The following is a 110,031-nucleotide window of genomic DNA, read 5'->3' as shown; positions in this document are numbered from 1 at the left end:
TGCTGGTGTTCGACGCGCTGGTGCGGCTGGGCAGCGTGGCCGCCGCGGCCGAGGAACTGGCCATGAGCCCTTCGGCCTGTAGCCACGCGCTGACGCGGCTGCGCGGCGCGCTGTCGGATCCGCTGTTCGTGCGCTACGGCAGCGGCATGCAGCCCACGGCGCGCGCCCAGGCCATGGCGCCCGTCATCGGCCAGGCGTTGCAGGCGCTGGGCGGCAGCCTGGAAGGCGCGCGGCCGTTCGCGCCGGGCGACAGCACCCAGGCCTTTGTGTTCGCGGCCACCGACTACACCGCCTACGCGGTGCTGCCGGCGCTGGCGGCGCGGCTGCGGACCCTGGCGCCGCGGTTGCGCGTGCGAGCCGTGTACTCGACCCGCCAGGATTCCTTCGACGACCTCGCCGCCGGACGCGCGCATTTCGCGCTGGGGTTCGACGAGGGGCAGGCGGCGTTGCCGGAGGGCGTGCAGGCGCGCGACGGGTTCACCGATGACTACGTGGTGGTGGCCCGGCGCGATCATCCCGAGATTCGCGGCAGCCTGTCGCTGGCGCAATACCTGGCGGCCAGCCATCTGGCGGTCAAACCCTGGCGCGATGCGCGCGGCGTGATCGACGGCGCGCTGGAACGGCAGGGGCTGCGCCGGCAGGTGACGATGGAACTGCCGAGCCTGCTGGCGGCGCCTTTCATCGTGGCCGGTTCCGACCTGCTGGCGACGTTGCCGCAACGGGTGGCGCGGCGCCTGGGGCCGGCGGCGAACCTGGCGGTCTATCCCGCGCCGTTCGCGGCGCCGGCCTATACGCTGAAGGTGTTGTTCCATGCGCGCCACGCGGGTATTCCCGGGCATGAGTGGATGCTGGAGCAGGTCCTGGCGGCGGCGCGCGAGACGGAGGAATGAAAAAAAGCGCGCATTCCCGGGGAGGGGAATGCGCGAAATTGCTTTGCGGCGCGCGCCGGGAAATCCCGGCGCGACGCCCCGCTGGCTTGCGGTACTTCGGCCCGAGTCCGCGTACGTCTTGCGGAATCTCCTGGCAAGCTTAGATACTGTTAGTCTCGTGGCTATACCGTGCGTCTCAGTTTTTGGCGGGAGACGCCGGATTTACTTTTTGTCATATTCGACATCCAGCCCAAGTCCGCGCCATCCGCGCGGCAACCCGCAAGCATGAACCCGAGTGCTTACCCCGCCGGCCAACCGCCGCCCATGCCACCCGTGATCGCCCGTCATCATTTCGATGTGGCGGCGCAGGCGCCTGAACGCCGCCTGCTGGCCTGGCGCGACCAGGTCGGGCACGTGGTCGACGTGCTGCCCAGCCGCGACGCGCTGCGCCAGCCCTTCAACGCATCCATCGACCGCTACCGCGCCGGCCGGCTGATGTTCACCGATTGCCGTTCCGACGCCATGCAGCTGGAACGCTCGCTGGTGCGTATCTCGCGCGACAGCATCCGCGATTTCGCCCTGCACGTGTTCCTGGAAGGCGGCGTCGACGCCATGACGGTGCGCAATGGCCCGCGGCCCGCCGCCGACGGCGCCGCGGCGCGAGTGGTGGCGGTGGACCTGGGCCAGCCGATGCGCATGCGGCGCCAGGCCTGCCGCATGCTGACGCTGTTCGTGCCGGCGGAACTGGTGCTGGAAATATTCCCGGATCCCCAGGCGATCCACGGCCGCATGCTGCAGGACGCGACGCCGCTGGCGCGGCTGGCGATCCGGCAGGCCGCGGCGCTGGGGCAATCGGTGCGCGGCCTGGACCTGGCGCAGGCCGAGGCCGATATCACCGCCTGCGCGCGCCTGCTGCTGGCCGCCTTTGGCAAGGACGCGCGGCTGTCGGGCAATGCCCGCGCCGCCGGCCGGGCGGCGATGTTCGGGCAGGTGCGGCGCCACATCCAGGCCAATCTGCACCAGGCCGGCCTGACGCCGGACTCGGTGATCCAGGCGTTGCGCCTGCCACGGCCGACGGTGTACCGCTTGTTCCAGCACGAAGGCGGGCTGGGCGCCTACATCCGCCACCTGCGGCTGCGGCTGGCGGCCGAGGAACTGGTGCGCTATCCGCACCTGGGCGTCATGGAAATCGCCTATGGGCTGGGGTTCGGCAGCGCGTCGGACTTCGCCCGCGCGTTCCGCCGCGCCTACGACATGCCGCCGCAGGAATTCCGCGAGCAATCCTGGCGCTGGCCCGAGCGGGTCACGCTGCGGGCCTGACCGGCGGCGCGCGGCCTCACGCCGCGCACACCTGCCGCACGCACTCGCGCAGCCAGCGGTGCCCGGGGTCGGCGTCCATGCGCGGATGCCAGAGCATCGAGACCGTCAGGCCTGGCACCTCCACGGGCAGCGCGAAGCTGTGCATGCCGGCGCGCAGGTTGGTGGTGTGGCGCTCGGGCACGCTGGCGATCAGGTCGGAGGCGCGCGCCAGCGCCAGCGCGTCGGAAAAACCGGCGACGATGACGGTGATCTCGCGCGCCAGGCCGAGCGTGTGCAGCGCGTCGTCGACCGGCCCCTTGTCCAGGCCGCGGCGCGAGACCAGCACATGCTGGCCGGCGGCGTAGCGCGCCGCCGTGACCTTGCCTTTGGCCAGCGGATGGCCGGCCCGCACCACCCCGATGAAGCGATCGCGGAACAGCGCCCGCGTGCGGATCTCGGGGCTGCTGGCGGCGCCGATCACGCCGGTTTCCAGGTCGGCGCTGCCGTCGCGCAGCGGGGTGCTGTCCTTGTCGGGCTTTTGCACGAAGCGCAGCCGCACCCCGGGCGCCTCGCGTTGGGCCAGGGCGATCAGCGCCGGACCGAAATACTCGACGAAGCCGTCGCTGACGCGCAGCGTGAAGCCGCGCGACAGCCGCGAGGGGTCGAGCAGTTCGGCGGGGCGCAGCACGGCTTGCGCCTCCTGCACCAGGCGGCTGACCTGTTCGCGCAGTTCCTGGGCACGCGGCGTCGGCACCAGGCCGCGGCCGGCCCGCACCAGCAGCGGATCGCCGGTGGTTTCGCGCAGCCGCGCCAGCGCCCGGCTCATCGCCGAGGGGCTCAGGTGCAGGCGGCGGGCGGCGCGCGCGACGTTGCCTTCGGTCAGCAGGACGTCGAGCGTGAGCAGCAGGTTGAGGTCGGGGCGGGACATGGCGCGACGGTATCACGGCGCCGTCGTCATGTGGCGTCAAACGCATGAATAAAGTGCAAATGCTGCGTCTTCCGCCATGAGCCTGGCGGTCCTACGCTGGCGGTTGGGCTGTTCCGGCGCGTGCCGGATGGCCGTTTCCAACCGCTACGGATCTTCATGTCGCAATCCCTTCCACAATCCGCCCCGGCCGCCCGCGCCGGTGGCGCCGTCGCCTGGCCGCTCGCGAGCCTGGCCCTGTCCCTGTTGTTGGCGTCGCTGGGCACCAGCAGCGCCAACGTCGGCCTGCCGACCCTGGCGCGGGTGTTCGACGCGCCGTTTTCCCTGGTGCAGTGGATCGTGCTGGCCTATCTGCTGGCGATCACGCTGTGCGTTGTCGGCGCGGGCCGCCTGGGCGACCTGATCGGCCGGCGGCGCCTGCTGCTGGCGGGGATCGCCGTGTTCACGGCGGCCTCGGCGCTGTGCGGACTGGCGTCCTCGCTGTGGCTGCTGCTGGCGGCGCGCGCGCTGCAGGGCGCGGGCGCCGCCGTGATGATGGCGTTGACGATGGCGTTCGTCGGCGACCTGCTGCCCCGGGAGCGCACCGGCAGCGCCATGGGCCTGCTAGGCACGATGTCGGCGGTGGGCACGGCGCTGGGGCCGACCCTGGGCGGCGCGCTGATCGCCGCGCTCGGCTGGCGCTGGATCTTCCTGGCGAACCTGCCGCTGGGCCTCCTGGCGATGGCCCTGGCCGGCCGCTATCTGCCCGCCGACCGGCCGCGGGCGGCGGCCGGCGCGCGGTTCGATGCCGCGGGCACACTGCTGCTGGCGGTGGCGCTGGCGGCCTATGCGCTGGCGATGACGCTGGGACGCGGCCATTTCAGCGGGCTCAACGCCGGCCTGCTGCTGGCCGCGGTCGCGGGCGGTTGGCTGTTCCTGCGGGTCGAGGCGCGCACGGCGTCGCCGTTGCTGGATCCGGCGCTGCTGCGTCAACCGCGCCTGGGCGCAGGACTGGCGATGAACGCGCTGGTGTCCACGGTGATGATGGCGACGTTGGTCGTCGGCCCGTTCTACCTGACCCAGGCGCTGGGACTGAGCGCGGCGCAGGCCGGGCTGGCGATGTCGGCGGGGCCGGTGGTCAGCGCGCTGTGCGGGGTGCCGGCCGGGCGCCTGGTGGACCGCTACGGCGCCGGACGGATCATGCGCGCGGCGCTGGGCGCGCTCGCCGTCGGCACGGCCCTGCTGGCGGCGGCGCCGGCGACGCTGGGCGTGGCGGGCTACATCGGGCCGATCGGGGTGCTGACCGTGGGCTACGCGGTATTCCAGGCCGCCAACAATACCGGCGTCATGGCGGCCATCGGCGCGCACCAGCGCGGCCTGGTGTCGGGCATGCTGAACCTGTCGCGCAACCTGGGGCTGGTGACCGGCGCGTCGGTCATGGGCGCGGTGTTCGCGGCGGGGGCGGGCGCGGCCGACCTGGCGGGCGCCTCCGCGGCGGCGGTGGCGCGCGGCATGGCGCTGACGTTCGGCGTGGCGGCGGCGCTGGGCGCGGCGGCGCTGGTCATCGCTTGGCGCGGCCGGGGTTGAGCGCGCCGGCCCGGGTCATTGAATGCCGCGACGCCTTAGTCGCGCGCCTGCTCGGGCAAGGTCAGCAGCCGTTCGATGGCGGCGTCGTCGACGGCTTCGGAGGTCGCGTCATGGGTGTCGGCGTCGCGCAGCGCCTGCGGGAACGCCAGGCCGGTGGCGCCCTCGATCCACGCCAACGGCTTTTGCTGCATCTTGAACAGCTTGTCGAAATGCAGCACTTCGAAGTCGATGCCGTCGACCAGCTTTTCCTGTGACAGCCGGAAGCCGGTGGCGCGCAGCCCGCCGCGGGCGTCGAACCAGGCCACCACCTTGAAGCAGCTGAGCGCGACCTGCACCGAGGCGTAGACCGGATCGTCGTTCAGGAAGATCGGGCCGCTGTAGACGCAGATGCGGGCGCTCTTGCCGGACTCGCCTTCCACGCCCTGTTCCAGCAGCATCTGTTCGAGCCGGCCCCACTGACCGTGATAGCCCATGATCGCGCGGTTGAACGCCGGCACCTGCGGCACCGCGTTGGCGTACGAGCAGGTCATGTCGGCGGCGGTCTTGGCGGCGGCCAGGGTCGGGCCCCATTCGGCGTCCTCGCGGCGCGACAGGTGGCCGCGGTCGAAGCCGCTCTTGGCGTACCAGGCGTCGTCCAGCTGGGCGCCGTAGTCGATGCGGTTGTCGCGCAGCCAGCGATCCTTGCGGGTGCTGTCGTCCAGTTCGGCGTAGCGCTGCTTGCCGTAGACGTTGATGGCGCTGAGCACCGGGACGCGTCGCACGGCATGTTGCAGGGTGCTGAAGTGGTGGTACTTCAGCACGAAGTCGGCGGGCGCGTCGCCGCGCCGCGCCAGCTTCTTGCGCAGCGCCGCGTTGGGCGCGGGCAGCGGCAGGTCGATGCCCATGAACTGGTCGTCGTAGCCCAGGCAGGCGGAGTAGTCCTGCTCGTCCTCGCTTTTCTTCTCGAAGGCCAGCGGCTGCGGCGCGTCGCCATCCGTCAGCGCCTGGATGGCGACGGGCTGGTCGGCGCTGATGCGGATGCGGATCTCGATCGGCGCGGGGCCGGGCGTCGCGGCCGGCGCGGCGGCAGGCGCGGCGGCCCGTCCCAGTTCCTGCGTCGGCAGCACCGGCAGCGCGGCCGCGGTGAAGGGGCGGGCGTTGGTGTAGGCCGGGCTGCGCAGCGTCTGGATCAGCGGGTGCTGGTCCACCTGGCTGGCGGGCGACAGCAGATAGGTGACGATGGCGCTCACGCGGATGCCGCGGTTGCTCAGCCACACTAGCCGCGATTCGTCGACGTGGCCATTCTCGATCGGGATGATCTGGCCGTCCCGATCCAGGTAGTTGCCCGACGCGTCCTGCCGCGCCACGCCGGCGCTGTGCAAGGCGATGACCTGCCACTCGTTGTTGAAGACCGCCGCCCCGCTGCTGCCGGGCGCGGTGTCGCTCTGGTAGATCAGGACGTCGGCCAGGCTGTTGTCGACGATCTCGTTGTTGCGCAGCGCCACCTGTTTCTCGCGGCCGTCCGGGTGCTGCACGATGGTGGCGTAGTCGCCTGCGCCGGCCTTGCCGAGCGCGCCGTCCAGCACCAGGTAGCCCTGGTCGGTCAGCGCGCGCCGGCCGCCAACGTCGAGCGGCCGCACCGCCACCAGCGCCAGGTCGAGCGCGGCGTGGGTGTGCAGGAAGGTTTCAGGATCGAGGGCGTGGACCACCGGTTGCTGCAGCCGGCCGAGCACGTCGTATTCGTAGCCGAACTCGATAACGGCCTCGTCGGCGAAGGCGGCGAATTCGGCGGCCGTGGCCACCGGGAAGACGTGATGGTTGGTGATCATCAGCTCCGGCGTCACCATGAAGCCGGTGGCGTAGGCCGTGCGGCGCGAGGTCCGGTCCAGGTAGCGGATGCGGCCGACCGAGAGCGCGTGCAGGTAGCCCGACAGCAGGTAGTTGCTGGGCAGCAGGTCGTTGGTGCCGATGTAGCGCTCGAACGCCAGGTCGGCGCTTTCGCGGGCGGTGGCCGCGATCATGGCGCGGCGGCGGGCGAAATGCACGGCGCCGTCGAGTTCGCGGGCCGACTCGGCCGCGTTGCGCTGGCGCAGCGCGGCGACCTCGTCGGCGCGCTTGGGATAGGCGGCCTTGGCCTTGGCGAGCAAATCGACCGGCAACTTCATGGGCACCTCCGCGTGGGGTGCGAAAAGCGTAGCGCGCGGCCGATGACAGGATTGTTGCGGAAAGGGCGGAGCTTCGATGGGCCGGGGGCGGTCCGCGACGACGCGGCCGCCGCCGGCCCGCCTCAGCGCGCGGTGCCCGCCTGGTAGATGTCCCAGGCGCGCGCCGCATCGGCGTTGTCGTGGATCATGGCCATCAGCGCCCGCACCACCGCCGACGGGTCGGCGTGCTGGTAGACGTTGCGGCCGTACACCAGCCCCACGGCGCCCTGGTCCAGCAGTTCGCGCGAGCGGCCGAACACCTGGCGCAGGTCCTCGCGGCCGCCGCCGCGCACCAGCACCGGGCAGCGCGCCGCCTGCACCACGCGGTGGAAGTCGGCGGCGTGGGTAGTGGGGTCGGCCTTGACGATGTCGGCGCCCATCTCGCGCGCCAGCCGCACCAGCGTCACGATCTTGTCGGCGTCGCCGTCGACCATGTAGCCGCCGCGCTCGGAATGCGGCGCCATCACCAGCGGTTCGATCATCAGCGGCATGCCATAGCGCTCGCAGTCGGCGCGCACGCGGGCGATGTTGCCGACGCACTGGCGGAACAGGTCGGGCTCGCCGGGCAGCATGAACAGGTTGACGACCACGCAGGCCGCGTCCATCCGCACCGCGGGCAGCACCGGGTCGTGTTCGTTCTGCAGCACCGCCCACATGACGCGGTGGATGGTGGCGTTGTAGGGGTTGCCCATGTCCAGCCGCATCACCAGCGCGGGCTTGGCGCGGGCGGGATGGTGCTGCAGCAGGTCGGCCTGGCCGTAGTTGAGCTGGATGGCGTCGGGGCCGGCGGCCAGCAGCTGCGCCATGACGGCGGGCATGTCTTCCAGGCCGGCCAGGAAGCTGGGTTCGTTGCACACGCCATGGTCGACGGCGATATCCAGGCAGCGGCCGGCGTGGAACAGGCGGTTCAGGCGGGCTTGTTTGAGGTGGGGCATGGGGATTCCAGGTTCAGTCCAGCGTTTGTTCAGTCCAGCGCCTGCAGGTGGCGGCGGGCGGCGGCATCGATGGCGGCCAGGTGCGCGGGGTCCAGGCGCAGCAGGGCCGCGCGGGCGTTCTGGGTGGCCTGGCGCGCGTCGCGGGCGCCGCACAGCGCCACGCTGACGCCGCCGGGCCGGGTGGTCCAGGCGATCATCAGCTGCGAAAACGGGCAGTCCAGCTGCTGGCGCAGCGGCTCCAGTTCCTGGAAGAAGGCCTGCAGCCGGGCGCGGTTGGCGGCGCCGAAGCGCGGGTTGCCGGCGCGCTGGTCGTCGCCGGTAAACTGCCGCGCCGGATCGATCGGGCCGGCCAGCAATCCCAGCGCCAGCGACGAATAGCCGAGGATGCCGACCTGGTGGTCGCGGCACAGCGGCATCAGGGTCGATTCGATCTCGCGGTCGATCAGGCTGTAGCGTTCCTGGATGGCGTCGACCGCGCCGTGGCGCAGGTACTCGGCCAGCGTGGCGGCGTCGACGTTGCTGACGCCGATGGCGCGGATCTTGCCCTGGCGCTTCAGGTCCAGCAGCGCGTCCATGGTCTCGGCCACCGGCGTGGTCTCGTCCTGCCAGTGGGTGATGTACAGGTCGATGTGGTCGGTGCGCAGGCGCGCCAGGCTCTGCTCCACTTCGTGGAAGATCGAATCGCGCCCCAGGTGGCGGTGCACCGCCTGGCCATCCTCGTCGAAGAAATGCCGGCCCTGGCGGGTGTGCCACACCAGTCCGCACTTGGTGGCGATGATGGCCCGGTCGCGTCGGCCCGCCAGCGCGCGGCCGACCAGCGTTTCGGCATGGCCCAGGCCGTAGGCCGGCGCGGTGTCGATCAGCTGCACGCCCGCGTCGAGCGAGGCGCGGATGGCGTCGATGGCGGCCGCGTCGTCGTTGCCGCCCCACATCCAGCCGCCCATGGCCCAGGTGCCCAGGCCCACGGACTGGCAACGGATGCCGGAAGTGCCCAGCGTGATGGTGTTCATCGGTGTCCCTTCTTGACGTTCATGAGATGGTCGACAGTCACCGCGCCCAGCAGGATCAGGCCCTTGACCACGTCCTGCCAGTACGGCGACACGTCCAGCAGGATCAGCGAGCTGGTCACCACCGACAGCAGCGCCAGCCCCAGCACCGCGCCCAGCACGGTGCCCGAGCCGCCCTTGAGGCTGGCCCCGCCAATCACCACCGCGGCGATCACGTTCAGCTCCATGCCGACGCCGAAGGTCGGGGTGGCGGCGCCGAAGCGCGCGGTGTAGACCACGCCGGCCAGGCCGGCCAGCGCCGAGCACAGCACGGTGACCCAGAACTTGACGCGGCCGGTGCGGATGCCGGCGTACAGCGCGGCCTTCTCGTTGCTGCCGGTGTAGAACACCTTGCGCAGCAGCGCCGAGCGGCGCAGCGCGAAGTCGCTGGCGATGACGATGGCGCCGAAGATCAGGATCACCGCGGGGATGCCGGCGACGTTGCCCTGGCCGATGAACTTGAACGACGGCGGCAGCGAGAACAGCGATTGCGGCGTGCCCTGGGTGATGGCCAGGCACAGCCCGCGCACGATGACCATGAAGGCCAGCGAGGCGATGAAGTGGCTCAACCCGATGCGCGTGACGCAGCCGCCGATCATGGCGCCGATGGCGGCGCTGGCCGCGATCGCCGCGAGACCCGCGGTCCACGGGTCCAGCCCCATCAGGAACAGCTTGCCGGTGACCACCATGGCCAGGCACACCACCGAGCCCACCGACAGGTCGATGCCGCCGACGATGACCAGGAAGGTCATGCCGACCACCACGATGCCCTCGATGGAGAACGACAGCAGCATCGCGCGCACGTTCTCCCAGGTCAGGAAGTGGGGCGAGGCGAAGCTCATGATCACGCACAGCGCGGCGATGATCAGCAGCAGGCCGGCCTCGCGCAGGCTGGCCAGCCGGTGGCGCAGGCGCGGCGGCGCGTCGGCCGCGGTCGCGCCCGGCGACAGTATCGCGCCGGCCGAAGGCGGGGAGGGGGGAAGGGTCATCATGGCGTCTCCTGTGCGCCCAGGCCGGAGGCCAGCCTCAGCAGCTTTTCTTCAGTCATGTCGGCCGCGGCCAGTTCGCCGGCCAGGGTGCCGTTGTGGATCACCAGCGCGCGGTCGCACAGGCCGATGATCTCGGGCAGTTCGGATGAGATCACCACCACGCCCACGCCCTGGTCGGCCAGCTCGCGCAGCAGATGGTGGATTTCGGACTTGGCGCCCACGTCCACGCCGCGCGTCGGCTCGTCCATCAGCAGCACGGCGGGACGGGTGGCCAGCAGCTTGGCGATGGCGACCTTCTGCTGGTTGCCGCCCGACAGGCAGCTGGCGTCCTGGTCGACGCCGGCGGCCTTGAGCTTGAGCCGCGCGCCCAGGTCGGTGGCCAGCCGCCGTTCGGCCGCGCGTCGCAGCAAGCCGAAGCGGCCGCTGACGCGGGCCAGCGCCATCGACGACACGTTCCGTTCGATCGGCATGTCCAGGAACAGCCCGGCGGCCTTGCGGTCTTCGCTCAGGTAGGCGATGCCATGGCGCAGGGCGTCGGCATAGCGGCGCAGCCGCAGGGGCTGGCCGCGCAGGCTGATCGAGCCGCGACGCGCGCGCCGCAGGCCGCAGACGGTTTCGGCCAGCTCGGTGCGGCCGGCGCCCATCAGCCCCGAGATGCCGAGGATTTCGCCGCGCCGCAGCGTGAACGAGATGCCGTGCACGCGCGCGCCATCGTCCAGGTCCGTGACTTGCAGCACGGTCTCGGGCGGCTGGCCGCTGTCGGCGGCGCGCGGCGGATAGTAGTTGCCCAGGTCGCGCCCGACCATGCGGCGCACCAGCGCGTCGGGCGTGAGCTCGGACAGGGCGCCGCAGTGCACGTCGCGGCCATCGCGCAGCACGGTGACGCGGTCGCAGTGCGCGAAGATCTCGGCCATGCGGTGGCTGATGTAGATGATGCCGATGCCCTGGGCCTTCAGGCCGTGCAGCACGCGGAACAGCGCGGCCGATTCGACCTCGGTCAGCGCCGCCGTCGGCTCGTCCAGGATCAGCACCTTGCAGTCCAGCGTCAGGGCGCGCGCGATCTCCACCAGTTGCTGGCTGGAGATGCCCAGCTGGTCGACCCGCAGGCCCGGGTCGATGTCCTGGCCCAGCCGCCGCAGCACTTCGCGGGCGCGCCGGTTCAGGCCGGCGTAGTCCATCCAGGCGCCGCGCTGCGTGTTGATGTGCGGCATGAACAGGTTCTCGGCCACCGTGGCGTCGCCGCACAGCGCGATTTCCTGGTGCACCAGGCCGATGCCCAGCCGCATGGCGTGGGCCGGCCCGTCGATGACCACGCGCTGGCCTTCCAGCAGGATGGCCCCGGCGTCGGGCTGGTGGATGCCGTCGATGATCTTCATCAGCGTCGACTTGCCGGCGCCGTTCTCGCCGCACAGGGCGTGGATTTCGCCCCGTTGCAGCGAGAAGCGCACGCCGGCCAGCGCCTGCGACGCGCCGAAGTGCTTGCTGATGCCCTGCAGCTCCAGCAGGGGCGCGGCCGCCGTCATTCGTTGATGCCCTTGGTTCCGCGCCGCGCCAGGTACTTGTCCCAATAGAAGTCGTCGGCGTTGGCCTTGCTGACGATCGACAGGCCGTTGTCCAGGAACGGCACCGCCATCGGGTTGGTGCCGTTGCGCTTGGCGTCGTTCATCGGGTCGATCAGCTGCTGGTTGCGCGCCAGGAACAGCAGCATCATGCCCATGTAGCCCTGCACGCCCTGGTTCGGGTTGACCGAGCCGTAGACCTCGCCGGACTTGATCATGTCCAGGATCTTGGCGTTGACGTCGCAGCACAGCACCTTGATGTTCTTCTTGGTCTCGATGCTGGCCTGCGCCGCGCCCAGCGCCGAGTTGGCCTCGGGCATGAACAGCGCGCCCAGGCCGGGGTTGCCCTGCGCCAGGCTCAGCGTGGCCTGGTAGGCCTTGTTCGGGTCCTGGTTGCTGGCCGCGCGGCCCACCAGTTTCATGCCGGGGTGCTTGCTCTTCATGCGGTTGATGAAGGCGGCGATGCGGCGGTCGTGGTTGTCCTGGCCGGGGTTCTCCAGCACGGCGTATTCACCCTTGCCGCCGAGCGCGGCGGCGATGGCGTCGGCGGCCTGCGCGCCTTCGCGGTCGTTGTCGGAGGTGACGAACGAGACCCGCTTGGAATTGGGCGAATCGGCGGCGAAGGTCACCACCGGGATACCCATGGCGGCGGCGCGGTTGATGGGCTCGATGAACGGATCGGGGTTCATCGGGTGCAGCAGGATGCCGGCCGGCTTGCGCGCCAGTTCCTGCTCGAACGAGGCCAGCTGCTTGTTGACGTCGTATTCCGGCGTGCCGGAATAGCGGGTGCGCACGCCGAGCGACTGGCCCAGCTGCTTCATCATTTCGTACACCGGAAACCAGTACTCCACGCCCGACACCATCACGTTCATCACGTAGACGTCATTGGCGTTGCCGCGCAGCCCGGGGGCTTGCGGCGCGGACTGCGCAAAGGCATTGGCGCTGGCCAGGCCCGCGCCCGCCGCCGCCACGGTCTTCAGGAAATCTCGTCTCATGTTCTTCGCTCCTCGTCCTTGCATTGATCCAACGGCCTCGCGGCCCGGGAACCTGCTGATGATGCGTCTTGGGGCGGTTTAGTTGTTATGACATCGTTGCCCTGGTCGCTGCACTATATGGCAGCCGAAATTTTTAGATTACTAGGGGAAACACTGCTATTCTCCAAAAAAATTCCGTAGACAATGTTATGACATGAGAACAGACATCTACCTCGGGATCGACATGGGCTCCACGGGCCTGAAGGCGGTTGCCTTCGCGGCCGGGAGCGGGGCCACGCTGGCGGCCGCGGGCGGCGCGCTGCCTTATCGGCAGTTGCCGCAGGGGGGCTGCGAACTGGCCGCCGACGCCATCGCGGCGGCGCTGGCGCGGGCCCTGCGCGGCGTGGCCGGCCAGCTCGGCGAGCGGGCGCGGGATATCCGCGCCCTGAGCTGCACGGGCCATGGCGCGGGGCTGTACCTGCTGGACCCGCGCGGCCAGTTGCTGGGCGCGCGCGCCGTGGCCTCGACCGACCAGCGCGCCGCGGCCCGGGCCCGCGCGCTGGGCGAACGCGCCGGCGATGCGCTGTATGACGAGGTCGGTTGCCGGCCGTGGTCGGGCCAGTCGTCGCTGATCGCGGCCGAGTTGCTAGGCGCCGATCCCGCGTCGCGCGACCGCGCCCGCCATCTGCTGTTCGCCAAGGACTACCTGACATTCCTCCTGACCGGCGAGATCGCCACCGACGCCAGCGACGCCAGCACCGCGGGCCTGCTGGCGCTGCGCGAGGGCGGCTGGTCGTCGCTGGCGTTCGAAGCCGCCGGCCTGGCCGACCTGGGCGCGCGGGCGCCGGCGCCGATCGTGGCGGCCGGCAGCGTGGTCGGGCGGGTGTCGGCGGCGGCCGCCTCGGCCTTCGGCCTGCCGCCGGACATCCCGGTGGCGATGGGCGCGATCGACCTGTTGGCCTCGCTGCGGGCCGTGGGCGCCGAGCGCCAGGGCCACGCGGTGGCCGTGTTGGGCACCTGGTGCGTCAACGCGGTGGTGGCGCCCACCCGAGAACCCAAGCCCGAGGTCGGCGCCATCGTCAGCTTCGGCGACCCGGCGCGGCGGCTGTACCTGGAGAACAGCCCGTCGTCGATGGCCAACGTGGCCTGGGCGGCGCGCGCGCTGCAATTCGCCGACGCGGCCGCCGTGGTCGAATGCGCCATGTCCGTGCCGCTGGGCGCCGAGGGCCTGCGCTTCCTGCCGTTCATCAATGGCGGCAACTGGCCCGCGGGCGCCAGCGCCGGCTTCGTCGGGCTGCAGGCGCAGCACACGCGCGCCCACATGGCGCGGGCCGTGATCGATGGCGTGGCGGCCTGGCATGCCTGGCACCTGAAGCGGCTGGCGGCGCTGGGCCTAGGCACGCCGGGCAGGGTGGCGGCGCTGGGCGGCGGCGCGCGCGACCGGCGCATGGCGCAATTGCTGGCGGGCTTTCTTGGTCATGCCGTCGAACGCTGCGGCGACGACGAGACCGGCGCGCGCGGCGCGGCGGGCTATGCGGCCCTGTCGCAAGGGCAGGACGCCGCCGATTGCCTGCCGGCCCCGTGCGAGCAGGTGGCGCCGGACGCGCATGAACAGGCGGCGCATACCGATTTCTACGGACAGTTCCACCGCGTGGTGGACAGCCTGGCGCCGGCCTTCGGCCAACTCTCGGGAGCGGCGCGATGACGCCCGCGACGTCGCCCTACGCGCGTCCGGCCGCGCTGGCGGGCCGCCATTTCTCGACCGTGATCGTCGGCGCCGGCGTCAATGGCGCCGGTGTGTTCCGCGACCTGTCGCTGCAGGGCGTGGATTGCCTGATCGTCGACAAGGCCGACATCGCCGCCGGCGCGAGTAGCGCGCCGTCGCGCATGATCCATGGCGGCCTGCGCTATCTCGAAAGCGGCGCGTTCTCGCTGGTGGCCGAGGCCACGCGCGAACGCAACCTGCTGCTGCGCAATGCCGCGCACCTGGTGCGGCCGCTGGAAACGGTGGTGCCGCTGTCGAGCCGCTTTGGCGGCCTGGCCGGCAGCGTGCTGCGCTTTGCGGGATTCCGCGCCTCGCCCGGCGCCCGCGGCCTGTGCGTGGTGGGGCTGGGCCTGCGGCTGTACGACCGGCTGGGCCGGCGCCAGCGCGTCATGCCGGAGCACCGCATCGCGCGCGTGCCGGCCGCCGACGGCGCGCTGTTCGGCGCCGGCGTGCGCTGGACCGCGACCTACTACGACGCCTGGATCCGCCATCCCGAATGGCTGGTGCTGGAACTGATCCACGACGGCCACCGCGACCAGCCGGCCTCGGCCGCCGCCAACTATTGCAGCGTCACCGCCTGCCAGGGGCGCAGCGTGACGCTGCGCGACGAGCTCACCGGCGAATCGGTGCAGGTCACCGCCGACACCGTGGTCAACGCCACCGGCGCCTGGCTCGACCGCTCGGCCAGCGCGCTGCAAGGGGCCGGTTCGCGCGTCATGGGCACCAAGGGCTCGCACCTGATCCTGGACCATCCCGCGCTGCGCGAGGCCCTGCAGGGCCGCATGGCGTATTTCGAGGCCTCCGACGGCCGCGTCTGCATCGTCTATCCGTTCCTGGATCGCGTGCTGGTGGGCTCCACCGATATTCCGGTCGACGATCCCGACCTGGCCGCCACCGAGCCGGCCGAGGTTGACTACCTGCTGGACGTGCTGCGCGAGGTCTTTCCGCGGCTGGATTTCAGTCCCGCCGACGTGGTCTACACTTACGTCGGCGTGCGGCCGCTGGCGCAGTCAGGCGCCGACAGGCCGGGCCAGATCTCGCGCGACCACGCGGTGGCGATCGACCCGCCCAACGCCATCCGCGAGGTGCCGCTGGTGTGCCTGGTGGGCGGCAAATGGACCACCTTCCGCTCGCTGGCGCAGTCGGCGGCCGACGCGGTGCTGCGGCAACTGGGCCGTCCGCGCGCGCAGTCCACCGAAAGTCTCGCCATCGGCGGCGGCGCGGATATGCCCGCCGACGCGCCGGGCCGGGAACGCCTGGTCGATGGCATCGCGCAGGCCAGCGGATTGGGCCGCGCGCGCGTGGCCGAACTGGTCAACCGCTATGGTTCCCGCGCGCAGGCGCTGGCGCCGCGTTTCGCCGCCGAAGGCGACGCGCCGCTGCGGCACGCGCCGGACCATTCGGCGGCCGAGGTCCGCTTCCTGTGCCGCGAGACGGCCGTGCAGCACCTGGCCGACCTGGTCATCCGCCGCACGCTGCTGGCCATCCGTGGCCGCGTCACCGCCGCGTTGGCGGCCGAGCTTGCCGCCATCGCCGCGGCCGAGCTGGGCTGGAACGCGGCGCGGCGCGAGCAAGAATTGCAGGCCTGCATCGATACGCTGCGGGACCGGCACCGTGTTCAATTTCCCGCTTCGATTCCAAGTCCGATCACGCTATGAACAGCTTCACCCCGACCGAAGACACCGTGCTGGACCGCAGCGCCAGCGCGCCGCTCTGGACGCAGTTCCGCGACGTGGTGCGCGGCAAGATCCTGCAGGGCGAACTGGCGGTCGGCGCCAAGCTGCCGACCGAGGCCGAGTTCGGCGAGCAGTACGGCATCTCGCGCATCGTGGTGCGCGAGGCTTTGGCCGACCTGGTGCGCAACGGCCTGATCTACAAGATCCGCGGGCAGGGCGCCTTCGTCTCGGCGCGCGAACGCGACGAGGACTTCGTCTCGACCGTGCTGGGGTTTTCCGATGAGATGGAGCGCAAGGGCCGCACCGTGCGTACCCAGGTGCTGCAGCAGGAATTGCGCGCGCCTAGCGAACGCGAGATGACTTCGCTCGGCCTGGCCGGGGACGCGCAGGTGGTGGCGCTCAAGCGCCTGCGCAGCGTCGATGGTGAATTGCAGTTGCTGGTGGAAACCGCCGTGCCCGCCGACCTGGCGCCGGGATTGAACCGAACCCGCCTGGAAAACCGCTCGCTCTATGACGTGCTGCGGCGCCAGTACGGCCTGCGCATCGTGCGCGCCGAACGCTGGATCGACGCGGTGCTGCCGGACGCCGAGACCTGCGCCTTGCTCGGCATGACCGAGCCCGAGCCGCTGCTGCGCATCGAGTCCATCGCCTATGGCGCCAACGGCCGGCCGCTGGAACACTACCGCGCGCTGCACCGCTGCAAGTCCAGCCGCCTGCACGTGCAGACTACGACCTGACCGGCTACGTCCGGCCTGGCGCAAGCCGGACGGGCGAAGTGGCCTAGACGGCGCCCGTCAGGCGCAGGATCCACCAGGCCAGTCCCAGCCCCACGACCACCAGCACGATGCGGCGCAGCCCGCCGCCGTTGCGCGGGACCGCGCCGGGCGCCGGTGCGTCCATGGCCTGCGCGGCGGGCGTGGGCGCGTCGTGCGCCGATGCCGCGCCGCGCACATCCGGGATATCCGTTTCCATGATGAATTCCGGCTTGCCGGCCGCATGCCGCGTGTCGGACCCCGCCAGGCCACCGATATCCACGCCGGCCTGCCGCAGCACGTCCCATAGACCGCTGTTGTCCAGGCCGTTGCGTACCGCTTCGATGCGATCACGGTCCGCGCGCGGCACCTCGTCCATGCTGTCGTAGCGGCGCCCGTTCACGGTCACCGCGCCATCCTTGATCTCGACCTCGAAGCGGCCGTCGCCATCGCCGCCGACGTAGCGCCATTGCTCGCAGACGTTGGCCTGAGTGTCGTGCCGCACGCCTCGCAGCGTGCTGAAGGCGTCCTGCGGATCGTCCGAGGTGCTGCTCGACGTCGACCAGCTTCGCGTCGTGGTCGTGCTGCGCCAGGTTTTGCTTGGTTCCGTCATCGAATCGTTTCCGTGAGTAACGTTTGTTATCGGTCCGGGCAGGGGGGTGCGGCGGTCGCAGGGAGGACTGCGCACTATACAGAAAAGGCGCAACTCTCAATTCTTCTGACAGTGTCCTTAATGCAAAAGTAAATCCCAAGTCAAGAAAATCGATCTGATCCGGTCTCTGGAGCAGATCAGTTGGTCTGAAAAGCGCATAATGAGGGCCACCTTTCCTTGCGTCCCTTTTCAAGGATCGGTCTGCTTTTCGGTAACGAAGAAGAGCGTGTTGTCACCAGGGCGCCGCCCGGCAGTTCGTGTTTCCAGGAGTGCATGTTCGGCTGTGCGCCGGGACGACTTGGAATTTTCACGGAGATGTCTATGACAGAAGACGCAAAGCCGCGCAGGCGGTTTCTGCAGGCGTTGGCCATCGTGCCGGCCTCGACGCTGGCGGTGGGCGTGGTCGCCACGGGCTGTACCAACGCCGCTGACAGCGGCGCGGCGCGAGCGGCCAAGGCCTACGAGCCCACTTACTTCACCAAGCCCGAATGGAACTTCATCGTGGCCGCGGTCGATCACCTGATCCCCGCGGACCAGTACGGCCCCGGCGCCATCGAGGCCGGCGTGCCGGAGTTCATCGACCGCCAGATGGAAACGCCGTACGGCCACGGCAAGCTCTGGTACATGCAGGGGCCGTTCCATCCCGACGTGGCGCCGGAACTGGGCTACCAGCTCAACCAGAACCCGCGCGAGGTCTACCGCCACGGCATCGCGGCCTGTGACGCCTGGTGCCAGAAGACCCACGGCAAGCTCTACGCCGAACTGGACAAGCCGCTGCAGGAACAGATCCTGAAGGACCTGCAGGCCGGCAAGATCGAATTCGACGCCGTGCCCGCCAAGACGTTCTTCAGCTTCCTGCTCGGCAATACCAAGGAAGGCTTCTTCGCCGACCCGATGTACGGCGGCAACAAGAACATGGTGGGGTGGAAGATGGTGGGCTTTCCGGGCGCGCGCGGCGACTACATGGACTGGGTCGACCAGCCCAACGCCAAGTACCCCTACGGGCCCGTGTCGATCTCCGGGGAAAAGGGGTAAGCCATGGCGATCAAGAAAGACAAAGTGGACGCGGTGCTGGTGGGTTTCGGCTGGACCGGCGCGATCCTGGGCCAGGAGCTGACCGAGGCCGGTCTGCACGTGCTGGCGCTGGAACGCGGCGCCATGCAGGACACCCCCAAGGACGCGGAATATCCCAAGGTGCTGGACGAGCTGGCGTACTCCGTGCGCGGCAAGCTGTTCCAGGACCTGTCCAAGGAGACCGTGACGATACGGCATGGCGTCGACGACGTGGCCGTGCCGTATCGCCAGAATGGCTCCTTCCTGCTCGGCACCGGCGTCGGCGGCGCGGGCTTCCACTGGAACGGCATGCACTACCGCACGCTGCCCGAGGAACTGGAACTGCGCACCCGCTACGAAACGCGCTACGGCAAGAGCTTCATCCCCGAAGGCATGACGATCCAGGACTTCGGCGTCACCTACGACGAACTGGAACCGTACTTCTCCAAGTTCGAATACGTCTGCGGCACCTCGGGCAAGGCCGGCAACCTCAACGGCCAGATCGTCGAGGGCGGCAACCCGCTGGAAGGCAAGCGCAGCAAGGAATTCCCGCTGCCGCCGCTGGCCACCACCTACGGCGCCCAGCTGTTCGACAAGGCGGCGCGCGAAGTGGGCTTCCATCCGTATCCGGCGCCCGCGGCCAACGCCTCCGGCCCGTACACCAACCCGTACGGCGTGCGCCTGGGCCCCTGTAATTTCTGCGGGTTCTGCGAGAACTACGGCTGCTACATGTATTCGAAGGCCTCGCCGCAGACCACCATCCTGCCGGTGCTGCTGAAGAAGCCCAACTTCGAACTGCGCACCCACTCGCACGTCATCAAGGTCAACCTGGATTCGACCGGCAAGAAGGCCGTCGGCGTCACCTACATCGACGCCCAGGGCCGCGAGATCGAGCAGCCCGCCGACCTGGTGATCCTGTCGGCCTACCAGATGCACAACGTGCGCCTGCTGCTGCTGTCGGGCATCGGCAAGCCCTACGATCCCAAGACCAATGAAGGCGTGGTCGGCAAGAACTACGCCTACCAGATGAACGGCGCGGTCAACGTGCTGCTGCCCAAAGGCACCCAGCTCAACCCGTTCGTCGGCACCGGCGCCGGCGGCGTCGGCATGGACGACCTGAACGGCGACCAGTTCGACCACGGCCCGCTCGGCTTTGTCGGCGGCGCCAGCATCCGCCACATCCGCTACGGCGGCCGTCCCATCAAGATGACGCCCACCACGCCCGGCACCCCCAGCTGGGGCACCGCCTGGAAGGCCGGCGTGCAGGACGCGTACCAGCGCTACATGACCATCGGCATCTCCGGCTCGGTGATGTCGTACCGCGATGCCTACCTGTCGCTGGACCCGACCTACAAGGACAGCTTCGGCCAGCCGCTGCTGCGCATGACGTTCGATTGGCACGACAACGAATTCGACATGCTGGGCTACATGGGCAAGCGCATGGAGGACGTGGCCAAGGCCATGAAGCCCGAGAAGCACTTCGTCGCCGTGCGCAAGAAGGGCGCGCGCTACGACACCCGGGTCTACCAGAGCACGCACAACACGGGCGGCGCCATCATGGGGGCCAACCCCAAGGAAAGCGTGGTCAACAAGTACCTGCAGAGCTGGGACGTGTCCAACGTGTTCGTGATGGGCGCCTGCGTGTTCCCGCAGAACATGGGCTACAACCCGACCGGCCTGGTGGGCGCCCTGGCGTACTGGGCCGCGCAGGCAATCCGCGACCAGTACCTCAAGAACCCCGGCCCGCTGGTCCAGGCGTAAGGAGCCGACAATGATGAAGAAAACCATTGTCGCCGCGCTCTCGGTCCTGGCCTGCGGCAGCGCCTGGGCCGCCGACGGCGCCCCGGCCGACGCCCAGATGATCAAGCAGGGCGAGTACCTGTCGCGCGCCGGCGACTGTATCGCCTGCCACACGGCCAAGGACGGCAAGCCCTTCGCCGGCGGCCTGGGCATCGAGTCGCCGCTGGGCACCATCTATTCCACCAACATCACGCCCGACAAGGACACGGGCATCGGCAACTACACGCTGGAGGACTTCGACCGCGCCGTCCGCCATGGCGTGGCCAAGGACGGCCATTCGCTGTACCCGGCGATGCCGTACACCGCCTACGCCAAGGTCACGCCGGATGACGTCAAGGCCCTGTACGCCTACTTCATGCACGGCGTCGAGCCGGTCAAGCAGGCCAACAAGGACACCGACATCACCTGGCCGCTGTCGATGCGCTGGCCGCTGGGCGTGTGGCGCTGGATGTTCGCGCCCGACGTCGTCACCGCGCCGGTCACCGCTCCGGCCAGCGAGGCCGACAAGGTGGCGCTGCTGCGCGGCCAGTACCTGGTCGAGGGCCTGGGCCATTGCAGCACCTGCCATACCCCGCGCGGCTTCGCCCTGCAGGAAAAGGCGCTGACCGACGCCGACGGCTCGGCCTTCCTGTCTGGCGGCGTGGTCGAAGGCTGGCTCGCCAAGAACCTGCGCGGCGACATGACCGACGGCCTGGGCAGCTGGAGCAAGGAAGACATCGCCGCCTTCCTGAAGTCCGGCCGCAACGGCCATTCGGCTGCGTTCGGCGGCATGGCGCAAGTGGTGCAGGACAGCACCCAGCACCTGACCGACGCCGACGTCAACGCCATCGCGGTGTACCTGAAGAGCCTGCCGCCGGTGAACAAGAACGCCACCAAGCCGCTCGCCTACAACGACACCGTGGCGCAGGCCCTGCGCACCGGCAAGGATACGGGCGACGGCGCCATGACGTTCCTGAACAACTGCGCGGCCTGCCATCGCAGTACCGGCAAGGGCTATGCGGAAACCTTCCCGCAGCTGGCCTTGAGCTCGACCGTGAACTCGGCCGACCCCGCGTCGCTGATCCACATCGTGCTCAAGGGCGCGCAGATGCCGGGCACCTCGACCGCGCCGACCGCGTATGCGATGCCGGGCTTCGACTGGCGCCTGACCGACAAGGAAGTCGCCGACGTGGTGACCTTCGTGCGGTCCAGCTGGGGCAACGAAGGCGCCGCGGTGAGCGCGTCCGATGTGGCCAAGGTGCGCAAGGAAGTGGGCGCGGCCAAGGCGCCGGCGCGGTAATCGCCCGGCCGCGGGCCGTCCGGCCCGCGTCGCCCCATTTGAATTCGCCCGATTCGTCGGGCGAATTTTTTTGGGGTTCGGTGCGCGGACCCGCGCACAACGGACGGTCCGTGGCGCACTCGCCGCCCATTGGCGTTATCGCGTAGACTTCAAGCCGCACCGTCCGCAATGCCCGGGCCGAGGCTTCTTTCCCGCATCGCCGGGCACGGCGAACCCGTACATCACCTGGAGAACTTCCCAACATGATGCGTCCTCTGCTCTTGGCGGCATCGCTGGCCGTGGCCGGCAGCGCCACGGCGGCACCTTCCTTCAACTGCGCCAAGGCCGGCACGCCGGTCGAGAAAGCGATTTGCGCCAACTCGGCGCTGGCGGATCAGGATGCGGCGATCGCGCGGCAATACAGGGATGTGCGGGAAAAGCTGGATGCCGAGGCGGCCAAGTCGCTGACCGCCGATCAACGCTATTTCCTGGGCATGCGGGACAGGGTCTATGAGGCGCCTTTCTCGCAGAGCACGCCCGTCAAGGAAATGGCCACCTTCATGCGTACGCGCCTGGCTCTGCTGAAGGCCATCAATCCGCGGCCGGCCGCCGGCTTCGTCGGCAAGTGGCGCAACATCGAGGGCGAGATCGAGATCACGCAAGGCGCCAACGGCCAGTTGGCCGTGGCGGTCAGTTCGTGGATGCCTTACTACGGCAACTGGGTGTGCGACCTGAGCGGCAATGCGGTGGTCGATGGCGACAGCCTGAAAGTGACCTACAAGGACGGTCCGCCCTGGGTCCTGACGCTGACGCGGCGTGGCGCCGTGCTGGTGGCGCGGGAAACGGCGCCCCCCGGCAGCCCCGACGACGGCTCCGGCCCGCCTTACTGCGGCCACAAGGGCGGCGTGGCCGGCGACTGGTTCGCGGCGCGCTGACGCGCCCCGCCAGGCTCACTGGCGATTGATCAGGTTCTGCGTGTCCTGGATGAACCAGGGCAGGTTCAGGCGTTCTCCCTCGCCGGTCTGGATGTTCAGGCGTTGATCCGGGGCGCTGGTCGTGCCCTGCGTGGCCGCGGGAGGGCGGCTGCGATAGTCCAGATCCGTGCCGCGGGCCGGCGGATTGGCGCAGGCGGCGAGCGATGCGCACGTGATCGCGGCGAGGATCGGGCGCAGCGCCAGGCGAAGGGTAGTCATGATGCACGGTTCCTGCTGGTGGCACGGGCCGGCGTGCCGGATGATGAAGGCCTCTCAGGCATACCTTACCCGCAAACCGGGGCGCGCGTCGCTAGACCGGCCGCTCGTAGCGGCGCGCCTGCACCTCGATGCCGCCGATGTGGTCGGTTTCGGTGCCGGTGTTGCGCCAGCCCTGTCGCTCGTAGAAGTCGATGGCGCGGGTGTTGCCTTCGAGCGCATACAGATACAGCCGCGATGCGCCGCGGGCGCGGGCCCAGGCCTCGGCGCGCGTCACCATCAGCTTGCCGGCGCCGGTGCCCTGGTAGGGCGGCAGCACGTGCAGGTTGTCCAGCAGCACTTCGCCAGGGTGGTCGTGTTCCTGCTTGACGCAGACGAAGCCGATCGGCAGGCCGTCCTGTTCGGCGATGAACACGGCCTGCTCGTCGGTGTTGGCCTCGCGCATCTGGTCCTGCCAATGCACCATGCGGTTGTCCGCCAGGCCGGCGTCGAGAAAGCCGTCCGGCAGCAGGCCGCGATAGGTGACGGCCCAGCTGGCCGCGTGCATGGCGGCGATGGCATCGGCGTCGCGGGCGGTGGCCCGGCGCAGGGTGACGGCGGGGCTGGGCATGGATTCCTTCGTGTCGATGGGAGGGGGATCGGCGCTCGGAGGGCGCGACCATTGTGCCGGATGAGTTTGACAGGTTTGGCGGCGTCCAGCATGATCGTGCCATGAACCGTCCGCACCACTCGTCCGCCCTGATTATTACCACCGCTGGGACCTCGGTGGGTTAGCGCGCGTCGGATCATCGCTACATCAACCCGCCAATGGCGGGTTTTTTGTTGGCCCGCCCAATGGTTTTTTCCAGAGGCTGTCCATGCAATCGAACGCGTCTTCCGTGTCATCCCCCGCCGAACCGGTGCTGCATTTCCTGTGCGGCAAGATCGGCGCCGGCAAGTCCACCCTGGCGGCGCAACTGGCGTCGCGGCCGCGCACCTTGCTGATCAGCGAGGACGCCTGGCTGGCGGCGTTGTATCCGGGCGAGATCCGCGAGGTGGCCGACTATGCCCGCTGCGCCGGCCGCCTGCGCCAGGCGATGGGCGGCCACGTGGCCGCGCTGGTCGCGGCCGGATTGTCGGTGGTGCTGGATTTCCCGGCCAACACCCGCGCCAGCCGCGCCTGGCTGCGCGAGGTGGCGCAGGCCGCAGGCTGCCGCCACCAGCTGCATTTCCTCGACCTGCCCGATGATGTCTGCAAGGCGCGGCTGCGCGCGCGCAACGAATCCGGCACGCATCCGTTCACGACCAGCGAGGCGCAGTACGACGCGATCACGGCGTATTTCGTGGCGCCGCGGGACGACGAAGGGTTCGAGATCGTGCGGCACGCATAGGTACAAGCCGAGGGTTGTGGGGGCGGGGCAGCCTGCTATGATTACTGGATAAATACCCAGTCATTCGTTCCGGCCGATGTTGCCCCCGCACCGCTACTACTACCTGCACAATTTCCAGCGCGCCCTGGCGTGGGTCGGCGAACGCTACGCCGATCTGCTGGACGACCGCGAACGCCTTTTCATGGCGGACTTCGCGGCCTTGCCGCAGGCCTCGCAGGCGCTGCTGGTGCGCATGCTGATGCGGCGCGGGCCGTGGTTCCGCGCCAGCCGGCTGGTCTACGAGGAAATCCCCGCCACGGCCGAGGCCGCCGCGCCGCTGCTGGCGCTGGGGTGGCTGGATGCCGACAGCCCCATGACGCTGGACGAATTGTTCGCGCTGCATACGCGTCCCGAGCTCGACCGGCTGTTCGCCGCCACGCCGGTCAAGGGCGCGGGACGCAAGGCGGATCTGCTGGAAGCATTGCGCGCGCGCCATCCGGACGCCCGCGCCTATGCGTGCTGGGTGGCGGGCGGGGCGCACCCGCGGGCCGAGCCTGCGGCGCGGGCCGATGCCCCGGCCGACCCCGCCTGGCGCGTCGCGGTCACCGACCTGTGCGAGCGCTTGCGCCTGATGTTCTTCGGCAACCTGCACCAGGGCTGGTCGGAGTTCGTGCTGGCCGACCTGGGCGTGTTCCAGTACGAAACGGTGCCGTTCGAACGTTCTTCGCGGGCCTTCCAGACGCGGCAAGACGTGGACCGCTACCTGGCCCTGCATGCCTGCCGCCAGGCGCTCGATGATGGCCTGGACGTCGATGCGCTGTTGCAGGCGGTGGCCGACTGCGCCAGCGGCAACGCCTGGCTGGAAAAACGCCGCGCCAAGGTGCTGCTGCGCCTGGGGCAGGCCTGCGAGCGGGCCCAGGATTGGGCGGCGGCGCAACGGGTGTACACGCTGTGCGCCTATCCCGGCGCGCGTCATCGCCGCATCCGCGTGTATGAACGCATGGCGCGCTTCGACGAGGCGATGGCGCTGGCCCTGCAGGCCGAGGCCCGGCCCGAGAGCGAGGAAGAAGCCCAGCGCCTGGCGCGCATGCTGCCGCGCCTGCGCCGCAAGCTGGGGCAGGGCGCGTCGCGCGGCGCGGCTGCGCCGGTGTCCCGGTTCGACCTGGAGCTCGAGCGGCCCGCGCCGTCGATGGCGGTGGAATTCGCCGCGCGCGATCACCTGCACCGCGACGGCGCGCCGGTCCACTACGTCGAGAACACGCTGATCAATTCATTGTTCGGACTGCTGTGCTGGCCGGCGGTGTTCGCACCGCTGCCGGGCGCGTTCTTCCATCCGTTCCAGCGCGGGCCGGCCGACCTGGACGCGCCCGATTTCCACGCGCGGCGCGAAGCGCTGTTCGCCGCCTGCCTGGCGCAGCTGGATACGGGCGAGTATCGCGCCACGATCCGCCGGCGCTACGCCGACAGGCAGGGCGTGCAGTCGCCGTTCGTGTTCTGGGGCGCGCTCGACGAACCGCTGCTCGAGCGGGCGCTGGACCACCTGCCGCCGGCGCACCTGAAGCTGTTCTTCCTGCGGCTGCTGCGCGACGTCAAGGCCAACCGCTCGGGGCTGCCGGACTTGATCCGCTTTTGCCCCGAGGCGCCCGGCTACGAGCTCATCGAGATCAAGGGGCCGGGCGACAAGCTGCAGGACAACCAGATCCGCTGGCTGGCGTATTGCGCCGACCATGGCATGCCGGTGCGCGTCTGCCATGTCCGCTGGCGCGAGCCGGCGTCTTCGTCGCTGGCGGATGGCTCGTCGCATGGCGCTTGCCCGGACGCCTGCGCGCCATGACCTACACCGTCGCGGTGCGCGCACTCTGCGAATTCACGGCCCGCGCGGGCGACCTGGACCTGCGCTTCACGCCCGCGCCCAGCGGCCTGGAGGGCATGGCCGGCCACGCCGCCGTGACGGGCCGGCGCGGGCCCGCGTACGAAACGGAAGTGGCGCTGACCGGCCAATACGACAATCTGCTGGTGCGTGGCCGCGCCGACGGCTACGACCCGGTCGCCAACCAGCTCGAAGAGATCAAGACCTACCGCGGCCGGTTCGACAGCGTGCGCGATAACCATCGCGCCGCCCATTGGGCCCAGGCGCGGGTCTACGGCCACCTGTTGTGCCAGGCGCGCGGCCTGGCGCAGATCCGCGTGGCGCTGGTGTACTTCAACGTCGCCACCGAAGAAGAAACCGTGCTGACCGAGACCCGCGACGCGGCCTGGCTGGCGGCCTTCTTCCACGAGCAGTGCGACCGCTTCCTGGCGTGGTCGCGCGCCGAACTGGCGCACCGCCAGGCGCGCGACGCGGCGCTGGAAAAGCTGGCGTTCCCGTATGGCGAGTTCCGCAGCGGCCAGCGCGAGCTGGCGGTGTCGGTGTACCGCACGGCGCGCGACGGCCGCTGCCTGATGGCGCAGGCGCCCACCGGCATCGGCAAGACGCTGGGCACGTTGTTTCCGCTGCTCAAGGCCGGCCCGGGCAGCGGGCTGGACAAGGTGTTCTTCCTGGCGGCCAAGGGGTCGGGGCGCGGGCTGGCGCTGGCCGCGCTGGATACGCTGAACGCGCAGCCCGCCGCGCCCGGCCTGCGGGTGCTGGACCTGCAGGCGCGCGACAAGACCTGCGAGCATCCCGACAAGGCCTGCCACGGTGATTCCTGCCCGCTGGCGCAGGGCTTCTACGACCGCCTGCCGGCCGCGCGCGAGACGGCGCTGGCCCAGCCGCGGCTGGACGCGCCGGCGGTGCGCGCCGCGGCCCGCGCCCACCAGGTATGCCCCTACTACCTGTCGCAGGAATTGATCCGCTGGAGCGACGTGGTGGTGGGCGACTACAACTACTACTACGACGCCACCGCCATGCTGCACGCGCTGACGCAGGCGCACCAATGGAAGGTGGCGGTGCTGGTGGACGAGGCGCACAACCTGGTCGACCGCGCGCGCCGCATGTATACCGGCGAATTGAACCAGCTGGGGCTGGCGGCGGCGCGCCAGGCGGCGCCCAAGGCGCTGAAAAAGCCGCTGGATGGCCTGCAGCGCTCCTGGACCGCGCTCAACAAGAAGCAGGCCGAGCCGTACCAGGCCTACGACGAAGCGCCAGCCGGCGTGCTGGCGGCGGTGCAGAAGGCAGTGGCGGCCATCACCGACTACCTGGGCGAGGCGCCGCTGGCGCAGGAAGATCCGGTGCTGGCGTTCTATTTCGAGGCGCTGCATTTCATGCGGCTGGCCGAGCAGTTCGGGCCGCACGCGCTGTTCGACGTGACGCTGGCCGCAGGCGGGGCGCGCGGCGCCAAGACGCCGCCGTCCACGCTGTGCGTGCGCAACGTGGTGCCGGCGCCGTACCTGGCGGCGCGGCATGCCGCGGCGCACGCGACCGTGCTGTTTTCCGGCACCTTGAGTCCGCAGCAGTTCTATCGCGACACCCTGGGCCTGCCGGCCGAGGCCGCCTGGATAGACGTGGCCGCGCCGTTCCAGGCCGAGCAATTGGCGGTCAAGGTGGTTGGCCATGTCTCGACCCGCTACGGCGACCGCGAACGTTCGCTCGCACCGATCGCCGACCTGATCGCCGACCAGTACGCGCGCCGGCCGGGCAACTACCTGGGTTTCCTGAGCAGCTTCGATTATCTGCGGCAGGTGGCCGACCTGATGCGCTCGCGCCATCCGCAGGTGCCGATCTGGCTGCAGACGCCGGGCATGGACGAGGCCGGCCGCGCCGCCTTCCTGGGGCGCTTCACCGAAAGCGGGCAGGGCGTGGGTTTCGCGGTGCTGGGCGGCGCTTTCTCCGAGGGCGTGGACCTGCCCGGCAAGCGGCTGATCGGCGCCTTCATCGCCACCCTCGGGCTGCCGCAGGTCAATGCCGTCAACGAGAACATCAAGCGCGCGATGGAGCGGCGCTATGGCGAGGCGCAGGGCTACGACTACACCTACCTCTATCCCGGCATGCAGAAGGTGGTGCAGGCGGCGGGCCGCGTCATCCGCACCGAGCAGGACGTGGGCACGGTGCACCTGATCGACGACCGCTATCGCCGCGCCAAGGTGCGCAACCTGCTGCCGAGCTGGTGGCGGGTGGATTGAACGAGGACGCGGCGTCCCAGGGCGCCGTGCGCCGCGCCATGGCCGGCGGCGGCCAGGCGCCGGCGCGGCGTGCCCTGGCGATGAAGGCGGTTGGCGCTCAGGCCGGACGCAGTTCCGTCAGCGGCTGGTTCGGATCGCGGCTGAGCTGGTAGCCGTACCACAGGCTGCGGGCCATGCGCTTGGCCATTTCGCCCGCGGCGTCGGCCAGCGCGCGGTTCGGCAGGGCCGCCAGCGTCTCGCCCCACAGGACCAGCCAGCGCTCGAACAGCGCGGCGCTCAGGTGCGGCATCGCGGCGTGCTTGGGCATCGGCATGCCGGTGAAGCGCCGGGTGCCCAGCAGCACGGCCGACCAGAAATCGGACAGCGTTGCCAGGTGTTCGTCCCAGTCGTGCACCTGAGCCTCGAACACCGGGCCGAGCGCGGCGTCGGCGCGGGCCTTGGCGTAGAACGTGTGCACCAGGTCACGGATTTCGGCTTCGGTGCAGATGTCGGGTTCGGGCAGGTCGGGTTCGGACAGGGGGGCGGACACGGGTTCGGACAACAGGGGCTCCTGGCGGCGTGAAATGGCAGCGCGAATAGTAGGGCGCGACGGCGCGGGGACGGATTGATCTGGCGCAAGCCGCCGCGGGTCCGAGCGCGTGCGCGTCCGCGCAGGCGTCCGGACCCGCGGCCGGCGTTCAATGCGCCTGGGTCCGCACCCGCGTCATCGGCGCCGTCTCGGGCCGCGCCAGCAAGGCGTAGACCAGCACGGCCAGCACCAGCGCGAATCCGGCCAGCGCATACAGCACCTGCCCGAAGGCCAGGTCGTAGGCGTGGTGCAACAGGTCGCCGGCGCCGGGCAGCAGCGTGCCCGCTTCGTCCAGTTGCCCGAGCGCGGCGCGGTTGGCGGCCTGCAGCAGCGCCTGGGCGCCCGCGCCGGGCAGGGCGGCGGCGGCCTGGGCGTGGATCAGCGTGGCCAGCAGGGCGCTGATGGCGGCGATGGCCACGCCATCGGCGGACACGCGCACGGTATTGAAGATGCCGGTGGCCATGCCGACCCGCTCATGTTCCACCACGCTGACCGCCATGGCGTCCATCAGGCCCCAGGGCAGGCCGATGCCGATGCCGATCAGGCTCATCGGCAGCCACAGCCGGTCGGCGTCGCCGCCCAGGTCGCGCGCCAGCCAGGCCAGGCCGATGGCCGCCAGCACCAGGCCGGTGCTGGACAGCGCCGCGGGGCTGAAGCGGCGCGTCAGCAGCGCGGCCAGGAACGGCACCACCAGCAGCGGCGTGGCCAGGCCCATCATCAATTGGCCGGCGCGCAGCGCGCTGTGGCCGTCGATGCCGATGAAGCGGCTGGGCAGGATGGCGATCAGCGCGATGAACAGAAACGCCGGCGATGCCGCCAGCGCCTGCACGCCGACAAAGCGCGGGCGGCGGAACAGCGACAGGTCCAGCATCGGATGCGTGGCGCGGGTTTCGATGAGGATGAAGGCGATGCCGAGCAGCGCCGAGGCCAGCAGCGAGCCGGCCACCGCGGTGTCGGTCCAGCCGTTTTCCGGGGCGAGCAGCATGCCGTAGGTGAACAGCCCCAGCGCGCCAGTGAAGCTGAGCGCGCCGCGCCAGTCGAAGCGGCCGGCGGCCGCGCCCGGGGTGGCGCGCACGCTGGCCGCGACCAGCGCCAGCCCCATCAGGCCGACCAGGCCGGTGCCGTGGAACACCCAGCGCCAGCCGGCGGTCTGCACCAGCCAGCCGGAGATCAGCGGTCCGAACGACAGCCCGATGCCGAACGTAGTGCCGAGGAGGCTGAAGGCGCGGGCGCGGGCGGCGCCATGGAACAGCGGCGCCAGCGACGACATGGCCGCGGCGAACGCCGCCGCGCCGCCCACGCCCTGCATCAGGCGCAGGAAGTCGATCCAGCCGGCCGATGGCGCCCAGGCGATGGGAAAGGTGAAGGCGCAGAACCAGGCCAGTCCGCCGAGCCAGACGCGGCGCGGACCGTACAGGTCGGTGAGGCTGCCGGACACCATGATGACGCTGCCGTAGGCCAGGATGTAGCCGTTGAGGATCCAGTTCAGCTGCACCGGCGTGCCGCCCAGCGCCTGGCTGATCGACGGCAGGACAACTGCCGGACCGGTGAAGCACAGGGGAATGAGCACGGCCGTGAGGCAGGCCGCGAGCAATTGCAGCCAGCGGTTGGAGGCGGGTGAGGGATGCGATGGGGTCATGTCGGTAAGGCGGCGCGAAGCCGGGTTGGCAAACGGGAAATAGGGTGAGGGCGGTGCCGCAAGGGCGCGCCATTGAACGCAATGCCGGCAGGATAGGCAGCGGCCGATAAAAGAAAAATAGGCTAGGATTCCGAATATTCCGGACATAGGTGTCCGCATTGAAGGAATTGGCGATGGACAGCCTGAGCGGTATCGGCGTTTTCGTGCTGGTGGCGGACACGCGCAGCTTCGCGGAGGCGGGGCGGGTGCTGGGCGTGTCGCCCTCGGCCGTGGGCAAGAGCGTGGCGCGGATGGAGGCGCACCTGAAGGTGCGGCTGTTCCACCGCAGCACCCGCCACATCACCTTGACCCCGGAGGGCGAGAAATTCCTGGAGCGCTGCCGCCGCATCCTGTGCGAGGTCGAGGCCGCCGAGCTGGAACTGTCGGAGGCCGCCGGCACGCCCAGCGGCCGGCTGCGCGTCAGCCTGCCGCGCTACAGCCGGCTGTTCGAGCCGGCCATCGCCACGTTCATGAAGCAGTATCCGCAGGTGCGGCTGGACCTGGATTTCACCGACCGCATGGTCGACGTGATCGGCGAGGGCTACGACGCGGTGGTGCGCTCCGGCGAGATGCAGGACTCCGGCCTGAAGCGCCGCCGGCTGGGGCCGTTCCGCCGCATCCTGGCGGCCTCGCCCGAGTACCTGGCGCGGCATGGCACGCCGCGCCGCGCCAGCGACCTGCTGCGCCACTGCTGCCTGCACTACCGCTATCCCAGCACCGGCAAGCTGGAGCAATGGCCCCTGAAGGCCAGCGCCGGCGCGCCGCCCGAGTTGCCGCTGACGCTGGTCTGCAACAGCGTCGAGACTCGCATCTTCCTGGCGCTTGTCGGGCTTGGAATCGCCTGCCTGCCGGATTTCACCATCAAGGAAGAGCTGGCCGCGGGCAAGCTGGTCACGGTGCTGGACGAGCGCACCCGGGGCAACGCCACCATGTGGGCGGTGTGGCCCGCCAGCCGCCATCCGTCGCCCAAGTTGCGGGTGTTCGTGGATCACCTGGCGCAGCAGTTGTTTCCCTGAGGCGGTGACACGACGCCGGGCCAGGGCCGCCACGCCAGGGCGCGGCTTGATATATGATGTTCATCATATAAACATCCCGTCGATATTTTCACTCAGGAGGACCGCGCATGACTTCCGCTTCGATTCCCGCCGGCACCGCCGCGCAACGCGAACCCAGCCTGGTCGACCAGACCGGCGCGGGCCTGGATGGCCTGGCGCAGCTGCGCGCCTTGCTGGCCTCGGGCCGCAAGCCGGGCATCCTGGTGTCGCTGGACTTCGATTTCGTCGAGGCCGAGGAAGGGCTGGCGGTGTTCGCCGGCACGCCCGGCCCGCATGCCTACAACCCGATCGGCACGGTGCATGGCGGCTACGCCGCGACCCTGCTGGATTCGGCCTGCGGCTGCGCGGTGCATTCGCGCCTGTCGGCCGAGCAGGCCTACACCACGCTGGAGCTCAAGGTGGCCTATCACAAGGCCATCACGCGCCACAGCGGCCGGCTGCGGGCCGAGGGGCGGGTGCTGTCGTTCGGCCAGCGGGTGGCGTACGCCGAGGCCAAGCTGACCGACGCCGAGGGCCGCCTGCTGGCCTCGGCCACGTCCACCTTGCTGGTGTTCGCGCGCCCGGCGGCCTGACCCGGCGCCAGTCTCCTGGGCGCCGCCGCGTCATGGGCCTGTGCGGCGCTGGCGTAGTATCGTCGGCCTGCAAAGCAAAAAGAGGAGACAACACCATGAATGCAGCCACCTCGGCGGCCGTCGGCCGCCTGGACGATATCGTCGCCATGCCCGCCCACGCGCTGTCGGACGCGATCCGCCAGCGGCGCGTGTCGTGCCGTGAAGTGATGACGGCCTATCTGGGGCATATCGACGCGGTCAACCCCAAGCTCAATGCGCTGGTGGCGCGGCGCGAGCCACGGGAACTGCTGCGCGAGGCCGACGAACGCGACGCCCAGCTGGCGGCGGGGCAGTGGCTGGGCTGGCTGCACGGCATGCCGCAGGCGCCCAAGGACCTGACCGCGGTGCGCGGCATGGTGACCTCGATGGGTTCGCTGGTGTTCAAGGACCAGGTGACGGGCCACGACTCCATCCTGGTCGAGCGCATGCGCGCGGCCGGCGCGATTTTCATCGGCCGCACCAACGTGCCGGAATTCGGCCTGGGCTCGCACACCTACAACCAGGTCTACGGCACCACGGTCAATCCCTACGACGCCTCCAAGAGCGCCGGCGGCAGCAGCGGCGGAGCCGCGGCGGCGCTGGCCGCGCGCATGCTGCCGGTGGCCGACGGCAGCGACTTCGGCGGCTCGCTGCGCAACCCGGCGGCCTTTTGCAACGTGTACGGCATGCGGCCGTCGGCGGGGCGGGTGCCGTATGGCCCGTCCAACGAGGTGTTCCTCAAGCAACTGTCGTATGAAGGCCCGATGGGCCGCACGCCGCGCGACGTGGCGCGGATGCTGTCGGTGATGGCGGGGCCCGACCCGCGCGTGCCGCTGTCGCTGGGCGACGATCCGGCCGTGTTCGCGCAGTCGCTGGAAGCCGATTTGTGCGGCCGGCGCATCGGCTGGCTCGGCGACTGGAACGGCTATCTGGCGATGGAGCCGGGCATCCTGGACCTGTGCGTCCAGGCGCTGGCCGACCTGGGGGCGGCCGGCTGCCAGGTGGACGATTACCGCGTGCCGTTCGACGGCGAGCGGCTGTGGCGCATCTGGCTGGCCCACCGCCACCTGATGGTGGGCGGGCAGTTCCATGCGCTGGTGAACGATCCGCAGACCCGCAAGCTGGTCAAGCCGGCGCTGATCTGGGAGGTCGAGGGGCTGGACGGCATGACGGCGCGCCAGGTCTACCAGGCCACGGAGGAGCGCAGCGCCTGGTACCAGGCCGTGCTCGGCATCTTCAAGGAGGTGGACTACCTGGCGGTGCCGTCGGCGCAGGTGTTCCCGTTCGATGCGCAACTGGACTGGCCCAAGCAGATCGCCGGGCGCGCCATGGATACCTATCACCGCTGGATGGAGACCGTCACGCCGTGGACGCTGGCCGGCTGCCCGGTCATCAGCGTGCCGGTGGGGTTCGGCGCCGCCGGGCTGCCGATGGGCATGCAGCTGATCGGCCCGCCGCGCGGCGATCTGGCGGTGCTGCAGCTGGCGCACGCCCATGAGCAGGTGCGCGACTGGGTCCAGGCCCGCCCGCCGCAGGGCTTGTGGGGCTGAATTTGACCGCAGGATTGCGGCCGTTCGCTACGCGTTGTCACACGAAAACACAAGCCCGTGTAACCGGGCTTGGCTTTTTCCCGACGAAGCGGGCATGGAATTGCGGGTTTCCCCTGTTTTTCCGTAGCTGAGCGGGCCCGCGTTTGCAATAATTGTCGATTATTTCCACATCCGGTCATGAATGTGGCGTCCGCGGGCGCCGCAGGGTGCGCCGGACGTGTCGCCCGCGCCGCTCCAGGCGGGGGCGTACCGATACAGCACAAAGGTCCTCCGGTATGAAGAATCTGACACTGCGTGAGCGCATCATCGCCAGCTTCCTGGTGATCCTGGCCATCATGGGTTTGATGGTGGTGGTCGATTACCAGCGGTTGCTGCAGGTCGAGGCCGAGGCCGAATCGATCAACACGGATGCGGTGCCGGGGATCTACTACAGCACGTCGATCCGTTCGTCGTGGTTCGCCGGTTTCGTGGTGGTGCAGGATGCCTTCAACGGCGAGACCGAGCAGGAACGCCAGGCGGGGCTGGCCGCGCTGCCCAAGAATGACCAGTTGCTGCACGAGAACATCGAGCAGTACCGGCGCACCGTGGTGCGCGGCGACGACCAGCGGATGTTCAACGAGTTCGAGCGCGCGTTGCAGACCTATATGCGCATCCGCGCCGAGATCCTGGATCCGACGATGGTGTCCGATCCCGCCCGGGTGGCGGCCAAGATCAAGTCGGACCTGCGTCCGGCGTTCTACGTCGGCCGCGACGTGCTGGCCAACATGGTGGCGGCCAACAAGCAGCAGGCCGATGATTCGGCGGTCAGCATCCAGCGCGCGGTGGACAAGGCCGAAGTGGGCATGCTGGTGTCGCTGGGCCTGGCGATCGCCGCCGCCATCATCTGCGGCATCCTGTTGATGCGCGCCATTGTCAATCCCATGAGCAGCATCGTCAAGACGCTCGAATCGACCGGCGGCGGCGACCTGACGCGCCGCCTGACGCTGGCGCGCAAGGATGAATTCAACGCCATCGAGAGCGGCTTCAACGGCATGGTCGACGAGCTGACCGGGCTGGTCGGCAAGACCCAGCGTTCGGCGGTGCAGGTGGCGACCTCGGTGACCGAGATCGCCGCCACCTCCAAGCAGCAGCAGGCCACCGCGTCGGAAGTGGCGGCCACCACCACCGAGATCGGCGCCACCTCGCGCGAGATCTCGGCGACCTCGCGCGAGCTGGTGCGCACCATGACCGAAGTGTCCAACGCCGCCGAGCAGACCGCGTCGCTGGCCGGCAGCGGCCAGGTCGGCCTGGCGCGCATGGAAGACACCATGCGCAACGTGGTCGGCGCGGCCGGCTCGGTCAACGCCAAGCTGGCCATCCTGAACGAGAAGGCCGGCAATATCACGCAAGTGGTCACCACGATCACGAAGGTGGCGGATCAGACCAACCTGTTGTCGCTGAACGCCGCCATCGAGGCGGAAAAGGCCGGCGAGTACGGCCGCGGCTTCGTGGTGGTGGCGACCGAGATCCGGCGCCTGGCGGACCAGACCGCCGTGGCCACCTACGACATCGAGCAGATGGTGCGCGAGATCCAGTCGTCGGTGTCTGCCGGCGTCATGGGCATGGACAAGTTCTCGGAAGAAGTGCGGCGCGGCATGGCCGACATGCAGCAGGTGGGCGACCAGCTGTCGCAGATCATCCAGCAGGTGCAGACGCTGGCGCCGCGCGTGCTGATGGTCAACGAAGGCATGCAGGCGCAGGCCACGGGCGCCGAGCAGATCAACCAGGCGTTGCAGCAGTTGAGCGACGCCGCCCAGCAGACGGTGGAATCGCTGCGCCAGTCGAGCCTGGCGATCGAGGAACTGACGCTGGTGGCCAACGACCTGCGCAGCGGCGTGTCGCGCTTCAAGGTCTGACGCGCCATGCCCGACCAGGCCCCGCTTTCGTCCGCGGCCGCCGCCGCCACCGCCCGGCGCCGGCTGTACCTGCTGTTCCGCATCGCCGCGGATCGCTATGCGCTGGACGCCGCCGACGTGATCGAGGTGCTGGGCATGCGCGCGTTCAAGCAGGTGCCGGGCACGCCGTCCTGGGTCGCGGGCATGTTCGACTGCCGCGGCGCGGTCGTGCCGGCCATCGACCTGAGCGCGCTGGCCGGCGCCGGCGCCGCGACGCTGGTGACCAGCACGCGGCTGGCGCTGGTGCGCTACCGGCCCGCGGGCGCGCATGACGAACGCCTCTTGGGGCTGATCCTGGAACAGGCCACCGAGACCGCGCACTATGATCCGGCGGCGTTCCAGCCGGCCGGCCTGGAGACGCCGCAGGCGCGCTACCTGGGGCCGGTGCTGAGCGATGCCCGCGGCATGGTGCAGGCGGTCAAGGTGGCCGATCTGTTGCCCGAAGCCGTGCGGACGCTGCTGTTTCCGGTGGCGGCGACGCCAGAAGAAGGAGCCCGGGCATGATCGGGGTGGATGACTTCAGCGCGGTGCTCAAGCGCAAGATGGGGCTGGACAGCGGCTCCATCGGCAGCGCCGCGATCGAGCGCGCGGTGCGCCACCGCATGCAGGCGGTGGGCAGCGACGACGAGCAGGAATACCTGGCGCGCCTGCAGGCCTCGCCGGCCGAGATGCAGCAGCTGATCGAGGCGGTGATCGTGCCGGAGACCTGGTTCTTCCGCTATCCGGAGTCGCAGGCGGCGATGGCGACGCTGGCGCGCGAGCGCCTGTTCGCGCCGGGCGCCGAGGCGCGCGTGCTGCGGGTGCTGAGCGTGCCCTGTTCCAGCGGCGAGGAACCGTATTCCATCGCCATGGCGCTGCTCGACGCGGGGGTGCCGCCGGCGCGCTTCCAGATCGACGCGGTGGACATCAGCGAACGCATGGTCGAGTTCGCCCGGCGCGCCTGTTATGGCCGCAATTCGTTCCGCGGCGACAACCTGTCGTATCGCGACCGCCACTTCACCGAAACCGCCGACGGCCATCAGCTGGCCGACGCCGTGATGGCGCGGGTGCGTTTCCTGGCGGGCAACCTGTTCGATGCGCATCTGCTGCCGAACGTGCTGCCCTACGATTTCGTGTTCTGCCGCAATCTGCTGATCTATTTCGACGCCGCCACGCAGGAGCGGGCGGTGGCGCTGCTCAAGGGTTTCGCGCGCCGCGACGGCGTGCTGTTCGTGGGGCCGGCCGAGACCAGCCTGATGACCGGGCGACGCCTGCCGGCGCTGCCGCTGGCGCGCGCCTTCGCCTTCCACGCCGAGGCGGCGAAGCCGGCGGAGCCCGTGGCGGCGGCCTGGATACCGCCGGCGCCGCGGCCGCTGGCGGGTCTGGTGCCGGTCCATGCATCCGCCCGCCTGCCGACGCAGATACCCGCCCGGATGCAGGGCCAGGGGTCGACCCAGATGTCGACCCGGATGTCGACCACGTCGCCGGCAACCGGCCCGCGCGCCGCCGCGCCGTCGCCCTCCGCGTCGCGCCCGTCGCCCGCCGGCATGCCGGCCGCGTCCGCTGGCGCCGATATCGAGGCCGCCTTGCGCGCCATCGCCGTGCTGGCCGACCAGGGCCGGGTGCAGGAAGCCATGGCGCAGTGCCGCGCCCACCTGGCCCAGCATGGCGCCAGCGCCGAAGCGCTGTACCTGCTGGGCCTGCTGCAGGACGCGGGCGGCGACACGCGCCAGGCCCAGGCCGCCTACCGCAAGGCGCTGTACCTGGATCCGACCCACCGCGAGGCGCTGTTGCACCTGGCCGCGCTGGTCGAATCCGAGGGCGACGCGGAAGGCGCCCGCCGCCTGCAGGCGCGCGCCGCGCGCCAGGAGGCCCGCCGTGAGTGATTTCCTGGCCAGCCTGGCGGAAGTGGACGACTGCTGGAACCGCATCGGCAGCCGCGGCGACAAGCGCTGCGAGCGCCTGCCCGAGTACGTGCATTGCCGCAATTGCCCGGTGTATGCCGGCGCCGCCAAGCGCATTCTCGACCGCCTGCCGCCGCAGATCGACACCCCGGTCGACGGCGCGGCGCGCAAGGTCCAGGCGCGGCTGTCGTCGCTGCTGGTGTTCCGCCTGCAGGGCGAATGGCTCGGCCTGCCGACCAAGGCGCTGGACGAAGTGGCCGGCACCCGCGCCATCCTGTCGCTGCCGCACCGGCGCGATCCGGCGGTGCTGGGCGTGACCAACGTGCGCGGCACGCTGACGGTGTGCGTGTCGCTGGGGCGCCTGCTGGGCCTGGACGGCGCGGCGGTCGACAACGGCCGCGAACGGCCGGCCACGGCGCGCATGCTGATTTTCGGCGGTGCGGGACGCGCGGTGGTGCTGCCGGTCGATGAAGTGGAAGGCATCCACAGCGTGGACCTGGACGCGCTCGAGGCGTTGCCGGCCACGGTGGAAGGCGCCAGCCTGAAGTATTCGCGCGGGGTAATCCGCTGCGGCGCCCGCAGTGTCGGGGTGCTGGACGAGACCCTGTTGATGCAAGCCTTGGAACGGAGCCTGGCGTGAACCCGGACCAGATGCGCGACGCCTCGCTGCTGGAGCTGTTCCAGCTGGAAACCCGCAATCAGGTGCAGGTGCTGAACAACGGCCTGCTGGCGCTGGAGCACGATCCGACCTCGGCCGCGCAGCTCGAGGCCTGCATGCGCGCGGCCCACTCGCTCAAGGGCGCGGCGCGGATCGTCGACCTGCATCCGGCGGTGCGCATCGCGCACGCCATGGAAGACTGCCTGGTGGCGGCGCAGGAAGGACGCCTGCGGCTGCAGGCCGCCGATATCGACGCGTTGTTGCAGGGCACGGACCTGCTGCAGCGGGTGGCCACGCCCGGCGCCGACCTGGGCGACGCCATCGACGAGCTGGTGGCGCGCCTGTCCAATGCCCCCAATGCGCCGCCGGCCACGCCGGTGGTCGAGCGCGCGCCCAAGCCCTCGGATTTCCTGCCGCCGATCCACCAGCCCGACGATCCGCCGCCGGCGCCACCGCCCGGACGCCGCAGTTCCGACCAGACGCTGGGCGAGGGCGAGCGGGTGCTGCGGGTCACGGCCGATACGCTCAACAGGTTGCTTGGCCTGTCCAGCGAGACGCTGGTCGAATCGCACTGGATCGCGCCGTTCAGCGCCTCGATGCTGCGCCTGCGGCGCCTGCAATCGGGCGCCGGCCAGGCCCTGGACAGCCTGCGCGCGGCGCTGGCTGGCGTGCAGGTGGACGCCCGTGGCCAGGCGGCGCTGGACGACGCGCAGCGCATCGTCGAGGCCTGCCAGCAGGAGCTGATCCAGCGCGCCGGCGAAGTCGACGAGTTCGGCTGGCGCATGGGCCACCTGGCGCAGCGCCTGTACGACACCGCGCTGGCCTGCCGCATGCGGCCGTTCGGCGACGGCCTGGGCGGCATGGCGCGCATGGTGCGCGACCTGGGCCGCTCGCTCGGCAAGCAGGTGCGGCTGGAGATCGAGGGCGATTCGACCCAGGTCGACCGCGACATCCTCGACAAGCTGGATGCGCCGCTGATGCACCTGTTGCGCAACGCGGTGGATCACGGCATCGAGATGCCGATGGACCGGCTCGACGCCGGCAAGCCCGCCGAAGGCCGCATCCGGCTGTCGGCGCGCCATGCCGCCGGCATGCTGCTGATCGAATTGAGCGATGACGGCGGCGGCATTTCGCTGGACCGGTTGCGGGTCGAGGTGGTGCAGCGCAAGCTGACCAACGCCGAGACCGCGGCCCGCCTGAGCGAGGCCGAACTGCTGGAATTCCTGTTCCTGTCCGGCTTCAGCACGCGCGGCGAGGTCACCGAGATCTCGGGCCGCGGCGTCGGGCTGGACGTGGTGCAGACCATGGTGCGGCAGCTGCGCGGCGCGGTGCGCATCCACCAGCAGACCGGGCAGGGCACGCGCTTCGTGCTGGAGATGCCGCTGTCGCTGTCGGTGGTGCGCAGCCTGCTGGTCGAGGTGCAGGGCGATATCTACGCGTTTCCGCTGGCCTACGTCAGCCACGCGCTGCAGGTGCGGGCGCAGGACATCGAGCAGCTCGAAGGGCACCAGCATTTCCGCTTCATGGACCGCCAGATCGGCCTGGTGTCGGCGCGCCAGATCCTGCATTCCGGCGAGCCGGCGCCGGCCGCCGAGACGCTGTCGGTGGTGGTGGTCGGCGACCATGACCGGCTCTATGGCATCGCCGTGGACCGCTATGTGGGCGAACGCACGCTGGTGGTGCAGCCGCTCGATCCGCGCCTGGGCAAGGTGCAGGACGTGATGGCCGGCTCGCTGATGGACGACGGCACGCCGCTGCTGATCCTGGACGTCGAGGACATGCTGCTGTCGGTGCAGAAGCTGGTCGAGGGCGGCCGGCTGGCGCGGGTGGATGGCGGCGGTCCGGTGGCGCAGGCGCGCCGCCGCAAGCGCGTGCTGGTGGTGGACGATTCGCTGACCGTGCGCGAACTGGAACGCAAGCTGCTGCTGAACCGCGGTTTCGAGGTGGCGGTGGCGGTCGACGGCATGGACGGCTGGAACATGCTGCGCAACGAGGCCTTCGACCTGGTGGTGACCGACGTCGACATGCCGCGCATGGACGGCATCGAGCTGGTGTCGCGCATCAAGGCAGACCCCAAGTTGCAAAGCCTGCCGGTGATGGTAGTGTCTTACAAGGATCGCGAGGAAGACCGCCGGCTGAAGAGAAGAGAGATATTCAGAACGTCTGGGCGAGATAAATGTGGGACATCCCGATCCAACATGCGACATTCTGGTCCGCCTTTTGTAAGGCCTTTTCAAATATCCGAATGGACGTAGCGCTGTAAAACTGCCAGCACTGCATCGGGCGATAAGGCGAGCGGAAGGGTTGTGGACGAACCGGTTCTTGTGTCGATGATGACCGCGAGCGAGGTGGCACTGGCGGTCTTCTGAAGTGGATCTCGCACAGACTTGACGTATCGCCCCAGCGCCGACCGCTTGATCGGAATGCCCTCCGCCACCAAAGCATCGGTCATTTGAGTAATGGTGAGCCGGGGCTGCAGATTGATCATGCGATCAACCTTTTCCTGTTGCTCGGCAGTCAACCGAGTGAGGATCGACGAAACCGCTGACATCTTGACGGCTCTCCTGTTAACGGCGGGGAGGGTCCCGCCCTGCGCGACGAGAATCATGATAGTAGCTCTGACACGTCGGCGCCTAGCAGAGATCAGCATAACGGACGCTGGATTGGCGCCAAGGCTACGGACTTGAGGCCGGCATCCAGCAACGCGGGACCGCTGATGCAGACTGGAACATACACACGGAAAGACCGTCGGCCATGTTGAAGTGTGAGCCACACTCCACAATCAACCTTCTTCTGCTGGGTGATCGTCCAGACCCTAGCATTGGGCATCAAGCGAGCCACCTGGGCACCTAGCGCGACTTTCCGCATGTTCTCGGTGAACGTCATACGCATCTTCGTTGCTGCGTCCATCATTTTCCCCTGGCGCCCTGGGCTTGAAGCCGGGCGGCCGTAGTGGCATCGCTCGGCTTCGAGTCGATTTGGATGGTTGTCGTCGAAACTACGACACAGACAACTGCCAGAAACCAGCCCCAACCCGGGGCGCGCTTGTAGATCAAAAAGGCGGCCATACCGAATAGGCTACCCAGATACGTCAGGGCCAGAGCCCACCGAATGGTTTCACTCATCGGATTGCTCCTTGAACCTAATTCGCTTCGGCTCGGGCCGCGCGTTGCTTCTCGACCCACCGCCGCTTCCTTGCGACGATTGTGGGATGGGCCTGGTAGCACGCCTTGCACCAGGAATGGGGTGTTCCTTTCGAGAGAAAGAAGAAATCGCCATCAGCGGGCCAGAATTCCTTGCATTGCGCACATTGGATCTCCGTCCCCAACTCGGTTCGAATGGTCGCGCGCCGTACCCTGTTCATGGTGTTCCCGCCTCCGCCTTCAAGGCTGCTTGCAGGGCCTCAAAGGCCTCAAGCATGGGTTCGAACGTATTGCGTGTGAAGGCCAGGTTGAGCTTGGCCTGCAGCTTGCCGAGAACCGCGGGCTCGAGCCGCTGATCGCGCACCTGATCGACGAGATGCCGAACATGCTTAGGCAAGAGGCGCATCGCCCATTTCTTCATGGTCTCGATGGTGCGCTCGGCCTGACGCCCATCTATCCATTGCAGCGCTTCAACACCCGTGATCCGTTTGACGTATGCCGCCAAGGCCTCCTCGGACGGATTGCTCACCGCGCCCAGATCGCGTAACAGCAGCCACAGGGCACGGATCTTCTTGCTGGTCGCCTCGGTGTCCATCGGGCGGCTTGGCCGAGGCTTGAGGCGCACCTTGAAGCCGAATCGCTTGAAGTGATCCAGGGCCAGCTGCAGCTCTTCGGCGCTCATCGACGAGCAGGAGTCCTTCTTGCCGCCCGTGACCGCCAGCAAGGCCGCGCGATAGGTTTCCTTGTCCAGCTTCAGTTCCCGCTGAGCCATGTGCACAAGGCGAATTAGGCGTTGGCGCTCTTGAGCGCGCGCAGTTGTCGTCGCCATGACGGATCAGCCCTCTTTCATTGCCGTGAACGTGACACCATCGCGCCGCGCGCTGCGGCTTCCCGCGCACCAGGTCAGCCATTTTTCCAGCGCATCGCCAGCTTCCCGCTGGGAACCTGCCTCCGGGACGCCCGGCACCAGCAGAAGACCTTCGCCCTTGCCACGCCCATGCCGCGCGAAAACCTCCAGTTGGCTCCGCAGCGCGTACTTCGGCCCGCGGGCAATGACGATCGGCCCGCTGCCGTCGACCTGGTCGCCAGGCTCCTGATCGCCGACCTCGATGACACCGCTCGCCCAGCACCACGCTACTTGCGGCGTCATATCGTAGTACTCCTTGCCGCCACAACGCGGGCAGCAGCGGTCATACATCTGGATTTCCGAGGTGGAGCGGCGGGGTCTGGGCCGTTCGATACGCTCGGACTCCAAATGGACGTTGCGGCAGCGCGTGCACTTCGCTCGGCGGTCATCTTGTTTCATGGGAACTCTCTCTGGCAGGAAGGTTTCAGGTGTGGACGTTGGTGATCTCGACATTGCCTCTGCGCGGCAGTGCTACTCCAGCAGGAGCGGCGCTCCACTGGCGCCAACGCCTGGATGCAGTTGGACGCCGGCGCCTGCGCGGTGGCCTGCGACCTGGTCGGCCCAGCCACGAGCGCCGGCGTCACGGCTTCGCGGGGTGAACTTGCCCAGGCTCGGGTGATTCAGCTGCATGTGAGCCTCGATCGCAGTCTTCTGGTCTGCCGAGGGTTCCATCCGGGGAACGAGAGAAGCGACGGCCGCGACCCAACCCTGGCAGAAGGCATCGGCACGGGCCGTCTTGTTCTTAAGGCCGCAGCGCTTCAACGTGGCCTTGATATGGTCGGTGCGCGCCCGCGCCATCAGCCGCAGCAGCACCTGCAGGGTGTACTGTGCCACCTCGACACTGGGCGAGCAGCCGACCAGCAGCCACACCGCTCCACCGGAAAGGATTCCGCCGCTTGCGAGGATGAGCTCGCAGCCGAAAGCATCGGCCACAAGGCCGGCAAGGTGGGCTTCGTGCCTGCTCGGCGTGCGTGCGGTGGCCTTAACCGAGCACTCACGAGCGCCGATCGCCTGAGCTTCCAGTTGCGATACTCCGTGCTCACGCATCAGCGCTTGCGCCTGACGCAGCGCTGCCGCCGCCTCGGCCGGTTCGCTGGACTTCGCCAGCGCCAAGCACTTCTCGATCTTGCGAAGGATGTCGTCTTTATCCATGCTGGAGATCCTCGGCCAGGTTTCGAAGCGCCGGCACGACCGGAACGGCATAGATCGGCGTGTGGCCTGTGAAAACGCAGTCCTGGCTCTCGCCATCCGGGAAAACCTGCTTGAGCATGGTGACCGCATCCAACCGCGTAAATGCGATGCTCATGCGATCCGGCAGCAGCCGGCCGATGTTGACAATGCTGGCACGCAAGATATCCACCTTCAGCTTGTCGTCCACAGCCGTCAGGTGGTCGATGCGCTCGACATCGGCGACGATGGAGTCGATTTCAGCAAGGCAAGCCGCCTTGCTCAGCGGGCTGCCCGGTGTCTTGTAGGCATCCAGCACTGTGCGGATGCGTTGAATGGGATTCATGGCTTTCGTCATGGTGTTCTCGTTCATGAGGGGGAGGCTCTCTACGGTTGCGGAAATGGACCGCTGGCGCTACGCACCGTCGGTTTCGGAGGAGTCCATTCCAGGAAGCTGGGGTTGGGTGCGGCGACGAGACTCGGCCAGCATGACGCGGTACCGCTGGTAGACATACACGTAGCTCACACCCAGGTGGGCGGCGATCTCCGAGGCATTCCCGCGGCGAAGGTGCTGCCAGATGTAGGTGTCATGCTCCAGCCGGACATAGCCACGATCCTTGGGGAAGTACAGGCTCTGGCCGCTGTAATGACGGTGCACCAGGTCGACCAGCTCATCGCCGAGTGTGGCCGCGTCCTCGGCCGTGAGCTGAAGGCGCTCGACCAGGAAGATGCCGAACAGCTCGGCCATCTCCTGCAGGGTCTTGTGGCGGCGTCGCACGGACGGCGTATCGTCGGGGGGCATGGTCATTTCTGGCTCCTGGCGCTTACCGGAGCGCCCTACAAGGGCAAGGCGTTCAAGAAAGCGTGCATGTCGAAAAAATCCGGGGTCGATCTAAGCCCGCCCGGCCAGGCTGGGACGTCCCGCGCATTTAGCCGTGCGCGGCCCCCTTATCGCTTGGGGTGTGGAGCGGCGGGGTCATACATCGATCGGACCGATGCGGGTGCGCGTGTCGTACTTGCCGGCATCCCAATCGGGAACGCAGTCGGCGCAGCAGCTGCAGACTCCCTTGCCGAGGTTGCGATCCACACGCAACCAATGGCACAGCTTGCCGTGGTCCGAGCACTGCCGGCCTTCGGTGCATTCGCAGCCAACGCACAGCGACTTCGTGTCGTAGTTCGGGTAGCTCGGCATGATCAAACCGCCGCGATGTCCAGGCAGATCGGCGTGTACTCGTCCGAACCCTCGCGCCGCTCGTAGAACCGCACATAGGGTTTGCTGTTGGCCACGCTCACGCTGTCGCTGATCGCGGCCATGGCGCGCTGCCAGCGCTCATCCTTGATGGGAAGACGACGCAGGGCCAGCACACGAGCCGTGTTGATCTGGCCGGCCTTGTCCACGCGGAATGCGTCGTTCACCAGCACCTTGATCTCGTCGCGCGAGCTTTCCGACCAGGACGTGATGCATTCGTCGATCAGGGCCTTGGCCGCATGCAGGCGCTCGTCGAACACGAGGCGATCCTGGATCTGCAGCCGGACCATGTAGCGTCCGCTGAACGAGGTCAGCGTCAGGTTCCCCTTGACGCTACGCGACTTCACGCCGTACTGCTCGACGCTCGTCTCGACAAAGGCCTCGATATCGCGAAACGCGCGGATCTTGAAATCCGCCAGCAACGTGCTGATGATCTTGGCCTGGTCAATGAGCGTCTCGATGGTCTGGTCGCGCAGCTTGTCGATATCGGATACCAGGGCTTCGGGGACATACGAGCCGTCCGCCTTGAGGCGAAATCCCGGCGGAATGTCGGGGCGATTGGCGGTGGTGCTGGTCATGATGCTTCCTTCATGTTGAGCGAGGCGATGGAGTCGGCGATCTCGGCCGCGGCCTCGTCCACGAGGGCCGAGATCTGCACGATGGCGTCGTGCTTGCTGATCGTGCTGGCCGGCGCCTGGTGGCGGCGCAACACGGCCTTGATACGGATGAGCGCCACAACGGCGACATCGTCAGATTTGCTCATGGGGTCTCCTGAAAGGCGGCGAACGCCTCGATCCTGGAAAAAATGGCCGCGCACAACAGCCCGATCGCGCTGGCAGCGGTCTCATCGTCACGCGCACTCACGCCCTGCAGGTGATGGATGACGGCGTGGGACACCTCGTGGGGAACGATCTCGCGCAGGTTGCTGCCCGAGAGCGGCACAGCGACCGTCCCAATCACGCGGGCCCCCAGTGCCGCGGCCTGGAAATAGCCGTGAACGACCTTGCGATCACTGCGCCTGCGGCCCCCGCGATACTCCGCGTCCACGTCGGCCACACTCGGCAGCAGTCGCACGCGCAGCCGCATGCCTGCGACCGACACCTGAAAGACCATCAAGGCGCGAGCGCGGGCCATGTCAGTGCCTCGTTGCCGGCTTGTCGCTCAGCGCGAATCGCGTACGCTCAACCGCAGCAGCGATGTGTTTGCGCAGCGCGTCATCGTCGTTGCCGAGTTGGGCGCTCATGATGTCGCTGAGAAGCTGGCTCAGCTCGGCGAAGGAGCAGCGCAACGAGCAGTGCTCGAAGAACAGGTTGACCAGGTCCTTGTTGGCGCCGTGCAGCGCGTTGCGCAGCTGGTCGACCGAATCAAATGCGGCCGGGTTCGCGAGGGACGGGCCCGCCATGAATTCAACCGTCATGGCGCACCTCGTCTTGGTGGATCGCCAGGCGCACGCCCTGAAACAGCGCGGTGATGCGCCCGTCGGCCTGGCGCGTGGAGGCCTCGCACATCCCCCGCAGGTACTCGGCGGGCATCCCGCACAGGTCGAGCAGAAGGATGGGTGCGCCACCGTCGCCGGGGATCAGCTCCTCGCTGATCACGCGCAGGCCAAGCGCCCGCAGCGCCCGGCCCGCGGCGTTGGCCACCGCAATCTGCGCGATGCGCGCCGGGGTATAAACCCGCGGCGCCGTGGTGTTGGCGATCAGTTCCATTTCGTCTCCATGACGATGTCGGCGCTAACCGCCGGAGCGCCGTTCTCGGCGGCCAGGTTCATGGCGGCGGTCAGCAGGTTGTGCACCGCCAAGGGGTAGAGGAACGAGCGCTCGGTGTGCCCACGCGGCACCGGCGGCGACAGGCGCTCGCGCAGCGCCTGCAGGCCATCGGCGGTCACGATCTTGGAGAGGTCCACGCTGAAGCGCTTGAGCCGAAAGCGCAGGTAGTCCTCCAGGTACTCGCCCAGCGGCGGCAGCGTGATGATCTCGCAACGCTGGACCACTTCGCGCACCGAGGGATCGCGAGGATCGAGCTTCTCGGCGAGCTCATTTTGTCCGAGCAGGATCACGCTGAGCAGGCGCGAGAAACCATCCTCGAGCTCGACAAAGCGTTTCAGGTGGCGCAACGTGGCCTTGGGCATGGCGTGCGCCTCTTCGATCAGCACCGCGTGACGCACGCCGGCGCGGTGGCTCTCTTTCAGGCGGTTCTCCAGCTGGCGGTACCGCGCATCACTGCTCGCGCGCAGCGGTTCATGCGGGGCGATGGTGGCCATGATCGCGTCCAGGATCGCGCTGGCCTTGAGCGTCTTGCCCTTGGTGTCGTCGGCCTCCATGCCGACAACGTAGGGGCGGATGATCTGGATGGGCATGTCCGCGCGCTGCACGCGCTCCTGCAGGTCACGACGCAGCGTGGTTTTGCCCGAGCCCGACTCGCCTACCACCGCGACAAAGCCGCCGCGTTTGCAGGCATCCAGCAGCTGGGCACGCGTGTAGCGCAGCTGCTCGTTGGCATAGAACTCGTCGCTGCTGGCGACTTCGTCGAAGGGGTTGCCCGGCAGCTTGAAGTGGCGCAGGGTCTGAGGCTGTAGAATCTGCTTGCGAATCGACATGTGTTCGTCCTCGTTCATGGGGGAATGCTGTTGTTCGGGCGCCACCGCACTGACCTGCGGTGGCGTTTCTTTTTCAAAGGCCACGGCAAGCTGTTCCTCGGTGGCGCCGTGGACCTTCAAAAACTGGATCGTGGCCTCGCGCAGCTGGTGCTGCCGCACCCGAGGCCATAGAGCGTGGTTCACAAGTTGGGCGACCGTCGCCGGGCTGAGTTCGACCGCGATCGCAAGCTGGCTTTGCGACACACCGAGCGCCGGCAAGATCCGTTTGAGTTTCAGCTGCTGTCTCATCTGCTTTCCTAGGCGGCGCGCACGATGTGCACGATGGACGGTTGGATAGGAGCCGGCGCCATGGCGGCGCGCAACGCTTGCGCTGCTGCGTCAATGGCGTCGACCGGAACGCCCTCGGGGTACAGGGCCTGCAGGCGTGTGTAGTGTTCAGGCGACCAGTCGGAAAACGCGGGCTTGAGCTGCTTGGCGGCCTGGATGTGCGAAAGCGGCGGCAGGTGCACCGTCGGTGCGACCAGGTCGTGATCCCGGCCGCGGCGCGGCAGTGTGGCGGGCACATGCTCGAGCGCCTGGTCGATGTGGGCGAAGGGGTCAATCTGCCCGCCGAAGGCGACGGTGCCGGCCTTGCGTGCCGCCTTGGCTTCGGTCTCGGTGGAGGTGCCTGTCGCCATCAGTTCCAAGGCCTTGGCGTTGGTCTGCGCGGGCGTGTCGGCGTGACGGGCATAGCTCTCGCCGATCACGGGCGCATCGGCGACCATACCGAATTGGTCATAGGTGACACGTTGCACGACCTGGTAGGCCTCGTGGCCCTCGTCGTCGCTCATCACGACCTGGACGGTGTCCTGAGCCCAGGGGTTCTCGCAGACCAGCAGCTTCTCGCCAACGCAGACGCCAGGCACCGACGACACGTCGTAGTCGGAACCGCGGTAGCTGACGCGCAAGTGCGTGGAAACCACGCGCGACTCCGGCGCGCTGAGCGCGAGTGACCGCAGGAGCTCTGCTGCTGGCGGGGTCACCAACTGATCGGGCGTGATATGCAGCCAGGCGGAGTCGCGGGTTCGCCCCGTGCGCGTGTGGATCCGGGTGCCGTTGAAGTACCGGCGCCAACGTGCCACCAGCGCATTGATCTTCTCCAGGCTGTCGACCTTGTCTGACGGCAGCAGCCGCAGGGTGGATTCGAAATCGCGCTCGGTGATGTCCTGGCCCTTTTCGACCTGGCCCTTCGCGCGCGGGTTCTTCGGCTTGTTGATCTGGACGTGGATCCGCAACGCCTTGCACAGGTTCTTGAATATCGCGCTGGTGTTGGCCGATCCCGGGTCGAGCATCACCATGAGTGGAACGCCGAACATGGCCTCACCCTCTCGGCGATGCATGGCGTCGATGAGGACGTCAACCAGGTTGGTGGCGTTCTCACCGCCCGTGACGTACGTGGAATAGTTCCAACCGCTGGTGTGGTCGGTCACCACGTAGCGCCACAGCGACTCGTTGATGACCTTGATGACGTTGGCCGGCTTGTTCTTATAGAAGTCGGTGTGGTCCATGATGCGCAGACCGCTATCGCCCTTCGATGCGCGTGGCAGGTAGAACAGGACGCAACGCGATGCATCGATCTGCCATACATGGTTCGGGTGCAGGCTGCGCAGGCTCATTGCCGGCGCCGGCGCGAGCAGTTGCTCCGGGTGCAGACGATAGTTTCGCAGGGCCTTGCGGATGGTGGAGATCGACAGGGGCGAGACCTCGCCCGTCGCCGGGTTGATGCGCAGCGCTTCGATCATGTTGTTGGCGCGCAGCACCTCCACCGCGGCCTCGACGCTCTTGAGCATCTTGCCGTTCTTGCGCATGTGCTCGAGCAGCACGGCGGCGATCATCTGTGCTTCCTGCACCGGCAGTGCCGTCTTGCCGGCGTCCGACCGGCGCTTGCGGGTCGGTTTGGTGACCAGGTCGCCGAGCAGGCGATACAGCCTGGCCTGAGACATCTGTAGCCGCGCAGCCGCGCCAGCCAGGATCTCGCCCTTACGCCCGTGCGGCGCAACGCGCCAGGCACGCGCAACGTCGGCCAGCTCTTCCGCGATGACTGCGTTGGCGGGGGCTCCCATCGCTCGCTCCTTACTCGTCCTGCGCCCAGGCCGGCAACTCGTCGCCGTCACCCTGGGGCAGGTTGAATTCGGTGAACAGGTCGCCGATCTGTTGCTGGACCGCACGCAGGCTGGCGGCCAGAAGTCGCGTGCGCTGCGCATCGCCCTTGCCGTTCTCGACATACGCTGCGCACAGTTTCTCCAGGCCTTCGCGCAGCTTGCCGCCAATGACCGCCTCCAGGCCCACCAACTCGGCCTCGACTTCGGTGTGCAGGCCGACCAGCTGCGCGTCGGGCTTCTCAGCCTTGATCCGGCGATTGGCAGCATCACGCTCTTTCTTGAGCGTGTCGATCTGGTCATTTTTCTCCGAGAGCAGTTTGTCGTTGGCCTCGGCTTCGGCGCGCGCTTCACGCAGTGTCTTGCGTAGGTCGGACACCGACATCGTGGCGACGTCGTCGAGCGTAATGCCGGCGACCGTGCCGCCCTCGTTCAGTTCGGCGACCTGGTCATCGTCGAGGACCAGGAGCTCAATGAGTTTCGACTTGTTACCGGCCGCCTCGATCAAATGCGTCGACGTCGACGCATTTGAGAACTTCAGCGCCGCCTGGCTCATGCGCTGCGCGAGGCGGGGTTCGAGGCCGAGGCGGGACAAGAAATCGCGCCAATCCCCGTGCGGCACGTGTTCACGAACCACCAGCAGCGCGCGGCCAGCGGCGAGCATTTCGTCGGCGCTACGTGCCAGGTGGGTGCGAATGACGTGTTCGTAGCGCGGCAGATCGAACGGCAAGCCGTCACCGAACTGCTTGAGGATCAAGGCCGAGCGCTCGGCGGCCTGGACCAGCGCTGCCTCGACATCGGCGGCGGGTTTGGCGGTGTCAGGTGCGGCGACGGGGGAATTCTTCGGACGAGCCATCGTGACTATCCTTTTGGTTGGCATTCGTGAATGGGGTCGACGTCGACCAGCTCCATGCGCAATGCGTGGGGCTGGCCGGCGTACTTGAGCAACTCGGCGAACACGTTGCGGGCCACCGCGAATGCCACGTCGGCTTCGGCCGTCGGGATGCGGTTCACGCGGACGCGATACTCCGACCTGCCCGCGATATAGATATCGACGGTCATGTGGTGATCGACAGGCGGGGCCTGGGTCACAGCTGGGCCCCAGCGGCGATGCGCTGGTTGGTTTCGGCGATGCGGGCGGTCATCCGCGCGCACTCTTCGGCATGGGCCTGGGCGATCTGCAGCAACGCGATGCCAGGTGCGTACAGACCGTTGTCGAACTTCACCGCGAAGTCCTCGGCCATGAGCGTGGCAAGCGCGCGCGTGACGTTCGTAGGGGATTCGCCCGTCATCGCGGCCAATTCCTGGTTGGAGATGCCATTCAGGCGCCGGCCACGCAGCGCCTTCATGATGCGCAAAACACGCTGTGCGCTGTTGATGGTTTCCTTGCTCATGCCTGAATCTCCATGCGACCTGGCAGCCAGTGGCGACCCGTGCACGGACGCTTTTCGGCTGCCATGGCAATTGCTTCCAGCGCGGCGGCCAGGGCACGCAGCTGTTCTGGCGTGCGCTCGACGATGACGAAGGGGCCGCCGTCGAGTACTGCCAGCGGTTCATTGCGGTATGTGCGCGTGAGCGTGGCCTTGATCGTGCTCATGCCGCCACCCTGCGGGGAGCGGCGCTCTTGAGGCGGCGGTTGACCCCCTTGGGCTGGCTATGGCTCGGCCAGAGGACAGATACGGGTTGGCCGACCAGGTCGGCGATCGCGCGCTCAATGCGTGCAGACCGCGTGCGGCCGGAGATGACTTCGAAGACCGTCGTGGGTGCGACCTTCAATTTGGCGGCCAGCGCAGTGGGCGTGGTGCCCTTCATGCGAATCGAGGCCTTGATCAATTCAGGATGCATGGCGTCTGCTATCCTCGCGGGGTGTGGTTTTAAGGGTCGGGAACCAGGTAGGTTCTTGAGGGTTAATTATGGTGCGGATATCCGCACCATGTCAACATGAAATTAAGTGTGGATATTCACCCCATCGCGTCCAGACTGAAAGAAGAACGAGAGCGCCTAGGCCTGACGCAGCCGGTGTTTGCGGAAGCGGCTGCCGCTAAGAAGCGCACGCTGATCGATTGGGAAAAGGGCGTCTCCTCACCAACCGCTGTGCAGCTAGCCGCCCTGGCCGCAATTGGAGTGGACGTTGCTTACGTGCTAACCGGCTCTCGTTCGTTCAAGCCGGAACCGGCCATCACTCCAGAACAACGCATACTGGTTGCCGACTACGCGGCCTGTTCGCCGAGCGATCAGGCTGCTTTGCGCCGAACCGCTGCAGCGATGGCAATAGGTATGGCTGCTGGGGCAGCAGCCCATGGGAAATCTGGTCAGGTTTTCCATGGCGAAGTTGGCCAGGCCGTCTCAGGGAATATCACCAACAAGAAGGGTGTCACGTTCAATGTGGGAGGAAAGAAAAAATGACCTCCGTTGGCCAGCTCGCTGGGCACAACATCGTTAACCGCAAAGCGAAGTTCACAGTCGAGCGCGGAGGAGTGCTCGTGTTACTTCAACCCATCTTTTTAAAAAGCGTGAGGGTTGCAATGTTGAGGTCAGCCTTTGGGGGGAACGGGTGATGGGCGAGATGCAGAATTTCCACGGACATGTCGGCCAGGTGGCGGGCGGCGACATATTCAACGCCGGCCCCAGTCCCGACTCCCTTTGGCATGAAAGTTCGCCCGTGTTGCGTCATGAGCTCCGCAGGTGCAAGGCAAAGTTGTTTGATGCTCGTCGCCGTCATTTCTTCAACTGGCCACTAGGCCTGACGCTGTGTGCGTTATGCAGTGGTGTCTGGTTTTTACTCTCAGGAAATTTTGCCCACCCGAACGCGACTTTTTGGCTTATGGGGTGGGCTGCAGTTCTCCTAGTCGCTGCATACTGGCTGGACCGCAACCGTCGTCGCACTGCGATGCAGATAGCGTTCTACAAGCAAAGGATTGAGATCATTGACCTGATTCTTCAGGATAGGATCTGACGTGAAGGCCGATAACGGTCTCAAATGGCGCAGCAATAGCAAACAGTCAATCAGAAGCGATGTAAAAAATGAGCCAGGCCCCCACTCGCATGTCACGACTCATAAGCATATTGATCGGTTGCGGTACTCTGGCGTTAAGTACTGCCTGCTCCAAACAAGAAGAGCGAAAACCTGCTCCACCCTTGCAAGCCCCCCAGTCGTTAGAGGACGCATCGAAAAGAATGGTGGGTACCTGGACCTACACGGAACCGGTCAGCGACGACTATCCATGGTGGGTAAAGTGGACGATTCGACCAGATGGCACCACCGTGCAGTGCGGAGCCCGTCCCTCCGATAACGATTGGGGAGCCTGCACGGAGGGGAAAGAATCCAGGTTCGTAACCGACAAGTATGCAGACACTGGAAAGCGCTGGTTCGGCGTCAGAGATGGAGCCATGGTTGCGATCTATATACCCGAGAGCGATACGATGGAGATTCGAATTGCACGGAATCCCTGGGTTGGAATTATGAAGCGTGGTGACAAGAATCCATTCAGCCAATAGGCATCACAGGCTTGAATATCGGATAGCAGTAAATCCATTTAATAGCGCTTCAGGCAAGCGGGCGGCACGATGCAGGTTCATTCTGCTCGCCGCCCTTTTTCTTGCTCTGGAGTGCTGCCTTGATCCGAATCGTAAATTCCACCATTCCCCTGCGGCGGCGCCTGCCGCGCCTGACCACCTGGCTCATCGTCGCCGCATTGCTGATCGTCGTGATCGGCATCGTTTCCCCCCAGCAAGTTCCCGTCGCGATCTATAAGCTGAGCCTGATCAGTCTGGCGGCCGTCGGCTCCTACTGGATCGACCGCGCCCTGTTCCCGTACGCACGTCCCGATGGCTACCTGGTGCGTGATTGGCGCTGCGGCTCCTGCGTCGGCACGCATCGCGTGGACCACCCGATCGCGGACGGCTACGAAATCCCCTTCATGGTCTCGACGATCCGCCGCACGGCGATCGCGGCCGCGGTCATTCTGGCTGTCGCGCTGGGGCTGTGATGGGCCAGCAGCTCATCCGTCTCGGCCGACACCTGGTCGTGCTGCTCGTGGCCAGCTGCACCGCGCTGCCGGCGCCAGCGGCCGACGTGCCGCGTGCAGCCCAGCAGTACCGGTCGGAGCTCATGCGCAACGCCCGTGTCGTTTGGGGCATGGACGCACCGGTCTCGACGTTCGCCGCACAGATCCATCAGGAGAGCGCCTGGCGCCCCGGCGCCGTCTCTGCCGTGGGCGCCCAAGGCATGGCCCAGTTCATGCCGGCGACCTCCAGCTGGATCGCTGGGCTTTACCCGGCGCTGGCGCAGAACGCTCCCTTCAATCCATCCTGGGCGCTGCGCGCCCTGGTGACCTACGACCGCTATCTCTACGAGCGTATCCGCGCGCGTGATGACTGCGAGCGCATGGCGATGACATTGTCGGCCTACAACGGCGGGCTGGGCTGGATCTCGCGTGACCAGAAACGAGCATCGAGTTCGGGGCTTGATCCGCTCATCTGGTGGGGATCGGTCGAGACGGTCAATGCGGGCCGATCGGCGGCCAACTGGCGCGAGAACCGGGCCTATCCCGACCGCATCATCCACCACCATCAGCCGACCTATGTTGCGGCATCCTGGGGGCCTGGCGTATGCCCGTGAATCTGAACATCGTGGGCTGGGCGATCGCGCTAGGCGCGCTCGCCGCCGGCCTGGGCTATTGGCGCGGCGAGGCCAATGGGCACGAGCGTGGCGTTCTCGAAACCCAGGCTGCGCACGATGCCAGCCAGGTCGACTCGCTCGCCAAGGGCCTCGATGCGCTACGCGCCGACGTCTCGGGCAGCACGGCGATGAACAAGGAACTGCGCACGGCAATGACCGGCCTGGAGCAGCAGAACAAGACGTCGAATACGGAGCTCAAGAATGCGATTGCGAAATCTCGCCCGGCTGGTGCTGTGCAGTGCCGTTTCGATGCTGACAGCATGCGGATCCTCGGCGCCGCGGCAGACCGAGCCGATGCCATGGCGGCCGGCGGTCTTGCTGCCAGCGGAACTGGCCGCGCGGTGTCAACCGGTCGTGCGCCCGATCGATGACTCGGACGCCGCGGCCGCGGTCGCCTTGGAGGCGATGTACGGCCTGTACGGCACCTGCGCAGGCAAGCACGTGGACACCGTGGACTACATCAACAAGCCGGGGAAGGATCGGTGAAGATCGAATTGGAAGTTTGGCAGCACATCACGCTGCTGCTGGGATTTTTCGGGGCCTGCGCAGGCGCTGGGAGGCTGTTGCTCACGCAGATGCTGCGTCACATTGATCTGCGCTTCCGTGCCCAGGAAGATGCGCGATCGGCCAACCACGAGCAGGTTCAGCATCGACTGGACAAACTCGAGGAGTCAGCCAAGCTGGAGGCCGGCGAGTGGCAGCGTGTCGAACGCGAGTTCCTGCAGATGCAGCGTGACATGGCTCTGCAGTACGTTCGACGTGAGGACTACATCCGTGGTCAAAGCGTGGTCGAGGCGAAGCTGGATGGCTTGGCAGTGAAGATCGAGAACCTGCAGCTGCGGGGAGTATTGGATGGAAAGAAAAATGCAAATTGACCTGGCCCGCTCGCGCCGCGAATCGCTGCGCTGGCTGATTCTGTTGACCCTGAACAACGCACGCCCCATCGGCGCCTTCGAGGGCCCGATCCTGTCGGTTGCCCAATCGGAGTACCCGGATGCCACGCCGCTGGAATTGCGCCGCGAGCTCGACTACCTGTCGGACCGCGACCTGGTCAAACTGGAGAAGCGCCCGGACGGCAAGTGGTTCGCGGATCTCACGCGCTACGGCACCGACGTGGCCGAATACACGATCGACTGTGAGCCTGGCATCGCCCGGCCCGTCAAATACTGGTGACCCATGGCTGGCAAGAGCAGCATTCATCGCCTGCCCGAGGAGATCAAGGCCTACATCGAGGCGCAGCTGGCCACCGGCTGCCACACGCTCGATAGCCTGATCGAGGATCTGCGCGAGCGATTCCCGGTCGAAGCCAACGCCGGCAGCTTGCCCAGTCGCAGCGCCATCGGCCGGTACGGTCAGAAGCTCGAGCGCCGGCTGGCCGCCATTCGTGCAAGCACGGAAGCGGCCAAGCTCATACGAGCGCACGCCGGCGACGAGATCGATGCGCGCAGCGAGGCGTTGACGGCCCTGGTCCAGACCGAGCTCTTCGAAGCCATCATCGAACTGCAAGAAGCTGACGATGAGACGGACTCGGGCAAGCGAGTGGAGCTCCTGAGCAAAGCGGCCAAGAACATCGCCACGTTGGCACGCAGCTCGGTCAACCTGAAGAAGTTCCAGGCCGAGGCCGAGGAGCGTGCGCGGCGCGCGCTGCTCGCCCAGCAGGATGCCAAGCTGCAGGAGGTCGCCAAGGCCCAGGGCATGAGCGCCGAGCAGGTCGACTTCTGGCGCCGTGACTTCCTGGGTATCAACGCACCGTGAGCATCCTCTCTCAGATCCCGAGTACCGAGCTCGGCACGCGCTTCACGCACTACGGGTGGTTCTGCGGCGTCGTTCCCGTCTATCTCGGCAACCTCGAAGGCGAGGCCCCGTTGGTGGCCGAGCGCAACGGCATCCCCGAGTGGGTGCTGAGCCTGGCCACAGCGCTGTTCAGAACGTTCGTCCAGGTCGCAGCAACCGTCGCGCCCGACCGAGATATCCAGATCCCGCTGGTGGTGACGGGCCCGATCATCCCTCTGCCTGGTGGTGATCGTTGATGGCCGCCGTCATCAAGCCCCTGGCCTCAACCCTGCGCGTCCTGGAATGGGAAGACCTGCCCGCCAGCGTGCGTTCGATCTCGGACAACTTCAATCCGCTGGCCGACGGCATTCTGATGCTGCACCAGCGCCAGGTCGCCGCTCTCAAGGCGTCAATCATCGCCATCCCGAAGGGCCGGCGCACGGGCATCACCTTTGGCACGATGCTGAACAAGACGCTGGTGGCCGCGGCGCGCAAGTCCGCCGGCGGCGACAACGTCTATTACATCGGCGACACCAAGGAAAAGGGCCTGGAGGCGATCGGCTACTGCGCCAAGTTTGCACGGGTGATCGCGCGAGCCCAGGGCGAAGGCGTCACGGGCGTCGAGGAGTTCCTCTTCGAAGACCAGGACGAGGGCGGTAAGACCAAGCACATCACCGCGTATCGCATCCGGTTCGCCAGCGGCTTTCAGGTGTGCGCCCTGTCCAGTCGGCCAGCGAACATCCGCGGCCTGCAGGGGCACGTCGTCATCGACGAGGCGGCCTTCCACCCGGATGTGCAGGGCGTGCTGGATGCGGCCACCGCACTTCTGATCTGGGGTGGTCAGATCACCATCATCAGTTCGCATAACGGCAAGAACAACCCCTTCGCCCAGTTGTGCCGGGACATCGAAGCCGGCCGCTATGGCGCAGATGCAGCTGTGGTGACGGTCACGTTCGATGACGCGGTCACCAACGGCCTGTACGAGCGGGTGTGCTTCATGAATGGCACGCCGGCCACGGCCGAGGGCAAGAAAGAGTGGTACAGCAAGATCCGCAATGCCTATGGGGTGCGCAAGGCGGCCATGCGCGAGGAGCTCGATGCCATCCCGCGCGACGGCAGCGGCGTCAGCCTGCCTGGCGTCTGGATCGAGAACGCCATGGCCGAGGAGCGGCCGGTCGTGCGCCTGGCGCTTGACGATGACTTCGTGCGCAAGAGCGAGGCGGAACGCCGCTCATTCGTCGAGGACTGGATTCGCCGCCAGGTTGAACCTGCCCTGGCGCTGCTCGATCCGAAACTGCAAAGCGTTTTCGCCCAGGACTTCGCGCGCCACCGCGACTTCTCGGTGTTCGGTGTTGGGCAGATCGAGGCGAACCTGCGCCGGCGCGTGGTGTTCATCGTCGAGATGCACAAGGTGCCGACGCGCCAACAAGAACAGGTCATCTGGTACATCATCGAGCACATGCCGCGCCGTTGTGGCGGCGCCATGGATGCAACCGGTTCGGGCGAGACGCTGGCCGAATACACGGCCGACAAGTTCGGGCACGACCACGTCCACCAGATCAAGCTGAACCGCGCCTGGTACGGCGCCTGGATGTCCAAGCTGATCCAGGGCTTTGAAGACGGGATGATTGACCTGCCGCGTGACGCGAACGTGGCGGCCGACCTTCGCGCGATCGAGGATGTCGAGGGCATACCGATGGTGGTGAAGCTGCGGCGCAAGGATTTGAAGGACCCGGAGCTGACCCGCCACGGTGACTCGGCGGTGATGCTGGCGCTGCTGTGGTTCGCGTCGATGAACCTGGCCGCGCCCATCGACTACACGCCGGTACCGCGCCAAACGAGCCGTTGGGATGCGTTGCCCGGCGAGCACGACGATGACACGCCGTGGGCCGGCGACGGCGCGTGGCGTGAGGCACTTCAAATTTCCGGCCTTTTGGGGCGTTTTTTGGGGTGGGTGGCTACGCTGACCCCAATCGCACGTCTGAGGGCCTTTATAAACACGTGTAAACGGCTTGCCGGGGCTTCGCTCCACCGGGGAACCGTCGCAGGTTTGGGTTGAGACCCGAAAGAGAGAGATTCATGGCTCAAATCGTTGATCAATTCGGCCGCCCGATCACCAACATGCACCTGGAGGAGCCGCAGACGGCTCGGCTGGGACACCTGCAATCGGAATGGGAGAACCATCCCACGCGCGGTTTGACCCCGCCGCGGCTCGCGCAGATTCTGCAGCAGGCCGAGACGGGCGACATCACGGCGCAGCACGAGATGTTCGCCGACATGGAGGAAAAAGACGCGCACCTCTTCAGCGTCATGCAGACGCGCCGCCTGACCGTCAGCCAGCTCGACTGGTCGATCGAGCCGCCAGCGAACCCCACCAGTGCGGAACTGGACGAAGCGGCCTTCGTGACCGAGGTGCTGCAGAGCCTGGAAATGGAGGACATTCTCTTTGACATGACCGATGCAGTCGGTCACGGGTTTTCGCCGATCGAGCTCGGATGGGACACGATCGAGAAGATGCGCATGCCGGTCACGGCAACATTTCGCCCGCAAGGGTGGTTTCGTACGCCGATCGCCCCGGGCCTTGATCGCAACGAGCTGCGCCTGCGCGACAACAGCGCCGATGGAGAATCGCTCTGGCCGTTTGGCTGGATCATGCACACGCACCGCTCGCGCAGCGGCTACATCGCCCGCACGGGCCTGTTTCGGGTGCTCGCCTGGCCGTGGCTCTTCAAGAACTTTGCCGTGCGCGACCTGGCTGAGTTCCTGGAGATCTACGGGCTGCCGCTGCGTCTGGGCACGTACAACCCCAATACCTCCGACGACAAGGCACGGGCGACGCTCTTGCGCGCTGTGATCGGCATTGGCCACGATGCGGCCGCCATCGTGCCTGAGGGCATGAAGATCGAGTTCAAGGAAGCGGCCAAGGGCGAGTCCACGCCGTTTGACAGCATGATTGGCCTGATGGAACGCAGCACCAGCAAGGCGGTGCTGGGTGGCACGCTCACCAGCGGCGAAGGCGAGCACGGGACGCAGGCCCTGGGCAAGGTGCACAACGAACTGCGCCACGACCTGAAGAAATCCGACGCGCGCCAGCTCGCCACTACGCTGACGCGCCAGCTGGTGTACCCAATTCTGGCAGTCAACCGGGGCCGCACGTCGTTGCACCGGTGCCCGCGCCTGGTGCTCGACACGCAGCAGCCCGAAGACATCAAGTTGCTCGCCGATTCGCTACCCAAGCTGGTGAACATGGGCATGCGGATCAAAGCGGACTGGGCGCACAGCAAGCTCAAGATCCCGATGGCCGAAGAAAAGGATGCGATCCTGCAGCCCGCTGCGCCGTCGTTTGGCAACGGCAATGGCGATGGCGCGGGCGGGCTCGCGGGGTTGGCTGCTGGCGGTCGACGCCGGCCCGCTCCTGCGCAGCTGGCGCGGTTGAAGGCCGCGCCGGGAGATCTGACCAACACGGCGGCCGACGCGATCGACAGCCTGGTCGATGCCATGCTCGATGAGTGGCAGGCCAAGCCTGACCCGATCCAGAAGGCGATCCAGGAAGCGCTGGAGATCAGCACGTCGTTCGAGGACTTCCAGGTGGCCGTCGAGCAGCGCCTGGCAGCAATGGACGCCACGGCGCTGGCGGACCTGCTCAGCCGCGGCACGCTGGCGGCCCGCCTCTGGGGCAACCTGACAAATGGGGGTCGTACTTGAATGGCGGACGCACCTGACATGGCCGCCATCGAGCTGGAGCCGCTGCCGCCGCGTGAGGCTGTCGAGTTCTTTCGCCAGAAAGGCTACCGGATGGCGTTCTCCTGGCAGGACATGCCTGCCCAGGAACACGCCGCCGCGTTCACGGTGGCCAAGGCGATGCGGCTGGATGTGCTGAAAGACATCCGCGGCGCCACCGACCGCGCGATCGCCGAGGGCACCACGTTTCAGGACTTTCGGCGCACGCTCGGCCCGCAGTTGCAGGACAAGGGTTGGTGGGGCAAGCGCGAGATGGTCGATCCGGTCACCGGCGAGACGGTCAATGCGCAGCTCGGCAGCGATGCCAGGCTGCGCAAAATCTTTGACACCAACGTTTCCACCGCGTATTCCGAGGGGCAGTCCGAGCGGATCCAGCGCAACATCGAGCTGTTTCCCTACCTGCAGTACTTGCGCAGCTCAAGCGAGCACCCTCGCTTGTCGCACGCGGCTTTTGCTGGCCGGGTCATGCGTGCAGACGATCCCTGGTGGCAATCGCACATGCCGGTCAAGGAATGGGGCTGCAAGTGCGGTGTGCTGCAGCTGACCGCGCGCCAGGTTAGCCAGATGGGCCTTGAGGTCAGCGAGGCACCGCCCGAGCGGTATGTCGAGTACACGAACACCCGCACGGGCGAAACCATGGATGTGCCGGTGGGCGTGCATTCTGCCTTCAACTACCGGCCGGGCCTGCGCCGCGAGAGCCTGGCCCGGGCACTGATGGACAAGGCCGATGCGGCCGAGCCACGCACGGCGGCGCGCATCCTGGCCGACGGCGCCGACCAGGTCGCGCCACTGGTGCAGGCCGAGTTCAACGACTTCGTCGGCCGCTACACCGGCGGCGAGCGCCGCACGGTTGGTCAGCGTCGCGTGGTCGGTGCATTCTCCAGCGACCAGGTCGACGCGCTGCAGGACGCCGGCCAGCTGCGCGGCGCGAGCGCCCGCGGCACGATTCACATTGACATGACACAGCTGCGAAGCATGCTGGGCGATGGTCAACATGCTGCCGGCCAAGCCACGGACGCCGGCGCCGCGCTTGTCGCGCAGCTGCCGACGCTGTTGCGCCAGGTCGGTGAGGCATGGCTGGACGGCGATCATGCGGTGCTGCTATGCACTTCCCCCTCCGATTCGCAACGCGTGGTGAAGGTTGTGGTGGACCTTTCCGGCCAGGCGCATGGCAAGGCCGGGGGCAATGGCGTGGTCTCGATGGAAGTGATCGACCCGGCAACGTTTGACCGCACGGGCCTATCCAAGCTGCAATAGGTGACGGCGCTGGGCGAGGTGCTGCTGCGCCGGCGGCAGCTGGTGGGCACCCGAAAACGCGGTAAACCCGTTTAATAGAGCGTTCCAAGGCATGGCGTCAGACTGGCGCCCATGCCTAAATCCACCGCCCCACTCCTGGCCGCGTTCGCCGTGCAGATCAAACGCACGGGTGACGATGACGCCGTCCCTGAGCTGCATCTGCTGCCTGATGGCGAATTCAAGCCGCAGGCGGCCGAGGATGCGCGCGAGATGCCCAAGTCGGGCACGTACCGCATGAACGCCCAGATCGCCGAGCGGGTCATCGCTCTGGCGCGGGCGAGCGTCAACGATCTGCCGATCGACTATGAGCACCAGACGCAGCAAGCGGCCAACAACGGTCAGCCCGCGCCGGCGGCCGGGTGGATGGCCGGCGCCAAGTTCGTCTTCCGCCCTGGCGAAGGCCTCTTTGCCCAGGGGGTGCAGTGGACTGCGCGCGCCAAGCAGATGCTGGACGACGACGAATACCGCTACCAGAGCGCCACATTCCTCTATCACCCCGAAACCGGTGACGTGCTGGCCATCGTTGGCGCTGCGCTCACCAACCGTCCTGCCCTGGACGGGTTGACCAGCGCTCAGCTGGCCGCGCTCAGCGCGCAGTTCGCGCGCCAATTCCTTCCCCCCACCTCCGAGGACGACATGAACCCTCTGCTCAAAGCCCTGCTCGAAGGCCTCGGCCTGCCCGAGACCGCCACCACCGAACAAGGCGTATCCGCCCTGGCCGCGCTGAAGTCCCAGGCCGCGCAGGCTGGCCAGATCGCTGGCCTGAACGCCCAGATCGCGACGCTCAAGTCGACGCCGCCCGATCCGACCAAGTTCGTGTCGGTGGAAGCCGTTGCTTCCTTGAACACCGAACTGGCGGCCCTGCGCGCGCAAGCCGTTCAGGGCGAGCTCGATCAGGTCATGGACCAGGCCAAGGCTGAAGGCAAGGTGGCCAGCGATGTCGTCGAGAAGACCTGGCGCGACATCGGCAAGGCCGACCTGGCGCAGCTCAAAGCGCTGGTAGCCGCCACGCCCGCCAACCCGGTCCTGGCTGGCAAGCGCCAGACCGATGGCAAGCAGCCGGGCCAGGGCGTAGGCGAACTGAACCAGGCCGAGCTCGCCGTGTGCGCTGCGATGGGCATGACGCCCGAGCAATTCAAGGCCGGCAAGCAAGCCCAGGGCCTGGCCAACGGCTGATCGCCGCTTCCCCCGTTTCTCACCTTCAGGACACTTCCATGACCGCGCTGACCCAGGATCGCAACACACTGCGCCGTGACGGCAACCAGATCGAACCGCCCGTGGCGGCCACCACCAAGATCTTTGGCGGCTCGATCGTGTGCATCAACACCGCCACGGGATACGCCGTGCCGGGATCGACCTCGACCACGCTCAAAGCCGCGGGCGTTGCCGAAGACCGCGCCGACAACAGCGCGGGCGCTGCGGGCGAGATCCGCGTGCGGCTGCGCAAAGGCCCGCACCGCTTCGCCAACAGCGCCTCGGCCGACCTCATCACCCTGGCCGATATCGGTGCCGACTGCTACATCGTCGACGACCAGACGGTGGCCAAGACCTCGGGCACCAACACCCGCAGTGTGGCTGGCAAGGTGTTCGATGTGGACGCCGACGGCGTCTGGGTCGACTTCGCCTGATCGGCCACCAGCCCTTCGAATCCGGAGATTTCGAACATGATCATCAATCACGCCAACCTGGCGATCCTCAACCAGGCCTACAACGCGGCCTTCCAGTCGGGCCTGACCACCGCGGCTCCCATGTGGAACCAGCTGGCCATGATGGTGCCCAGCACCACCAGCACGGAGAAGTACGCCTGGCTGGGCTCCATCACCAAGTTCCGCGAGTGGCTGGGTGAACGGGTCTATCAGAACCTGAAGCAATCGGACTACTCGATCAAGAACAAGACCTGGGAAAACACCGTGTCGGTCGGCCGCGACGAGATCGAGGATGACCAATACGGCGTGTACAAGCCCGTCATCCAGCAGCTGGGCCAGGACGCGGCGACGCACCCCGATGAGCTCGTCTTCGAACTCCTGCAGGCGGGCTTCTCCACGCGTTGCTTTGACGGCCAGTACTTCTTCGACACGGATCACCCTGTCGGACAGCCCGGTAAGGAAGTCAGCGTGAGCAACTTCCAAGGCGGTACGGGCGCAGCCTGGTTCCTGGTGGACACGACCAAAGTGATCAAGCCGATCATCTACCAGCGTCGCCGCCCCTACGCCTTCCAGGCCAAGACGAGCCTGACCGACGACAACGTCTTCAACCGCAACGAGTTCGTCTGGGGTGCCGATGGCCGCAGCAACGTCGGCTATGGCCTGTGGCAACTGGCCTATGCGTCCAAGGAAGGCCTGGACCTGCAGGCGTACTCCGATGCCCGCGCCTCGATGCAGAGCCAGAAGGCCGACAACGGCAAGCCGCTGGTGATCCGCGCCGCCGAGCTCTGGGTGCCGCCCTCGCTGGAGCAGGCCGCGCTGGAAGTCATCCAGGCCGATCGCCTGGCTAACGGCGCGAGCAACGTGATGCGCGGTACCGCCAAGGTCGTGGTCTGCCCGTACCTGGGCTGATCGGTAAATCCCGCCCGCACCACTTGACCCAACCCGATATACCGGAGATTGCCCACATGGCTACCGCCAAACCCCGAGGCCGCCAGGCCACCGCAAAACCGCCCATCACCAAGCCCGAGGGCGCCAAGGCCCTGAAGGTCGTTCCGAAAGTGGACGGCTTTCGCCGCGCCGGCCGCGCCTTCGCCGGCGAGACGGTGATTCCGCTGTCCGAGCTGACCGATGAGCAGTTCGAACAGCTCACCACCGAGCCGCAGCTGGTGACGATGCTCGTCGACCTGCCCACCGAGCCGGACGACAGCAGCCAGGCCAACGCCACCTGACACCCCATGCGACGGGCGCTGAACCCCATCTGTTGCGTCTGACGGATGGGGGGAGCCTTGCAGACGCTACCGCCCAACCTCTGCCGGGGCTGGATAGAGCGGGAACCGGTTTGGTCTAGCCCCGGCATTTCTACGGTCTTTCCCATGTCCTACGCCACAGCCACCGAACTGCTGATCCGTTTCGATTCCGATGAGATCTCCCAGCGTGCCGACCGCATGGTGCCGCGCCTGGTCACCGACGAGATGCTGCGCATCGCGGCCGCTGGAGGCGATTTGAGTGGCTTTGCACCCGAAGAGCGTGCCGCGATCGCGCGGGCCATGGAAAAGGTCGACCGCGCGCTGGCCGATGCACGCAACACGATCGATAGCTACATCGCCGGGCGGTACACCTTGCCGCTTTCGTCTGTGCCGCAGGTCCTGATCCGGATCGCCTGCGAACTGGCCCGCTACTACCTCTACGACGATCAGTTCACCGAGACCGTCAAGCAGCGCTACGACGCCAACATCAAGTTCCTGGTCGGCGTGGCCTCGGGCGACGTGAAGCTGGGCGTGGATGCGGAATCGGGTGTCGAGCCGGCCGGCGGCGCCGGCGCCGAGCTGTACACCGCAGGCCGGATCTGGGATCGCCGCTCCTCGGGAGGGTTTCTCTGATGGTTCAGGCCACGATCCGCTACGAGGGGCAGCGCGGGCTGGATGCCGCGCTGTCTCGCCTGGCCGCGCTGGGGCGCTCGCCGCGGCCGATCTTCAAAGCGATCGCCAACTACGGCGAATCCTCGACCCGCCTGCGCTTTGAGCGCCAGCGGGGCCCTGATGGCTCGGCCTGGAAGCCCAGCCGTCGGGTCCAGAAGTCCGGCGGGCAGACGCTCGTCAACAGCCGGCGCTTGCTGCGCAGCATCACCAACGTCTATGGCGACACCTATGCAGCCTGGGGCAGCAACGTCGCCTATGCACGCATCCACCAGGCGGGCGGCGAGATCAATCGCGCCCCGTATTCGACCCGCATCCGCCTGCGCACCGATGCCCGCGGCAACCTGGCGCGCCAGCCTGGCAATCGCAATCTGGCGGTGTTCGCCCGCGATCGCCACAAGCGGGCCCGCACGAGCTGGCATGAGGTTCGTGCCTACAAGATCCGCATGCCCGCCCGGCCGTTCTTGGGCGTGAACCGTGAGGATCTGTGGGCAATGGGCCGCCTGACGGTGCAGGCCATCCAAGCGGCCGAGGGAGGTGGCGGTGCTCGGTAAGCATGAACTCGCCCTCATCGCGGCCTTGAAGGCGCGCCCGGGTATCCAGAAGACCACGCGCACGGTCGACAGCCTGCCCACCGTGCCTGATGACGCCAAGCTGCTGCAGCGCTACCAGGTGGACGCTCCTGCCCTGTACGTGACCGAAGGGGTGTACCGGATCGTCGACGACATGGGCGTACTGGCATTCACCGTCGGGATCGTCGTGCGCAACGTGGGCGGCAATACCCAGGCTCGCCTTGGCGATGGCCAATCCATCAGCGCGGACCAGCTTCTGACGTTGGTGATCCGGGCGCTGCATGGCCGGCGCATTGGCGACGCCAGCTGGAACATCCGCCGCGCCGAGTACCTGGAGCCCGTCGACGTGTTCGAGGCCGCCGGGCTGACCGTGGTCGGCGTATCCGTTGAAAGCACGCCGATGGCGCTGCCGGACGACCCCGAGGAGATCGACGGCCTGGGCGACCTGCGCCACGTGCACCTGGATATGGACATCGCCCCGCACGCAAGCCGCGAGGAACATGAAAAATGGCTCGTCGAGCCGCCCGATTACACCACCGACAGGCCTGACCTGCAGGCTGACATTCCGCTGGCTGGCGCCGGCACCGACAACTGACATCCGAGGATCCAGAATGCAGACCGTCACCCTCAAACCCGCCATCGTTGATGGCGAGCCGCTCAAGGTCCGCAAGCCCCAAGGCGGCTATCTGGCCGCGCAGGGCGAGCCCACCGTGCTGACCACCTACTGGCGCCGTCGCCGCGATGACGGCGACGTGACCGAGGTCAGCGCCGCCTCGCAGGCCATCGATCCGGCGGACACCCCGCCGGCACCCGCCAAGTCCGCCTCGGCCAAGGGCGCCAAGCCCGCCACCGAGTAACGCTCCAAGGAACCGCCATGCCGGACAACATTATCTTCAACACCATCCCGACCGACATCCGTACGCCGGGGCAATACGTCGAAATCGACAACTCCAAGGCGCTGCGCGGGCTGCCGTCGCTCAACCGCCGCATCCTGGTCGTGGGCAACAAGCTGCCCACCGGCATGGCGGCCCCGCTGACCCTCTATCGTGTGAACAGCGGTGACGAGGGCGCCACGCTCTTTGGCCGCGGCAGCGTGCTGCATGAAATGCTGCGCCTGGCACGCGCGGCCAACAAGACGAGCGACATCTGGGCGCTGAGCGTCGAAGACCTCGCGGCCGGTGTCGCCGCCACCAAGACCGTCACGGTCACCGGCCCCGCAGCCGGCGCCGGCACGATCGCCCTCTACATCAACGGCCAGAAGCTGTCGATCGGGGTGGCAGCTGGCGATGCCGCCGCAGCTGTCGCCACGGCGATCGCTGCGGTCGTCAATGGCTACCAGAATGGCCCGGTCACCGCTGCGGCCGCGGCCGGCGTGGTGACGCTGACGGCACGTCATAAGGGAGCCTTCACCCAAGGCATCGGCGTGCTGGTCAACTTCTACGACGACGAGACGCTGCCGGCCGGCCTGACGCTGGAGATCGCCAACGGCGTTGCCGGTACCGGCAATCCGGATGCGGCGGACGTGGTGGCGGCAATCTCCGACGAATGGTTCTACACCATCATTTCGCCCTGGAGCGATTCGGCGAACATGGCGATCATCGAGGCCGAGCTCGCCAGCCGGTTCGGGGGGATGGACATGCGCACGGGGCACCTCTTTACGGGCATGGCCGGCACGCACGCCCAGCTCAGCACCTATGGCTCTGCCCGCAACAGCGAGAACAGCTCGTTCATCGGTGTGAAGAACCCGCCCCAGGCGCCGTACCTGTGGGCGGCGGTACACGGCGCGGTGGTCGAGTTCAACGGCGCCATCGACCCGGCGCGCCCCTTCCAGACGCTCGACCTCCCGGGTCTGCTGCCGCCGAGCCCGAAAGATCGCTTCCGTCGCGAAGAGCGCAACCTGCTGCTGCACGATGGCTGCAGCACCTTCACCGTCTCGCAGGACGGCATCGTGCAGATCGAGCGCGTGGTGACCACGTACCAAACCAACGCCTGGGGGATCGAGGATGTCTCGTACTTGGACGTGGAGACCGTGTGGACGGCGGACTACATGCGCTATGCCTTCCGCACGGCCGTGGCCACGAACTTCCCGCGGCACAAGCTCGCCGACGACGGTACCGACTTCGACCCCGCCCAGCCGATCGCGACGCCGTCGATGATCGCGGGTGTCCTGATCGCCACCGCCAAGTCCCTGGAGAAGGCGGGCCTCCTGGAGAACTTCGAGGACTTCAAGAAGAACCTCATCGTCCAGCGCAGCATGGTCGATCGCAACCGTGTCAACGCCGTCATCCCGCCTGACCTGGTGAACCAGTTCCGGGTGTTCGCGGGCAGCATCCAGTTCATCCTGTAAGGAATCACGACTATGTCTCAGGTTACCGGCCGAGTATTCATCAGCGTGGGCGGCCGCCGCCTGCGCAGCAAGCCCGGCGCCACGCTCGATATCGGTGGCGTGTCGCGCGCGCCCGTCATGAGCGATAGCGGCGTCGACGGCTACACCGAGTCCACCGCTGCACCGGCGGTGAACTGCACCATCAGCCACATGGCCGGCGTGAGCCTGGCCGACCTGGCGGCGATCCGTGACGAAACCATGCGGTTCCAGACCGACACCGGCATCGGCTACACGATCCGCGGCGCCTTCCTGGCGGCGCCGCCCGTGCTCGGCGGCGGTGGCGAGGTCACGCTCGCCTTCAACGGCGTCGAGTGCATCGAAGGCTAGAGCCGCTTTGTAAATCCATTTCAAGGAACATCATGAAAACTCCCCTGACCGTTATCAAGACGCTGCCTTCGCCCTGGGTGGTAGGCGGCAAGCCCGTCACCGAGATCGAAGTCCGAGAGGCGTCGTTGGGTGACTCGCTCGAGGCCGAGAAAGAAGCCAACCCGGCGCTGCAGCCGACGGCCTTTCAGGTCGCGCTGGCCTGCCAGGTGCTGGTGCGTGCGGGCGACGATACCGGCCCCTTCGTGCCGGGGCAGTTCAAGACCCTCAAGGGCAAGCAGTGGGCCGTCTTCCGTGAGGCCATGCAGGAGGCTGAAAAGCTGGGGGAAGACTGACGCGCGCCCGCGAGGGCGCGCTCCTGCAGATCATGCTCTTGGCATCCCGGCTGGGTTGGAGCCGGGCCGAGATCCTGGCGCTTCCCTTGGCGGAAGCGCAGTTTTATGTAGATCAGCTCACTAAGAAGAGGTCTGGGTAATGAGCGAATTCGTCGTTGGGGTTCGTGTCGACGGCACCGCGGCCGGCCTGAACAAGGCCGCGCTGGAAGCTAAGAAGGCCCTGGACAACATGGCCATCGCAGGGGCCAAAGACCTCACCGCGATCGGCCGTGCCACCAAGCAGACCGAAACCTCGCTCGTGAACATGGCGACGCGCACCCAGCGCGAGTTCGCCCGCATGGCCCAGGCGCGCGAAACCCTGGGCATTCGCTCCGAGCATCGAATCCAGCAGGAGATCCTGCGCACGCAGGCCGCTTACCAGCGCCTGGCCAACAGCGGCACCATGAGCTGGCGCGAGCAGCAGCGCGCCGCCGAACAGATGCGCCAGACGGTCGGACGGCTGAATGCCGAGATGGGCGTGTTCAGCGGGCGGCAGCGCCTGATCGCCGGCGCTCAGAAGGCTGGCCTGTTGGCTGCTGGGGTTATGGCGGGTGCCGCCGTGGTGGCGCCGAAGGTCAATCGGGCGTTCTCCTATGACGAGCAGCTCGCCCATATGGCGAACACCGCATACGGTGATCCGTCGCTGAACGCAGCCGAGGATCGAGCACGACGTATCGCTGGACGGACTGAAATGGACCGGGCTATCCGCGATGCGATCCGATATGGTGGCGGAACCCGGGAAAGCGCATCGGCAACGCTGAACTCGTTGCTATCGTCCGGCCGCTTCAATTCTGCGGACTCAATGACCATCTTTCGCGAGGCCCAGCGTGCCGCTACGGCGAACCAGGCGTCGGGAGATGAATTTGCCCAGATTGCGTTCGCTGCCAACGCGAGCATGGGGATCAAGCCGCAGGAAATGGCACGCGTCTTCGGGGCTGCTACGTTCGCCGGTCAAAGCGGTGCATTCGAGATCCGGGATCTGGCGGCCTCTCTTCCCAGCCAGTTTGCATCAGCTCGAAACGTTGGCTTGTCCGGCGTCACCGGAGTGGCCAAGCTTGCTGCTTTGAACCAAGCAACAAGGCTGACTGCTGGGACTTCTGCGGAGGCTGCAACAAATACCGAAAATCTCCTCACAAAGATGGGAGCGCAGGACACCCGGAACAACTTTGCAAAGCTGGGGATTCGATACGACAAGAGACTCGCAGAAGGCCGCATGGCTGGTCTCGACGCGCTTGACGTAACGGCAAACATCATTGAGGAGCAGCTTGCAAAGGACAAAAACTACCAAAATGCGCTCACGAAATACCGGAAGGCTCCCGAGGGAACTGAGCGGCAAGAAGCCCTCGCGTCAGTGATGAATATCGCCCAGGGCAGCGTCATATCCAAGCTGTTTCCAGACAAGGAGGCGATGAAGGCTCTAGTTGGATTCCTTGCAGACCGCGGCAATGTCAACAAGATTGCCAAGGATTCATTGCTATATGGCGCCGATGCTGTCAACCGGAACATGTGGACTGTCGAAGAATCCCCCAGTTACGCGCTCAACCAGGCAAAGCAAGCAGAAGAGTTCGCAAACTACGATGCAATGATCAAGCTTGCGCCGGTTACCAAGGCAGTCGCAGACAGTTTTGCTGACCTGGCCAAGAGCTCGCCGCAATTGGCGGCCGCGATTAGCGGCTCTATCACGATTCTTCAGGGCCTGGCGGTTGGAGCTGGGGTTGTCGGGTTAGGCGGGGCTGCGCTTGGCGTCGGAAAGGCCGCAAGCTCTATCGGCGCAGCACGGGCAGCGCGGGCCGCAGCAACGGCAGCCGCAGCTGCGGCCCCAGCTGGTGCCACGAGCGCGCTCGGCGGCGCCGGAGCAGGTGCGGCGGGAGGCATCAGTGCCGCCGGCGCACTGTCGGCCGGCTTTCTGGTTGCAGCCCCCATCGCTGGCGCTTTGGCGCAAGACAATATGTTCCGCACCGAGGAGGGACTGCGCAATCGCATCGCTCAGCGCGAAGAGAGGATCAAGATGTTCGACGAATTGATTGCAACGAAGCAGGAGGTTGGTGACACGCCGCTGTCTATCAGCAAGGTGCAGGCCGAGCGCGATGACGTGGTTGCTTCGCGCGACGAGATGATCCGTCGACTGCAGGAACTGCTGGCCAACGCCAAGGTCGGCGGCGAGGTCAATGTCAACATCACCGCAGCCCCGGGCATTCAGGCAAATGCAGACCTGCAGCCCAATGACGGCACCCGAATGACGGGCAATGTCGGGCGCACCAATGTGAACACGGACTGATATGGGCTGGCGTGAAGAACAGCGCAGGGTGGCGCATCCCGACGGGATGGCGGTCGGCGCAAGCTTTCGGGGCGTGCCCTTTCGCACGACCGAGTCGGATACCGGTGTCGGCCGGCGCAACGAGGTGCACGAATACCCCATGCGGGATCTGCCCTATGCCGATGACCTGGGGCGCCGCGCGCGCGAGTTCCAGGTCAATGGCTATGTGGTGGGCGAGAACTACCTGCAGGAGCGAGACGCGCTTATCGAGGCGCTTGAAGCGTATGGGTCTGGCGAGCTGATTCATCCCAAGTACGGCATGCTCAACGTGGTCGTACTGGGGCGGGTCAGCATCCGCGAGTCTCATACTGAGGGCGGCATCGCCCGGTTCGCGATCACGTTCGCCGAGGCCGGCGAGAACACGTTCCCGCAGGCGGCATCGAGCACTCAGGATGGCGTGCACGACGCGGCAGACGAATTGGGCACGGCTTCCGTGGATCGCTTTTCCTCTCTAATCGACGTCTCCGGCGCCGCCACCCTCGTTTCTGACCTGGTCGGACGCGTTACCTCCAGTCTGGACGCTCTGCAGCGGATGGTTGGACTGAACGGCCTGGTCGACCTTGCTGGAGACGTCGTACGCGGTGTTTCGTCAATTTCGGACCGTCTCTCCACGCTGATCCGTACGCCAGAGACGCTTGCCCTACAGCTCCAGTCGCTGTACCAGCAACTGGACGTGGCCATCAAGCGTCCGAAGTCAGCCATAGCTGACCTGCGCGCGGAGTACGGCGCCAACGACCCGGCGCCATGGACAAGTCCCGTCGGGTCGGCATCTCCGCCCCTGGGCGCCACCGCGGCCCGCCGGGTGGAGAACGCGGCCGCGATGGAGGAATTCACCCGCAGCCAGGTGATTGCGACCCAGGCCCGCATTCTGACCGACGCCATTGCCGCCAAGGAAGTGACGACGGGTCAAGACGCCCGCGACCAGGCCGACGTGGTGCTGGAGGAGATCGATCACGAGCTCGAGGCCTATGACCCGCCGGCGCAGATGGCGGCCGCGCTCATTGCGCTTCGAGTTGCCATCGTTCGGGACGTGGCCGAGCAAGCCGACCGCCTGCAGCAGCGAGCGACCTATACCACCCAGGCCATGCTGCCGGCGCTGGTTATCGCCCAGCGTGTGTACCAGGATGGATCGCGGGCCGATGAGCTCGTCGCTCGCAACCAGGTGCGCAACCCGCTCTTCGTGCCGGCCGGCGACTTGGAGGTGCTGCGCTAATGGCTCAGCTTGACGAAAACCTGATCACGCTGGTGGTGGGCGGCCAGGCCTATGGTGGCTGGAAGAGCCTGGAGGTCGAGCGCGGCATCGAACAGCTCGCGGGTGAGTTTCAGCTGACGCTGACTCACCGCTGGCCAGGCGAGGAGGCCCCGATCGGCCTGCGCGAGGGCCTACCGTGCGAGGTGAAGTTCGGCCAGGACGTGCTCATCACGGGTTACATCGACACGATCGATATCGACCTGACCGACAAGTCCTGCAGGCTCAACGTCAGCGGGCGCGACAAGACGGGCGACCTGGTGGACAGCTCTGCCATCCATGGCAGCGGTCAGTGGAAGCGCGCGCGTCTGGAGCAAATCGTACGAGACATCTGCAAGCCGTTCGGCATCGAGGTGCTGGTGCAAACGGACACGGGTGACGCGATCGACAGCTTCTCCCTGGATGACGGCGAAAAGGCGTTCGATGCGATCGACCGTGCGGCTCGGGCCAAGGCGATCCTGGTGACCAGCTCGCCGACCGGCCAATTGGTGCTGACCCGCGCCAGCGAGACGCTGATCGAAACCAAACTGGTCGAGGGCCTGAACATCCGGAGAATCAGCGCGCGACACACCTGGGCGCGGCGCCATTCCGAGATCCGCATGAAGGCGCAGGTCGCGGGCAATGACAACCAGTTTGGCGCGACGGCCGCCCACATCCAGGCCAAGGCAACGGATCCGGAGATTGATCGATACCGGCCGCTGATCATCCATTCCGAGCAAGGCCTGAGCAACGCCGAGGCCAAGGAACGCGCCCAGTGGGAGGTTTCCACCCGGATGGGGCGTGGTAAGCGTGCGCAGATCATCGTCGTTGGGTGGCGCACAGGGCAAGATGGCCAGGTCGGCGATCTGTGGCTCCCCAACACCCTGGTCAGGGTTACCAGCCCCCGCATGTTCCTGGATCTGGATTTGCTGATTACCTCCTGCCGGTACACGCTGGACGAGACCAATGCCCGTCGCACGGCGCTCACCGTGTGCCGGCCGGAGGCGTTTGATCTGGAGGGCGCATCGCCGCGCCGCCGGCGCAAGCGCCGCAAGCAACACCTGGATGACTCCCCCTGGGATCTGTCCGGCACGGGGAGACGCGAAGAATGAGCATCTCCTCGGCCCTGAATCGGATCCGGCTGGCCATTGCCCGCGCCCTCGTTGGCCAGGTCAACGACGGTGGCGGCCTGCAGACCGTCCAAATCGGCATCCAGGCCGATGTCGGCCGCGACCAGGCAGAACGGTTTCAACAGTACGGCATGACGTCGGTGCCGCACGCGGGCGCTGAATGCGTCACCCTGTCCGTGGGCGGGAATACCGATCACCAGGTGGTAATCAACGTCGATGATCGCCGTTACCGGATGCGCGGCTTGGAGACCGGCGAAGTCGCCATGTACGACGACCAGGGCATTTCGATACATCTGACCCGCGCCGGCATCGTAATACGCGGCGCCGGAAAGCCGATTCGCATGACGGATGCCAGCGAGATCGAGCTGGACTCTTTCGTGCGCGTGACGCGCGGCCTGCGCGTCGACGGTGACGTGGACCTGCGAGGTGGTAAGGCTACCCACAACGGCACGGACATCGGCCATCAGCACAAGCATGACGGCGTGCAAGAAGGCGACGACATCTCCGGCACGCCCGTCGCCTAGCCGGTAAACCTGTTTAATGGCACTGCCGGCCATGTTCCGCGAGACTGCGGAGCATGGACTTCTCTCTCACCCTTGACCCCGAAACCGGCCTGCTCGACATGAGCCTGGCCGGTGCGGATTTCGCCGGCGACGATACGCTGGTGACGGCGGTGCTGCTCAGCTTGTGCACGGACCGCCTGGCGCAGCCGCACGAGGTGGCGGCTGGTGAAGACCGCCGTGGCTGGTGGGCCGACGCCTACGCCTCGTCCCCCCAGGACAAGTTCGGTTGCCGCTGGTGGCTGCTCGCCCGAGAAAAGCAGTTGCAGTCCACGGTCCAGCGCGCCCGCGATTACGCCCTCGAAGCTCTGAAGTGGATGCAGGAGGACGGCCTGGTCACCTCGGTGGGGGTGAGCGCCTTCGTTCCGCGGATGGGCTGGCTCGTCCTGCTTATCACGCTCTCCCTGAACGGCGTAGACCGCCGTTATCGATTCGAATGGAACGCCGCGACCCAGGCCTGGCGCCTGGCTGGCGAGTCGTTCGTGCCCTCTGAGGTTTGACATGCCGGTTCCCCGTCCAACCCTTCCCAAGCTGATCGAGCAGATGGCCTCCGAGATGGAGAGCCGCCTGCCTGGCATTCTTCCTCGAGCCCGTCGCAGCTTGGCTGGCGTCCTGGTGCGTGTGTTCTCGGGCGGCTTGGATGCGCTCTACAAGTTCCTCGAGCGGGTATTCAAGCAGGCCTGGCCCGACCAATGCGACGAAGAAGAACTGTCCGCTCACGGCGCGCGATGGGGCGTCCAGCAAAAGACCGCGGCGCCGGCGACTGGGTCGCTGTTGATTGGCGGGGAAAACGGGGCGGCGCTGATGGCGGGCTCCGTGTTCCAACGTGCGGACGGGGCGCAGTTCACGGTCGACGTGGGAGTGATCATCGTGGGCGGCAGCGCGACGGCCGCCATTACCGCAGTGGGAACTGGCCAGGCGGGCAACACTGCGGCCGGCATTCAATTCAATCTGGCCAGCCCCGTGCTGGGCATCAACAGCACTGCCGTCGCGTCGACCGAGATCTCCGGCGGCGCCGATGTCGAGCGACCGGAATTGTTCCGGGCCCGGATCCTGGAGCGGATCCGCCGGCCACCCCACGGTGGCGATAACGATGACTACGTGGCCTGGGCCAAGGAAGTCGCTGGGGTGAGCCGCGCCTGGTGCACGCCCAACGGAATGGGCGCCGGCACGGTCGTCGTACGCTTCGTCCGGGATGACGATGATGATCCGATCCCAGACGCGGGGGAGATCGAAGCCGTTCGGATGCATATCGAGGCGCAACGGCCGGCGACAGCTGAGCTGTTCGTGCTGCCGGTGGTGGCCAAGCCTGTCGCATACGTGATCTCGGACCTGCAACCAGACTCGGCCGAGATCCGCGCCGCGATCATCGCTGAGCTCAAGGACATGCACGTGCGTGATGCAATCCCCGGTGGCACGCTGCTGATCACTCACATGAGGGAGGCAATCTCGATCGCCGCTGGCGAGAACGACCACGTGCTGGTGTCTCCGGCCGGCAACGTGACCTGCCTGCTCGGCGAGCTGGCCACGTTCGGGGGAGTCACGTGGGCGTGAGAAGCATAGAAGCCTGGCGCGAGGCGCTCCTGGCGCTGTTGCCGCCTGGCGGCATGCTCAACCGCCAGCCTGGCGGTGTACTGGTTCGCCTCATGGAAGCCTGCGGCGCCTCGATGCGCGCGGTCGAGCGGTTGGCGGTATCGCTGGTGGCCCAGTTCGATCCGTTGCTGGCCGACGAGTTGCTAGAGGACTGGGAACGGCTCTACGACCTCCCCGATGAATGCCTGGATGCCCCTGTGGGCAAGGAACAGCGGCGCCAGCGCGTGAACATGCGCCGACTCATGCTCGGCGACGCCAGGCCCGAATACTTCCGGCAGATGGTCATCGGCCTGGGCTATCCCGACGCGCGGATCGACGAATTCCGCCCGTTCCGGGCCACCAGCAAGTGCACGGCGGCAATCAACCAGGGCGGCTGGCGCTTTGCCTTCCGAGTGAACGTGGTCGCCTCTGCCAACGTTGTCCAGGCCACCGCCAACAGCAAATGTACGGCGCCGCTGCGTGCCTGGGGCGATCCCGGGTTGCTGTGTCTCCTATCACGCTACAAGCCCGCGCACACAGTCGTGCTGGTCGGGTATGTCGATTCCCTTTGATTTTCACTTTCCAGGTGCGCCATGCGACGAATAGCCACTCCCACCCGACATCTGAACAAGTTTGGCCCCGGCCGCGACGGCTTTACCAATGGCGATCCGATCGCTGGCATACCGTCGACGGACCTGCAGGCTGAGTGGTTCGACGCCCTGCAGGAAGAGGTGGCCGCGGTCGCCGAGACCGGTGGCGTGGCGCTCGACCCCAACAACAACGCTCAGCTCCTGCAGGGAATCCAACGCCTCATCGCTGCGGCGCTGACCAACCGTCCGCTGATCCGCTCGATCCTGGATCTGCCTACGGCCGATGTGGGCCCGATCATCGTGAGGGAATGCAGCGAGGTGTGGACGTGGGTCAGCACGGCATTTTTCACAGGCTACCGCTCCCTGTTGTGCGGACGCCCCTTGGATGGTCACACCGCGGCACCGCTGGCCAGCGAGGTCGACGCGGTGGGTGGCCTACTGCCGAAGGTCGGAGCCTACGCAGGCCTGTGGGGCTACGCGCAGGAGGAAAGCCTGGTTCGCACGGAAGCTGTGTGGCAGGCCAATCGCGGCGCGCATTGGTTCTCGGACTACTCGGCCACGCAGTTCCGGGTGCCCGACCTGCGCGACATGTTCCGCCGCTTTACGGGGACTGACCTCGACACTGCAAATGCAAGAGCTATGGGCAGCCGTCAGAACGATGCGTTGCGCCTGCACGGCCACAGGGTGCGCGGCACGAACACAGCAACCCCGTTCTCGTCGCTCTACGCTGTGGGAGGTGCTGCCAACACGCTTGCTGGCGGCCAGGCTGGCGGGGACAACTTCTACGAGAAAGGTCCCGCAGGTGGTTCGTTCCCATACATCGAACAGACTGGGGGGGCCGAAACCCGGGGGCCGAACGTCGCCTATTACCCTCGGATCCACGCGTAGCCTAGACATGAATTCGTGGGTGATAGGCGGTGTTCGATGACCTGGTTTCCGGCCCCATGTTTGCCGACACCAGGCCGGACTTCGGGAACCCGGCTTTGTTCGACGTGCCTGCGGGCATGAACCACCCTGGTCCCGAAGTCTGCTGGGCAGCCGAGGATTCAAGCAAAAAGGTGAGCGGTCCCACCTGGTCAGCTTGTCTCGACGCCATAGCTCTTGCATTTGCAGTGAGGCGGACGTCAAGCATGGATGCGAGGGTGATAAGCAGTGTTCGTCGGGCGCACCCTCGCTACGTTGCCCGACGTGGGCGTTCCGGCAGTGCCTGGCGTGCTGCTGATCTTCATGCCCGGGGTCGGGCTGGCCACTTGCTCCAGCCCCCATACGGCGGCGGCCGCGGCCGAAAAGTCGGCGATCGACGTCAGGCCGGTGGGGCCACCGTTCACTGCGATCGCGCTTCCCGACTGCCGGGATGCCAACGCCCGTGCATTTGCAGTGAGGCGGACGTCAAGCATGGATCCGAGGGTAGTAAGCAACGTTCAGGGACCGGGTCTCTTTCGACACCCGGGGCGCGCCTCGGGCGCCGTCAGAGATCGGATCGCGTACCCGGTTTGTCGATACCGCCCCGACAGGGGACTCGTAGGCATCGGTGGTCCCATCCGGCTCCACGCGGCCACGCACCGCAGGGAAGTAGTGCAGGGCGTGCCAGTGGCCTTGGAATGCGTCGCCCTGCCTGCTGCCGGCCTCGCGCGCATTTGCAGTGTTATTTCCAACCCAAGGAGAGCCGAATGGCTACCAAGACTGTCTATCAAACCGACCCCGTCAGCGGGATCTATCTCTTCGCGACACAGGCTAATGAGCTGGCCCTGGTCCCCGGGGTTTTCAATATTCCCTTCGGCTCTTACGAAGAGGCCCCGCCAGCAGTAGCGGCGGGCGAGGTCGCTCGATGGAATCAGGCCACGTCAGTTTGGGACGTGGAGGAGGATCACCGTGGCGAGGTGTTCTACCTGGTCAAGGACGGGTCCACGTACGAGATAGGAAGCAGCGTCGAAATCGATGGCAACCCGGCTAGCTACCCGGGTTGGGGAAATGTGCCCGCCTGGCTGACTCTGGACGCGCCTGATCCCGTGACTGGCGAAGCTAGCCCCACGGGCGAATAAAGACGCGGCGACGTGCTCGGCGCTGGAACGCCGTGCACGCCCCGCACCAGCAGAATGAGGCTGCCAATGTGGCCAAGGCCGCGTCACCTGTGCACAGGCGCGCCAAGGCTACCATTTTGAAACGAATTTACAAAATGGCATCTCCTATCATTCCGTGGCTCGGTGGCAAGCGCCGCTTGGCCGACCGTCTGCTTCCGTACTTCCCGCCTCACCAGTGCTATGTCGAACCGTTCGCTGGCGGGGCGGCCATGTTCTTCCTGCGGCCCATGGCGGCCGACGTTGAAGTGCTCAACGACGTCAATGGCGAGCTGATAAACCTGTACCGGGTCGTGAAGCACCACCTGGAGGAGTTCGTCCGCCAGTTCAAGTGGGCGCTGTCGAGTCGCCAGGTGTTCAAGTGGCTTCAGATAACGCCCGAGGAGACATTGACCGACATCCAGCGGGCGGCCAGGTTCTTCTACTTACAGCATTCGGCTTTCGGCGGCCGCGTCGATGGCCAGTCGTACGGCACTGCCACCACCGCGCCGCCTGGGCTCAATCTGTTGCGCATTGAGGAAAACCTGTCGTCCGCCCACTTGCGTTTGGCCAGCGCCTATGTCGAGAACTTGCCGTGGATGGAGTGCATCCGCCGCTATGACCGGCCGCACACCTTTTTCTTCATGGACCCTCCCTATTGGGAGACCGAGGGCTACGGGGTGGAATTCGGCTGGGAGCAGTACGAGCTCCTCGCGGCAGTGTTGGGAAAGCTCAAGGGGAAGGCGATGGTGACCTTGAACGATCACCCCGCCATCCGCGATCTATTCTCCAGCTTTCCGATTGAGTCCACCGACATCACGTACACCGTGGGTGGTGGCGCTGGCGCCCACCGGCGTGAGCTGGTGATATTCAGCTGGGACGTGCACGCTGAGCCAGCAGGGCTGGTGTGAGGCCTGCCGCCAAGCGTGCCCGCTGTCGGCGACCAAGATCGCTGCGGGCTAGCTCCTTGGCCAGGTCTCGCCCCGACGGGTGGTAGTAGCGCAGCAGCATCCGAGTATCTCGGTGCCCAGTCACTTTGGCCAGCTTGTGCATGTCATATACCTCGGCAAGGCGGGTTGTGGCCTCGTGGCGTAGATCGTGCAGCCGGAGATCGGCGAAGTACTCTGGCCTTGGCGTACGCCCGTACCGCGCACAAAGGGCCTCATAGTCCCTTCGTGCACGCTTTCGGGCCCGGGCAAATGCCCGGGTGGCTGACGAGGGCGAGATTGAGAAAATCCGCCCTCTGGAAGGCCTCCCGACGAGGTAGTGTTTCAACCAGGCTAGAGCCCAGGGAGTCAATGGGACAGCGCGGCGCTGACCATTCTTGGTGTCGTCGAGGTAGATCACACCGTGGGCAAGGTCAATTCGCTCTCGCTTTGCGGTGACGACCAGCTCGGAGCGGCGCATGCCGGACTCTGCGGCCAGGACCATGATGGTTGGCAGCTCGGCCGAGGTGGTAGACCGGATGAGCCATTCGATCTCGCTCCTGGGGCACTCGGTCTCCGGGACGCCTCTAAGACGGATGTTGTCGTAAAGGCGACGTTCCCGGGCATCGTTGACGGCTGGACGGTCTACAAACTGGAGAGGGTTGACCAGGGTCCGGTGCTTCCACGTCTTCCTGGCCACTGTATACAGATGGGACACAAGGGCGAGGCGGCGCACGACCGTCGCTGGTGCCAGGTCTTTCAGCCAAGCGTTGGCAATGTCGCTGATGTCGGTGTCCGTTATTGATGCCAGCCGGCGATTGGCCAGCCTGGTCTCGAGCCAACGTGCGGCGATCGAAGCGTCGGTCGCTGTTCCTTTCTTTCGAGGGGATATCTCAGCCAGGTATCGTGCCAGAGAGTCGGAGAGAGTGGGGGTGAGGTTTTGGGGTCTGTGTTTCCAGCGGCTCATAATCGAAAGCCGTCAGATTCCCCAATTTGTAATTATTTTTCCGCTGGCGTAACTCAGCGAGCGGGCATTTATCTCACATCAGACGCCCCAAATTTCGCGCGCCGCTTCAGCCGGCGCGGGCTGGATGCCGGCGCCGACTATTATCTGGCCAAGGGCAGTTTCCACGACGACGCCTTGCTGGACGCCGTGGAAGACCTGATCGGAAAGGCGCGGACGTGAGAATCGGAATCGTCAACGATCTTCAGATGGCGGTGGAAACCCTCAGGCGCGTCATCGCGCTGGAACCGGGGCTGGAAGTGGCGTGGGTCGCCGCCAACGGCCAGGAGGCCGTCGAGCAATGCGCCCTGGACCGGCCCGACGTGGTGCTGATGGACCTCATCATGCCCGTCATGGACGGCGTCGAGGCCACCCGCCGCATCATGGCGGAATCGCCCTGCGCCATCGTGGTGGTCACGGTCGACGTGGCGCGCCACACCGCGCGGGTGTTCGACGCCATGGGCTACGGCGCGCTGGACGCGGCGGACACGCCGGTGGTCGGCAGCGCCGACCTGCGCAGCGCGGCGGCGCCGCTGCTGCGCAAGATCCGCAATATCGGCTGGCTGATCGGCCGCTACGGCACCAATCGCACCGCGCTCAGCCCGGTGGCCCGCACCGCGGCCCAGGCCGACCCGTCGCAGGGCCTGCTGGTGATCGGCGCCTCGGCTGGCGGACCGTCCACGCTGGCGCAGCTGCTGCGCGACATTCCGGTGGGTTTTCCCGCCGGCATCGTGCTGGTGCAGCACGTGGACGCCTCGTTCGCGGCCGGCATGGCCGACTGGCTCAATGACCAGATCACGCTGCCGGTGCGACTGGTGCGCGAAGGCGAACGGCCGCTGCCGGGGCAGGTGCTGCTGGCCGGCACCGACGACCATCTGCACCTGCTGGCCGATGGTACGCTGCGTTACACCGAGAATCCGAAAGAAAGCCTGTACCGGCCCTCTATTGATGTATTTTTCATAGCGTCGCGCAGCACTGGCGCGGCCTGGCCGTCGGCGTGCTGCTGACGGGCATGGGGCAGGACGGGGCCCGCGGCCTGAAGGCGCTGCGAGAGCGCGGCTGCCTGACCATCGCCCAGGACCAGGCCACCAGCGCCGTCTATGGCATGCCCAAGGCGGCCGCCGCGATGCAGGCCGCAGTTGAAATCCGCCCATTGGACAAGATCGCACCCCGCCTGATCCAGGCTTTCGCCTGAGCGGGCGGAGCAAGTAGAAATCAAGGAAAGACACTATGCACCCTCCCTTTGACAGCCCGGCCTCGGCCGACCTGAACTCGCATGCGGCCATGGTGCTGCTGGTCGACGATCAGGTCATGGTCGGCGAGGCCATCCGCCGGGCCCTGGCCACGGAGGGCAATATCGACTTCCACTACTGCTCGGACCCCTACAAGGCGCTGACCGTGGCCGTCCAGACCCGGCCCACGGTGATCCTGCAGGACCTGGTGCTGCCGGGCGTGGATGGCCTGAGCCTGGTGCAGGAGTACCGCAGCCACCCGGTCACGCGCGACATCCCCATCATCGTGCTGTCGACCAAGGAAGACCCCGCCATCAAGAGCGCGGCCTTCGCCGCCGGCGCCAACGATTACCTGGTGAAACTGCCCGACTCGATCGAGCTGGTGGCGCGCATCCGCTACCACTCGCGTTCGTACCTGGCTCTGGTGCAGCGCGACGAGGCCTACCAGGCCCTGCGCCAGAGCCAGCAGCAGCTGCTGGAAAGCAATATGGAGCTGCGCCGCCTGACCAACTCCGACGGCCTGACGGGGCTGGGCAACCGCCGCTATTTCGACGAATACCTCAACGCCGAATGGCTGCGGGCGCGCCGCGACGGCCGCGAGATCAGCATGCTGATGATCGACGTGGACCACTTCAAGTCGTACAACGACACCTACGGCCACATCGCCGGCGACGAAGCGCTCAAGCGCGTCGCCAACACCATCTTCGCCAGTTGCGACCGCTCCACCGACCTGGCCGCGCGTTTCGGCGGCGAGGAGTTCGCGCTGGTGCTGCCGGGCACGCCGTCGGGCAGCGCCCGGCTGGCCGCCGAGAAGCTGCGCCGCGCCGTCGAGGCCATGCAGATTCCGCAGAAGGACAGCAACGGCGGCCCGTGGCTGACCGTCAGCATCGGCACCGCCACCGCCGTGCCGGCCGCCGACCAGCCGTGCACCGACCTGATCCAGGTGGCTGATCGCGGCCTCTACCAGGCCAAGAACCAGGGCCGCAACCGCGTGGTGCAGGGCCAGATATAGAACGCCGCGCGGGCGCCGTGGGTTCGAACCCGCGGCGTCCGCGCGGCGAACCGCCCGCCGGCCGGCGGACGGTCTCGCCAGGCCGCTAGGCCGAGCGGCCGCGCCGGATCGACGTGGCCGCCAGCATCAGCGTCAGGCTGACGCCGACCGCCACCGCGGCCATGGCCATGCCTTCGCCCACCGACCCCTGCTCGAATTGCCGCCAGACGAACACCGACACCGTCTGCACGCCGGCGGGCGCCAGCAGCAGCGACGTCACCAGTTCGCGCGAGGCGACGGCGAACACCATCAGCATCGCGGCCGCCAGGCCGGGCAGCACCAGCGGCAGCACGATGCGGCGCAAGGCCGCCGCCGCGCTGGCGCCATGCACCCGCGCCGCCGCTTCCAGGTTGGCGCCGATCTGCGCCAGCGCGGCGCTGACGTAGCGCACCGGGTAGGGCAGCAGCAGGCAGGTGTACGACAGCAGCAGGATGCCCCAGGTGCCGTACGGCGAAGCCGGCCAGAACGGCTGGTTCCAGGCCAGGATCAGGCCCACTCCCACCACCACGCCGGGCAGCGCCGCGGGCAGCAGCGCCAGCGCGTCGATGACGGCCGCGCCCGGCACGTGGCGGCCGGCTACGCACCAGGCCGCCAGCAGGCCCACCGCGCCGGCCGCCAGCGCGGTGCCGGTGGCCAGCAGCAGGCTGGTCGACAGCGCCTGCCAGGCTTCGCCGCCGGCCTGGAACAGGGCCGCGAAGTTGGCCAGGGTCAGGTTGTCCAGCGACAGGCCGGCCGAGACGTGGCGCGTCAGGGCCGCGGCCAGCATCGACGCCAGCGGCGCCGCCACCGCCACCAGCGCGACCGCCGCGAACAGGCCGAGCACCGGCCAGCGCCAGGCGCCCAGCCGGCCGCGCGCCAGCGGCGCGGGCTTGCCGGTGGTGGTCTCGAAGCCGCGTCCGGCGACCAGCGCGCGCTGTACGGCGTAGGCCGTCAGCGCCAGGGCCACCAGCACCATCGACAGCAAGGCCGCGCCCGGCAGGTCGATGGGCCAGTCCGCCAGGCGCCGCTCGATGGCGGTGGTCATGACGCTGACGCCGGCCTGCGAGCCCAGCGCGGCGGGCACGCCGTATTCCTCGATCGCCAGCGTGAAGGCCAGCAGCAGGCTGGCCGCAATGGCCGGCAAGGCCAGCGGCAGCGTCACGCGCAGGAAGGCGCGCCAGGGCCCGGCGCCGAACACGCGCGCTACCTCGGCCAGCCGCGCGCCGGTGGCGGCCATGCTGCGCGAGACGGCGAAGTACACCACCGGGAAGATCGCCAGCCCCATCGCCAGCGTCACGCCGGCCGGCGAGAACAGCAGCGGCCCGAGATTGAAGCCGGCCAGCTGCTCCAGGTAGCCGCGCGGCTGCAGCGCCATGGTCCACGACAGCGCGGCGATGTAGGGCGGCAGCAGGAACGGCACCAGGAACAGCAGGTCCCACAGCCGCGCCAGCGGCACCTGGAACAGGCCGCGCAGCGCGCCCAGCGGAATGCCGATGAGCGCGCTGACGGCGGCCACGCCCAGGCCCAGCTTGAGCGTGCCGCCGACCAGCGTCAGCGCGGCCGGGGTGGCCAGGGTGGCGGCCCAGGCGCCGAAGGGATCGCGCAGCGACCCTTCGGCCAGGTGGGGAAAGACGGCCTGCAGCGCGACGAAGGCCATCGGCAGGGCGACGAGCACGCCCAGGGCGGCCACGGTGATGGCCGCCAGGATGAAAACGCTTTTCATGGTCGGGGAGGGGATGCCGGGCGCGCCGGCATCCCGGCCTGTCAGTGTTGGCCGAACAGGCGCGCGAACCGCGCCAGCACCTCGGCGCGCGAGGCGCCGGGCGCGGTCTCGGGCAGCAGGGCCAGGTCCTTGAACAGCGGCCGCTTGCCGGCCACGTCCTGGCGCGCCGGCATCAGCCAGGCGTCGGCGACGGCGCGCTGGCCGTCCTCGGACAGCACGTAGTCGATGAACTGGCGGGCCTGGTCGGGCGCCTTGGTGGTCTTCAGGATCATCATCGGGCGCGGCGCGATGGCGGTGCCGCTGGACGGGAAGATCACCTTGATCGATTCGCCTTTCTCGACGCTGGCGTACGACACGTAGTCGACCGCGCCGAACACGGCCGCCTTGGCGCCTTGCAGCACCGGCGTCAGCGCCTGGGCGTTGGGGCCGGAGATGGTCATGCCGTTGTCGCGCAGCGTCTCGAACAGCTTCCAGGCCGCTTCGCCCTGGGCGCTTTGCAGGCCCAGCAGCAGGTCGAGCGAGGCGCCGGACAGGGCCGGGTCGGGGGTGGTGACCTTCTGCTTGAACTGCGGGCCGGTCAGGTCGGACCAGTCGCGCGGCTCGGGCGTGCCGCTGCGCGAGTTCCAGACGATGCCCAGCGCCGAGATGCCCTGCGCCACGTAGGTCGGGGTCTTGAAGCGGGCCGGCACCTGGGCCGCGTTGGGGCTTTCATAGGCCAGCAGCCAGCCGCGCTGGTCCAGGTCCTGCGCGGTGTCCCACGAGGCCGAGATCAGCACGTCGGCGCGCGGGTTGGCCGACTCGGCTTCGAGCCGGGCCATGACCTTGCCGGTGGTGGCCTGGAACACGTCGACCTTGATCCCGGTCTTTTCCTGGAAGCCCGCCGCCAATTGCTTGATCAGGCCGCCGGGGCCCGCGGTGTAAACGGTCAGCGCCTTGGCCTGGCCCGAGGCCAATCCGAACGAAAGCGTCATAAAGAACGTGGCAAGTAGTTTTGAAATGGGTGCGTTGGGCATTTTAGGCAGAGTCCTGGGGTTTGGACATCACGAGGTCGGCGATGCGGCCGTTGGCCATGCGGGCGATCGTGTGCGCCAGGGCATGGGCTTCCTCGTGGTCGTGGGTGACATAGACGGCGGTGGTGCCGAGCCGGCGCAGCAGCGCGCCGATCTCGACGCAGAGCGATTCGCGCAGGGCCCGGTCCAGGTTGGACAGCGGCTCGTCGAACAGCAGCACGCGCGGCCGCGCCACGATGGCGCGGGCCAGCGCGACGCGCTGCTGCTGGCCGCCCGACAGTTCCGACGGGCGGCGCGCGGCGTGTTCGCCCAGGCCGACCAGGGCCAGGGCTTCCTGCACCCGGGCCGGCCGGTCGCGCCGGGCGACGCCGCGCATTTCCAGCGGAAAGGCGACGTTGCCGGCCACGCTCATGTGCGGCCACAGCGCGTAGTCCTGGAACACCATGCCGAGGCTGCGATGTTCCGGCGGCTCGTGGCGCCGCGCGTCGCAGACGACGGCATCGCCGAAGGCGATGCTGCCGGCCTGCGGCCGCAGCAGGCCGGCCAGCGACTTGAGCAGGGTGCTCTTGCCGCAGCCCGACGGGCCCAGCAGCGCCAGGACGGTGCCCGCGGGCACGTCCAGGTCGACGCCGTCCAGCACGGTGTGGCCGTTGAAGGCGTGCCGCAGGCCGCGCACGGCGATCGCCGTGCTGCCCGCGGAAAGTTCAAGCGCGCTCAAAACCGGTGCCGCAGGCCGAGGTTCAGGCCGAACTGGTTCTTGCCCGGTTCGACGTTGGCGCCGTACTTGCCGCCGATCACGCTCTGCGCCGACTTGTCGTCGTTCACCGCATAGGCCGCGACGGCGTAGACGGTGGTGCGCTTGGACAGGTCATATTCGTTGCCCAGGACGAACATGGTGGACTTCTGGCCGGTGCCGGCGGCTTGCGCGGCCGGGCAGACGGCGTTGTTCATGTCGTCGCAGACCGAGTCGTTCAGGTGGTACACGGCGAACGACAGGCGGTTGTTCGACACCGGCAGGTAGGTCACGCCCAGCCAGGTCAGGTTGTTCTTGTAGTTGCGCTGCGTCAGCTTCTGCTCGAGCCAGCGGTAGCCGGCGTAGACCTTGAAGCCCTCGAAGTCGTACGACAGGCCCGCGACGATGCGGTCTTCGCGGTTGTCGCTGTTGGCGCCCCTGGCCGGCTTGTCGGCGTTCTTGGAGTGATAGAGCACGCCGGCGTCCAGGCCGCCCGACTGGTAGCGCACGCCGCCGCCGATCATGCGGCCCAGCGTCTTGTCGTCGAACGACTGCTCGTTGTTCCAGCCGAAGCTGTAGTAGCCGCCGACGGACACGGGGCCGAACTTGCCGACGTACATCACCGCGTTGTCGGTGCGGTCGGAGAAAGCGGCGTCGGGGCGCTTGATCGAGAAGTTGGCGTTGTCGAACGGGTTGTACTTGCTCATCCAGTCGATCATGAGCGTGTTGTGGCGGCCCAGCGTCAGGCGGCCCAGGCTCTTGCTCGACAGGCCGACGTAGGCCTGGCGGCCGAACAGGCGGCCGCCCTGCATGGTCTGGCCGTTGTCGGAGTCGAAGCCGTTTTCCAGCACGAACACGGTCGACAGGCCGTCGCCCAGGTCTTCGGTGCCACGCAGGCCCCAGCGCGAGCCGCTCAGGTTGCCCGTGCTCATGCCCGTCTTGCTGTTGCCGCCGGGACCGTTGTTGATGTACTGCAGACCGGTGTCGATCAGGCCGTAGAGCTGGACCGAACTGGAAGTGGCTGTCGCCGCGAGGGCGGGGGAGAAGCTGAAGACGGACAGGCAGGCGCCAGCCGCCGCGATGCGGAGAGTCGATTTCATAACAGGAAGTCCTCTTTGGGATTCAATCGGAATCGACACTCTAGGTACGGGTCGCTACAGCTTCGTGACACTCCTTGCGATTGTGGTTTTTCGGTTGGCGGCGCGGATCACAGGTGCAGCTTGGTCGACGACTTCACTTCGTGCATCGACAGCGTGCTGAGCAGTTCCTTGACGCCGGGCAGGGTGCGCAGCCGGTTGCGCACGAATTCGGAATAGGCGTCGAAGTCGCGCGCCACGATGTGCAGCAGGTAGTCGTGCTGGCCGGTGGTGTTGTGGCAGGCCAGCACCTCGGGCATGGCGGCCACGGCGGCCTCGAACGCGTGGCAGGTTTTCTCGGTGTGGTTTTCCAGCGAGATGCTGACGAACGCCACCACCCCCATGCCCAGCGCGCGGCGGTCGAGGATGGCCTGGTAGCCGCGGATGACGCCCGAGGTTTCCAGGCGCTTGAGGCGCTTCCAGCAGGGCGAGGCCGACAGCGAGACGCGCTCGGCCAGTTCGGCGTTGGAGAGCCGGCCATCTTCTTGAAGGATTTTCATGATTTTCCAATCGATCGCGTCAAGTTGATGTAACAAGGCAGTCTCTTTCATGATTTCAAGGCTGTGGGAAACGATATTTCCCATTATCCCGTTTCGGAAGTAGAAATGGAAAGAATATTGTGGCCCGGCAGGCCCATACTCGCTGCATCGCCTGGCCGGCGGCGCTATCGTGTCCGAACCCGTGATACCGCCGTCCGGTAGGCCGCAATTCCCCTTGAGAGGCACACCATGAGTTATTCCAGCTATCACAAGAAAGACATCTCCGGCCGTCCCCTGCATGCCGAAACGCAGATGATGTCGTACGGTTTCGACCCGTTCCTGTCCGAAGGCGCGGTCAAGCCGCCGGTGTTCCTCACGTCCACCTTCGCCTTCCGCTCGGCCGAGGACGGCGCCGAATTCTTCGACCTGGTGTCGGGCCGCAAGCCGCTGCCGCAGGGCGAGTCGGCCGGGCTGGTGTATAGCCGCTTCAACCATCCCAACCTGGAAATCGTCGAGGACCGCCTGTCGCTGCTGGACGGCTCGGAGGACGCCGCGGTGACCTCCAGCGGCATGTCGGCGATCAGCGCCGTGTTCCTGGCGTTCCTGCGCCCGGGCGACCAGCTGGTGCAGTCCGTGCCGCTGTATGGCGGCACCGAGACCCTGATCGCCAAGATCTTCCCGGAATGGGGCATCGGCTCGCATCCGATCCACGACGGCCTGTCGGCGCAGAGCATGCGCGACGCGCTGGAGGCGGCCGCGGCCAAGGGGCCGGTGAAGCTGTTCTACGTGGAAACGCCGGCCAATCCGACCAATGCGCTGATCGACTTCCAGGCGGTGACGGCCGAGCTGGACGCGTTCGCCGCGCGCCATGGCTACCGTCCGATCTCGGTGTGCGACAACACGCTGCTGGGCCCCATCTTCCAGAAGCCGGCCGAGCATGGCGTGGACCTGTGCGTGTATTCGCTGACCAAGTACGTGGGCGGCCACAGCGACCTGGTGGCCGGCGCGGTCACCGGCACCAAGGACCTGATCAAGAAGGTGCGGGCGATCCGCAGCGCCTTCGGTTCGCAGCTCGATCCGCATTCGTGCTGGATGATCACGCGCTCGATGGAGACCGTGGTGCTGCGAATGAAGCAGGCCGCGCGCAGCGCCACCCGGGTGGCGCAATGGCTGGCCGGCAACCCGCACGAGAAGGTGCGCATCTACCACCCCGAGATCATCGCCGACGAGGCCTACCAGGCGGTCTACAAGCGCCAGTGCAGCGGGCCGGGCTCGACCTTCGCGTTCGTGCTGGACGGCGGCCGCGCCAAGGCGTTCCGCTTCATCAACGCGCTGCGCCTGTTCAAGTCGGCGGTGAGCCTGGGCGGCACCGAATCGCTGGTGTGCCATCCGGCCTCGACCACGCATTCGGGCGTGCCGGCGGCCGAGCGCGACGCGGCCGGCGTGTCGGAAGGGCTGATCCGCATTTCCATCGGCCTGGAGCACGAGGAAGACCTGATCGCCGACATGGACCAGGCCATGCGCAGCCTGGCCTGAGGCGGCGTTGACGCGGGCATGAGTCGGGTTTGGGGTAGATCTGGGACGAGCCTCAGCCCGCCTCGGGCGGCCAGTCGACGCGGGCCGGCGCCAGCGTTTGGCGCAATGCCCGCAGGTCGTCGGGCGTGTCCAGGTCGGTCACGTAGGCGCGGTTGCCGCTGTCGAACGTGGCGTGGCGGCCGCCCTGCGAGGCCAGCCATTGGCGCAGCCCGGCGCCGGGCGGCAGCAGGTTGGCCGAGCGCACCGCGGCGGCTGACAACAGCAATGGGTGGCCCGGCGCGCCGTCGACGCGCGGGCGCAGGCTGTCCGTGCCGGGCGCGCAGGCGCGCCATTGCGCCAGCAGGTCGGCGATGGCGCGGCTGTCCAGCAGCGGCAGGTCGGCCAGCACCAGCAACAGGTCATGCCCGGGATGGACGCGCGCGTGTTCGCGCAGCGCCAGGCGCTGGGAATCGGCCAGCGTGGCGTCCGGCCGCGCATGCGGCAGCGGCTCGATCGCGGCGCGTTGCGCCAGCGGCGCCAGGAGGCCGGCATACGGGCCGATGACGGCGCGGATGGGCGCGACGCCCGCGTCGCGCAAGCCCTGGGCCAGTCGCTCAAGCAGGCTCACGCCATCGATGCGCAGCGCCGGCTTGGCGCGTCCGCCCAGGCGCGATCCGTGCCCGGCGGCGAGGATGATGGCGGCGATGGCGGCGGGCATGGCGGAATCAGAGAGGGCAGGCGCTGGCCAGTTGGGCGCTGTCGCGCGGGATGCCGTCGCGCGCCTTGCCGGCGGCCACGCTTGCCAGCGCGTCGGGCGCCACGCCGTTCTTGGCGGCAACGATCTCGGCCATGATCGACAGGGCGATTTCGGCGGGCGTCTTGCTGCCGATGTAGACGCCGGCGGGGCCGCGCAGCCGCCGCAGGTCGGCGTCGGTCAGGTCGAAATGCTCGCGCAGCCGGGCGCGGCGCGTGTCGCTGTTGCGGCGCGATCCGATCGCGCCCACATAGAACGCCTGCGACTGCAGGGCGTCGATCAGCGCCAGGTCATCGAGCTTGGGATCGTGGCTGAGCGCGATGATGGCGGTGCGGCGGTCGGGTCGCAGGCGCAAGATCAGGTCGTCGGGCATCTCGCGGCTGTGGACCGCGCCCGGCATCGTCCAGGCCGGCGACTGGGTGTCGCGCGGATCGCAGACGATGACCTCGAAACCCAGCGTCAGCGCGATCTGGCACAGATAGCCGGTGGTGTCGCCCGCGCCGATCACGATCAGCCGCACCGACGGGCCGAAATGCGAGGTGAAGGTGGTGGCCGTCAGGCGCGGCAGGCCGTCGGCGGGGCCGGGCCGCAGGCTGACGGCGCCAGTGGCCAGGTCCAGCTCGCGCTCGATGCAATCGCGGCGCAGGCAGTGATCGCGCAACGCGGGCAGCTGGCTGGCGGGGCGGATGGCTTCCATCACCAGTTCCAGGGTGCCGCCGCAGGGCAGGCCGAACTGGCGCGCCTGGTCCGCGTGCACGCCGTAGCGCAGGACCTCGGGCCGCGTAGTCGACGCCGCGCCGGCGCGCACGCGGGCGACCAGATCGTCCTCGATGCAGCCGCCCGACACCGATCCGGCGACGTCGCCGTGGGCGTTCAGGGCCATCAGCGCGCCCGGCGGGCGCGGCGACGAGCCCCAGGTGCGCGCCACCGTGACGAGCCACGCGGGCACGCCGTCGCGCTGCCATTGCGCGGCCTGTTGCAGGACCAGGGTGTCGATATCAATCATGCGGATCTCGGGGACGGTCGGGGCGGGCGAGGACGGCGCGCACCACGTCGGGCGTGAAGGGCGCCTCGTAGAAGCGCCTGCCGGTGGCGTCGAACAGGGCGTTGGCGATGGCCGCGGGCCCGGGAATCGAGGCGGACTCGCCGGCGCCCATCGGCGGTTCGTCCTGGCGCGGCATCAGCAGCACGTCGATGGGCGGCAGGTCCTTGAAGCCGATGATGGGGTAGCCGCCCCATTCGCGGCTGGCGACGCCGGCCGCATCGAATCGCACGCGTTCGAGCAGGCAGCGGCTCAGGGTCTGGTTGATGTTGCCATGGATCTGGTGGCGCACGCCATCGGGGTTGACGATCATGCCGGTGTCCTGGCCCACGACCACGCGGGTGATGGCGATGCGGCCGCTGGCGGGGTCCACGCTCAGGTCGATGACCCAGGCCGCCCAGGCGGCGCCGAAGCCGGGGAACTTGCTGTGCACGTAGCGCGCGTAGGCCACGCCGCGTCCGCGCAGGCGGCCGTCGGCATCGGGCGCGCCGCGGCTGCCGGGCGGCCGTTCATGCCAGCCGGCGCGCGCAGCGGTCGCTTCCAGCAGCGCAATGGCGCGCGCATCGTCCAGGTGCCTGAGCCGGAACGCGACCGGATCGGCGCCAGCCGCTTCGGCCAGTTCGTCGACCATGCAGTCGTGGGCGAACGAGCTGGGCAGGGCCGAGACGCCGCGCAGCCACGAGGCGCGCACCAGCGGCGCGGTGTCGTGGCAGACGATGCGGCGGCTGGCATAGCGGTACGGCGGCACCGAGGTGCGGTCGCCCATCTCCAGCACGCGCGGCTCGCCGGACACGCCGCCGGTCAGCAGCAGCGCCAGCAGCGGCGCGTCGTTGGACGGGTAGCGCACCTCGAAGTCATAGGCCAGCAGGTTGCCGTCGGCATCCAGCGCCGCCGCCACGTCCATCAGCTGGCCGGTGCCCTTGGGTTCCCATTGGTGTTCCTGGTCGCGCATCAGCTGCACCCGCACCGGCGCGCCGACGGCGGCCGACAGCAGCGCGGCGTCGGCGCAGACGTCGTCGGCGCAGTTGCGCCCGTAGCAGCCGGCGGCCTCCATGCGGATGATGTCGATGCGGTCTTCGCCCAGCTTGAGCAGGCGGTCCAGGTCGGCGCGCAGCATGTGCGGATTCTGGGTGCCGGCCCAGACGGTGAGGCGGCCGTCGCGATGATCGGCCACCGCGCACGACGGCCCGATCGAGGCGTGCATCTGGTAGGGCCAGACGTAGGCGCGGCGCAAGTGTACGGGGGCGGCGGCACAGGCGGCCTCGACGTCGCCTTCCTCCAGCAGCAGGCGGCGGCGCGCGGGGTTGGCGCGGATGGCGCTGGCCAGGTCGTCGAGCACGGGCGCGGGCGGCACCGGCTTCCAGCGCACCTTGAGCGCGCGCATGGCGGCTTCGGCCTGTTCCTCGCGGTCGGCCACCACGCCGATGAAATCGCCTTGCACCACCACCTGGACCCGGCCCGGCAGGTGCGCGACGGAGTCAACGTCGACGTCGATCAGGCAGTGGCCGATGAAGTCGCCGGCGTCGCGGCCGGGGTGCGGCGGGCGCACCACGCGGCCATGGCGCATGCCGGGCACGCGCACGTCGTGCACGAAGCTCAGTTCGCCGGTGGCCTTGGCGGGAATGTCCACGCGCGCCACGGCGCGGCCCACCACGGTGTAGTCGCCCGGCGGCTTGAGCCGGACCTGGCTGTCGTCGCCGGCCAGGTCCAGCCGGGTGTGCTGGTCCCGCACCAATTGGCCGTAGTGCAGCGCGCGTTCGTCGGCCGTATCGGCCGGCCGCACGATGCCGTCGCGCAAGCGCAGCGTGTCGGGCGCCACGTTCCATTGCCGCGCGGCCCACGCCAGCAGTTGCTCGCGCGCCTGGGCCGCGGCGCGCCGCAAGGGCGCGGCCGAGATCTGGATGCTGGCGCTGGCGATGGTGGGGCCCTGGTTGGGGGTGGCATTGGTATGGCCCAGCACCATGTCGAGCCGCGCCATCGGCACGTGCAGTTCCTCGGCCACGATCTGCGCCAGCGCGGTGCGGATGCCGGTGCCGAGGTCAACGTGGCCGTTGAAGGCCAGCGCGCGCCAGCCGCCTGGCGCGGCGTCATCGGCCAGCACCGCCACGAAAATCTCGGGCGTGTCCTGGATGTAATCCGAGACCACGCCCGGCTGCCCGGGCGCCGGGCGCGGCGGCGCGGTCGGCGCGCGCACGACCAGCAGCGCGTCGGGGTGGGTCAGCAGCGCGTCGTGCTGCGCGCGGGGATGGGGCAGGTTCATGGGCGAAGGCGATCGGGGCCGATCAACGATTATGCCGCCAGCGCGCCGATGTCGGCCAGGGCCTGGTCCAGCGGCATGACGGCGGCGTATTTCTGCGCCATGTCGAACAGGTTGGCCTCGTGCGGCCCCAGCGCGCGGTCGCCGCAGCAGTCGGACACCACCAGCGGCCGGAAGCCGGCCTGCATGGCGTCGACCACGCTGGCGCGCACGCAGCCGCTGGTGACGCAGCCGGCCACCACCAGCGTCTGCACGCCACGTTGCGCCAGCCATGGCGCCAGCATGGTGCCGTAGAACGCCGACGGCGTGCTCTTGCGCACCACGTACTCGCCGGGCGCGGGCGCCAGCTGCGGCACGATGGCGCTGTTGTGGCTGTCTTCCTTGAGCGTCAGCATGCCCGGCACCTTCAGGCAGAAGATGTTGCTGTCGGCGTCGTCGTCCGAGAACACGATGCGGCTGTGCGCCACCGGCCAGCCCTGTTCGCGCGCGTGCGCCAGCAGCGAGCGGGTGCGTTCGATGGCCGGCGGGATGTTGCCGCCGCCGAACACGGCGGGGTCGGCGAAACCGTTGACGAAGTCGATGATCAGCAGGCCGAAGGGCGCCTTGAGCGGCAGCGGCGTGCCGAAGCCCTGGCGGGCGTAGGCCGAGATGTCGCCGGCGGGCGGGGTCGGGGTGGCGGTCATGCGAGCTCCTTGCGGCGGGCGGCGCGGGCCAGCCCGGGTTCGTCCTGCACCACGCCGTCGATGACGACGGCGCTTTCGTCGAGCATGACCGTGCAATGGCGCATCGGGATGTCGATGTGGCAGGCGGTGGTGCGTTGGCCGCCGGCCTCGTTGTTCGGACCCATGGACCACAGGAAGTTGCCCTCGAAGGCGCGCGCGTCCATGCCGATGTGGGTTTCCTTGCCGTAGTGGCCCAGCATCGACCAGTGGGCGCGCGGCTGCAGGCCCCAGCCGATGTGCGAGACGGCGTAGGCCTCGGGGTCTTCATAGGAGGCCATGTAGTCGCGCAGCACCTCGGCCTGCAGGCCGCCCTGGATGCGGGTGACGTAGCCGTGTTCGACGGTCAGGGTGATCGGGTCGGTCACGTAGTCCTTCATCGGCAGCAGGATATCGCCGCGGTCCAGCACCACCTGGCCGTTGCTGTGGCCCTCGTCCGGCCAGGTCAGCACGAAGCCGCTGGGCCAGTGGTCCCAGCGGCCGGGCTCGTCGACGAAGCCGTATTCGGAGATCGCCGGGAAACTGCCCAGGCGGCAGCGCAGATCGGTGCCCGCCTTGGAGGTAATGCGCATCTGGCGCGCCTGGGCAATGCGCGCGGCGGCGGCGCGCACGCGGGCGCGGTCGGCCTCGGTCGGCACCAGGCGGCAGAGGATCTCGGGCGGCTCGACCGCCAGCAGGATCTTGGTGCCGCCCTGCAGGATCTCGTGCTGCTCGGGCGAGAACAGCAGCGTCATCAGGTCCAGCACCAGGTCGCTGGCCTTGAGTGCGGCAATGGCCGCCGGGTTGCCGGTCAGCGGCGTGGTGCCCAGGTAGGCCAGCGAATCGCGGCTGAGGGACTTCTCGCCGTTGACCGGCGGCAGGTCCAGGCGGTTGACGCGCGCACCCATATCGCCGGCGGCGGCGATGGCGCAGCGCAGCGTCTGCGGATGGGTATCGGCGCCGGTGAGCACGGTCACGGTCTGGCCGGCTTCGAGGCGGGAAAGCGTGAGCACCTGTTTCCAGGCGCGGATCAGGTCGATGTCGCTGACGGGCATGGCGGACTCCTGTGGCGTAAGGGAAGGCGGACGGGCGTTCAGCCGCGCGGTTCGAGGAAGTCGCCAAGCGCTTCGTGGAAGCCCGCCTCGTTGTCCCACGGAATCATGTGGCCGGCGGCGGGCACGCGCCGGTGCAGCGTATCGGGCGCCAGGCCCTGCCATTCGGCGACGTCGTCGTCGCCGACCACGCCGCCGTTCTCGGCGGTCATGAGCAGCTGCGGCACGCGCACGCGCGGCAGGTCGGCGTGGATGTCGTCGCGGCCGAAGTCCTCGAAGCTGCGCACGATGGCGGGCTCGTGGCAGGTGTGCAGCCATTGCGCGCGCAGGCGCCGCTGTTCCTCGGTCCAGGTCGGGCAGAACGCGCGCATGGCCTCGGCGTCCATGCCGTGCGTGGCCTGGCGGATCGAATCGACGTACCAGGCCAGCTTGGCGGGGTAGGGGCGGCGGCCCGGGCCCGAGACGGGCGGGTCGACGATGACCAGCCGCGTCAGGCCGGCCGGCTGGCTGCGCGCCGCGCGCACCGCGATGCGGCCGCCCATGGAATGGCCCATCAGCGCATAGCGTTCCAGCCCCAGCGCCTCGGCCAGGGCCAGCACGTCGGCGGCCTGTGCGTCCAGGCCGTAGTCCAGCTCGGGATCGGCGCTCGACAGGCCGCGGCCGCGCACGTCCAGCACGTAGGTGTCGTAGCGCTGTCCCAGGCGTTCGGCCACGAAGCCCCAGGTCACGGCGGGGCTGGTGATGCCGGGGATCAGGATGAGCGCGTCGCGTTCGGCGCGCGCGCCCTCCGCGCCGCCGTAGCGCAGGTAGTGCTGGCGGATGCCGTTGGCGTGGACGTTGGCGCCGTACAGGAAGGTGCTGGATGGTTGGCTCATGCCGTGCTCCGGGTAAGTCGATGGCGGGACGGAATCCGGGCGGAGTCGCTTGGGCCACGCGCTGGGGAAATCACGCGCATGAGCTCGAAGCTTGGATCCGTCTTAGGGTTTTCGATAAATTAAAAAAACAGTGTAGACGCTCTATTCTTGCAAACAGCGAGGTGAATCGCAAAGCCGATGTTCATAGTGGTTTTTACCTATATGTGCATAAAAATGCACTGTTTTGGACGTCGTCGTGCTGTTTCGGATCCACGATGGTGCGAATTTCCATCTGGAAAAAATAGAGTGTATGCATAGAAAAGTAGGAGAGCCTCTTGTCTAAATCCCCCCGCATCGCCGTGATCGGCGCCGGCCTTGGTGGCGCGGCCACCGCATCGCTCCTGCTTCAGGAAGGCTTCGACGTGCGCGTCTACGAACAGGCGCCGAGTTTTTCGCGGCTGGGCGCCGGCATCCATGTCGGCCCCAACGTGATGAAGATCCTGCGCCGCATCGGCATCGAGGACGCCCTCAACGCGCAGGGTTCGCACCCCGATTACTGGTACAGCCGCCACGGCATGACCGGCGACGTGCTGGCGCAGATCCCGTTGGGCGACTACGCCGTCAAGACCTACGGCGCGTCGTACCTGACGGTGCACCGCGGCGACTTCCACGCCCTGCTGATCGAGGCGCTCCCCGAGCGCGTGATGGCGTATTCCAAGCACCTGGTCGGCGTCACCGACCGCGGCGCCGATGTCGAGATGCGCTTTGCCGATGGCAGCGTCGAGCATGCCGACATCGTGATCGGCGCCGACGGCGTCAATTCCCACATCCGCGACGAACTGCTGGGACCCGAGCCCCCCAAGTACGCCGGCTACCTGGCCCACCGCGCGGTGTTCCCCACGCCCGAGGTCAAGGCCGGCATGCTGCCGTTCGACGCCTGCGTGAAGTGGTGGACCGATGACCGCCACATGATGACGTACTTCGTCACCAGCAAGGCCGACGAGCTCTACTACGTGACCGGCGTGCCGGTCGAGCAGTGGGACCTGAACGACCGCTGGCTGCCCAGCAGCAAGGACGAGATGCGCGAGGCCTTCCAGGGCTGGCATCCCACGGTGCAGGCGCTGATCGACGCCACCGTCGAGGTGACCAAGTGGTCGCTGCTGGAACGCGACCCCTTGCCGCTGTGGAGCCGTGGCCGCCTGGTGCTGCTGGGCGATGCCTGCCACCCGATGAAGCCGCACATGGCGCAGGGCGCGGCCATGGCCATCGAGGACGGCGCGATGCTGGTGCGTTGCCTCAAGGAAGTCGGGGCGCATAATCACGAACTGGCTTTCGCGCTGTACGAGGCCAACCGCGCCGAGCGCGCCAGCAAGGTGCAGCGCATTTCGCACGACAACACCTGGCTGCGGACCAATGAAGATCCCGCCTGGTGTTTCGGCTACGACGTGTTCAGCGAGCCGCTGGTCGATCCGAAGGCCAAGGCGGCGGCCTGACGCGCCCGCCGTCCTTCATCCACCGGACCTTCGCCACGCACACCATGGGACATTCCGCCATCACCCCGCCCGCCGCCGAGCCGATCGGCCTGATGGTCAATGGCGCCGCCGTGTGCGTGGCGGCGCCGGCGGCAACGTCGCTGCTGCTGGTGCTGCGCAACGACCTCGCGCTGAACGGGCCGAAGTACGGCTGCGGCCTGGGCGAGTGCGGCGCCTGCACGGTGCTGATCGACGGAGTGGCGGCGCGTTCCTGTGTGATTCCGGTGAAGGCGGCGCAAGGGCGCGAGGTCACCACGCTCGAAGGCCTGGGGTCGCGCGAGCGGCCCGGGCCGACGCAACGCGCCTTCATCGAATGCCAGGCGGCCCAGTGCGGCTATTGCCTGAACGGCATGATCATGACGGTCGAGGCGCTGCTGCGCCGCGACCCGGCGCCGTCCGAGCAGGCGCTGCGCAGCGAGCTGCATCACAACCTGTGCCGCTGCGGCACCCACGTCGAGATCATGCAGGCGGCGCTGCGCGCGGTGCAATTGCGCGCGGACGCCACGGCGCGGCTGGGCGCACCCGAAGGGGCCGACGCATGAGCGCGTGGCTGCCCGAGGCCGCGGCGTTCGCCGTCGAGCCGCCGTCCGACCTGCTGCACGGGCTGGCCCTGCGTCCGCCCGCGGCCGGTTGGGATGGCACCCGCTATCGCGGCAGCGCGCTCGACAGCGTGCGCCTGGAGGAAGGGCGGGCCCAGACGGGCGTGGTGGCCGTGTTGCGGCGGGAACATTTCGTCGGCGTGGTGGCGGTGACGCCCCAGCATGCGCGGCAGGCGCTGGCCTGCATGGCGCCTGTGTGGCGCGGCGAAGGGCCGCCGCCGCGCGAGGAAGACCCCGAGGGTTCGGACGAGGATCGTGAATATCTATGGCGGCCGGCCGACACCGCGTCCGGCGCGCGCGTCGCGGCCTGGTGCCTGGATGGCCGCCTGACGCTGTGGCTGCCGCCGGATACGGGGGCGTCGCATGCCCTGGCGCGGCGCGAACTGGCGGCGTTGATGGACTGGCCCGAGCATGCGGTGCGCGTGGCCGCCTGGCCGCGGGGCGCGGCCGAGGCCGGGCAGCCCGCGCACGCGCTCGATCTGCTGGATGCGGCCGCCGATGCCGCGCTGTTGTCCGAGGCGGTGGGGCGGCCGGTGTGCGTGGCCTGCCGGCCGGCGACGGCGGCCACCCTGGCGTTGCGCGAGGCCGACCTGGCCGCGGGCCCGGCGCTGCGTTCGCGCCAGCCGTGGGCCGTGCGCCCCAGCCTGGCGCGCCTGCTGGCGCGGCCGGGCCGCGCGCAGGCCAGTGGCCAGGCCACGGTGCAGGGCGACAGCCCGGTGCTGGCGCCGGCGGCGTCGCATGCCCTGCTGCATGCGGGCGTCGATGAGTTGAATGCGGCCCAGGTGTTCGCCGGCGAAAGCCTGTGGCACGAACGGGCGCTGGCGGCCGGCGAGGATCCGGTGCGCTGGCGGCTGCGGCACCTGGCCGATGACCGTGGCCGTGAATTGGCGCGGCAGGTAGTGGACCAGGCGCAGGCGGCGATGTCGCAGGACGCGATGGCGGCCGGCGACGGCCTGCTGCGCGGCAGCGGTTTCGCCACCGCGCAGGTGCGCTGCGAGGCCGAGGACGGCTCGGCGCACATGGTCTGGAGCGCCTGGGTGGCCGATGTGGCGATCCAGCCCGCGACCGGACGGATCGAGGTGACGCGGGTGGTGGCCGGCCACGACAGCCAGGACCTGCGCGCCGCGCAGGGCGCGACCGCGCGCCTGGCCATCACGCGCCAGCAACCGGAGCGGCTGGCCGATGCCCGCCGCCTCATCACGGGACCCGCGGCGTTCGACGCGTGGCGCGGCGCCACGCCGGTGTCTTCGGCCACGGGCGCGGACGCGCTGACCGTCGCGCCGCCGGCGACGCCCGCGCCATTGCGGGAAGGGCGGCTCGACGTGGACGGCGTGCTGACACTGCCAGCCGCCGCCGCCATCGCCAACGCCATCCAGGATGCCACCGGCGTGCGCCTGCGGCAGGCGCCGTTCGACGCGGGCCAGCTGCGGCTGGCGCTGGCGGACCGGCGCGCGCCCGCCAAGGGCGCGTTGCGCCGCGGCTGGGGCTGGCTGGCGGCCGGCGCGGCCGGGCTGGCGACGCTGGCCACCGCGTTGTGGCCGCTGAAACCGGCGCTGCCGCTGACGGCCGGGCCCGACGCCTCTTTGTATTCGGCGCAGGCGATCGAGCGCGGCCGGCTGGTGGCCGCCGCCGGCGACTGCGTGGCCTGCCACACCGCGCCGGGCGGCGCCCGCAACGCCGGCGGGCTGGCGCTGGAGACGCCGTTCGGCATCATCTATTCGACCAACATCACGCCCGACGCGCAGACCGGCATCGGCCGCTGGTCGTACGCGGCCTTCGAACGCGCCATGCGCCAGGGCATCCACCAGGACGGACGCCAGCTCTATCCGGCGTTCCCTTACACGGCCTACGCCAAGCTCAGCGACGCCGACCTGCAGGCGCTGTACGGCTACCTGATGTCGCAGCCCGCCGTCGCCGCCACGCCGCCGCGCACCGAGCTGGGTTTTCCGTTCAACCTGCGGCCGCTGCTGGCCGGCTGGAACCTGCTGTTCCACGACCCCAAGCCGTTCGCGCCGGATCCGTCGCAGGACGTCGAGTGGAATCGCGGCGCCTACCTGGTCGAGGGCGTGGGCCATTGCGCCGCCTGCCATTCGCCGCGCAACCGCCTGGGCGCGGAGAAGGGCGGCCTGGACTACCTGGCCGGTGGTCAGGCCGAGGGCTGGAACGCCCCGGCCCTGAACCAGCTGGCCACGGGCGAGCGGGCCTGGTCGGGCGAGGAACTGTTCCAGTACCTGCGCACGGGCTATTCGCCGCGCCATGGCGTGGCGGCGGGCCCCATGGCGCCCGTGATTCATGGGCTGGCCGAACTGCCGGCCAGCGACCTGAAGGCCATCGTGACCTACCTGATGGCGGTGCCGGGGCAGGCGCCGGCACGCGCGACGGCCGCGGCCACGGCAAGCGCCGCCGCTACAGCCACAGCGGCCGCCACGACCGCGACCACCGCGACCGGCACCGCCGCGCCCGCCGCCGCCAGCGAAGCGATCACGCTGCGCCGCGCCAGCGGCGAACGCATCTATCAGAACGCCTGCGCCGTCTGCCATGAAGCCGGCAGCGGACCCACCCTGTTCGGGGTCAAGCCCCTGCTGGGCCAGAACACCAATCTGCATGCCGCATCGCCCGACAACCTGATCCAGGTGATCCTCAATGGCATCCAGGCGCCGGCCGACGACGCCCTGGGGTACATGCCGGGTTTCGGCAACAGCCTGGACGACAGGCAGATCGGCGATTTGATCGACTATTTGCGCGCGCGGTTCGCGCCGGAGGAAGAGGCTTGGCCAGTTGATACGACGACCATAGGCAGGCTGCGCCAGCACGCGCAGCCACAGTAAGGGGAAGACGGGGTGGCGGATCGGCCCATGGCGGGTCCGGCCGCGCCTCGCGACACAACATCGCGCGCATCGGTTTTCCATCGGCACCCGCCAGGCGCCGAGGGGCGTTGCTGCATCCCGCATCCGCGGGGGCGGCCACGTACCGAACCGGGGCCGACGCCTGTTTCGGGCGCGGATCCTGTGCGCGGCACACAAAGGGAATCACGCATATGTCAGCTTCATTCATCACGGTGGAACAAGGCATCAAGACAGCCGGCGTCGGCAAGTTCCAGTACCGGCTGTTCATGATCTTCGGGCTGGTCTGGCTGGCCGACGCCATGCAGGTGCTGTCGATCGGCTTCAGCGCGCCTTCGATTGCCCGCACCTTCGGCATTCCGGTGCCCGAGGCGCTGCAGACCGGCACCGCGTTCTTCGTCGGCATGCTGATCGGCGCCTTCGCCTTCGGCCGCCTGGCCGACCGCATCGGCCGCCGCCCGGTGCTGATGATGGCGGTGGTCATCGACGCCTGCGCCGGCGTGGCCTCGGCCTTCGCGCCGGACTTCGCCTGGTTGCTGCTGCTGCGCTTCGTCACCGGCATCGGTGTCGGCGGCACGCTGCCGGTGGACTACACCATGATGGCCGAGTTCCTGCCGAGCGAGCGCCGCGGCCGCTGGCTGGTGCTGTTGGAATCGTTCTGGGCCCTGGGCACGATCTGCCTGGCGCTGCTGGCCCTGGCCGCGCTGTCGTGGGGCGATGATGCCTGGCGCGTGATCTTCTTCGTCACCGGCCTGCCGGCGCTGATCGGCGTGGTGCTGCGCTTCTACATTCCCGAGTCGCCGATGTACCTGAACCGCAACGGCAAGTCGGGGCAGGCGCGCAAGGTGCTCGAGCGCGTGGCGCGCGTCAACGGCCGGCCGACCGACATCCCCGAGCTCAAGCCGGAACTGCATGAGCGCAAGCCGCTGTCGGCGCTGTTCTCGAGCGTGCTGCGCCGCCGCAGCATCGCGCTGTGCCTGGCCTGGGCGCTGATCTCGATCGCCTACTACGGTGTCTTCGTCTACCTGCCGATCAAGCTGAGCAGCCAGGGCTTCGCGTTCATGCGCGGCCAGGAATTCCTGGTGCTGCTGGCGCTGGTGCAATTGCCGGGCTTCGCGCTGTCGGCCTACGGGGTGGAACGCTGGGGTCGCAAGCCCACGCTGGTCGGTTTCCTGATCCTGAGCGCGGTGGGATGCATGCTGTACAGCTTCGGCACCTCCAGCTTCCTGGTGATCGGCTCGACGCTGCTGATGAGCTTCGCGCTGCTGGGCACCTGGGGCGCGCTGTACGCCTTCACGCCCGAGGTCTACCCGACCGACCTGCGCGCCAGCGGCATGGGGCTGGCGGGCGCCGTGGCGCGCTTTGGCGGCCTGTTCGCGCCGGCCATCATCGCGCCCATCATGGCCACGCACTTCACGCTGGCGCTGGCGGTGCTGTCGAGCATGCTGGTGGCCGCGGCCTTCGCCATCCGCGCCGTGGACGTCGAGTCGCGCAACCGCGCGCTGGACTGATCCGCGCTACAGGGGTGGCGTGACATCGGGCGGCCGCGGGCCGCCCGTACTCCGGTGGTCCGTACTCCTCACTCCGCGGCGTCGCCCTCGATCATCTTGCGCAGCAGGAATTCCAGCGCCAGGCGCTCGGCGGGATTGAGCTTGCCGTAGGTGCTTTCGGTGATCTGCAGGGCGAAGGGTTCCATCTTGCGGACCAGCTCCTGGCCCACCGGCGTGAGGTTGATCACCACCTTGCGGCGATCGTGCGGGTCGTGGTCGACCCGCACCAGCTCGCGCTGCTTGAGCCGGTCCACCACGCCGCGCACCGTGGCCTGGTCGATGACCGTGGCCTTGACGATATCCGCCAGCGAACTGCCCTGGTTGTCGCGCACTGAGCACAGCACGACGAACTGCGCGGCGGTCAGCTGCGAATCGGGGATGTACTGCTGGAACAGGGCGGTATGCCGTTGGTACACGCGCCGCAGCAGGTGTCCAATCTGGTCGGAGAACAAATAGCTGTCCTTGTCGGGGGCGGACTTGTCTTTCACATTTCGCATAAGCCTATCCGAAGCAATACCCTGGGTACGATGATCTATCTCAATGGGAATGTCCGGAAGTTTACGGGGCTTGCCGCCTTTGTGCCGACAGGGATCAGGTTTTTCGCAGCGCCGCCATGAAGACGCCGACGGCCAGCGTGGCGCAGGCGGCGGCCATCGCATAGAACGCCGGCCAGCCGGTGCGGGCGATCAGCGCGGGCATGCCCAGCAGCGCCAGCGTGCCGACGAAGCGGCCCAGGCCATACAGCAGCGCATAGTCGGTGGCGGCCTGGCCGCCCGCCGCCCAGCCCAGGATCAGGCCGCCCATGACGATGTACAGGCCGCTGACGCAGGCGCTGATCGCGATCGAGGCCGCGATGGCGAGGTCGGCGTTGCCGGTGCGCAGGGCCATGACGATGGCCAGCGCGCCGGCCACGGTGGCCGCCAGCAGGGCCCATAGCAAGGGCCGTGGGGCGCAGCGCCGCGACGCGGCCGGCAACGCCAGCGCCATCGCCAGGTTGGCCAGCGGCGCCGCCACCCCCAGCACCCAGCCGATGCGCGCCAGCGGCACGCCCAGGTCCACCAGCATCAGCCGGTTCAGGTTGAACAGCGCCATCAGCGCGCACGTGACCAGGCTGATGCGCAGCAGGCGGCCGGCCATGGCCGGCTGGCGCAGGGCCGCGCGCAGGCTCGGTCGCGCCTGCCGCGACGCCGCCGGCATGGCGGGGTCGGGCAGGCGCCAGGCCGGCAGCGTCGCCAGCGCCATCACGGCGGCCAGCAACAGCAGCACCCCTTCCCAGCCCAGCCGCGCATATAGCCCCACCAGCACGCCGCCGCCCAGCACCGCGCCCAGCGACAGGCCGCCCACCTTGGCCGCCGACGCCGCGCCGCGGTGGGGGGCGGCGATGTGCTCGACCGTCCAGGCGTCCAGCGCCACGTCCATGGTGGCGACCGCCAGCGTCGTCGCCAGGCCCAGCCCGAACAGCGCGGCCAGCGGTAGCGCGCCGCCCAGCGCGATCGCGGCCACCAGCAGCACCGCCAGGCCCTGCGCCGCCACGATCCAGCCGCTGCGCCGGCCCAGCCAGGGCAGGCGCCAGCGGTCCACCAGCGGCGCCCACAGGAAGGTCACGCCGAACGGCAGGTACAGCGCGAACACCGGCGCCATTGAGGCCAGCGTGTGGCCCTTGCCGCGCAGGATCGGGCCGATGCCGCCCTGCACGAAGCCGAGCACCGCGCCCAGCGACACGTACAGCGCGGCGATGGCGGCCAGGCGCGCCCAGGGCGCGGTCGCGGCGTGGTGCGGACTCGTCATGTCAGAACTTCCAGCTCATGCCGACGCCGGCCAGCCGTTCCTGGCCCAGCCGCACCGAACTGACCGTCGGTCCCCAGCTCTGGCCCGCCACCATGTATTGCTTGTCGAACAGGTTGTAGACGAAGCCGTAGATTTCCAGCGGTCCGTCGCGCCAGCCGGCGCGCAGGTTGACCACGTCGTAGGCGGGCAGGGTGAAGCTTTCCTTCACGTCGGCCGCGCGCGCCGACGTGCTGCCAGACGACCTGGCCGGTGAGCTGGCCGGGCAGGCCCAGCGGCCGCGCCGGCGCCTCGACTTCCACGCCCAGATTGGCGGTCAGCCGCGGCACGTTGGGCACGCGGTTGCCCGACTGCGCGCCGGTGGCGCTGCCGGCGGGCACCGAGACCAGTTCGGCATGGGTATAGCCGGCCCCGCCGATCAGCTTGACGTTGGGATGCACGCGCGCCGCGAACTCCAGTTCGGCGCCCTTGCTGCGGTAATCGAGCGAGGCCGGCGTGAACAGCAGCGCCGACGGGTTGAATACGATCAGGTGGCCGCGCTTGACCTCGTTCAGGAACACCGAGCCGTTCAGGTCCAGGCGACGGTCGAGCCATTGCGACTTGAAGCCCAGCTCGTAGGTCCAGCTGGTCGAGGCCTCGAAGGGCGTTTCCGGCTTGCCGGTCGGCGTGTTGACGGAGACGCCGGCAAAGCCGCCCGAGACATAGCCGCGCGACACCGTGGCGTAGGTCATCAGCGTGTCGCTCCAGTCATACGACAGGCCGGTGCGGCCGGTGACGAAATTGTCGGACAGCGTGTCGTGCTGGCTGAAGTTCGCCACCACCGCGGGATTGCCGTTGCCGGCGTAGCGGTAGCGGGCGTCCTTGGACTCGTACGTGTAGCGCAGGCCGGCCAGCGCCTTCAGCCGGGGCGTCAGCGGCACGCTGGCCTCGCCGAACAGCGAGGCGCTGTCGGTCTTGATGCGGTTGGCCTGGGTGCCGTTCTGGGTCTGGAAGTTGAACGCCGCCGGCGACGCCTTGGCGGTGGTGTCGTTGCGGAAGCTGGAATGGAAGTAGTTGGCGCCCACGGTCCAGCCCAGCGCGCTGGTTTCCGGCGAGCTCAGGCGGAATTCCTGCTGCCAGCTCTGCTCCTGGAAGCGGATGTCGGCGTAGTCGGCGTAGGGCACGTTGTACACGGACGCGGGCCGGCCGGTCATCGCCGAATAGACCAGGCCGTCGGTCAGGTCGAAGGCCTGGCGCGAGCGCGAATCCAGGTAGCTGGTCAGCGAGGTCAGGGTGAAGCTTTCGAACTCGTGCTCGACCTTGACGCTGCCGCTGCTGTCCTTCCAGTCGATCTTGTTCTCGGGGTCGGACGCGGTCTGCGGAAAGCGCGGGTTCTGCAGCCAGACGAAGCGCGGCGCCGCGGCCTTCTGCTGGTCGTACGAGCCGGTGACGGTCACCACCGTGTTGGCGCCGGGCGTCCACAACACCGTGGCGCGCGCCGCGCCCACGTCGGCCCAGCCATCCTTGCCGCCCGAGGCCAGGTTGGGGATGGAGCCGTCCACGGTGGTGTAGCGCAGCGCCAGGCGCGCGGCCACGGTGTCCGACAGGACCTCGTTGGCGATCAGCTCGCCCAGGCGGTGGCCGTGCGAGCCGATCTCGCCGCGCACGGTGTATTCGCGGTCGAACACCGGCTGGTTGGCGATCACGTTGATGGCGCCGCCCTGGGTGTTGCGGCCGAACAGCGTGCCTTGCGGTCCGCGCAGCACCTCGACCCGGTTCACGTCCAGCAGCGTCGGCGGCGCGCCGTAGACCGAGCGCGGCACGTCGTTGGCGTACATCACCACCGAGGTGTCGTCCGGCGACAGCGGCGCGAACGAGCCCACGCCGCGGATGGTGAAGACGTTGGAATTCTGGCCGCCGGTGTCGGTGAACGCCAGGTTGGGCGCCGAGCGCGCCAGCCCGGCGTTGCCGGCCTGCGGCGAGGCGTCGGCGCGCAGCTGTTCGCCGTTCAGCACGGTCATGCTGATGGGCACATCCTGCGCGCTTTCCTCGCGCCGGCGCGCGGTCACGGTGACGGCGGGCAGCTCGGTGGCGCTGGCTTCGGGCGGGGTCGAGGCGGCGGTCGGCGACGCGGCGTCGGCGGCGGGCGTTTGCGCCCGCGTCGAGAACGGGGCCAAGGCCAGCGACAGCGCCAGCAGCAGGGGGTGGGACAGGCGAGGGCGGCGCGGCAGCGCGGGGAACGGGGACACGACAAACTCCAGTGCGGTTAATGAGAATTTGTCGCAATTCTATTGACTAAACGTTTGGTCAGTCAATTGATCAATGCGTTCCGGACCCGTAACATGGCGGGTTCCGCAATCACCGAGACCCCCGGCATGACAGAGCTGCGCTCGCAATACACGACGCCCGACGCCCGCGACGTGATCCTCGAATCGGCGCTGACGCTGTTCGCCCGCCTGGGTTTCGACGGCTCGACCATGCGGCTGATCGCGCAGGAGGCCAAGGTCTCGCCCGGGCTGATCCACCATCATTTCAAGGACAAGGAAAGCCTCTGGTCCAAGGTGGGGGAATGCATCACCGAGGACTTCCTGGCCGCGATCGAGCCGATCACGCGCCAGCCCGTCACGGCGCGCACGGTGCCGGACATGGTGGGCAGCTATCTGCAGTATTGGAAGACGCACCCGGCCGCGCTGCGCTTCCAGCTGTGGCGCGTGCTGGGGGCGCAGGAAGCCGAGCGCCGGGCGCGCTCGGAACGCCTGAACCAGCTGTTCGTGCCGGTGTTCGCGCAGGCCCAGAAAGCCGGCTTCGTGCGCGCCGACATTCCCGCGGGGCAGGCCATGATCACCACCGGCGCGCTGATCCAGTACTGGCTGCACAGCCAGCTGGAAGTGGCCGACGCCATCGCGGCGGGCGGCGGCGCCCTGCCGGACGAGGCGGCGTTCCTGGATTACGTGCTGAGTCTGGTGGCGCCCCGCTAGGCGGCCCCGCCAGGCGCGCCGGCCGCGTTCGCCGCCAAGCACGCCGGTTGCGTGGATCAGCGGGCGGAGGCCGCGGCGTTGCCCCGCAGCCGGTTCACCAGCACCAGCGCCGCGGTGCCCAGCAGCATCACGGTGGCGGTGGCGATGACCGCGGCATAGCCCGCGTCGAAGGCGCCGCGCGCCAGGTGCGCCAGCGAGTCGCCAAGTTCGGCGGACAGGCCTTGCGCCACCACCAGCGCTTCGTCCAGGCTGTCGTGCGCCGCGCCGGCGCCGGCCGCGGGCAGGCCCGCCGGCACGTCCAGCGTGTGCGCGTAGACGCCCGACAGGATCGAGCCCATCAGCGTCACGCCCAGCGCGCCGCCCAGTTCGTACGACACTTCCTCGATCGACGCGGCCATGCCGGCGCGCTCGGGCGTGGCGCTCTGCATGATGGTGCTGGACGCGGCCGTCATGGTGGCGCCGATGCCCACGCCCAGCACGCACAGGCTGGTGATCTGCGCGGCCAGCCCGCCGTCGTAGCTGAACAGGTAGCCGCCCATGCCCAGGCCGGACACCAGCAGCGAGACGAACAGCAGGCGCGCGCTGCCCACCTTCGGCAGCAGCCAGCCGGCCAGCGGGCCGGCGATGAACGCGGCCAGCGGCAACGGCAGGATGTAGAGCGCGGCCTCGATCGGCGACATGCCCAGCACCAGCTGCAGGCGCTGGCTGAACACCAGTTCCATGCCCAGCAGCGCCGCCGCGGCGAACAGCGCCGAGGCCACCGCCGAACTGAAGCTGCGGTTGCGGAAGATGGCGAAGTCGATCAGCGGATAGGGCCGCGCGCGCTGGCGCCGGGCGAAGACGGCCAGCATCGCGATGCCGCCGGCGCACGCCAGCGCGGCGTCCAGCCACGATGGCTGGGCCCGGCCCAGCTCCTTGAGCGCATAGGCGGTCAGGATCAGGCCCACCATCACCTGCAACGAGCCGACCAGGTCCCAGGGGCGCTGGCGATCCGGCTTGCCGGCGGGGATGTAGCGGCGCGCCAGCGGCAGGGCGAGCAGCACGATCGGCAGGTTGATCAGGAACACCGAGCCCCACCAGAAATGCTCCAGCAGGATGCCGCCGATGACCGGACCGAGCGCCGCGCCGCCCGAGGCCACCGAAGCCCAGACGCCGATGGCGACGGCGCGCTCGCGCTCGTCGGTGAAGGTCAGGCGCAGGATCGACAGCGTCGCCGGCATCATCATGGCCGCGCCCACCGCCAGCACCGCGCGCGCCGCGATCAGCGCCGCCGGATTGGGCGAATAGGCCGCCGCCAGCGAGGCCGCGCCGAACACGGCCAGGCCCATCATGAACAGGCGCTTGTGGCCCAGGCGGTCGCCCAGCGTGCCCATGCCGAGCAGCAGGCCGGACACCACCAGCGCGTAGATGTTGACGATCCAGAGCTTGGACGAGGCGGTCACGCCCAATTCGTGCGTGAGCCGCGGCAGGGCGGTGTAAAGCACCGTCATGTCGACCACGATCAGCAATAGGGCGCTGGACACGATGGCCAGCACCAGCCAGCGGCCGGGGGCGGCCGCGGTGACAGCGTGAGAAGGATTGCGCTGCGTCATAGGTTTACTCCTGTAGCGCGCGGTATTTTCCATCTGGATATCAATAACAAAAAGTTTGAATCCATCTATAAAATGGATGGATCGGGCGGCCATGCGGCGGCCGCGGGCTTGGGAGCGACGATGAACTGGACCCTGGAACAACTGCGCCATTTCGTGGCGGCGGCCGACGCCGGTTCGTTTTCCGCGGCCGCCCGCCAGGTGGGCCGGGCGCAATCGGCCGTCAGCACCTCGCTCGGCCTGCTGGAGGCGGACCTGGGCGTGGAGCTGTTCGACCGCTCGCGCCGCAACGCCACGTTGACGCGCGCCGGCGAGGTGCTGCTGCTGGAAGCGCGCGAACTGCTGCGCCAGGCGGGCGGCCTGGAGCAGCGCGCGCTGTCGTTCGCCGCCGGGCAGGATGCGCGCCTGAGCGTGGCGCTGGACGAAGCCTTGCCCGACCGCGTGCTGGCCGTGCTGGTGCGGGAGGTCTCGACGCGTTTTCCGGCGCTGGAGCTGACCCAGCTCAACGGCACCGCCACCGAAGTGGCCGACTACGTGCAGCAGGGCCGCGCCAGCGTGGCGTTCCATTTCGACCGCGGCGACCCGGGCGCGGCCTTCGCCCATCGCTACCTGGGCGACGTCGGCCAGGGCATCTTCGTCGCGCGCGACCACCCGCTGGCGGCGATGCCCGAGGTCACGCGCAATGACCTGGCGCGCCATCGCCAGCTGGTGATGCAGATGGAAGGAGTGGAGGATGTAGTGATGAGCCCGTCGGCGTGGCGCTCGGACAGCTTCTACAGCATCGCGGCGATGGTGGCCGACGGATTGGGCTGGGCGATCCTGCCGCTGAACATCGCCGAGTACGAGGGCTATCGCAAGGATCTGGCCAGCGTGCCCTGCGCCGGCCTATCACTGCCGCCACTGCCGGTGCGCACGCTGTGGCTGCAGGGCCGCACGCCAAGCGCCACCGAGCGCTGGATCCAGGAACGCATGGAGCAATTGCTGCATCCCGGCGCGTGAGCGTGCCGGGCGAGAGGGGGACCGGATCGGCCGCGCCTGCGTCGAGGGGGCGAGCCGATCGCGGCGGCCGGCCCGCAAGCGGGCCGGCGCATTTCATCGTTGCTTGCGGTACACCAGCACCGGCGTGGCGGAATGCGCCAGCACTTTCTGGGTCTGGCTGCCCAGCACCACCGCGGCCATGCCGCGGCGGCCGTGCGAGGCCATGGCGATCAGGTCGCAGCCGCGCTCGGCGGCGGCGTTGATGATGGCGCGATAGGGGTCCTCGTCGGTGGCGCGCAGCGTTTCGCACGGCACGCCGGCCTCGCGCGCCTGGGTGGCGGCCGCGCTCAGCAGCCGTTCGGCCTGGGCGCGGATCTGGTCCTGGTACTCGCTCAGGCTGTGGGCCACCTGCGCGGCGCCCATGGCGAAGACGTGAAAGGGTTCCTCGACCGTGAGGATGGTGGTGCGCGCGCCCAGCGACTTGGCCAGGTTGAGGCTTTCGACCAGGGCTTCCGAGGACAATTGCGAGCCGTCCGTGGGAATGAGAATGTGCTTGTACATGGTGTCTCCCGTGTTTGTGCAGCAGCCGCCGCGACAGGCGGCGGCTACGTAACACTGTATCGGGGGACGGCGCGGCGCTGTTTGCGCGGAATCAAACCTTGCGCGCAATCAAGCCGCCGGCGGGCGGCACGCGTCAGCTCAACAGCGCGGTGACCAGGTCGCTGGCGGCGTGGCCGTCTTCGTCGAAGTCGAGCGCCGTCTGCACGTGTTCCAGGTGCTCGTCCATCAGCGCGCAGGCGCGCGCGGTGTCGCCGGCGCGGGCGGCCTCGATGAAGGCGTGGTGCTCGCGCGACGAGCAGCTGGCGTCGTGCGAGCTTTGATACAGCACGGTGATCACGGCGCTGCGCGCCGACAGCTCGCGCAGCATGCCGGTCAACACCGAGTTGCCGACGGTCTCGGCCAGCAGGATGTGGAAGTCGCCCAGCAGGCGGTTGCGCGTCTGCACGTCGCCGCTCTCCACCGCCGCGCGTTCCTCGGCCAGGTGGGCGTCGATGCGGCGGTAGTCGGCCGCCGTGGCGCGCGCCACGAACTCGCGCGCCAACGCCGCCTCGAGGATGCGGCGCACGGCGTAGACCTCGCGCGCCTCGTTGGCGTCGGGCTTGCTGACGAAGGCGCCCTTGTCCGGCACGATATTGATCAGCTTGTCCTTGGACAGCATCAGCAGGGCCGCGCGGATCTTGGTGCGGCTGACCTTGTAGACCCGCGCCAGGGCCTCCTCGCGCAGGCGGGTGCCGGGCGGCAGCCGGTGCGCCACGATGGCGGCGGCGATGGCCTTGGCGATATCGTCGGCGCTGGGATCGGAGGGTACTTCCTGGGTCATGGAACGCGGCCGCGGGGCCGGGTGGGGCTGTCGAGGCGGTCAGTCTATCAAAATCCGATACCGGCCTGGCAACATTTATTGCATACCAAAATTGTTGGCGGCCGCCCGTCCGCGCGCCATTCGCGCCCGCCGGAAGGCCGCCACGCGGGG

112 protein-coding genes and 1 pseudogene (1 of these 113 only partly in view) are annotated in these 110,031 nt (G+C 68.1%); 63 read left to right on the top strand and 50 right to left on the bottom strand.

What is annotated here, in order from left to right; all coding sequences use genetic code 11:
* Both AC1HFW_RS10950 and AC1HFW_RS10945 read left to right on the top strand, forming a co-directional pair.
* Positions 1 to 890 carry the 3' portion of a LysR family transcriptional regulator gene (locus AC1HFW_RS10950; protein WP_479283227.1) on the top strand. Its footprint begins 37 nt before the window's first position, so 890 of the gene's 927 nt are visible here — the last part of the coding sequence; its start codon lies beyond the left edge, outside the window; the stop codon is at positions 888 to 890.
* Positions 891 to 1,154: 264 nt separating this feature from the next.
* A complete protein-coding gene (locus AC1HFW_RS10945; RefSeq protein WP_479283225.1) occupies positions 1,155 to 2,189 on the top strand; it encodes a helix-turn-helix domain-containing protein in 1,035 nt (344 codons plus the stop codon).
* A 16-nt stretch (positions 2,190 to 2,205) separates the two neighbouring features.
* On the opposite strand, the gene AC1HFW_RS10940 is transcribed toward AC1HFW_RS10945, so the two are convergent.
* A complete protein-coding gene (locus AC1HFW_RS10940) occupies positions 2,206 to 3,096 on the bottom strand; it encodes a LysR family transcriptional regulator (RefSeq protein ID WP_006395522.1) in 891 nt (296 codons plus the stop codon).
* Between the two features lie 156 nt (positions 3,097 to 3,252).
* On the opposite strand from AC1HFW_RS10940, the gene AC1HFW_RS10935 reads away from it, so the two are divergent.
* A complete protein-coding gene (locus tag AC1HFW_RS10935) occupies positions 3,253 to 4,659 on the top strand; it encodes an MFS transporter (protein ID WP_479283223.1) in 1,407 nt (468 codons plus the stop codon).
* Positions 4,660 to 4,694: 35 nt separating this feature from the next.
* Here AC1HFW_RS10935 and AC1HFW_RS10930 read toward each other — a convergent pair whose 3' ends face one another.
* The 6 genes from AC1HFW_RS10930 to AC1HFW_RS10905 form a co-directional block, all read right to left on the bottom strand.
* Positions 4,695 to 6,803: a DNA/RNA non-specific endonuclease gene (locus AC1HFW_RS10930; RefSeq protein WP_479283221.1), complete on the bottom strand. Its 2,109-nt coding sequence runs from the start codon at positions 6,801 to 6,803 to the stop codon at positions 4,695 to 4,697.
* Between the two features lie 122 nt (positions 6,804 to 6,925).
* On the bottom strand, positions 6,926 to 7,777 hold the full coding sequence (locus AC1HFW_RS10925; protein WP_479283219.1) for a class I fructose-bisphosphate aldolase: 852 nt from the start codon (positions 7,775 to 7,777) through the stop codon (positions 6,926 to 6,928).
* A 29-nt stretch (positions 7,778 to 7,806) separates the two neighbouring features.
* Positions 7,807 to 8,787, bottom strand: a complete 981-nt coding sequence (locus AC1HFW_RS10920; RefSeq protein ID WP_479283217.1) for an aldo/keto reductase — start codon at positions 8,785 to 8,787, stop codon at positions 7,807 to 7,809.
* Positions 8,784 to 9,815 (bottom strand): ABC transporter permease, encoded by a 1,032-nt coding sequence (locus AC1HFW_RS10915; protein ID WP_116522688.1) that lies wholly within the window; start codon positions 9,813 to 9,815, stop codon positions 8,784 to 8,786. The genes AC1HFW_RS10920 and AC1HFW_RS10915 overlap by 4 nt, the downstream gene beginning before the upstream one ends.
* The gene (locus tag AC1HFW_RS10910) at positions 9,812 to 11,335 is read right to left on the bottom strand and encodes a sugar ABC transporter ATP-binding protein (protein ID WP_479283215.1); all 1,524 of its coding nucleotides are present in this window, start codon (positions 11,333 to 11,335) and stop codon (positions 9,812 to 9,814) included. Before AC1HFW_RS10910 ends, AC1HFW_RS10915 begins: the two co-directional genes overlap by 4 nt.
* Complete coding sequence (locus AC1HFW_RS10905) at positions 11,332 to 12,366, bottom strand: substrate-binding domain-containing protein (protein ID WP_479283213.1); 1,035 nt, start codon at positions 12,364 to 12,366, stop codon at positions 11,332 to 11,334. The genes AC1HFW_RS10910 and AC1HFW_RS10905 overlap by 4 nt, the downstream gene beginning before the upstream one ends.
* Before the next feature lie 193 nt (positions 12,367 to 12,559).
* On the opposite strand from AC1HFW_RS10905, the gene AC1HFW_RS10900 reads away from it, so the two are divergent.
* Genes AC1HFW_RS10900 through AC1HFW_RS10890 form a run of 3 tightly spaced genes read left to right on the top strand, consistent with a single transcriptional unit; the run spans position 12,560 to position 16,523 of the window.
* Entirely contained in the window at positions 12,560 to 14,050 is a 1,491-nt protein-coding gene (locus AC1HFW_RS10900; RefSeq protein WP_479283211.1) for an FGGY family carbohydrate kinase, read from the top strand.
* Positions 14,047 to 15,768 (top strand): glycerol-3-phosphate dehydrogenase/oxidase, encoded by a 1,722-nt coding sequence (locus AC1HFW_RS10895; RefSeq protein WP_479283209.1) that lies wholly within the window; start codon positions 14,047 to 14,049, stop codon positions 15,766 to 15,768. The genes AC1HFW_RS10900 and AC1HFW_RS10895 overlap by 4 nt, the downstream gene beginning before the upstream one ends.
* Entirely contained in the window at positions 15,765 to 16,523 is a 759-nt protein-coding gene (locus AC1HFW_RS10890; protein WP_198483623.1) for a GntR family transcriptional regulator, read from the top strand. The genes AC1HFW_RS10895 and AC1HFW_RS10890 overlap by 4 nt, the downstream gene beginning before the upstream one ends.
* A gap of 43 nt (positions 16,524 to 16,566) precedes the next feature.
* Here the strand turns inward: AC1HFW_RS10890 and AC1HFW_RS10885 are convergent, their stop codons facing one another.
* Positions 16,567 to 17,151, bottom strand: coding sequence for a hypothetical protein (locus AC1HFW_RS10885; RefSeq protein ID WP_479283207.1), 585 nt, complete (start codon positions 17,149 to 17,151; stop codon positions 16,567 to 16,569).
* A 360-nt stretch (positions 17,152 to 17,511) separates the two neighbouring features.
* Here AC1HFW_RS10885 and AC1HFW_RS10880 point away from each other — a divergent pair, with 360 nt between their 5' ends.
* From AC1HFW_RS10880 to AC1HFW_RS10865, 4 genes are all read left to right on the top strand, one after another.
* Positions 17,512 to 18,225 carry a gluconate 2-dehydrogenase subunit 3 family protein gene (locus tag AC1HFW_RS10880; protein WP_116522694.1) on the top strand — a complete coding sequence of 238 codons (714 nt, stop codon included), beginning with the start codon at positions 17,512 to 17,514 and terminating at the stop codon, positions 18,223 to 18,225.
* A 3-nt stretch (positions 18,226 to 18,228) separates the two neighbouring features.
* Entirely contained in the window at positions 18,229 to 20,004 is a 1,776-nt protein-coding gene (locus AC1HFW_RS10875) for a GMC family oxidoreductase (protein WP_061070932.1), read from the top strand.
* 10 nt (positions 20,005 to 20,014) lie between these two features.
* Positions 20,015 to 21,322: a c-type cytochrome gene (locus AC1HFW_RS10870; protein ID WP_479283205.1), complete on the top strand. Its 1,308-nt coding sequence runs from the start codon at positions 20,015 to 20,017 to the stop codon at positions 21,320 to 21,322.
* A gap of 242 nt (positions 21,323 to 21,564) precedes the next feature.
* A complete protein-coding gene (locus AC1HFW_RS10865) occupies positions 21,565 to 22,236 on the top strand; it encodes a lysozyme inhibitor LprI family protein (protein WP_479283203.1) in 672 nt (223 codons plus the stop codon).
* Positions 22,237 to 22,251: 15 nt separating this feature from the next.
* On the opposite strand, the gene AC1HFW_RS10860 is transcribed toward AC1HFW_RS10865, so the two are convergent.
* Positions 22,252 to 22,494, bottom strand: coding sequence for a hypothetical protein (locus AC1HFW_RS10860; protein ID WP_006395505.1), 243 nt, complete (start codon positions 22,492 to 22,494; stop codon positions 22,252 to 22,254).
* A gap of 91 nt (positions 22,495 to 22,585) precedes the next feature.
* Positions 22,586 to 23,101 carry an N-acetyltransferase family protein gene (locus AC1HFW_RS10855; RefSeq protein WP_479283200.1) on the bottom strand — a complete coding sequence of 172 codons (516 nt, stop codon included), beginning with the start codon at positions 23,099 to 23,101 and terminating at the stop codon, positions 22,586 to 22,588.
* A 247-nt stretch (positions 23,102 to 23,348) separates the two neighbouring features.
* Here AC1HFW_RS10855 and AC1HFW_RS10850 point away from each other — a divergent pair, with 247 nt between their 5' ends.
* The 3 genes from AC1HFW_RS10850 (at position 23,349) to AC1HFW_RS10840 (ending at position 27,941) form a co-directional block, all read left to right on the top strand.
* Positions 23,349 to 23,861: a P-loop nucleotide/nucleoside kinase family protein gene (locus AC1HFW_RS10850; protein WP_238889953.1), complete on the top strand. Its 513-nt coding sequence runs from the start codon at positions 23,349 to 23,351 to the stop codon at positions 23,859 to 23,861.
* Positions 23,862 to 23,937: 76 nt separating this feature from the next.
* Positions 23,938 to 25,674, top strand: a complete 1,737-nt coding sequence (locus tag AC1HFW_RS10845) for a VRR-NUC domain-containing protein (RefSeq protein WP_479283197.1) — start codon at positions 23,938 to 23,940, stop codon at positions 25,672 to 25,674.
* Positions 25,671 to 27,941: an ATP-dependent DNA helicase gene (locus AC1HFW_RS10840; protein ID WP_479283195.1), complete on the top strand. Its 2,271-nt coding sequence runs from the start codon at positions 25,671 to 25,673 to the stop codon at positions 27,939 to 27,941. Before AC1HFW_RS10845 ends, AC1HFW_RS10840 begins: the two co-directional genes overlap by 4 nt.
* Positions 27,942 to 28,038: 97 nt before the next feature.
* Here the strand turns inward: AC1HFW_RS10840 and AC1HFW_RS10835 are convergent, their stop codons facing one another.
* Together AC1HFW_RS10835 and AC1HFW_RS10830 are read right to left on the bottom strand one after the other, a co-directional pair.
* The gene (locus AC1HFW_RS10835; protein ID WP_241075318.1) at positions 28,039 to 28,443 is read right to left on the bottom strand and encodes a group III truncated hemoglobin; all 405 of its coding nucleotides are present in this window, start codon (positions 28,441 to 28,443) and stop codon (positions 28,039 to 28,041) included.
* Between the two features lie 175 nt (positions 28,444 to 28,618).
* Entirely contained in the window at positions 28,619 to 30,148 is a 1,530-nt protein-coding gene (locus tag AC1HFW_RS10830) for an MFS transporter (RefSeq protein ID WP_479283193.1), read from the bottom strand.
* A gap of 173 nt (positions 30,149 to 30,321) precedes the next feature.
* On the opposite strand from AC1HFW_RS10830, the gene AC1HFW_RS10825 reads away from it, so the two are divergent.
* The 8 genes from AC1HFW_RS10825 (at position 30,322) to AC1HFW_RS10790 (ending at position 40,112) form a co-directional block, all read left to right on the top strand.
* Positions 30,322 to 31,203 carry a LysR family transcriptional regulator gene (locus AC1HFW_RS10825; RefSeq protein ID WP_479283192.1) on the top strand — a complete coding sequence of 294 codons (882 nt, stop codon included), beginning with the start codon at positions 30,322 to 30,324 and terminating at the stop codon, positions 31,201 to 31,203.
* A gap of 107 nt (positions 31,204 to 31,310) precedes the next feature.
* Complete coding sequence (locus AC1HFW_RS10820) at positions 31,311 to 31,814, top strand: PaaI family thioesterase (protein ID WP_061070938.1); 504 nt, start codon at positions 31,311 to 31,313, stop codon at positions 31,812 to 31,814.
* 95 nt (positions 31,815 to 31,909) lie between these two features.
* Entirely contained in the window at positions 31,910 to 33,382 is a 1,473-nt protein-coding gene (locus AC1HFW_RS10815; protein WP_479283190.1) for an amidase, read from the top strand.
* Between the two features lie 275 nt (positions 33,383 to 33,657).
* Positions 33,658 to 35,277, top strand: a complete 1,620-nt coding sequence (locus AC1HFW_RS10810) for a methyl-accepting chemotaxis protein (protein WP_006395488.1) — start codon at positions 33,658 to 33,660, stop codon at positions 35,275 to 35,277.
* 6 nt (positions 35,278 to 35,283) lie between these two features.
* Positions 35,284 to 35,820 carry a chemotaxis protein CheW gene (locus tag AC1HFW_RS10805; RefSeq protein ID WP_479283187.1) on the top strand — a complete coding sequence of 179 codons (537 nt, stop codon included), beginning with the start codon at positions 35,284 to 35,286 and terminating at the stop codon, positions 35,818 to 35,820.
* Entirely contained in the window at positions 35,817 to 37,181 is a 1,365-nt protein-coding gene (locus tag AC1HFW_RS10800; RefSeq protein WP_479283185.1) for a CheR family methyltransferase, read from the top strand. Before AC1HFW_RS10805 ends, AC1HFW_RS10800 begins: the two co-directional genes overlap by 4 nt.
* On the top strand, positions 37,174 to 37,839 hold the full coding sequence (locus AC1HFW_RS10795; RefSeq protein ID WP_006395483.1) for a chemotaxis protein CheW: 666 nt from the start codon (positions 37,174 to 37,176) through the stop codon (positions 37,837 to 37,839). The genes AC1HFW_RS10800 and AC1HFW_RS10795 overlap by 8 nt, the downstream gene beginning before the upstream one ends.
* Positions 37,836 to 40,112 carry a hybrid sensor histidine kinase/response regulator gene (locus tag AC1HFW_RS10790; protein WP_479283182.1) on the top strand — a complete coding sequence of 759 codons (2,277 nt, stop codon included), beginning with the start codon at positions 37,836 to 37,838 and terminating at the stop codon, positions 40,110 to 40,112. Before AC1HFW_RS10795 ends, AC1HFW_RS10790 begins: the two co-directional genes overlap by 4 nt.
* On the opposite strand, the gene AC1HFW_RS10785 is transcribed toward AC1HFW_RS10790, so the two are convergent.
* From AC1HFW_RS10785 to AC1HFW_RS10690, 20 genes are all read right to left on the bottom strand, one after another.
* A complete protein-coding gene (locus AC1HFW_RS10785; protein WP_054474411.1) occupies positions 40,091 to 40,465 on the bottom strand; it encodes a hypothetical protein in 375 nt (124 codons plus the stop codon). The genes AC1HFW_RS10790 and AC1HFW_RS10785 overlap by 22 nt on opposite strands.
* Positions 40,466 to 40,766: 301 nt before the next feature.
* The gene (locus AC1HFW_RS10780; RefSeq protein WP_054474410.1) at positions 40,767 to 40,982 is read right to left on the bottom strand and encodes a hypothetical protein; all 216 of its coding nucleotides are present in this window, start codon (positions 40,980 to 40,982) and stop codon (positions 40,767 to 40,769) included.
* A 235-nt stretch (positions 40,983 to 41,217) separates the two neighbouring features.
* Positions 41,218 to 41,829: a gp16 family protein gene (locus AC1HFW_RS10775; protein ID WP_082380306.1), complete on the bottom strand. Its 612-nt coding sequence runs from the start codon at positions 41,827 to 41,829 to the stop codon at positions 41,218 to 41,220.
* A 6-nt stretch (positions 41,830 to 41,835) separates the two neighbouring features.
* The gene (locus AC1HFW_RS10770; RefSeq protein WP_054474409.1) at positions 41,836 to 42,306 is read right to left on the bottom strand and encodes a hypothetical protein; all 471 of its coding nucleotides are present in this window, start codon (positions 42,304 to 42,306) and stop codon (positions 41,836 to 41,838) included.
* Positions 42,307 to 42,378: 72 nt separating this feature from the next.
* Positions 42,379 to 43,059: a DUF7168 domain-containing protein gene (locus AC1HFW_RS10765; protein ID WP_054474408.1), complete on the bottom strand. Its 681-nt coding sequence runs from the start codon at positions 43,057 to 43,059 to the stop codon at positions 42,379 to 42,381.
* Positions 43,052 to 43,447, bottom strand: coding sequence for a hypothetical protein (locus tag AC1HFW_RS10760; protein WP_054474407.1), 396 nt, complete (start codon positions 43,445 to 43,447; stop codon positions 43,052 to 43,054). Before AC1HFW_RS10760 ends, AC1HFW_RS10765 begins: the two co-directional genes overlap by 8 nt.
* A 42-nt stretch (positions 43,448 to 43,489) precedes the next feature.
* Entirely contained in the window at positions 43,490 to 43,882 is a 393-nt protein-coding gene (locus tag AC1HFW_RS10755) for a Mor transcription activator family protein (RefSeq protein WP_054474406.1), read from the bottom strand.
* A gap of 168 nt (positions 43,883 to 44,050) precedes the next feature.
* Positions 44,051 to 44,266 carry a hypothetical protein gene (locus AC1HFW_RS10750; RefSeq protein WP_156333346.1) on the bottom strand — a complete coding sequence of 72 codons (216 nt, stop codon included), beginning with the start codon at positions 44,264 to 44,266 and terminating at the stop codon, positions 44,051 to 44,053.
* A gap of 2 nt (positions 44,267 to 44,268) precedes the next feature.
* Positions 44,269 to 44,901, bottom strand: a complete 633-nt coding sequence (locus AC1HFW_RS10745) for a DUF3164 family protein (RefSeq protein WP_054474404.1) — start codon at positions 44,899 to 44,901, stop codon at positions 44,269 to 44,271.
* Positions 44,898 to 45,086 carry a hypothetical protein gene (locus AC1HFW_RS10740; protein WP_054474403.1) on the bottom strand — a complete coding sequence of 63 codons (189 nt, stop codon included), beginning with the start codon at positions 45,084 to 45,086 and terminating at the stop codon, positions 44,898 to 44,900. Before AC1HFW_RS10740 ends, AC1HFW_RS10745 begins: the two co-directional genes overlap by 4 nt.
* A complete protein-coding gene (locus AC1HFW_RS10735) occupies positions 45,083 to 45,457 on the bottom strand; it encodes a hypothetical protein (RefSeq protein WP_054474402.1) in 375 nt (124 codons plus the stop codon). Before AC1HFW_RS10735 ends, AC1HFW_RS10740 begins: the two co-directional genes overlap by 4 nt.
* Before the next feature lies 1 nt (position 45,458).
* Positions 45,459 to 45,740: a hypothetical protein gene (locus AC1HFW_RS10730; protein ID WP_054474401.1), complete on the bottom strand. Its 282-nt coding sequence runs from the start codon at positions 45,738 to 45,740 to the stop codon at positions 45,459 to 45,461.
* On the bottom strand, positions 45,730 to 46,032 hold the full coding sequence (locus AC1HFW_RS10725; protein ID WP_054474400.1) for a hypothetical protein: 303 nt from the start codon (positions 46,030 to 46,032) through the stop codon (positions 45,730 to 45,732). The genes AC1HFW_RS10730 and AC1HFW_RS10725 overlap by 11 nt, the downstream gene beginning before the upstream one ends.
* Positions 46,023 to 47,210 (bottom strand): ExeA family protein, encoded by a 1,188-nt coding sequence (locus AC1HFW_RS10720; RefSeq protein ID WP_054474399.1) that lies wholly within the window; start codon positions 47,208 to 47,210, stop codon positions 46,023 to 46,025. The genes AC1HFW_RS10725 and AC1HFW_RS10720 overlap by 10 nt, the downstream gene beginning before the upstream one ends.
* An 8-nt stretch (positions 47,211 to 47,218) precedes the next feature.
* Positions 47,219 to 49,024 (bottom strand): integrase, encoded by a 1,806-nt coding sequence (locus AC1HFW_RS10715; protein WP_479283176.1) that lies wholly within the window; start codon positions 49,022 to 49,024, stop codon positions 47,219 to 47,221.
* A 10-nt stretch (positions 49,025 to 49,034) separates the two neighbouring features.
* On the bottom strand, positions 49,035 to 49,916 hold the full coding sequence (locus AC1HFW_RS10710; RefSeq protein WP_054474397.1) for a hypothetical protein: 882 nt from the start codon (positions 49,914 to 49,916) through the stop codon (positions 49,035 to 49,037).
* Positions 49,917 to 49,921: 5 nt separating this feature from the next.
* Positions 49,922 to 50,122, bottom strand: a complete 201-nt coding sequence (locus tag AC1HFW_RS10705; RefSeq protein ID WP_054474396.1) for a hypothetical protein — start codon at positions 50,120 to 50,122, stop codon at positions 49,922 to 49,924.
* Between the two features lie 26 nt (positions 50,123 to 50,148).
* On the bottom strand, positions 50,149 to 50,454 hold the full coding sequence (locus AC1HFW_RS10700) for a helix-turn-helix domain-containing protein (RefSeq protein ID WP_058665329.1): 306 nt from the start codon (positions 50,452 to 50,454) through the stop codon (positions 50,149 to 50,151).
* The gene (locus AC1HFW_RS10695) at positions 50,451 to 50,657 is read right to left on the bottom strand and encodes a hypothetical protein (RefSeq protein ID WP_156355582.1); all 207 of its coding nucleotides are present in this window, start codon (positions 50,655 to 50,657) and stop codon (positions 50,451 to 50,453) included. Before AC1HFW_RS10695 ends, AC1HFW_RS10700 begins: the two co-directional genes overlap by 4 nt.
* A complete protein-coding gene (locus AC1HFW_RS10690; RefSeq protein WP_054474394.1) occupies positions 50,654 to 50,905 on the bottom strand; it encodes a helix-turn-helix domain-containing protein in 252 nt (83 codons plus the stop codon). The genes AC1HFW_RS10695 and AC1HFW_RS10690 overlap by 4 nt, the downstream gene beginning before the upstream one ends.
* A gap of 96 nt (positions 50,906 to 51,001) precedes the next feature.
* Between AC1HFW_RS10690 and AC1HFW_RS10685 the strand changes: the two genes are divergently transcribed.
* The 33 genes from AC1HFW_RS10685 (at position 51,002) to AC1HFW_RS10525 (ending at position 78,134) form a co-directional block, all read left to right on the top strand.
* Positions 51,002 to 51,466 (top strand): helix-turn-helix domain-containing protein, encoded by a 465-nt coding sequence (locus AC1HFW_RS10685; RefSeq protein WP_156355581.1) that lies wholly within the window; start codon positions 51,002 to 51,004, stop codon positions 51,464 to 51,466.
* Between the two features lie 151 nt (positions 51,467 to 51,617).
* Positions 51,618 to 52,016: a hypothetical protein gene (locus tag AC1HFW_RS10680; protein WP_156355580.1), complete on the top strand. Its 399-nt coding sequence runs from the start codon at positions 51,618 to 51,620 to the stop codon at positions 52,014 to 52,016.
* 661 nt (positions 52,017 to 52,677) lie between these two features.
* The gene (locus AC1HFW_RS10675; RefSeq protein WP_231690234.1) at positions 52,678 to 53,049 is read left to right on the top strand and encodes a putative holin; all 372 of its coding nucleotides are present in this window, start codon (positions 52,678 to 52,680) and stop codon (positions 53,047 to 53,049) included.
* A complete protein-coding gene (locus AC1HFW_RS10670) occupies positions 53,049 to 53,681 on the top strand; it encodes a transglycosylase SLT domain-containing protein (RefSeq protein WP_054474392.1) in 633 nt (210 codons plus the stop codon). The genes AC1HFW_RS10675 and AC1HFW_RS10670 overlap by 1 nt, the downstream gene beginning before the upstream one ends.
* Entirely contained in the window at positions 53,678 to 54,112 is a 435-nt protein-coding gene (locus AC1HFW_RS10665) for a hypothetical protein (protein WP_156355579.1), read from the top strand. Before AC1HFW_RS10670 ends, AC1HFW_RS10665 begins: the two co-directional genes overlap by 4 nt.
* A 111-nt stretch (positions 54,113 to 54,223) precedes the next feature.
* Positions 54,224 to 54,616, top strand: a complete 393-nt coding sequence (locus tag AC1HFW_RS10660) for a hypothetical protein (protein ID WP_479283170.1) — start codon at positions 54,224 to 54,226, stop codon at positions 54,614 to 54,616.
* Positions 54,606 to 54,914 carry a hypothetical protein gene (locus tag AC1HFW_RS10655; protein ID WP_033454018.1) on the top strand — a complete coding sequence of 103 codons (309 nt, stop codon included), beginning with the start codon at positions 54,606 to 54,608 and terminating at the stop codon, positions 54,912 to 54,914. The genes AC1HFW_RS10660 and AC1HFW_RS10655 overlap by 11 nt, the downstream gene beginning before the upstream one ends.
* 3 nt (positions 54,915 to 54,917) lie before the next feature.
* A complete protein-coding gene (locus tag AC1HFW_RS10650; protein ID WP_054474389.1) occupies positions 54,918 to 55,496 on the top strand; it encodes a DUF3486 family protein in 579 nt (192 codons plus the stop codon).
* Complete coding sequence (locus AC1HFW_RS10645; RefSeq protein ID WP_054474388.1) at positions 55,493 to 55,771, top strand: hypothetical protein; 279 nt, start codon at positions 55,493 to 55,495, stop codon at positions 55,769 to 55,771. Before AC1HFW_RS10650 ends, AC1HFW_RS10645 begins: the two co-directional genes overlap by 4 nt.
* Positions 55,771 to 57,573, top strand: coding sequence for a hypothetical protein (locus AC1HFW_RS10640; RefSeq protein ID WP_197286695.1), 1,803 nt, complete (start codon positions 55,771 to 55,773; stop codon positions 57,571 to 57,573). Before AC1HFW_RS10645 ends, AC1HFW_RS10640 begins: the two co-directional genes overlap by 1 nt.
* A gap of 20 nt (positions 57,574 to 57,593) precedes the next feature.
* Complete coding sequence (locus AC1HFW_RS10635) at positions 57,594 to 59,219, top strand: DUF935 domain-containing protein (protein WP_054474387.1); 1,626 nt, start codon at positions 57,594 to 57,596, stop codon at positions 59,217 to 59,219.
* A gap of 18 nt (positions 59,220 to 59,237) precedes the next feature.
* Entirely contained in the window at positions 59,238 to 60,512 is a 1,275-nt protein-coding gene (locus AC1HFW_RS10630) for a phage head morphogenesis protein (RefSeq protein WP_479283168.1), read from the top strand.
* 111 nt (positions 60,513 to 60,623) lie between these two features.
* Positions 60,624 to 61,727: a phage protease gene (locus AC1HFW_RS10625; protein ID WP_054474385.1), complete on the top strand. Its 1,104-nt coding sequence runs from the start codon at positions 60,624 to 60,626 to the stop codon at positions 61,725 to 61,727.
* A gap of 38 nt (positions 61,728 to 61,765) precedes the next feature.
* Entirely contained in the window at positions 61,766 to 62,179 is a 414-nt protein-coding gene (locus AC1HFW_RS10620) for a hypothetical protein (RefSeq protein ID WP_054487686.1), read from the top strand.
* A 36-nt stretch (positions 62,180 to 62,215) separates the two neighbouring features.
* Entirely contained in the window at positions 62,216 to 63,106 is an 891-nt protein-coding gene (locus tag AC1HFW_RS10615; protein WP_054474383.1) for a Mu-like prophage major head subunit gpT family protein, read from the top strand.
* 56 nt (positions 63,107 to 63,162) lie between these two features.
* On the top strand, positions 63,163 to 63,426 hold the full coding sequence (locus tag AC1HFW_RS10610) for an HI1506-related protein (protein ID WP_054474382.1): 264 nt from the start codon (positions 63,163 to 63,165) through the stop codon (positions 63,424 to 63,426).
* A gap of 144 nt (positions 63,427 to 63,570) precedes the next feature.
* Positions 63,571 to 64,077, top strand: a complete 507-nt coding sequence (locus AC1HFW_RS10605) for a gp436 family protein (protein WP_054474381.1) — start codon at positions 63,571 to 63,573, stop codon at positions 64,075 to 64,077.
* Positions 64,077 to 64,667, top strand: a complete 591-nt coding sequence (locus AC1HFW_RS10600; protein WP_054474380.1) for a phage virion morphogenesis protein — start codon at positions 64,077 to 64,079, stop codon at positions 64,665 to 64,667. Before AC1HFW_RS10605 ends, AC1HFW_RS10600 begins: the two co-directional genes overlap by 1 nt.
* Positions 64,657 to 65,280, top strand: a complete 624-nt coding sequence (locus AC1HFW_RS10595) for a hypothetical protein (RefSeq protein ID WP_156333341.1) — start codon at positions 64,657 to 64,659, stop codon at positions 65,278 to 65,280. The genes AC1HFW_RS10600 and AC1HFW_RS10595 overlap by 11 nt, the downstream gene beginning before the upstream one ends.
* 16 nt (positions 65,281 to 65,296) lie before the next feature.
* The gene (locus tag AC1HFW_RS10590; protein ID WP_054474378.1) at positions 65,297 to 65,542 is read left to right on the top strand and encodes a DUF2635 domain-containing protein; all 246 of its coding nucleotides are present in this window, start codon (positions 65,297 to 65,299) and stop codon (positions 65,540 to 65,542) included.
* Between the two features lie 17 nt (positions 65,543 to 65,559).
* Positions 65,560 to 67,032: a phage tail sheath subtilisin-like domain-containing protein gene (locus AC1HFW_RS10585; RefSeq protein WP_054487678.1), complete on the top strand. Its 1,473-nt coding sequence runs from the start codon at positions 65,560 to 65,562 to the stop codon at positions 67,030 to 67,032.
* Positions 67,033 to 67,044: 12 nt separating this feature from the next.
* Entirely contained in the window at positions 67,045 to 67,398 is a 354-nt protein-coding gene (locus AC1HFW_RS10580; protein WP_054474376.1) for a phage tail tube protein, read from the top strand.
* Positions 67,399 to 67,430: 32 nt separating this feature from the next.
* On the top strand, positions 67,431 to 67,730 hold the full coding sequence (locus tag AC1HFW_RS10575; RefSeq protein ID WP_054474375.1) for a hypothetical protein: 300 nt from the start codon (positions 67,431 to 67,433) through the stop codon (positions 67,728 to 67,730).
* Positions 67,731 to 67,869: 139 nt separating this feature from the next.
* A complete protein-coding gene (locus AC1HFW_RS10570; RefSeq protein WP_054474374.1) occupies positions 67,870 to 70,047 on the top strand; it encodes a phage tail tape measure protein in 2,178 nt (725 codons plus the stop codon).
* 1 nt (position 70,048) lies between these two features.
* Positions 70,049 to 71,299, top strand: coding sequence for a DNA circularization protein (locus tag AC1HFW_RS10565; protein WP_054474373.1), 1,251 nt, complete (start codon positions 70,049 to 70,051; stop codon positions 71,297 to 71,299).
* Positions 71,299 to 72,426, top strand: a complete 1,128-nt coding sequence (locus AC1HFW_RS10560; protein WP_054474372.1) for a phage baseplate assembly protein — start codon at positions 71,299 to 71,301, stop codon at positions 72,424 to 72,426. The genes AC1HFW_RS10565 and AC1HFW_RS10560 overlap by 1 nt, the downstream gene beginning before the upstream one ends.
* Positions 72,423 to 72,968, top strand: a complete 546-nt coding sequence (locus AC1HFW_RS10555; RefSeq protein ID WP_054474371.1) for a phage baseplate assembly protein V — start codon at positions 72,423 to 72,425, stop codon at positions 72,966 to 72,968. Before AC1HFW_RS10560 ends, AC1HFW_RS10555 begins: the two co-directional genes overlap by 4 nt.
* Positions 72,969 to 73,021: 53 nt before the next feature.
* Positions 73,022 to 73,504: a phage GP46 family protein gene (locus tag AC1HFW_RS10550; RefSeq protein WP_054474370.1), complete on the top strand. Its 483-nt coding sequence runs from the start codon at positions 73,022 to 73,024 to the stop codon at positions 73,502 to 73,504.
* A gap of 1 nt (position 73,505) precedes the next feature.
* The gene (locus AC1HFW_RS10545) at positions 73,506 to 74,558 is read left to right on the top strand and encodes a baseplate J/gp47 family protein (RefSeq protein ID WP_479283164.1); all 1,053 of its coding nucleotides are present in this window, start codon (positions 73,506 to 73,508) and stop codon (positions 74,556 to 74,558) included.
* On the top strand, positions 74,555 to 75,148 hold the full coding sequence (locus AC1HFW_RS10540; RefSeq protein ID WP_156333340.1) for a YmfQ family protein: 594 nt from the start codon (positions 74,555 to 74,557) through the stop codon (positions 75,146 to 75,148). Before AC1HFW_RS10545 ends, AC1HFW_RS10540 begins: the two co-directional genes overlap by 4 nt.
* A gap of 21 nt (positions 75,149 to 75,169) precedes the next feature.
* Positions 75,170 to 76,054 (top strand): phage tail protein, encoded by an 885-nt coding sequence (locus AC1HFW_RS10535; protein ID WP_474787958.1) that lies wholly within the window; start codon positions 75,170 to 75,172, stop codon positions 76,052 to 76,054.
* A gap of 782 nt (positions 76,055 to 76,836) precedes the next feature.
* A complete protein-coding gene (locus tag AC1HFW_RS10530) occupies positions 76,837 to 77,208 on the top strand; it encodes a hypothetical protein (protein WP_054474366.1) in 372 nt (123 codons plus the stop codon).
* A gap of 134 nt (positions 77,209 to 77,342) precedes the next feature.
* Positions 77,343 to 78,134, top strand: coding sequence for a DNA adenine methylase (locus tag AC1HFW_RS10525; RefSeq protein ID WP_054474365.1), 792 nt, complete (start codon positions 77,343 to 77,345; stop codon positions 78,132 to 78,134).
* On the opposite strand, the gene AC1HFW_RS10520 is transcribed toward AC1HFW_RS10525, so the two are convergent.
* The gene (locus tag AC1HFW_RS10520) at positions 78,094 to 79,116 is read right to left on the bottom strand and encodes a tyrosine-type recombinase/integrase (protein ID WP_082380301.1); all 1,023 of its coding nucleotides are present in this window, start codon (positions 79,114 to 79,116) and stop codon (positions 78,094 to 78,096) included. The genes AC1HFW_RS10525 and AC1HFW_RS10520 overlap by 41 nt on opposite strands.
* Positions 79,117 to 79,331: 215 nt before the next feature.
* On the opposite strand from AC1HFW_RS10520, the pseudogene cheB reads away from it, so the two are divergent.
* Positions 79,332 to 80,347: pseudogene (gene cheB, locus AC1HFW_RS10515) on the top strand (chemotaxis-specific protein-glutamate methyltransferase CheB).
* 35 nt (positions 80,348 to 80,382) lie between these two features.
* Positions 80,383 to 81,396, top strand: coding sequence for a response regulator (locus AC1HFW_RS10510; protein ID WP_006395479.1), 1,014 nt, complete (start codon positions 80,383 to 80,385; stop codon positions 81,394 to 81,396).
* An 85-nt stretch (positions 81,397 to 81,481) separates the two neighbouring features.
* Here the strand turns inward: AC1HFW_RS10510 and AC1HFW_RS10505 are convergent, their stop codons facing one another.
* From AC1HFW_RS10505 to AC1HFW_RS10485, 5 genes are all read right to left on the bottom strand, one after another.
* Positions 81,482 to 83,137 (bottom strand): ABC transporter permease, encoded by a 1,656-nt coding sequence (locus tag AC1HFW_RS10505; protein WP_006395478.1) that lies wholly within the window; start codon positions 83,135 to 83,137, stop codon positions 81,482 to 81,484.
* Between the two features lie 41 nt (positions 83,138 to 83,178).
* Positions 83,179 to 84,108 (bottom strand): ABC transporter substrate-binding protein, encoded by a 930-nt coding sequence (locus AC1HFW_RS10500; protein WP_192579567.1) that lies wholly within the window; start codon positions 84,106 to 84,108, stop codon positions 83,179 to 83,181.
* A 43-nt stretch (positions 84,109 to 84,151) separates the two neighbouring features.
* Positions 84,152 to 84,865, bottom strand: a complete 714-nt coding sequence (locus AC1HFW_RS10495; RefSeq protein WP_479283160.1) for an ABC transporter ATP-binding protein — start codon at positions 84,863 to 84,865, stop codon at positions 84,152 to 84,154.
* Complete coding sequence (locus AC1HFW_RS10490; RefSeq protein WP_479283158.1) at positions 84,862 to 85,980, bottom strand: porin; 1,119 nt, start codon at positions 85,978 to 85,980, stop codon at positions 84,862 to 84,864. Before AC1HFW_RS10490 ends, AC1HFW_RS10495 begins: the two co-directional genes overlap by 4 nt.
* Positions 85,981 to 86,087: 107 nt before the next feature.
* Positions 86,088 to 86,567 (bottom strand): Lrp/AsnC family transcriptional regulator, encoded by a 480-nt coding sequence (locus AC1HFW_RS10485; RefSeq protein ID WP_081104957.1) that lies wholly within the window; start codon positions 86,565 to 86,567, stop codon positions 86,088 to 86,090.
* A 177-nt stretch (positions 86,568 to 86,744) separates the two neighbouring features.
* Between AC1HFW_RS10485 and AC1HFW_RS10480 the strand changes: the two genes are divergently transcribed.
* A complete protein-coding gene (locus AC1HFW_RS10480) occupies positions 86,745 to 88,031 on the top strand; it encodes a cystathionine gamma-synthase family protein (RefSeq protein ID WP_006395473.1) in 1,287 nt (428 codons plus the stop codon).
* A gap of 52 nt (positions 88,032 to 88,083) precedes the next feature.
* Here the strand turns inward: AC1HFW_RS10480 and AC1HFW_RS10475 are convergent, their stop codons facing one another.
* The 6 genes from AC1HFW_RS10475 to AC1HFW_RS10450 are packed head-to-tail and all read right to left on the bottom strand — an operon-like array spanning position 88,084 to position 94,688.
* Positions 88,084 to 88,728: a nucleotidyltransferase family protein gene (locus AC1HFW_RS10475; protein ID WP_479283156.1), complete on the bottom strand. Its 645-nt coding sequence runs from the start codon at positions 88,726 to 88,728 to the stop codon at positions 88,084 to 88,086.
* A gap of 7 nt (positions 88,729 to 88,735) precedes the next feature.
* Positions 88,736 to 89,770 carry an XdhC family protein gene (locus AC1HFW_RS10470; protein ID WP_479283155.1) on the bottom strand — a complete coding sequence of 345 codons (1,035 nt, stop codon included), beginning with the start codon at positions 89,768 to 89,770 and terminating at the stop codon, positions 88,736 to 88,738.
* Complete coding sequence (locus AC1HFW_RS10465; RefSeq protein WP_479283154.1) at positions 89,763 to 92,066, bottom strand: xanthine dehydrogenase family protein molybdopterin-binding subunit; 2,304 nt, start codon at positions 92,064 to 92,066, stop codon at positions 89,763 to 89,765. Before AC1HFW_RS10465 ends, AC1HFW_RS10470 begins: the two co-directional genes overlap by 8 nt.
* Positions 92,067 to 92,095: 29 nt before the next feature.
* Positions 92,096 to 92,746: an N-carbamoylsarcosine amidohydrolase gene (locus tag AC1HFW_RS10460; RefSeq protein ID WP_061070948.1), complete on the bottom strand. Its 651-nt coding sequence runs from the start codon at positions 92,744 to 92,746 to the stop codon at positions 92,096 to 92,098.
* Positions 92,743 to 93,816 (bottom strand): 2,5-dihydroxypyridine 5,6-dioxygenase NicX family protein, encoded by a 1,074-nt coding sequence (locus AC1HFW_RS10455; RefSeq protein WP_061070949.1) that lies wholly within the window; start codon positions 93,814 to 93,816, stop codon positions 92,743 to 92,745. Before AC1HFW_RS10455 ends, AC1HFW_RS10460 begins: the two co-directional genes overlap by 4 nt.
* A gap of 38 nt (positions 93,817 to 93,854) precedes the next feature.
* Positions 93,855 to 94,688 carry an alpha/beta fold hydrolase gene (locus AC1HFW_RS10450; protein WP_241075311.1) on the bottom strand — a complete coding sequence of 278 codons (834 nt, stop codon included), beginning with the start codon at positions 94,686 to 94,688 and terminating at the stop codon, positions 93,855 to 93,857.
* A gap of 314 nt (positions 94,689 to 95,002) precedes the next feature.
* Here AC1HFW_RS10450 and AC1HFW_RS10445 point away from each other — a divergent pair, with 314 nt between their 5' ends.
* The 4 genes from AC1HFW_RS10445 to AC1HFW_RS10430 all read left to right on the top strand — a co-directional run bounded on the left by AC1HFW_RS10445 (position 95,003) and on the right by AC1HFW_RS10430 (position 101,152).
* A complete protein-coding gene (locus AC1HFW_RS10445; RefSeq protein WP_104021466.1) occupies positions 95,003 to 96,160 on the top strand; it encodes an FAD-dependent monooxygenase in 1,158 nt (385 codons plus the stop codon).
* A 44-nt stretch (positions 96,161 to 96,204) separates the two neighbouring features.
* Positions 96,205 to 96,741, top strand: coding sequence for a (2Fe-2S)-binding protein (locus tag AC1HFW_RS10440; protein ID WP_479283152.1), 537 nt, complete (start codon positions 96,205 to 96,207; stop codon positions 96,739 to 96,741).
* Entirely contained in the window at positions 96,738 to 99,626 is a 2,889-nt protein-coding gene (locus AC1HFW_RS10435) for a c-type cytochrome (protein WP_479283150.1), read from the top strand. Before AC1HFW_RS10440 ends, AC1HFW_RS10435 begins: the two co-directional genes overlap by 4 nt.
* Positions 99,627 to 99,835: 209 nt before the next feature.
* Complete coding sequence (locus tag AC1HFW_RS10430; RefSeq protein WP_061070952.1) at positions 99,836 to 101,152, top strand: MFS transporter; 1,317 nt, start codon at positions 99,836 to 99,838, stop codon at positions 101,150 to 101,152.
* Between the two features lie 68 nt (positions 101,153 to 101,220).
* On the opposite strand, the gene AC1HFW_RS10425 is transcribed toward AC1HFW_RS10430, so the two are convergent.
* The 3 genes from AC1HFW_RS10425 to AC1HFW_RS10415 all read right to left on the bottom strand — a co-directional run bounded on the left by AC1HFW_RS10425 (position 101,221) and on the right by AC1HFW_RS10415 (position 105,204).
* Positions 101,221 to 101,688, bottom strand: a complete 468-nt coding sequence (locus AC1HFW_RS10425; protein ID WP_006395461.1) for a MarR family winged helix-turn-helix transcriptional regulator — start codon at positions 101,686 to 101,688, stop codon at positions 101,221 to 101,223.
* Between the two features lie 94 nt (positions 101,689 to 101,782).
* A complete protein-coding gene (locus AC1HFW_RS10420) occupies positions 101,783 to 102,979 on the bottom strand; it encodes an MFS transporter (protein ID WP_479283148.1) in 1,197 nt (398 codons plus the stop codon).
* On the bottom strand, positions 102,976 to 105,204 hold the full coding sequence (locus AC1HFW_RS10415; protein WP_479283146.1) for a TonB-dependent receptor: 2,229 nt from the start codon (positions 105,202 to 105,204) through the stop codon (positions 102,976 to 102,978). The genes AC1HFW_RS10420 and AC1HFW_RS10415 overlap by 4 nt, the downstream gene beginning before the upstream one ends.
* 93 nt (positions 105,205 to 105,297) lie before the next feature.
* Here AC1HFW_RS10415 and AC1HFW_RS10410 point away from each other — a divergent pair, with 93 nt between their 5' ends.
* On the top strand, positions 105,298 to 105,933 hold the full coding sequence (locus tag AC1HFW_RS10410; protein ID WP_225856622.1) for a TetR/AcrR family transcriptional regulator: 636 nt from the start codon (positions 105,298 to 105,300) through the stop codon (positions 105,931 to 105,933).
* A 56-nt stretch (positions 105,934 to 105,989) separates the two neighbouring features.
* On the opposite strand, the gene AC1HFW_RS10405 is transcribed toward AC1HFW_RS10410, so the two are convergent.
* Entirely contained in the window at positions 105,990 to 107,525 is a 1,536-nt protein-coding gene (locus AC1HFW_RS10405; protein WP_479283143.1) for an MFS transporter, read from the bottom strand.
* Positions 107,526 to 107,645: 120 nt separating this feature from the next.
* Between AC1HFW_RS10405 and AC1HFW_RS10400 the strand changes: the two genes are divergently transcribed.
* Positions 107,646 to 108,521, top strand: a complete 876-nt coding sequence (locus AC1HFW_RS10400) for a LysR family transcriptional regulator (protein ID WP_061074294.1) — start codon at positions 107,646 to 107,648, stop codon at positions 108,519 to 108,521.
* Between the two features lie 93 nt (positions 108,522 to 108,614).
* On the opposite strand, the gene AC1HFW_RS10395 is transcribed toward AC1HFW_RS10400, so the two are convergent.
* A complete protein-coding gene (locus AC1HFW_RS10395; RefSeq protein WP_479283141.1) occupies positions 108,615 to 109,061 on the bottom strand; it encodes a universal stress protein in 447 nt (148 codons plus the stop codon).
* A gap of 133 nt (positions 109,062 to 109,194) precedes the next feature.
* Positions 109,195 to 109,881: a GntR family transcriptional regulator gene (locus tag AC1HFW_RS10390; protein WP_479283140.1), complete on the bottom strand. Its 687-nt coding sequence runs from the start codon at positions 109,879 to 109,881 to the stop codon at positions 109,195 to 109,197.
* Positions 109,882 to 110,031: the final 150 nt, after the last annotated feature.

It is taken from the genome of Achromobacter sp. ISS7 (assembly GCF_056523125.1).
Note: the sequence above shows the minus strand (reverse complement) of the source record. Positions and strands in the feature narration are given on the sequence as shown.

Bases quoted from the DNA above. Each gene is read 5' to 3' on its own strand.
- AC1HFW_RS10590 (WP_054474378.1), top strand. From the start codon at position 65,297: ATGCAGACCGTCACCCTCAAACCCGCCATCGTTGATGGCGAGCCGCTC.
- AC1HFW_RS10520 (WP_082380301.1), bottom strand. From the start codon at position 79,116: ATGAGCCGCTGGAAACACAGACCCCAAAACCTCACCCCCACTCTCTCC.
- AC1HFW_RS10390 (WP_479283140.1), bottom strand. From the start codon at position 109,881: ATGACCCAGGAAGTACCCTCCGATCCCAGCGCCGACGATATCGCCAAG.
- AC1HFW_RS10845 (WP_479283197.1), top strand. From the start codon at position 23,938: ATGTTGCCCCCGCACCGCTACTACTACCTGCACAATTTCCAGCGCGCC.
- AC1HFW_RS10395 (WP_479283141.1), bottom strand. From the start codon at position 109,061: ATGTACAAGCACATTCTCATTCCCACGGACGGCTCGCAATTGTCCTCG.
- AC1HFW_RS10670 (WP_054474392.1), top strand. From the start codon at position 53,049: ATGGGCCAGCAGCTCATCCGTCTCGGCCGACACCTGGTCGTGCTGCTC.
- AC1HFW_RS10435 (WP_479283150.1), top strand. From the start codon at position 96,738: ATGAGCGCGTGGCTGCCCGAGGCCGCGGCGTTCGCCGTCGAGCCGCCG.
- AC1HFW_RS10530 (WP_054474366.1), top strand. From the start codon at position 76,837: ATGGCTACCAAGACTGTCTATCAAACCGACCCCGTCAGCGGGATCTAT.
- AC1HFW_RS10900 (WP_479283211.1), top strand. From the start codon at position 12,560: ATGAGAACAGACATCTACCTCGGGATCGACATGGGCTCCACGGGCCTG.
- AC1HFW_RS10555 (WP_054474371.1), top strand. From the start codon at position 72,423: ATGAGCATCTCCTCGGCCCTGAATCGGATCCGGCTGGCCATTGCCCGC.
- AC1HFW_RS10805 (WP_479283187.1), top strand. From the start codon at position 35,284: ATGCCCGACCAGGCCCCGCTTTCGTCCGCGGCCGCCGCCGCCACCGCC.
- AC1HFW_RS10430 (WP_061070952.1), top strand. From the start codon at position 99,836: ATGTCAGCTTCATTCATCACGGTGGAACAAGGCATCAAGACAGCCGGC.
- AC1HFW_RS10730 (WP_054474401.1), bottom strand. From the start codon at position 45,740: ATGACGGTTGAATTCATGGCGGGCCCGTCCCTCGCGAACCCGGCCGCA.
- AC1HFW_RS10480 (WP_006395473.1), top strand. From the start codon at position 86,745: ATGAGTTATTCCAGCTATCACAAGAAAGACATCTCCGGCCGTCCCCTG.
- AC1HFW_RS10875 (WP_061070932.1), top strand. From the start codon at position 18,229: ATGGCGATCAAGAAAGACAAAGTGGACGCGGTGCTGGTGGGTTTCGGC.
- AC1HFW_RS10700 (WP_058665329.1), bottom strand. From the start codon at position 50,454: ATGAGCAAGGAAACCATCAACAGCGCACAGCGTGTTTTGCGCATCATG.
- AC1HFW_RS10690 (WP_054474394.1), bottom strand. From the start codon at position 50,905: ATGCATCCTGAATTGATCAAGGCCTCGATTCGCATGAAGGGCACCACG.
- AC1HFW_RS10610 (WP_054474382.1), top strand. From the start codon at position 63,163: ATGGCTACCGCCAAACCCCGAGGCCGCCAGGCCACCGCAAAACCGCCC.
- AC1HFW_RS10705 (WP_054474396.1), bottom strand. From the start codon at position 50,122: ATGACCGTCGATATCTATATCGCGGGCAGGTCGGAGTATCGCGTCCGC.
- AC1HFW_RS10500 (WP_192579567.1), bottom strand. From the start codon at position 84,108: ATGACGCTTTCGTTCGGATTGGCCTCGGGCCAGGCCAAGGCGCTGACC.
- AC1HFW_RS10455 (WP_061070949.1), bottom strand. From the start codon at position 93,816: ATGCCCGTCAGCGACATCGACCTGATCCGCGCCTGGAAACAGGTGCTC.
- AC1HFW_RS10655 (WP_033454018.1), top strand. From the start codon at position 54,606: ATGCAAATTGACCTGGCCCGCTCGCGCCGCGAATCGCTGCGCTGGCTG.
- AC1HFW_RS10725 (WP_054474400.1), bottom strand. From the start codon at position 46,032: ATGGAACTGATCGCCAACACCACGGCGCCGCGGGTTTATACCCCGGCG.
- AC1HFW_RS10810 (WP_006395488.1), top strand. From the start codon at position 33,658: ATGAAGAATCTGACACTGCGTGAGCGCATCATCGCCAGCTTCCTGGTG.
- AC1HFW_RS10765 (WP_054474408.1), bottom strand. From the start codon at position 43,059: ATGGATAAAGACGACATCCTTCGCAAGATCGAGAAGTGCTTGGCGCTG.
- AC1HFW_RS10420 (WP_479283148.1), bottom strand. From the start codon at position 102,979: ATGACGAGTCCGCACCACGCCGCGACCGCGCCCTGGGCGCGCCTGGCC.
- AC1HFW_RS10535 (WP_474787958.1), top strand. From the start codon at position 75,170: ATGCGACGAATAGCCACTCCCACCCGACATCTGAACAAGTTTGGCCCC.
- AC1HFW_RS10865 (WP_479283203.1), top strand. From the start codon at position 21,565: ATGATGCGTCCTCTGCTCTTGGCGGCATCGCTGGCCGTGGCCGGCAGC.
- AC1HFW_RS10800 (WP_479283185.1), top strand. From the start codon at position 35,817: ATGATCGGGGTGGATGACTTCAGCGCGGTGCTCAAGCGCAAGATGGGG.
- AC1HFW_RS10440 (WP_479283152.1), top strand. From the start codon at position 96,205: ATGGGACATTCCGCCATCACCCCGCCCGCCGCCGAGCCGATCGGCCTG.
- AC1HFW_RS10570 (WP_054474374.1), top strand. From the start codon at position 67,870: ATGAGCGAATTCGTCGTTGGGGTTCGTGTCGACGGCACCGCGGCCGGC.
- AC1HFW_RS10465 (WP_479283154.1), bottom strand. From the start codon at position 92,066: ATGAACCTGCCCCATCCCCGCGCGCAGCACGACGCGCTGCTGACCCAC.
- AC1HFW_RS10925 (WP_479283219.1), bottom strand. From the start codon at position 7,777: ATGCCCCACCTCAAACAAGCCCGCCTGAACCGCCTGTTCCACGCCGGC.
- AC1HFW_RS10685 (WP_156355581.1), top strand. From the start codon at position 51,002: ATGAAATTAAGTGTGGATATTCACCCCATCGCGTCCAGACTGAAAGAA.
- AC1HFW_RS10930 (WP_479283221.1), bottom strand. From the start codon at position 6,803: ATGAAGTTGCCGGTCGATTTGCTCGCCAAGGCCAAGGCCGCCTATCCC.
- AC1HFW_RS10585 (WP_054487678.1), top strand. From the start codon at position 65,560: ATGCCGGACAACATTATCTTCAACACCATCCCGACCGACATCCGTACG.
- AC1HFW_RS10680 (WP_156355580.1), top strand. From the start codon at position 51,618: ATGGGCGAGATGCAGAATTTCCACGGACATGTCGGCCAGGTGGCGGGC.
- AC1HFW_RS10545 (WP_479283164.1), top strand. From the start codon at position 73,506: ATGCCGGTTCCCCGTCCAACCCTTCCCAAGCTGATCGAGCAGATGGCC.
- AC1HFW_RS10405 (WP_479283143.1), bottom strand. From the start codon at position 107,525: ATGACGCAGCGCAATCCTTCTCACGCTGTCACCGCGGCCGCCCCCGGC.
- AC1HFW_RS10940 (WP_006395522.1), bottom strand. From the start codon at position 3,096: ATGTCCCGCCCCGACCTCAACCTGCTGCTCACGCTCGACGTCCTGCTG.
- AC1HFW_RS10640 (WP_197286695.1), top strand. From the start codon at position 55,771: ATGGCCGCCGTCATCAAGCCCCTGGCCTCAACCCTGCGCGTCCTGGAA.
- AC1HFW_RS10860 (WP_006395505.1), bottom strand. From the start codon at position 22,494: ATGACTACCCTTCGCCTGGCGCTGCGCCCGATCCTCGCCGCGATCACG.
- AC1HFW_RS10490 (WP_479283158.1), bottom strand. From the start codon at position 85,980: ATGAAATCGACTCTCCGCATCGCGGCGGCTGGCGCCTGCCTGTCCGTC.
- AC1HFW_RS10565 (WP_054474373.1), top strand. From the start codon at position 70,049: ATGGGCTGGCGTGAAGAACAGCGCAGGGTGGCGCATCCCGACGGGATG.
- AC1HFW_RS10760 (WP_054474407.1), bottom strand. From the start codon at position 43,447: ATGAACGAGAACACCATGACGAAAGCCATGAATCCCATTCAACGCATC.
- AC1HFW_RS10895 (WP_479283209.1), top strand. From the start codon at position 14,047: ATGACGCCCGCGACGTCGCCCTACGCGCGTCCGGCCGCGCTGGCGGGC.
- AC1HFW_RS10935 (WP_479283223.1), top strand. From the start codon at position 3,253: ATGTCGCAATCCCTTCCACAATCCGCCCCGGCCGCCCGCGCCGGTGGC.
- AC1HFW_RS10525 (WP_054474365.1), top strand. From the start codon at position 77,343: ATGGCATCTCCTATCATTCCGTGGCTCGGTGGCAAGCGCCGCTTGGCC.
- AC1HFW_RS10650 (WP_054474389.1), top strand. From the start codon at position 54,918: ATGGCTGGCAAGAGCAGCATTCATCGCCTGCCCGAGGAGATCAAGGCC.
- AC1HFW_RS10735 (WP_054474402.1), bottom strand. From the start codon at position 45,457: ATGGCCCGCGCTCGCGCCTTGATGGTCTTTCAGGTGTCGGTCGCAGGC.
- AC1HFW_RS10830 (WP_479283193.1), bottom strand. From the start codon at position 30,148: ATGACCCCATCGCATCCCTCACCCGCCTCCAACCGCTGGCTGCAATTG.
- AC1HFW_RS10470 (WP_479283155.1), bottom strand. From the start codon at position 89,770: ATGATTGATATCGACACCCTGGTCCTGCAACAGGCCGCGCAATGGCAG.
- AC1HFW_RS10425 (WP_006395461.1), bottom strand. From the start codon at position 101,688: ATGCGAAATGTGAAAGACAAGTCCGCCCCCGACAAGGACAGCTATTTG.
- AC1HFW_RS10400 (WP_061074294.1), top strand. From the start codon at position 107,646: ATGAACTGGACCCTGGAACAACTGCGCCATTTCGTGGCGGCGGCCGAC.
- AC1HFW_RS10605 (WP_054474381.1), top strand. From the start codon at position 63,571: ATGTCCTACGCCACAGCCACCGAACTGCTGATCCGTTTCGATTCCGAT.
- AC1HFW_RS10770 (WP_054474409.1), bottom strand. From the start codon at position 42,306: ATGAAACAAGATGACCGCCGAGCGAAGTGCACGCGCTGCCGCAACGTC.
- AC1HFW_RS10775 (WP_082380306.1), bottom strand. From the start codon at position 41,829: ATGGCGACGACAACTGCGCGCGCTCAAGAGCGCCAACGCCTAATTCGC.
- AC1HFW_RS10780 (WP_054474410.1), bottom strand. From the start codon at position 40,982: ATGAGTGAAACCATTCGGTGGGCTCTGGCCCTGACGTATCTGGGTAGC.
- AC1HFW_RS10485 (WP_081104957.1), bottom strand. From the start codon at position 86,567: ATGAAAGAGACTGCCTTGTTACATCAACTTGACGCGATCGATTGGAAA.
- AC1HFW_RS10920 (WP_479283217.1), bottom strand. From the start codon at position 8,787: ATGAACACCATCACGCTGGGCACTTCCGGCATCCGTTGCCAGTCCGTG.
- AC1HFW_RS10740 (WP_054474403.1), bottom strand. From the start codon at position 45,086: ATGAGCAAATCTGACGATGTCGCCGTTGTGGCGCTCATCCGTATCAAG.
- AC1HFW_RS10755 (WP_054474406.1), bottom strand. From the start codon at position 43,882: ATGACCATGCCCCCCGACGATACGCCGTCCGTGCGACGCCGCCACAAG.
- AC1HFW_RS10820 (WP_061070938.1), top strand. From the start codon at position 31,311: ATGACTTCCGCTTCGATTCCCGCCGGCACCGCCGCGCAACGCGAACCC.
- AC1HFW_RS10855 (WP_479283200.1), bottom strand. From the start codon at position 23,101: ATGCCCAGCCCCGCCGTCACCCTGCGCCGGGCCACCGCCCGCGACGCC.
- AC1HFW_RS10635 (WP_054474387.1), top strand. From the start codon at position 57,594: ATGGCTCAAATCGTTGATCAATTCGGCCGCCCGATCACCAACATGCAC.
- AC1HFW_RS10615 (WP_054474383.1), top strand. From the start codon at position 62,216: ATGATCATCAATCACGCCAACCTGGCGATCCTCAACCAGGCCTACAAC.
- AC1HFW_RS10600 (WP_054474380.1), top strand. From the start codon at position 64,077: ATGGTTCAGGCCACGATCCGCTACGAGGGGCAGCGCGGGCTGGATGCC.
- AC1HFW_RS10510 (WP_006395479.1), top strand. From the start codon at position 80,383: ATGCACCCTCCCTTTGACAGCCCGGCCTCGGCCGACCTGAACTCGCAT.
- AC1HFW_RS10550 (WP_054474370.1), top strand. From the start codon at position 73,022: ATGGACTTCTCTCTCACCCTTGACCCCGAAACCGGCCTGCTCGACATG.
- AC1HFW_RS10695 (WP_156355582.1), bottom strand. From the start codon at position 50,657: ATGAGCACGATCAAGGCCACGCTCACGCGCACATACCGCAATGAACCG.
- AC1HFW_RS10580 (WP_054474376.1), top strand. From the start codon at position 67,045: ATGTCTCAGGTTACCGGCCGAGTATTCATCAGCGTGGGCGGCCGCCGC.
- AC1HFW_RS10575 (WP_054474375.1), top strand. From the start codon at position 67,431: ATGAAAACTCCCCTGACCGTTATCAAGACGCTGCCTTCGCCCTGGGTG.
- AC1HFW_RS10410 (WP_225856622.1), top strand. From the start codon at position 105,298: ATGGCGGGTTCCGCAATCACCGAGACCCCCGGCATGACAGAGCTGCGC.
- AC1HFW_RS10880 (WP_116522694.1), top strand. From the start codon at position 17,512: ATGACAGAAGACGCAAAGCCGCGCAGGCGGTTTCTGCAGGCGTTGGCC.
- AC1HFW_RS10785 (WP_054474411.1), bottom strand. From the start codon at position 40,465: ATGATTCTCGTCGCGCAGGGCGGGACCCTCCCCGCCGTTAACAGGAGA.
- AC1HFW_RS10840 (WP_479283195.1), top strand. From the start codon at position 25,671: ATGACCTACACCGTCGCGGTGCGCGCACTCTGCGAATTCACGGCCCGC.
- AC1HFW_RS10630 (WP_479283168.1), top strand. From the start codon at position 59,238: ATGGCCGCCATCGAGCTGGAGCCGCTGCCGCCGCGTGAGGCTGTCGAG.
- AC1HFW_RS10850 (WP_238889953.1), top strand. From the start codon at position 23,349: ATGCAATCGAACGCGTCTTCCGTGTCATCCCCCGCCGAACCGGTGCTG.
- AC1HFW_RS10905 (WP_479283213.1), bottom strand. From the start codon at position 12,366: ATGAGACGAGATTTCCTGAAGACCGTGGCGGCGGCGGGCGCGGGCCTG.
- AC1HFW_RS10750 (WP_156333346.1), bottom strand. From the start codon at position 44,266: ATGCCGAGCTACCCGAACTACGACACGAAGTCGCTGTGCGTTGGCTGC.
- AC1HFW_RS10815 (WP_479283190.1), top strand. From the start codon at position 31,910: ATGAATGCAGCCACCTCGGCGGCCGTCGGCCGCCTGGACGATATCGTC.
- AC1HFW_RS10620 (WP_054487686.1), top strand. From the start codon at position 61,766: ATGACCGCGCTGACCCAGGATCGCAACACACTGCGCCGTGACGGCAAC.
- AC1HFW_RS10505 (WP_006395478.1), bottom strand. From the start codon at position 83,137: ATGAAAAGCGTTTTCATCCTGGCGGCCATCACCGTGGCCGCCCTGGGC.
- AC1HFW_RS10560 (WP_054474372.1), top strand. From the start codon at position 71,299: ATGGCTCAGCTTGACGAAAACCTGATCACGCTGGTGGTGGGCGGCCAG.
- AC1HFW_RS10475 (WP_479283156.1), bottom strand. From the start codon at position 88,728: ATGCCCGCCGCCATCGCCGCCATCATCCTCGCCGCCGGGCACGGATCG.
- AC1HFW_RS10825 (WP_479283192.1), top strand. From the start codon at position 30,322: ATGGACAGCCTGAGCGGTATCGGCGTTTTCGTGCTGGTGGCGGACACG.
- AC1HFW_RS10885 (WP_479283207.1), bottom strand. From the start codon at position 17,151: ATGACGGAACCAAGCAAAACCTGGCGCAGCACGACCACGACGCGAAGC.
- AC1HFW_RS10710 (WP_054474397.1), bottom strand. From the start codon at position 49,916: ATGGCTCGTCCGAAGAATTCCCCCGTCGCCGCACCTGACACCGCCAAA.
- AC1HFW_RS10890 (WP_198483623.1), top strand. From the start codon at position 15,765: ATGAACAGCTTCACCCCGACCGAAGACACCGTGCTGGACCGCAGCGCC.
- AC1HFW_RS10915 (WP_116522688.1), bottom strand. From the start codon at position 9,815: ATGATGACCCTTCCCCCCTCCCCGCCTTCGGCCGGCGCGATACTGTCG.
- AC1HFW_RS10625 (WP_054474385.1), top strand. From the start codon at position 60,624: ATGCCTAAATCCACCGCCCCACTCCTGGCCGCGTTCGCCGTGCAGATC.
- AC1HFW_RS10460 (WP_061070948.1), bottom strand. From the start codon at position 92,746: ATGACCGCCACCCCGACCCCGCCCGCCGGCGACATCTCGGCCTACGCC.
- AC1HFW_RS10910 (WP_479283215.1), bottom strand. From the start codon at position 11,335: ATGACGGCGGCCGCGCCCCTGCTGGAGCTGCAGGGCATCAGCAAGCAC.
- AC1HFW_RS10945 (WP_479283225.1), top strand. From the start codon at position 1,155: ATGAACCCGAGTGCTTACCCCGCCGGCCAACCGCCGCCCATGCCACCC.
- AC1HFW_RS10715 (WP_479283176.1), bottom strand. From the start codon at position 49,024: ATGGGAGCCCCCGCCAACGCAGTCATCGCGGAAGAGCTGGCCGACGTT.
- AC1HFW_RS10870 (WP_479283205.1), top strand. From the start codon at position 20,015: ATGATGAAGAAAACCATTGTCGCCGCGCTCTCGGTCCTGGCCTGCGGC.
- AC1HFW_RS10450 (WP_241075311.1), bottom strand. From the start codon at position 94,688: ATGAGCCAACCATCCAGCACCTTCCTGTACGGCGCCAACGTCCACGCC.
- AC1HFW_RS10745 (WP_054474404.1), bottom strand. From the start codon at position 44,901: ATGACCAGCACCACCGCCAATCGCCCCGACATTCCGCCGGGATTTCGC.
- AC1HFW_RS10720 (WP_054474399.1), bottom strand. From the start codon at position 47,210: ATGAGACAGCAGCTGAAACTCAAACGGATCTTGCCGGCGCTCGGTGTG.